The following is a 115,343-nucleotide window of genomic DNA, read 5'->3' as shown; positions in this document are numbered from 1 at the left end:
CTTCAAGGTCTGTGTTGGCGTAGCTAATTCGTTTTAAATAGTGTTGCGCAGCCGCTTTCATCTCTCCAAGAGAAACGCCTTTACTCTCTGCAATGGCCGTTTTTGTCCAAAGTAAATTGGAAGGTTTTATCTGATTTAAATCGTCTTCATTATAGGTGCGACCATCGCGATCTAAGGCATAGAGGAACATGCCCCCTAAATTATTTTCATAAGAATAACGAGCTACTTTATACATGTTACTTTCCATATACGGCTCTTTTGTGTCATACCAGCGGTTGCGATCTTGCTCTTCTGGGAAAGTTAATCCTGGAACAAATCGTTCCCCATTGAGAACCGGACTTAAATTATTTAATGCTCGTTGCGTGCGTTGGTCATCGCTGCCATACTGTTGATACGCGAGAAAATCGAAACAGTCACTGACATCTTGTAAAGGTGGTAAATATTCTGCATTGGTATCATACAAAAATGGACGATCCGTTCCCGACTTCGGTCCAATGTATTTTGATAATGCACGAATGACACCATTAGATAGAACAATATCTTTTTCACTTGGACGAGTTTCCATGTCAATATCTAACCCATCAATTCCTAAATCATCGACAAATTTGGTTAACAACTCTTTCGCATAAGCATCAAATTCTGCTTCTGTAGGCGTTGTTCCTGCGTAAGGAACTTTTAATAGCTCGCTGTAATCAATCCCACGAACTAAACGAACACCTCGTGCATGCAGTGCTGGCGCATACTCATTTTTTAACGTATCATAAAATGGCTGTGCAAGTGCTTCTTGTCCTTTTGGCACATAACTAAAGACATTCACAATGTCAATACCATAAGGAATATCGTGCATCGTTAGCCAATTTTCATCTGGCAATGTTGTATTAACTCCTTGTATCGTTTTGTCACGCCAAGCCCGATAATAAACCATAAAATGTTTCTCTTGGGTCGGCTCATTGGCTTGGCTGATCATTGGTTGATGAAACAGACTAAATAAGATAAACGCCAAGCCAACCAATAACGAAAGACCCAGCCAACTGACAATTGTTTCTCTGTTTTCTCCTTTTCTTGTCGATAAATTGTTCCCCACTTTGAACACCATTCCTTTCTGCACTCCGTTCATTTTTGTGTATCCGCCAAAAAAGAAAGCGCATACACAACCATCAATAGAATAACAAAAAATAACGAATTTGCAAAATAGAAACTGGAAAAATGAGGATTTTCTATAAAAATCTTTTCCCGCCTAAAATCACTTTCGTTAGGCGGCGTTTAAATGGTAAACTTTGAGACTTGCAAGAAAAATGGGCCTATTTTTCTTGCAAGTTTCCTTTACTTAGTCGTGATCAACATCGGCGATTTTCATAACAATTTTCCCTTGTGCTCGTCCTGTCAGTGAATAATCCACCGCTTCTTGAATTTGGCTAAAAGGTACGACTCGGTCAATTATCGGCTGTAATTTTCCCTGTTCAATGAACTCAGTGAGTAAAGCTAATTGCTCGCCATCGGGACGCATAAACAAAAAATGATAACTAACATCTGTGTCTTGCTCCAATCGATGAATCTTGCGGGTAGCTATTTTAAAGGCCCATTGTTTCCAAAGCGGCAAGCCATACTCTTTAGCAAAACGTTCGTTGGGAATGCCTGACAATGTAACAACTTTTCCCTGAGGTTTAACCACTGAAAAAGCTTTTTCTAAGATTGTCCCCCCCATTGTATCAAACACATAATCGTAGTCGGATAAAACTTCTTCAAAATTTTGTGTCCGGTAGTCAATCACTTCATCTGCTCCCAACGCTTGAACCCATTCTTTATTTTTACTACTCGTTGTGGTGGCAACGTAAGCGCCCGCTAGTTTTGCTAATTGAATCGCAATGGTTCCAATCCCTCCTGAACCTGCTTGAATCAGGACTTTCTGGCCTGGCTGTACATTCATAATATCATGTAGCGCTTGATAACTTGTCAAACCGACTAACGGAATGGCCGCAGCTTCTTCAAACGTTAAATTTTTCGGCTTCATAGCTACAGCCGCTTGATCCACAGCAATATATTCAGCAAAAGTTCCCACGCGATTTTTGGGTACTCGTCCGTAAACTGCATCGCCCAGCCTAAAATTTTGAACTTTTTTTCCAACAGAGACAACAATCCCAGCAAAATCACTGCCTAAAATCAGTGGCATTTGATAATTTAAAAGCATCTTTACTTTGCCATCTTTTGTTTTTAAATCAATCGGGTTGATACTGGCAGCGATAATTTTGACCAAAACATCATTGTCATGAATGGTGGGTAAGGGCACCTCCTCGATTGATAATTCTTTTTGTCCGTATTTATGAATTAAAGCGGCTTTCATCATTGAATCTTTCCTCTCTTTCTATCCCTTTTATTGGTTTAAAAGTTTAAACCTTTAATCAATTAGTATCTTAACGAAAAATGGGATCCACGTCAAGTTTCAGCCCTCAGCGTATTTTATTGACAAAAAACACGAAAAATGGTTTAATCGTTTAAAAATACGAACCAAAGAGGCGAAAGAATATGAAAGAATTAGAAGGAATTCAAACAGAATTTACTGCGCTTAGTGATTTTTTAATCGCATTGGGTGATGAAAAACGCCAAGCAATTATTATTGCACTGTTAGAAGACCAGGCCTGTGTTGGCCGTCGTGTCACTGAGTTAACAGAGGCGACACAACTCTCACGTCCCGCTGTTTCTCACCACTTAAAAATTTTGAAACAAGCCAAATTAATTGATTGTCGCAGTGAAGGAACTAAAAATTATTACTCACTTTCTCACGATACCACCAAAATTGAGCAACTCCAACAACTATTGACCCACATTACGTCGATTATGCCAGGGAGGAAGCAAGCATGAAAAAAATTCTCGTGGTCCTCACAAACGTTTCCCGTTATCACGGCACCGAAGAACCAACGGGCCTCTGGCTAGGTGAAGCCACGGAGTTCGTGGAAGAAGTAACCAAAGCAGGATTTTCAGTTGACTATGTTAGTCCCCAAGGAGGCTATGTCCCTTTGGATCCCCGGAGTATGAAATATGTAGATTCATCCATTATGGCAGTTTATGAAAGTGCTGATTTTCAAGAACGAGCGCTAGCGCATTCCCTCTCTCTTGAAGAAATTGAGCCAGATGAATACGCAGCAATTTACTTTACAGGAGGCCATGGCGTTATGTGGGACTTTCCTGATAATCCTCAGTTGCAAGCAATCACTCGTAGCCTTTACGAACAGGGCAAATACCTAACTTCTGTTTGTCACGGAATTGCTGGTCTTTTAAATGTCAAAGATGCGTCAGGAAATTATTTGATTGCAGATAAAACCATTACTGGCTTCACTACTGCAGAAGAAATTTTAGCCATGAAAAAAGCAGTTGTTCCTTTCTTAAACGAAACAATTGCCAAAGAACATGGTGCTACTTTTGCGAAAAAGCGTCCCTATAAAGAATTTGCGTATCAAGATGGCCGTATAATCACTGGGCAAAATCCTTTTTCTGTCCGCGCTGTCGCAAGATTGTTAATTCAACAACTATCAAAATGAAACAACAGCGACTACTTTTAGGTAGTCGCTGTTGTTTCATTGCTTCTTCTTTTTTCCGAAAGCCGAAGCCCTAACATAAAAAATTTTTGATTAGCTAAAGAGTAACATCGCGCCAATTAAGATAATTAGGTTAATTAAGCCTAAGACAATCATTGGTTTGGCCATGAATTTTGTCCAAGTGGCATATTGAACTTTGGAAATTTCCAAACCACCCATTACGACACCAGATGTTGGCGTGATCAAATTAATCAAGCCACAACCTGAAGCAAAAATCATAACCATCACTTCTGGACTTAAACCAATGTTTTTAGCTAACGCACCCATTACAGGAATAGAAACGTACGCTAAACCAGAAGTTGAAGGAATTAGGAAAGATAAACCTAAGTATAAAACAAAGGCACCGATGACAAATAAGACTGGGGAGAGTCCTTGTAATAAGCCTGCCGCTTTATCAAGGATAAATGAATCTAAATACGTTTTAGACATCAAAACAGATGCCCCGCGAGCAACTACGATAATTAAAACAACGGATAACATATCTTTGGCACCGTCGATAAATGCTTCAATGGTTTCTTTTTCAGTAAAGCGACCAATCAAGGCAGCAATGATCCCTAAAAGGAAGAACCACATCGCTAAGTCGCCAAAGTACCAGTCACCGAAACTGTTGCCTGTTAAAACAGACGTCCAGCCTTTGAAAATCGTCACTCCAAAGTCGTTCCATGGAATTAAGGAAACAATCATAATGACAAAACAGAAAGCGAATACCATTAAGATTTTTTTATGACGATTCGTAAATGGCATTTCTTTCGACGCTGCTTGTCCATACGTTTTTTCCATATCCTCTTGTTCTTGTAAAGATAAAATTGTTGAACCTTTGTCCGCCTTCACTTTTTTCGCATAACGCATCACAATGAAAATAGAATAGCTAGTAGAGGCCGCCCACAAAATAGCACCGACAATTAAAATAATTCCTGTATTCGGCTGAATGCCAATACCTCGCAACGCATCCATCGCTACCCCTGTGGAGAAAGGGTTAACCGTTGAACCGATAACACCTGATCCTGCACCCAATAACACAGTACCCACTGCGACAAACGTATCAAAACCAGCGGCGACCATGGTGGCACTCAATAAACCATAAAAAGGAATTGTTTCTTCTGCCATTCCATAAGTCGAACCACCAATAGAAAATAAAATCATTAAAATCGGAATGATTTTCAATTCGTTCCCTTTTAACTTTTTAACGACTGATTGAATCCCTGCTTCAAGAGCCCCAGTTTGTGTCACAATATTTAAAAAGCCACCAAGTACTAAAATAAAAATATTAATTTCAATGGCATCTTTAAACCCATTGAATGGAGCCATGATAATATCCGATAATTTGGCCCCTACCACGTGGTCAACCATTTTGCCATCAATTTCTCTTGGGGTAAATGGCTGGCCATTTAGCAAGACCGTTACGATACCTAAAACAATTAAAATAATAAATAAAATACTAAAAGACGAAAGCTGTTTTTTGTTTTTCTTCTTTTTTTCTGCCATATCCTTTTATACAGGAACCTACTTTCCTGTATCTCCCTTCTCTATGATTAATTACTCAATCGATCAATAAAGAATGGCGTATCTAGAAAAGTTAAGAATTTATGACTGTAGCTAATACGGTTCATTTGGACTAATTTTTTCATAACACTGCTTGCTGTTTCCCGCGTAGTTCCACTCATCCGTGCAATGTCATTAATGGTAATTGGACAAGTAATTGCAACGCGCTCTCTGTTGTCAATTCGTTCTCCTAAATCATTTAATAACATCGCCAGTGATGTCACAATCCGTTCACATGCATCATTGGTTGTTCCTTTTTGGATTTTGATCATACTTTCTTTTAAAAGGACCGATTGTTCTTGAATCCAATGAATCAATTGCTGGGGATTATTTTGGAGAAAACGCTCAAACAGTTTAACTGGCACAAACACAACCTCAATATCCGTATAGGCAATCGCGGAGTCGTAATGAACCTCATCTTGAAACAGTCCGATTCTCGGAAAAAGAGCCTGCTTTTTCATAAAATGCAGATAGGAAAAATTACCACTGCGATCATTTTTTTCAATTTTAATGACACCTGAAACCAATAAAATTAAATGATTTCTCGGATCACCTGGATAAAAAAGGACTTGGCCTTTTTTATAGGAGCGAACGAAACTCTCGTTGCGCAATTCTGTTAGTTCTGATTCAGAAAAGTATTGAAAATCTTGATTATTTTTAGTGATTATTTTCTCTATCATCATCTTAATTCTCCTAAATACTATACTTTATTTTGTCACAACCGTTCCTACGATTTCATCGCCGCTCATACTTCCTAAGTTTTCCAAAGAAGTGATAATTGCTTGTTTATTGGGTTGGCTTTCTACAAACTGAATGGCGGCTTCAATTTTCGGTAACATACTACCTGGTGCAAAATGACCCGCTTGTTTGTATTCTTCCAACTCTGCTACAGTGACATTGGTTAATTGTTTTTCATCTGGTTTGCCATAATTAATACACACATAATCCACGCCAGTTAAAATAACTAGTGCATCCGCATCCACTAATTCTGCCAGTTTTTCAGAAGCAAAATCTTTATCGATTACTGCTTCGACACCTTTTAATTCTTGTCCTACGACAGGGATGCCACCACCACCACATGAAATGGTAATTATATCATTTTTTATTAAGGTATTAATAGTCTCAGCCTCGTGGATGTCAATTGGCTTAGGACTTGGAACGACTTTGCGCCAGCCACGTCCTGCATCTTCTTTAAAAATAGCACCTGCTTGCATTGCTTCTTTGGCTTCAGCTTCTGTTAAAAATGGACCGATCGGTTTTGTTGGATTTTTGAATGCCTCATCTGCTGGATCTACGACCACCTGTGTTAAAACAGTAGCCACTTGTTTCTTGATTCCTGCTTTGTTTAATTCTTGATTAAGCGCATTGGACAACCAGTAGCCGATACTTCCTTGTGTCATAGCAACACACGTATCTAGCGGCATCGCTGGATTTTTTTCAGAATCAGCTGCTTGTTGTTGCAATAATAGATTTCCGACTTGTGGACCATTGCCATGTGAAACAATCAACCGATGCCCTTGTTTAATTAAATGAACTAAATAGGCAGATGTTTGAACTAATGCTTGCTGTTGTGCGTGTGCGCTAGCATCATTTGAAAGGATGGCATTTCCGCCTAGTGCAACGACCATTTTTTTCCCCATTACAAATCCTTCTTTCCTATCATAATAAAGAATAGGCCGCCCTTCAAAAGAATCTCTTAAAGGGCGAAACGACTATTCTTTTTTCAATGTTTTTTCAGTTGCTTCCTACACACGAGGAATGAATAAGTTGCCTAAAGTAGCTGCCATGATCGCTTTAATAGAATGCATTCTGTTTTCTGCTTCTTCAAATTGACGACCATATTTACTGCGGAAGACTTCATCCGTGATTTCCATTTCAGTAATGCCGAATTTTTCAGCAACCATTTCTCCGTATTGTGTTTTCGTATCATGAAAGGCTGGCAAACAGTGTAATACGATTAAATCGCCATCCATGTTTTCGGTTTTTTCTAACATAGCCATATTAATTTGATAAGGTTTCAACAGATTGACACGTTCTTCAAATTTATCTTCTTCACCCATGGACACCCAAACGTCTGTATATAACACGTTGGCTCCTTTAACACCTTTAGCAACGTCGTCTGTAATCATTAATTCTGCACCAGATTCTTTCGCAAATTCTTTTGCATAATTAACGACTTCATCAGAAGGGAACAATTCTTTTGGTGCACAAATGCGAACATTTACGCCTAAAATAGCACCTGTCACTAACAAGCTGTTTGCCATGTTGTTACGGCCATCGCCGACATATACTAAAGTGATTCCTTCTAAACGACCAAAGTTTTCTTTCACTGTCATAAAGTCCGCAATCATTTGTGTTGGATGCCATTGATCCGTTAAACCATTCCAAACAGGAACACCAGAATATTTCGCTAAATCTTCCACTACTTCTTGACTAAACCCACGGAACTCAATCCCGTCAAACATACTACCTAAAACAATCGCTGTATCTTCAACAGATTCTTTTTTACCTAATTGAATATCGTTGGCGCCTAAATACTCAGGATGTGCCCCTAAATCAATCGCTGCTGTAGTAAATGCAGAGCGTGTCCGTGTCGAAGTTTTTTCAAATAAAAGAGCGATATTTTTTCCTTCTAAATAGTGATGTGGAATCCCTTTTTTCTTCAATTCTTTTAAGTGAATACTGAAGTCTACCAAATACTCTAATTCTGCTCTTGTAAAATCTTTTTCTGCTAATAAACTACGTCCTTGAAATACTGAATTCATGATGATTCCTCCTATTTTTGGGTGTTTTTTAAAGATCTTCACGGTAAAGTGGCATACTCATACAACGAGGGCCACCACGGCCACGTACTAGTTCACTTCCTGGAATGTAATTCAATTTAACGCCTGCTTCTTCTAGCGCTTTATTCGTAATCGTATTCCGATCGTAAACAACAACTTCCCCAGGGGCAATTGCTAATGTATTTGAACCGTCGTTCCATTGTTCACGGGCTGCTGCTGTTAAATTTCCAGCGCCGCAACGGATTAGTTGAACATTGTCTAAATGCAAGTATTTGCATAAAATGTTATCTAATGTATCTTTTTCTTTTGTAATTTGGATGTCTCCATCTGCTTTTTCAGTGATCGAGTAAACAACCAAGCCGCCTTCGATTTCTGGATGAATCGTAAATTTATCATAGTCAATCATGGTAAAAACGGTATCTAAATGCATGAATTTACGATGTTCACCGATATCAAAAGCCAAGATATTTTTGAATCCTAATTTTTGTTCAAAAATATTTCTCGCAATTTTTTCAATTGACGCGGCATCCGTTCTTTGAGAAATCCCAATGGCCACTACTTCTTTTGAAAGAATTAATTCATCGCCACCTTCAATTCTGGTTGATTCTGAACGATCATAGACTCTAGGAACCTCTTTTCCAGCAAAACGAGGATGATAATCAAAAATGTATTGCCCAAAAATAGTTTCCCGTTGTCGAGTTACTGAATACATATGATTTAAAGAAATCCCGTGCCCCATTGTCGCAAAGTTATCACGCGTGAAGTATAAGTTAGGCATTGGATCAATAATGAATGGATAATCCGCTTCAACCATATCTGTTAAAAATTCTTGCTCATATTTAGGTAATTCTTGTTTTTGAATGCCTGCAATCGCTTTTTGAATCAGTTCTTCGTTGTCGTCAATTTCTAACATTAACTCTCTAACTTTTTCTTTTGCTGATTCGCTGCGAATATTGGCTTCTTCTAAGAATTGGTCAATAAATTGTCGGCGGACCTCTTCATTAATCAACGCTTCAGCAGCTAAGTCCTCTAAATAGACCACTTCGATATCTTTTGATCGTAACAACTCTGCAAATGCATCATGTTCTGCTTGTGCTTTTTCTAAAAACGGAATATCATCAAACAACAGTCTCTCCAGATAATCTGGCATTAAATTTTCTAATTCCTTACCTGGACGATGTAACATCACTGTTTTCAATTTCCCGATTTCAGAAAATACATTAATTGGATGACTCATGTGAAATAACCTCCTCAACTTAATTACAAACACAGAATAACAGACCTGATTAACCTAGGACGTGAGCCATTTGCCAAACAAAATACCAAATATACAACGGTATTCTTTCTTATGCATATTTCTAGCCTAAAAGAATGCGCTTTCATAGATATTCTAAAAAAATAATGCATAATTAAATAAAAAAAAATGCATTTATTCAAAAAAAATTATTTCTCCACACACTTCATAAAGTTATAATCTTATAGAGGTAAAAGTAAGGAAAAGTAAGGGAGCCAGAAGTCAAAACGACTTCTGGCTCCCTTACTTTTATGCGTTACTTTTTGACAAAGGTGTTGGCTGAATAAATTGTTGAAAATACTGCTCTAGTTCTTGTGCTTTTTCCTCGGATGATGAAACAATAATAACAGTGTCGAAGCCAGCGACAGAACATTTCTTTTCACACAAAGACACTTCATCAAGTACAGCTGAAAACAATGTTGCGTTGTCTGGTAATGTATGAACCACTAGTAAAAAGGCGACACGTTCAACTTTGGTCACTACCTCACGAATTGCTTGTATCAACTGTTCTTTTTTTCGTTCTTCTAAAGAAGTGAATTGTTCAAAAATCGTTAACCGCATCTCGCCAGACTCATCCAATGCTTTGACGACTTTTAATTCCCATAAATCCCGTGAAATCGTTGCTTGTGCGACATTTATCTCGCGCTTTTTTAATTCTCTTAACAACTCATTTTGACTATGAATTACAGTTGTTTGAATGATTTCTTTAATCAAACTTTGGCGTGTTTGCTTATTCACAAATAACACCCTTCCTCCAGACATTTACAAAGCAATACTAGCAGAATCTCTCTAATTAGAATAGAAAAAGGGTCGTTTAGCCAAAAGATTCTCATTGATTTTGTCGGATATTTCGCATTTAAAAAAGTGAGACTTGCACAATTTAGTAAAACGTTGTACAGTGATTTTAGGGAATTACTGGCACCGTTTTAAATAACAGCAATGATGTTTTTTTGCATGATTAACTGAACTGGAGGAAAGTAATGAACCGATTAAAACGCCAAACGATGATTAAGCGATTGGTCACAGAAAATGAAATCCATACACAAAGTGAATTACTAGCATTATTGGAAAAAGAAAATATTCACACCACACAAGCAACTATTTCTCGTGACATTCGTGAGCTGAATTTAAACAAAGTAGACAATGGTCAAGGAGAAGCCTATTATCGTATCTTGAATAATTCTGCCCTTCGTCCAAAATATAAAACAGATGAAGAACGTCTTGTTGACATTATTATTGAAACTGGTGTTTCTTTAACACAAATAGAGTTCACAAATCTTTTAACCGTCTTACCTGGCAACGGGCAAGCCATTGGGGTTTTAATTGATCGCATACGTATCCACAACCCTCATATCTTGGGCTGCATCGCTGGGGATGATACCATCTTAATTCTTTCAAAAAATAAAGAAGATGCCCTTGAAGTTAACAACTATTTCCAGCAGTATTTGTACCACCCATAATTCATCACTTAGTAAAATCGACTATTTTTTGACATCATTGCTATTTTTATTAAAGATAAATAAAAAAAGGCGTCTCAGTGAAAGCTGAGGCGTTTTCTCATGAGTTTTTCTTTTGAACACCGTCTTTTTTTTGTATAATAATCAAAAAGCAAAGAAAGGGTTTCTTATGACTGAACAATTCATACTCACTTCAAACGATCAACAAACTCAGCTCAATGTACGTCATTGGCCCTGTCCTTCACCCAAAGCCGTAGTTCAATTGATTCACGGCATGGCAGAGCATATCCAACGTTATGATGAATTTGCTCGTTTTTTAAATCAATTAGGGTTTGCCGTAATTGGTCATGATCATCTAGGTCATGGCGAATCTGTACAACCAAGCGCACCAATCTATGGTTTTTTTGGAGAACAAGGGCCTGAAAATGTCGTTACAGATATTCATCAAGTGAAACAATGGGCTGTGAATCGCTATCCACAATTGCCCTATTTTATGATGGGTCACAGCATGGGGTCTTTCGCCTTGCGCAACTATCTGCAAGACTATCCTGTGACTGTGCAAGGAGTCATTTTCATGGGCACTGGAACAAGTCCGTTACCTTTAACCGCAGCATTGCCTTTTATTAAAAAAATGGCCGAGAAACAGCCGAAAAAACCAGCTCCGTTCATTGATAAGCTGGCATTTGGTTCTTTTAGTAAAAAATTTCCTGAAGCAAGTTCCTTTAATTGGCTTTCTAAAAATCAAGCCAATGTGGCTGACTATGAAAATGACCCATTAATGGGCTTCATATTTACCAATAATGGTTTTGCTACCCTTTTTTCACTTGTTAAACGAGCCAATCAAAAGAATTGGTACCAAGCGATCCCAAAAGAATTGCCTATTTTGATCATTAGTGGCGCTGAAGACCCAGTTGGTGATTTCAGCAAGGGTCCAGCGAAAATTCAAAAGCAATTAAAGCATGCAGGTTTTCAGCACGTGACGTTACGACTATTTCCCACATTGCGTCATGAAATTTTATTAGAAACGGAAAAAGCTACAGTTTTTCAAGAAATTGGGCATTGGTTAACGGATTTAACGAATTAAAAAAGAAGGTTGATGTTGTGACATCAACCTTCTTTTTTAATCTATTTTCGTTAAACCGCCCATATAAGGACGTAGAACTTCTGGAATCGTTACGGTGCCATCTTCATTTTGATAATTTTCCAAAATAGCAGCCACTGTTCGACCAACAGCAAGTCCTGACCCATTAAGTGTATGGGCATACTGAACATGACCCGTTTTATCACGATAACGAATCAACGCCCGACGTGCTTGGAAGTCTTCACAGTTTGAACAAGAACTAATTTCTCGATACGTTTTCTGTGCCGGAATCCAAACTTCTAAATCATAGGTTTTCGCTGCCGAGAAGCCCATATCACCTGTCGAAAGAGTAATCACTCGATAAGGGAGGCCCAATTTTTCTAAAATGTCTCCAGCATTGTTGGTCATTTTTTCTAATTCTTCATAGGAGTGTTCTGCATCACTAAATTTAACCATTTCTACTTTATGGAACTGGTGTAAACGAATTAATCCTCGGGTATCACGACCTGCACTACCCGCTTCCGAGCGAAAAGAAGGACTTAAAGCAGTAAAATAAATCGGTAACTCTTGCGCATCTAAAATTTCATTATTATAGTAGTTAGTTAACGGGACTTCCGCTGTGGGGATCAGCGTCAAATCACTTTCTGCAACTTGGAAGACATCTTCTTTGAACTTAGGAAACTGACCAGTGCCAAACATTGCTTTGCTATTGACCAAATAAGGAGGAATCACCTCGGTATAACCATGTTCATTAACATGTTGATCTAACATAAAATTATAGACCGCTCGTTCTAAACGAGCCCCTAAGCCTTTGTAATAAAGAAAACGGCTACCAGATACTTTCGCGCCTCTTTCAAAATCTAAAATTCCTAAGGCTTCACCGATTTCCCAATGTGGTTTCGGTTCAAATGAAAAAGTTTTCGGCGTACTCCACCGCCGAACTTCTACGTTGGCGGCTTCGTCTGCGCCAACAGGTACGCTCTCATGAGGTAAGTTAGGCAAACGTTCTGCAATGGCTGTGCATTGTTCTTGCAAATGAACAACTTCTTGGTCTAAAACTTTAATTTGCTCGCTAACTTCTTGCATATTTAGTAATTGTTGTGAAGCATCTTTTTGTGCACGCTTTAATTGTGCAATTTCTCCTGATACCTGATTACGGTGTTTTTTCAGTTCTTCAACTTTAACAAGTAACGCTCTCCGTTCTTCATCTAAAGCCAAAAAGCGTAATAAAACTTCCTCGTCCACACCACGTGTTTTTAACTTTTTCTGTACCACTTCTACATTTTGGCGAATTTTTTTCATATCCAGCATCTTATTTCCCTCTTCATGATTAAATTTTAAACAATGGTGAATTTTACTTTTTCAAAAATCTCATTCTTCATTCGTTGGCCAGTCGCTGTGCCAGCTAAGCCACCTAAACCCGTTTCTCTCAATTCTCGTGGTAATTGACGGCCGACTTTATTCATGGCTTCCACCACTTCATCTGCTGGTATTTTATTTACAATTCCAGCTAAAGCCATATCTGCAGCGATTAACGCATTGCCTGCACCTACTGTATTTCGTTTGACACAAGGAATTTCGACTAACCCAGCCACTGGGTCACAAACTAAACCTAATAAATTCCCTAAAGCCATAGCAAAAGCTTCAGAAGATTGGCGTGGTGTTCCGCCAGCCGCTTCAACAGCTGCAGCGGCGGCCATCGCTGAAGCACTGCCTACTTCGGCTTGACATCCACCAACAGCACCAGCAATCATCGCATTGTTGGCTGTGACCATCCCAAATAAAGAACTGGTAAACAAGAAACGAATTTGTTGATCACGCGTTAAATTCAAGGTATTTTTAATCGCTGTTAAAACCCCTGGTAAGGTGCCACTTGCACCAGCAGTTGGCGTTGCGCAAACAACGCCCATTGCTGCATTGACTTCATTAGTACCTAGTGCGGCTTGAACTGCAGACATCATTAAATCACCTGATAACGTTTTGCCAGCTGCGCGGTATTTTTTTAAACGAGCCGCATCACCGCCCGTTAACCCAGTAGGAGAAAAAACGCCTGCCCCTTCTTGCGAGCGTTTGACAGCAGCATCCATTACATCCAAATTTTGACCCATCTGTGTCCAAATTTCTTCATAGCTTTTTTGGCTACGCTCCATTTCTTGCTCAATCATCAAATCAGAGATTTTTTTTCCTGTTTTTTCAGCTTTATCGATAAATTCTTCAATCGAAAGGTACATATGTCAAACTCCTATCATAATAAGATTATTTTCGATGTGTCATCTAGTGAAAACAGTTGTTCTTTCACCGAGGAAATTGGTGCCGAATCTAAGTCAAAGATGAATAAAATTTGATTCCCTTCCACATAACGAGACACCGCATTCACTTGAATATTATTTTTTTGTAACGTATCTTTAAAAGCTTGCATCGCCTGCTCTTCTTGATTAATGACTAACAAAATAGGTAAAGGACCATGTAGTTGTACATTGAAACCGTCTAATTCAATGTATTTCACCTCGATAGTACCGCCACCTACAGAAATTCCTGTTAAATGGATTTCGTGCGTTGCATCACTGAGTGTCACACATGCTGTATTAGCATGCTTCACTGGACTTTCTTCACTCATTTCTAAAAATTGAATCTCAATTCCTTGTTCTTCCGCAAGTTCAATGGATTGTGTTACGTTGGCATCATCTGCTGCTAATCCAAGAATTCCACCAATAATTGCAAAATCAGTTCCATGTCCTTTATGCGTGTCTGCAAAAGATTCATAGTATTTAATCACAATTTTTTCTGGCGTTCCGCCGAATAACTTTCTTGCCGCTAAGCCAATTGCTAAGGCCCCAGCTGTATGCGAACTAGAAGGACCAATCATAATAGGACCGATAATGTCAAAACAACTTTTGTAGTTCATTACTTTGTTCACTTTTTTAGGTTTATTGATGGCCATAGCTGTGTTCATACGTAACTCCTCCTTTGGTTTTTACTGCTTCTTTTTCTTTTTCACTGGTTACTTCCGTCGTTCCTTCAAATTCTGGTGTATTATCCACCGCTTCAATTCTGTAACGTTTAAAGACCAGCGCACCTAAAAATCCAAACATCAGACTGACCACTGTGATAATCGCTACTGCTAGTAAAGTCGTTTGAATGGCATTGTTACCTAATGTCACAAGTAAACCAGCCCACGGTGTTGCCATTCCTGTCACAGGTACTTTTAAGCCAAAGAAAGTCACTACAATACCACTAACCATTCCTGAAAATAAATTCGTTGCGTAAATAGGTATTGGATTGGAGCTGATGATATCGACTTGTGTTAATGGCTCAATTGCCACAGCTAACGGGGTTGAAGCTGTGCCTAGTTTTAACTTTTTAAATAGCGCCGCATTGACAATGGAACTGCCGTAACAAGTCAACGCACCGACAGCCATTGGTACACCAGTCAAACCAATCAAGGCAGTTAAAACCATTGAACTTAACGGTGTCATACCAACAATCGGGATAATAGCACCTAAAATTGCGCCCATCACATATGGATTGCCATCTACTGCACTTAAAATCGTGCTCCCAATAACTTCTAGGACACCTAATACAACGGGTTGAATAAAACCAGCAACTAACGAAGCAGCGACTGGAATGACTAAAATAACGACTAATAAGTCAATCCCTTCTGGAATACGTTTTTGCATCTGCTCAACAACAAAAGATAAAAGATATGCGGTAATAAAGGCTGGTAACAAGCTGACTTTAATCAATGACAGACCTAAAATAATTGAAAAAACTGGACTAATCCCGAAAGCGAGCGGCACAAGAGCTCCAGCTGCTAAACCACCTAGACTACCCATAGTTTCACCAATTTGCGACACATAATCTAAATGAAAAACGCCGCCTACTGCATACCGCAAAAATGCCTCTGGTAGAAAGGTGGCACAAGCTGCACCAGACAAAGCACTTAAAGATTTTTTCCCTCGCGGTGCTTTAAAAGAGAATAGGGACATGCCACATAAAACTAAGACTAACATCAAGACTCCTGATAACGTTTTCATTTCTTTGCCTCCAACTATATTTTTTTATAACGGATGGTACTCCTGAATAAAATTTTTATTGCTCAACAAGTGAAAGAATGAGCGAGCATTCCGATGAACTAAAGTACAATGAGTAACAAAAATTTCATTCCACATTCAGAGTATACGACTAAACAAAAGTTTAGTCAATGTATTTTTTTAACGTAAAGAATCTTATTGCTTTTCCATTAAAAAAGTATTACACTAAAATTAATTTCAGTGTAGGGGAGGATATCACTTGGAGTCATATTTACGTTTAAGTGAAGTAGATAAACAAATCTTACATTCACATGCCTTAATGCTTGATGGATTAGGGAACTTCTTTGGTAGTACCCATGAAGTCATTCTTCATAGTTTAGAAAATTTGGAAAGTTCAGCTATCAAAGTCATCAATGGCCATTTCAGTAACCGCAAGGAAGGTGCCCCCATTACTGATATGGCGTTAAAAATGTTAAGTCAAGTAGAGTCGGAACATGATTACGCTGTGAAACCCTACTACAATAAAAATCAAAAAGGGGTTATTTTAAAATCTTCCACCATTCCAGTTATCGGTGAAAATGATCGTATTATTGGATTGATCTGTATCAATATGCATTTAGAAATGCCATTAATTGATTACTTGCAAGACTTATTACCTTCAGGACAACAAAATGATATGTCCCAAGAGCTTAAAAATTCTGAACATTTTTCTGACAATATTGACGAATTAATCACTACTTCACTGACAAAAGTAAAACAAGCAGTAGAAAGCGATCCAAATGTATCACATTTGAATCAAAATAAAGAAATTGTTATTCGTTTATACGATCAAGGAATTTTTAATCTCAAAGATTCTGTCATAAAGATTGCCGATCGATTAGGTATTTCAAAAAATACCATCTATTTACATATCCGCAATCATAAAAAAGAAGAAGCTTAAACCATCAAAGCCACCAACGCTAACTAGCGTTGGTGGCTTTGATCACTTCTCTTCTATTTTAATTTGGTAAATCAAACAAGTAAGGTGTCCCTATTTCTCCATTTAACGTAACATCTAAGCGATTTTTTGTGCCGGGAACTAAATTACTGGCTGTGAAATTCCCTTGGGCATCCGCAGTAAAACTTGCTAAAATCACCCGCGCATCATCTGCACGTGACACTAAAATAGTTGCATTCGGTGCTGTTTTACCAGAAATTGTCCCTTGTTTCGGATCAATCGTAATATTGCTAAAAGAAAGCGCTGCTTCTTGTCCTGAACTTGGAATATCAATTTGGACAGGTGCACTATTCCGTTGATCAACGGTTGCGATTAATTGAGTAGTCGCTCCCGCTCTGGGACTAATTACTGTAAAATTGCCATTGGCATCCGCATAAAAAACACCTGCTTGTGCAGAAGCATCACCGACTACCGTTGCTGTAATGGTTGCATTAGGTAATGTAGTACCATTAATTTCATTTCTTTCAGGATTGAAAACAACATTGGTAATTGTAATGTTTGTATCAGGTGCTTGGTTTTGAGGGACTTCATTCGTTTCATCAGTTCCTGCAGAAGGCTGCGTGGCATTTTCTGACGGATTTTCCCCTGTCACATTAGAATTTTGACCCGTGACAGACGAATGACTACTTTTCATTTCTTGTTGACTAGAGGATTTCTGCGTGGCTTTCTTTGTTTCTTGCTTTGGCTTAGAATCATTTGTGCTTGCTGTTTTTTTGTTTCCACATCCTGCTAGACTTAAAGACAATACACTGAACGTTAACATACTGAACAAAGCAATTTTTTTCATTTTTCGTTACCTCCAGAAATCTTTTTGTAACATTAATGTAACATTTTTTTAAAAATCTAGCAATAATTTTTCAACCGTTTTCCTTTTTGTTTAAAAAGAAAAAACCTGCACAAAGGCATTTAGCCTTTGTGTAGGTTTTTATCTGCTAAATGGATTTAATGTTTGCGATAGCTTAAATAGTAAAAGCCAGAAACAAAAATGGCGCCACCAATGATATTACCTAAATAAACAAAAATAAAATTACAGAAAAAGTCTCCCCACTGAACGCCGCCTTCAAAAATTGCGGCTGGAATGATGAATGCATTCGCCACACTATGCTGAAAGCCAATTGCAACAAAAATCATTACTGGAAACCAGATGCCTAATAGTTTCCCCGCTGCATCTTTCGCACCATAACAAAGCCATAAGGCCAGACCTACAAACCAGTTACAGCCAATACCTGAAATAATTGCTTGAAGCCAAGTTGCTGCAACTTTATGTTCTGCAAGAGAAAGAACCTGATTTAAATAGGCACCGCTACTGGTTAAACCTAAATAATGACCAAAAAAATAGGCAACAAATAGGGCGCCAACCATATTTGCCAATGTAATTGTGACCCAGTTCACGAGCAATTCTCTGAAAGAGACCTTTTTAGCAAACCAAGCCGTACTCACCGCCATCATATTTCCTGTGATTAACTCACCACCAGCCATTAAAATAACAATTAGACCAATTGGGAAAACCGCAGCTCCCACTAAAGCTTGAACACTGGCTAAATCTGCTGGAATAGAGGCGGAAACACGCACATAAGCCAAATAGCCGAGGGAAATCATGGCACCGCCGATAAATCCTAAAATGAGTTTTGCTACCAAAGGCTTTTGAATTTTTTTCTGACCATTTTCAATACTGATACTTAAAATTTCATCTGGTGTATACAAACATTTCACTTCCTTTGTTTTTTGTCCTCCTTTACTTTACCCTTATATCACAGAAATTCAAGTACTTTTGTGTATTTTTTCACTAAAAACTGTAGTTCTTTTAATTTTATATGAAAACATCCTGAAACAAGTCCTATTTCTTGTTTCAGGATGCTTACTTATCCGTTTTTAAAGAGTTATCTTTTCACTTTAAAACAATAGGTTGCTATGGCTAACGATAAAAAGCTCAGGCCTAGGAAGCTCACAACTGTTGAAGATTGTTCCCCTGTTTTGGGGAATTTTTTCTTGGCAATTTTGGTCGTATTATCCGCTTTTTTGACTGTTCCTGACGATTCTTGATTTGTCTGTATCTGTTTAGTTGCTTGGTTTTCTGCTACTGATTCCTTTGTTTGACTAGCCTTGGCAGAGGGCTTTGAATTACTTTGAGCGTCATTAGGATCTTGATTAGACTCTACCGCGTAAATGACAGAATTCTGGCCTTTGTTTTGGCTGCTTTCGTTTACAGGGCTTGGGGTGCTACTCTCACTTGTACTGTTGGTTGCGCTGGTCGTACTTGAAGCACTACTTTCGCTGGTACTACTTGTTTTACTGGTTGTACTTGGTGTGTTGCTTTCATTTGTATTGCTTGTTTCACTTGTCGTACTTGAGGTACTACTTTCGCTGGTACTACTGGTTTCGCTGGTTGTGCTTGGCGTGTTGCTTTCACTCGTACTACTGCTCTCACTTGTCGTGCTTGGCGTGCTGCTTTCGCTGGTATTACTGGTTTCACTGGTTGTGCTTGGCGTGCTGCTTTCGCTTGTACTACTGCTTTCACTTGTCGTGCTTGAGGTGCTGCTTTCGCTTGTACTACTGCTCTCACTTGTCATGCTTGGCGTGCTGCTTTCGCTTGTACTACTGCTTTCACTTGTCGTGCTTGAGGTGCTGCTTTCGCTTGTGTTACTAGTTGTCTCTGTTGATTTTTCAACTAACAGAAGTAACGCCGTTTTTATGGTTTGTGTTAATTGGTTAATACGCTTTTGTGCATCTGCAGGCGTTTTAAAGCCACCAAGTGTTGGCTCTAATAATTCTTCATCTGACCAAGCAAGCAGTTGTTGTAACTGCTTAGAGCTTCCTTCGCCAGTTGTTGTATCTATTAAGGCTTCTTGCATGGCTTGCCAAGAGTCTTTGGTATATACAGATTCGTCTAATTTATGAACGCTTGCAAGTTCATTTTCTGCTTCTGTACGCTCTAGCGTGATATCGGCTTTTTTGACTAATACTTTCATTGCAGATTGCAAATTACTTGTTAACTGATCCACTTGTTCTTGAGTTTTGTCCCCACTCACCTGACCTTCTGCTAACAATTGTGTCGCCTGCTGATAATAGGAAGGAACAATCGTTTTAGGCCCAATGGCAGTGAATAGCTGCCAAGAGTAAACTGTATATTGGTTTGCTTCACCAATCGAAGCATAAACGGTTTGTAGCTGGGACAAATCAAGCTTTTTTGCAGGGGCCTCTACCGTCACCGGTACGTTCACTGTTACCAATGACCCTGTTTCATAAGTTAATTGAACAGTCACTTTTTGTTGGCCGATTTCATTTAAAACCTCTGGATTGACGATTTTAGCAGTTGGGACTGCTTCATCCGCGTCATTTGTATTAGCAACCAGTTGCTGCGGATCGATTGATTGTCCTTGCACAATCGTTGTAGCCACAGGGGTTGCTAAAGTATTTCTAACCGGAATTGGCGTATTTTTATATTGCTCATAAAGCGTTGGTGAAATTAATGATTCCCATGTTGCTGGCATTAAGCGATAGTCCGCCTCTGTCCAATTTTCTACCAATAATTGGCCGTTTTTAAGGCCATCATCTCGAGTATTGTCTTTCACAAAACTCGTTTCTGGTCGGAAACCACCGCCACTAGCGATTAACAATTCCCGACGTCGATTTTGCGGAATATTATGGTAGTTAACAAACTGATTGTTGATAAATACGCCATTGAACACATTGTTATTTCCTGTATGTCGATTGTATTCCATTCCAATTGCATATTGATTGTTCCAATACTTCCAATCAAAAATGTTATTAGCCACTAACCAGTTAGAGAGTTCTGAGATAGCACCCTCTGCTTGCGTTTCTGCCAAACCAATCTCTGGTGTTCCATACATAATGAGGCCTGTATTTCGCAAATAATTATTCATAATCGTAATATTACGGCCTGATTTAAATTTAAATCCGCCAGCTGGACCATTTTGTAGTCCACGTAAATGATTCCCCACCACCGTGATGTTTTGAGCACCACGGAAATAAATTGCATGATCTCCCACCAGACCATTCAAGTCTTCATTATCATAAGGTGAATAGAAAAAATTATGTTGAACAGTTACATCCTTCAGCATATTAAAAGAATTAACCCCGGTGGATAGATAATTTTGTTCATTAGGTACTGAAATAGCACCAGCTTCAATGGCTGTTTGCAAACGTGTAATAGTCGCTGCTAAATCTGAACGACTGGTACTTTTAATTGCATCTAATTCTGTCACTTTTAACCCAAATAGATTGTCCACGATGTCTACATCTGACATATACTGGAAGCGACTTGGTGTTGAATAACCACCAATGTAAATCGCTCGGTTAAAATCAATCTTGGGTTGCATGTGTGCTGTGTCTCGCATGAAAATATTGCCTGAAATCTTAACGCCAATGTCTGCATTTAAATTGACCACAAATCCTTTTAATGGATTATAGAAGATATTGTTTGCTAGCGTTAATTGATTCGTCAATTTCAAGGTCACATTGATGCCATCAAAAGCAATATTTTGAAGTCGTACATTGGTTTTCGTCCCGTACGTTGTGTCTGTTAGCTGAATCGGTGCACCTGTAGCATTATGTAAAATAGTGGCTCCTGTTGTATCGCCAATTAATTGATAATTTGAAGAAATCGTAATATCTTTTGACAGAGCATAACTTCCCTGTGGTAAAAATAATGCCCGTCCTTCCTTTGCTGTCTGACTCAGTAATGTCTGTAACTTATCTGTTTGATCCTCTGTGCTATTAGGTACCATCGCTTGCGCACCAAAAATTGTTGCATCTGTTGCATCAACTGGTTCAGCCGCTTCAGTCACCATTGGTAGACCAACCACCGTCAATAAACCAAATAGAAGAATAAGTATTGTTTTCTTCATGTGTTTTCCTCTTTTCATTCCGTTACTTCCAACGGCTTATTTTGTAAAAGTTGATACAGCGTAATAACACGACTGTCTTCGTATGCATAAATTTTTTTGAATTTTGGATTCATATGTAAGATACTTGTTACCTTTAACAATTTTTGATTTGTGACTTCTAATTCTAAGGCCTCAACCAATTCCTTTAATCGAACACCGGCACTATTTTCTTCACAACTTAAGATTTCTTCAATTTGTTCCATCCGTTTTTTCATTCTATCCCGCCTTCCTTCCCTTGCTCTTTCTATTATATAGAAAAATTCTTGTGAGAACCCTCAATATTTTTTAACCGCCTGTTAAAAAAAGTAGTAGTTCCTTTACTATCAATAGCTAATCATCTATTATTTACGATAAAAAAAGCAAAAAAAGTACCTTTTTGACATAATTTTCAGAAGAATTGACGCAGTATTTATTAAAAAACAACGAGAAAACGTCAATAAGTAGGTGTTGATTACCTACTTATTGACGTTTTCTTCTTGTCTTTTTTTACTTTTTAGAAAAATTTTTTTACAATTTATCGGACATATACCTCAAAAAAGCCCATTTTTTTGATTTTTTATTAAAGTGACGTGGTTCTTTTCTCGTTAATTTTTACTATTTTTTGGTTCAAACGATTATATTGCTCAAACGTTAACTCACTTGAAAGTAAAAAGATCTCTGGATGGCCCGTTTCTACATCTGCCAAAGAAGTCACTAATAGTAAATCAATATTTTGCCATTCTTCTTTGCTTGCTTCACTGTATCGTAAGACTTCCAATGCATAAAACCGACGAAAATTATTTTCAATCGAAAGTTTCACCCGTTCTTCTTCCAGTACTGGCAAGCCTGATTTTAACCCTAAAACAATTTTTTGTTCACGATGAATTAAATCATTAGAAAGCGCCAAAACACTAGAATAACGCAAAGCCAAAAATTCTTTATTTGTAAATAATTCATTGCCTGTTTGTTCGTAAAGTTGATTTAAGCCTTGGCTTAATTCTTCTAAAAGAACTGGATATTTTTCTTTAACTTTATTCCAAAAGACATTGTACATTTTCACATTTTGGACATAGTAAAGTTCGGCAAATAAATGTGTAGCAAACAAATAATAAAAAATTTGCGGACGAATTTTCTCCAATTGCGGCGTCATGTGTATTTCTTCTAATAAGAAATGTTGGACTAAATGAGTCAACATATAAACAGGCGCTTCAGACTCATCAAAATGCGCTAAAATTGCTTGTGCAGTGGCTTCGTCTTGATAAAATTGGTCATTGGCTAACAAGAAAAAGTACACAAAAGTTAAATCGTTTTTGTTAAGGAAAAGGGTTGTAGCTGTCATTTCTTCTATAAAGGCTTGGTAATGTTTATTACCTTCTAAATAAGTTTCTTGCTCGGCTGAAGGTCGATATTCGGCGCCTTGCGCACTACGGACTTTTGAGATAGCGACCATATATTTAACTCGGCGTATCACCGTTTCCGCAACTTCTACGTTGAAAAAAGCCATCATTTTTTGGACAGTTTGTGCGACTTCCGTTTCTTGTATATAGTCAAAAGGCCAAGTATCACGGATTAAGTCCATAAAAATAGTGTAAGCAAAATGGCGCAAATACGCTTCATTGCCTTCAATTTTCCAGGTGCTTTTATTAATCACTAACCCCAATGGCGCTAAAATTTCTGTAAACCCTTTAAGCAAGCGCCGAATCGTGGCATCACTGGTATGATACTTTGCTGTCGCTGGCACAATTCCATTAAATCGACCCCAGAATAAATCTTCCATTACTTGATAAGTTAAACTATCCCGAAAAATTGCTGTATAAAGTTTCTGGAATGCTTGACTGGACGCCAAGTTCAAGCGATAGCCATGCCCCTTTTCAAAAGCCAAAGAAGCATCATTATCCACAGCATAATACGTAATGTCATCTTTTAGAAGTTCTACGTATTTTTTGACTGATTTTTTGTTTAATTGTAATTCTTCTGCTAACTCATTGATGTCAATCCAGCCTTCATTAATTGGCAAGTTTCTTAAAATAATAATTTTAGAAACGACATCTGTATCGAATATATCAACATATTCATCCCATTTCACTGTTCACTCAACTGCCTCTCTTCTGTTCTATTGTACACAAAATGAGAAATCTATTCCACGAAAAAATAACAGTTGTTTCTTTTATTCTTTCGTAGATGTGGACGTTTCAGGAACAAACACGTTGAGTCCCCCAGCTTCCACCGTTACTTTAATCGGTAAATCATCGGTAGGGTCGCCATCTGTTCGTGTTTGGACTTTCTTGTCTTTTTCGCCACTAATTTTAAATTGGCTCCCAGAGAAATACACGACACCAGGAATTTCATTTAATTGTCCTCTGATAATTTTAGGTAAATAATAGACAAACTTGTAAAAAACTAACTTAGGTAAAATGATAATGTGGACTTCGCCGTCATCTGGCGTGGCATTGGCATCGAAATTGGTAAAGCCGCCAGCAGAATTCGTCATGGTCATCGTTAATAATTGGGCTTTGCCATGCCAACGTCTTTCATCGCCATCAATTTTTAGTTTGTATTTTTTCTTTTTCATTAATAAGCGGAAAAATTGCTTTGTAAAGGCTAAAGGACCATATTTTTGTTTCTCCTGTTGGGTCACATTTGCTGCTGTGTCCGCCAATAGTCCAATCGTTAAGGTCGAAATCATCACATCTTGATTTACCATCCCAAAATCAACTGGCGTGGTCTGTCCTGCCAAAATGGTCTCAAAGGCGTCTTCTTCTTTCAAAGGAATACTTAACACACGCGCAAAATTATTGACTGTTCCACCTGGAATAATCCCTATTTGATAGTCACGAATGGTGTCTTTAAAATTTTGAACGGCATGATGAATGGTCCCGTCACCACCAATGACGACCAAGACACCCACTTGATTTTCTTTGGCATTTTTCCGCATTTCTTCAGGATCAATGTCTGGATTGGAAGGTTGCAAAATAACCGCTTCCCCTTTCGCTTCTGCAGCTTTTTTAAAGCGTTCTGCAATCTCTTTACTTTCACTACTTCCTGAAGTTTCGTTGTATAAAACCATCATCTTTTCCATCATTCTATCCTCATATCTCTAACTAAATTTCTTGCACATGTAAAGTGTACAATATTTTAGCCAAAATACCTAAAGATAGCATCGAAAAACAAAGGCTGAGGCACAAGCGGTTTGCTCCAAGAACTCAGTAAGTTCTGTTCAAAGGCTAAACTGCGATGAAGGGTTACCTGAGAATGTCAATAAGAAGGAGCTGCTTTTGTTCAGTTGATTAGCTTAAGATGAAAAAACAGGCCATCCGTCGAAAGAACGGATGGCCTGTTTTTTTATAGCTTTTGCTTATTTCTTGCTCTTTTTATAGAAGAGCCAACTTGCCAAACTGACCAACAGGAGGCCGATAAAGACAAAGAAGTAATTGACTTGTGTGTTGGTTTTCGGTAAACCAAGCCAACCTGTCTCTCTAGCTGCTTGTTTCGTTGTTGGCTGATTTGGTTTTGTTTTTTTGGATACAGGTTGTTTCTCGTTAACAAACGTGCCCGCATCCACGAGTTCAGGTTTGTCTTTCGCTGTTGCCGCAATAGTGAATGCGACTGCTTGCTTAGACAGTTGGTAACCATCCGGTGCTTTTGTTTCCACAAAGGTATATTTTCTTGGTTGTAAGTGGTTCACTTGAACTAACCCTTGGTTGTCAGAACGTAATGAACGAGCGACAGTTTGCCCTGTCTCTGCATCTGTCACTTTAAATTCAGCACCTGCTAAGGCATTCTTTTGCTGGTCAATTTTCACCAGCTTGGCAGCACCTTGGTAATTAATAAAAGGTGCTTTAAGTACCACAGTGGCTGGTTTGCCTTGGTTGTCTTTGGCAATCGTAAAGCTTGCGCTTGGCGTTTCATTAAGAAGATAGCCAGTTGGCGCTTGTGTCTCCACAAAACGATACGTTCCCGGTGCTAAGTTTTTCGCAATGACTTTGCCTTGCTTGTCAGACATCAGATTGGCTTGTCCAGCTACGGTTTGCCCTGTTTCATCAATGACCTTAAACACCGCACCTGCCAATGCTTCACCTGTTTCGTTTTCTTTGGTTAATTGAGCAGTTCCTTGATAATTGATAAGATCGCCTAAAGCAATTGGCTGCTCTTTTCCTAATTGGGCGGTTACATCAAATGGATGTGGCGTTGTGTCTAACAGATAGCCTGTTGGTGCTTTCGTTTCCACTAAAACGTAATGCCCTTCATTCAGACCTTTAGCGTAAATTTCGCCAGTCTTATCCGTTGTTATTTCAGAAACTTTCTCTCCTGCACGATTCAAGAATGTTATTGGTGAACCTTGTGGCTGATTCTGATTATCGGCGTTGTAAATTGCAAAAACTGCACCCGCTAAGGTTTGACCTTGCTCGTTGACTTTACGTCCCGTTACTTCCGCTTGATAATTTACAAACTCTAACTCATCTAGTGGTTGTTTATCATTTGAATTCTTCTTCACTACAAAATAAATGGGTTGTTTATTGACGATATAGCCATCCGTTGCATCCAGTTCATCTAATTCATAGCTACCAGCGCCTAAATCCTCCATAGCCAATGAACCATCTTTTTCAGCAGTTACTTCTCTTTCAAAGATTTTTTCCCCGTTTTCGATTCGATACAATTTAAAAATTGTTCCTGGAAGTGGGTTCGCATTGGCATCAATTTTCTTAAAGACGGCACGTCCTTTGAAATTGGCGAAGGCCCCTAATTGGAAGATCTCCGGATCGCCTTTGAAATCACCACGAATTTCTACTTTTACTAATTCAGGATAAATAATATAATCTGCGCCATCTGGTAATTTTGGTGCTTTGATTTCTTTGTAATAATAGGTACCTGGCGCCAAGTCTCTAAAGATAATTTTGCCATCTTTGCCACTCGTTGCTGTAATCCCTAATGATTGTTTATTGTGATCATATAGTTCAAAAACAGCACCTGCTAATGGTTGGTCTGCGCTATTCGTTTTCACGATTTGGAAAGCCCCTTTGTAATTCACAAAGTTGTCACTAGCAACAACGACCGCTGGTTTACCAGCATTTTTCTCAGCAATTTCAAATGGGACTGGCGTGGTATTTAATAAATAGCCTGTTGGCGCTTTGGTTTCTACAAAGCGATATTTACCTGGGGCTAAGTGCTCTGCAACAATTTCCCCTTGATTATTTGTCGTCAAGCCTGTTTGAATCGTTTGTCCCTTCGCGTCAAGCACTTTAAATGTCGCACCACTTAATAAGTGTCCATTCACATCTTTTTTGATTAATTTAGCTGCGCCTTGATAGTTAACAAAGTTAGCCGTTGCTATAACTGTTGCTGGTTTGCCCCGATCGCTTGCTGCAATCGTGAAAGCACTTGGTTCAGTGTTTAAAAGGTACCCTGCTGGCGCTTTGGTTTCCACAAATTGATATTTGCCTGGGGCTAAATCCGTCACTGTGACTTTTCCGTTTGCATCCGAAACTACGTGTTCTCGAACCGCTTGTCCTGTGGTATCAAGGACTGAAAATTCAGCACCTGCTAATGGATTGCCTGCTTGGTCTTTTTTAATTAGTTCAGCAGAACCTTGGTAATTAAGCATTTTAACATGAACATCATGAATTTGTCCGCTCGTGTTTTGTGTCACAATGAACCGTTTGGGTGTCGTGTCTAAAAGATAGCCTGTCGGTGCTTCGATTTCTGTGAACTGATAAAGCCCCGGTTTTAAACTATCCACCTCTAACTGGCCATTCGCGTTGGTTCGATCCGGCGCAAGGGGAACTTCTTCCCAATGAGTAAACGGCGTGGTTACGGCATGCTCTAATTTAAAGCGAGCATTGACTAACTTTTTACCCTTCTCATCCATTTTTTCTAAAAATACTTTATTGACATCGTTTTTAATAATGGTTGGTTGTGCTCCTTCGGCTGAAGTTTCTTCATCAATAGTAATGACTCGGCCTTTAGCTAATTCGTCCGAAACTGTATAACCTTCTGGTGCTTTTGTCTCCACCAAAATGTATTGCCCTTGCGGCAACCCACCAAATGTGATAACCCCAGTGGCGTCTACTGTACCTTCACGTAGGACTTGTGTTTTGGCTTGGTCCCAAATTTGGAAATGGGCGCCTGCTAAAATAGTCGTCCCATCCATGGCTGTTTTCTTCAGCTGAATTTTGCCTTTAGTCCCTGTGGCATGACCGCCACTGTGATCAATGTCAACGACCACATCGCCATTGTCATCCCCATGAACGACTTCTGAACCATTTCCAGTAATTGACACTTGGTTGGATACCGTGTCTGTACTCCCCGCCGCTGAAGAAGTCACTAAACTACGATATTCCATATAATAAGGTGCTTCAATATGGGCCATTTTAACGACAATTTTTTGTTGTCCTGTTTCATTATCGGTGGTAACTTCCAGTGTGTAATCTTTTCCTTCTTCTAAAATAACAGATTTATCTGGCGTAATCGTTCCGTCTTCTGTTACGTTGGTACCGTAAATCACCAATGACTCGGGATCTAACACTTGATTTGGTGAGGGTGTATCAGTAATAACCACATCGTCTAAAACCGATTGGGCGCCATTGATCATTACATGCCAGTACACATGATCTGGATCATCTTTGTGGTATTCGCCACCTTTTTTCACTGATTCGCCACCATGTTGAATAGAAACTTTTCCTGTCACATCACGTGAAGAACCTTGGTTTGTATAAGATGCGGTATTGTCATAACTAGCCGAACCTTCGATAACTTTTTCATCAACAGACGTCTTAAATTCAATCACATACGTACGACTATCATTAGGAAAATCAACACGCCAAGTATTTTGGTTTTTCTCGCTTGGTTCTTCCATTGTGATATCCGTCAACGGTTGCGTTGGCTTCACTTTTTCAACCGAACCATCTGGTTTTGTATTGCCTTCATAGACTTTCAAGCTCCCAGCCAAATAGGTTTGATTGGCTAAAATTGGATCCGTCAAAAAGGCGTCGACTAAACGATTATTACTTAAATTAACCGCAATCGTCCAAGTGATTTCTTTGGTGACGGCATTGTAAACACCGCTTTTTTGCGCATTTAAATCAAAAGCAGGTAAAGGTTTAAACGGTTTACTATCTTCTGAATGATGATTGTTTCCTGCTTCATCCGTCCAATCAATGGCAGCGGTATTTCGATAATGGTCCAACGCAGGATTGTTAGCGTCTAACTCGGTAACATCGAAAAAGGTAGTATAAGTTATGTGGAAGGCATCACTTGTTTTGGCATACGCCCCTATAAAACTTACCTTAAAGCCTGTTTCACCATCTGCATTACGAGTTATTTCTACCATGAAATCCTTGCCTAACGTCAACTGAGCACCAGTGGTTGTATCTTTGACAACCAACGAATTGGGTACCATAGTTAAGCCAGGAACTGGTTCGTACGTATCCGTAATCACGGCATTTTCCATCAAATAATTATTTTGATTCACAGCTAACGTCCAACCAATCGTTGAATTTTGATAATCAACTGCGCCAGTGTTTTTAATAATATTTTGTTGACTGGCTGTGCCATCACCTTCTGAATGCTGACCAGTGCCGACATCCACACGATTATTCACGGCAACATCGCCTTCGACAATTCCATCAACTTTGGTTTTATAATCAATCTTGACTGCGCCAGTCACATCATGTAAAAAGTCAATTGCAAAGGAACCGTCTCCGTTGATTACCACTTTGTAATCTTTTCCTTCCACAAGTTCTGCTCCAACGACTTCATTTCCTTTGTCATCAAATGTCACTGAATATAAATGTAAAGAATCTGGTTCAAACGTTAAATTATCGCCCATTGTGTCTGTAATGACTGCTTGGTCTTTTGGAATGGTTTGTTCACCATAGTTGTAGTTAATTTCCCAAGTGAATTCTTGATTGGCTTCGTCGTAATCTATATTGCGCTTATCTAACATTTTGCCATAGGTTGCCGTCACAGTTGCTTCAGCATCTAACCCATTTGGATTATTATCACTTGTTAACGTCGCGTGATTTTTAAAAGGCACATCGCCGCCGCCATCTGGAATAACCGCCTCGTCAATCGTCGTTTGGTACTCAAGACGATACGCTTTATTGGTGTCACCTTTAATCGTCACATTGCCATTTTTATCAACGATATATTCATCTGGACTAAGTTCGCGACCCACTTCTTTAATTGTTCCATCAAGATTCATCACTAATTCATAGACTTTCACTGACTTAAAGGTATTCCCTGTTGGCCATGTTTCCGTCACAGTTGGGTTTGTTTGATCTTTCATCGCTTGATTGATATCTACCGTCCAAGTAATCGCACTAGGATTGGGCGTTCGATCAAAATGGCCTTGTTTATCAATTTGTTGTTCGGTATCTGGGACAATCGGAATCACTACAGGCGGCAAATCTTCTTGTGTAGGAATATCAATCACCCAATCTCCTGGGCCCCGCCCATCTGAATCATTCAAATGAGTATCTAAAGAAAAGTCCCCGTGAATGTCACTTTCAGACGTGATTCGCTCATTAAAGGTAAAACGAACCGTACCATCTTCACTAATTGTGTAGGTTCCATAGACATTTCCTTCTGCATCAACTAAATCACCTGAACCTGGTTTATTAGGTTTCAAATTGCCAGGTAATTGAAACTCGAAGTAATCGCCTGCTTTCATTTGTTCCCGCACATCTTCTGGAATCGACCAGTTAAAGTTCCAATGAATGGTCACATCTTCTTTATACGGCGGTGTTGCTGGTGTGCCATCAGGATTTAAATAAATCGGATCTTCAAAATTATCGATAATCGTTGTTTCATCACCTGTAAAATAGTCACTGATATCTGTTGGTCCTGCTACGCGCGGTTTGACAGTCGTAGACTCGGTTGTTTTACTTTCTATCGCTTTTGTCGTGCTGGCGACAGTTTCTTCGGACGAACGAGGAACAGAGGAGTTTGTAGATGCTTCTTCTGTTGGACCTTCATTCGCTGATGCGGCTGGCGAACTCGTGATTGCCGTTGATTCTGTCGGATCAGTACCAGTATTTAACGTCAACGCTCGTTGCTGTTGTCCATAAGAAAACGTCACATCTTCTGTAACTGTAGGGTTCAACGTTAAGACTAACGTATCTGCTAACGCTTGCTGATTCAATTCAATTTGAATCTGTTTCTTCTGGTCATCCACTTGAATCTTGCGCGTATTATTGGGCGCTGCCCAATGTGCAGCTTTGATTGACACATTGGCACTATAATGCACTACAACCTCTTGTGTTACTGGTTGTGCTTTTCCTTGAAGCGCTAAGGTCATTTCTTGTTGGCTGGTTTGCTTCACTTCTCCTAACGTTAACTGGCCATCGCTGTTAACATCTTCCGCCAAAGCCATGAGTGGTGTGCCATAATTTAGAACAAGTAACAAACACATCAACCCGTAGAGCCAACGGTTTACCATTGGTCCATTCTTTCTCATTTCTTTCATCCTTCCTCTACTAACGACACATAGAAGAGAACGTTCAATTCGTACCAATTTTTTATTTTAAACCAAATAAGTGAGTGCTCTTCTGTTGTCTTTCTTCCTTGCTAAAACAGACAGCCAACACACCTTTTCTTTTTATCTCCTCAAAACGCACTCTTACTTCGAATGCGGATTCATTTTCTGCTTTTTCCTATAGACTCTTCTATAAGAATAAGAAGAGTATAACGAGATTTTTCAGCGAAAATTATCAACAACTTCTCCTCCAAATAGAAAAAGTTGATGAAATCCCAGAAACCCTTTTCATCTTTATGAAAACACGTCCTTATCCTTTCTTATTTTTACTATTCCTTCTTCCACTATACCGTTTTTTTTAATTTTTTTCATAAGAACTAACCAGACAAAAAAGCCTATTTGTATAAGCTATTTAAGCTAAAAAATCAATAGACTCAAATTATCATTTTTGTTATTTAAATGTTTTATATAAACTGGTTGTTTTTCTTAATAATTTTTTGCTCTATCATTTTTTGTCCATGTTTTCTTCCATTTGACACATTCAGTTCTTCTTGATTTTTAAGAATAGATACAGTAGCATAAGAACAACTAGTTCTTTCACTGGCAATTGTCAAATGTCATTTAGAAAAGAATGCCCTATCTGTATTATCTGAAAAATCAAACAATCATAACCAATTAGAAAGGTGGTTATTATGTATAACTTATTAACCAAACAGGAAATTCAGTTACTTTCCCTAATTGAATACTTGTATGACAGTAAAGAAAAAGTCCCCATGCAAGTACTCCGACGAAAATATGAATTTTCCCATTACAATATCAACAATTTATTGAATCAATTAACTTTGTTAATTTCTCGAGTCAATACACATGAAAATGTACATATTCGCATCATTAATAATCAACAGTCCATAGAATTAGTTGCCGATGAAAATATCCCGATTGAGTTAATGAAAGAAGCTGTTGTCCGCGGGTCACTAACCTATATGTTAGCCCTGGATTTACTTTTAAAACGCTACACTTCAGCCAAAGATTTTTGTGAAGAGCACTTTATTAACTTTTCTATTTTTAAACAAGTCAGTGACCGTTTAAATAATCATCTAGCTAGATTTAATTGTTATTTAAACTTAAAAAGACGAGAAAAAATTTGTGGTAACGAGAAAGATTTTCGCAGTTTCTTTTATTCCTTATTCTTCATTTCAGGAACTTCTCTAGTACCATTTCTATCTAAGACTAATCAAGCACAATTGCAGAACTTCATTGAAATCATCAAAAACCGTTACCCTTACTTTACATATACTGATTTACGCAAATTAAAATTAATTATGTCCATAGGTTTACTCCGTTATCAATCCGGTTTTACAATCACCAATTATCCAGAAGTTGCTGCTATTAATTTGGCCTTTCCTTATTCAGAATTCCAACTATTAGTGAATGATTGTTTTATTGATGAACAAAAAGAGCCTGACACTTGGCAAGCTGAGATTCATTTTTATTATGATTTCTTCAGCACATTAACGATGTACTCTCTGGTCCAAATGGAAACCATCAACTTTGCCAACTTAGCGATCATGGGAATGGATAACAGTCCACACGCTACTTGGATTTTTGAAAAATGTACGCAATTACAGTTGGATTTAAGCGCAATAGAAGTGGTCTTTTTGTTGGTTAATTTATCCAATGCCAGTGAACGACTGATTCATTTCCCTGTGGAAGAGGAATTGAGCTATGAGGTTGCTAATGTCTCTTTGTATGAAAAACAATACCCAAATGTTTCACGAACAACCAACTATTTCTTAAAGCGTTTGCCTTTTGACAAACAACATCCACTAGATGCGTTATTTAAAGAAACCATTTTTTTAATTATTCGGAGTGTTTTATTAAATAAACAAATTCCTGTTAAAATTTTACTTCATTCATCTATTAATCAGATACAAGAAAATTGGTTAGCGAAGGAAATCAATAATTATTGCGATGTTCCTTTGAAATTTGTTAATCATATTCAAGAAGTGCCTGACTTAGTCATTACTGACAAAAATAATCCGCTTTTTCACGCCAGTAAAACTTTTTATTGGCATCCCGTTCCTTATTTAGATGAATACTATAACCTAAAACAAGTAGTTCGCAAAATTTATTTTGCCAAATTGCGTGGGGAAAACAGTTTGGAGGGAATCGGATGTTAACAGGGTTACTTGATGTACCTTATCGTAAAAGTTTTGCTCTTTTAGAAGAATTACTCGAACGTCGTGAAGCAGAAGAGCAAACATTGGCGATTTCTACTTTAGCCACTCAATTAAAAATGCAACAAAATACCATTCTACAATCCGTGGCTTTGCTCCAAACAGAAATTGAAAAGAACGGCTGGGAGAACTTATTTTCTTTGTCGGCAAACGCCAAAGAAATCACATTTTGGTTTGCACCCTATTTCCAACTATCGTTCTTGATGCCCTACTTTGTCAAAAAAAGTTTCGCGTATCAAGTACTGACCTATGCCTTTAACCATAATGCAATTGATAGCAAACATTTTGAAAAAGTCCTAGAAATTTCTTCATCAACCTTTACGCGAAAAATTGGACAATTAAACCAATGGCTCCAAAAATATCAGATTGAAATCAATTTAAAACGTACCAATGTGTTGGTGGGCAAAGAAAAAGATATCCGGATTTTCTTTATGATGCTTTTTTGGAACAATTACTCTGAAGGGGATTGGCCGTTGCACACGATTACTAAAAAAGAAGTCCATAGTCTCTTTCGACGTTTAAAACACTCTGTTTCTTTCAATACAACACAAGATTTTACAAAAGACTTAATTTTTTCTGCGGTGATTTTAGCGCGTTGGAAAGAGGGCTTTTTTATCAAAGAAACTTTCGTGGAGGAAGAAGCGATTGTTAATCCCTTTGTTAATCTGAGTGAATTTGAATTGTTTTTTAAAGAAGAAGCCTTACACCAAGTTCCAACAAAATTTATACAAAAAGAAGGCCTTTTTGCCTTTTTCTTATTGACGATTAGTGTCAGCTACGCCACACAAGATGTCTTGGAAATTCCAGCAGCACGGATGCATATGGTCCAGCTATTAGGCTCACCCATTAAAGAGATCATTTATCAACTAACGTCTTTTTATCAAATTAAATTGACATTTCACGAGTATCTTTATCTATATACTTCTATCCAAAATTTAAGTGTCTTTTTTAAGACCTTTGTCACGATTGCCAATCCATTTGTGCAAGAAAGCTTTTTAAAAGAAGCACTTCAAAAAAATCCAAGTCTCTACAAAGATGTGAAGCGCCTTACAATTGAAATGCTTCCGACATTGATTGGCAATGAAAAATTGTTAGTTGACTGCTTGTTTATTCTTTTTTGTACACTGAAAACGAAATCTTTACCACCGATTCGTGTCTTAGTAAGGACCAATCAAAGTAACTTAATTTTAGATACCCTTTATGAAAAGCTAAGTAAAGCCGTGGATAAAAAATTAATTTTTGTCGCTTCACCAGAAAAGCCTTTCGATGTAATTATTACAGATATCTTTTCAGAAGTTAGTGTCAAATCAACGGTTCCCACTTATTATGTTGATTTTTCCGCTAGCATTGGTGAACTAGCGCAAAGCTTAGAAAATTTAAATACACAAATTGTCACCAAACAAAGTCCACGCCACTTTTAAAAGTTTTCACGTGAAACATTTTAAGTGATAAAAATTACAAAAAACGCCAAAAGGTAGCAGAAAAACTGCTACCTTTTGACGTTTTTTACGAAAATTTTCAATGTTCCACTCTAGTGATACCGAAACGTAGAACATTCATTTACTAACTACTCATTTTACATGACGTTGTTATTTTCTGTCACCAATTCTAGCTCTTGCAAGTAATGATCCAAAGTCGCGTGATGTTGATCGACATCGGCTAACTCTGTTTCAATTTTAGCTAAACGCGTGTTCATGCGTTGAATTTCCGTTAGTGTTTGTTGTAAAACGTTTAAAATCCGTTCATCGTTAGGCATTGAAATCACTCCTTGTCCATTTATAGTTCTGAGCCGTGTTCAATCTCTTCAATCGTTTCAAGAGACAAATCTTTGGCATCATTTTTAGCTTTGTGGAAGACCATATATAAAATGGTACAAACGATTGGGATACAGCCTGCTAAGAAGTACATTTGTTGGAATGACATAAAGTTACGTAATTCACCTAAAACGTACGGACCAACCCCTAATCCAAGGTCTAAACCGATGAAATAAGTCGATAAAGCAATCCCGATACGGTGAGGACTTGGGCTTTCTTGAAGACAAACCGCTTGGCCATTTGACATGAAAGTACCATAACCTAAGCCAATTAATCCACCTGAAACTAATAACATCCAACCAGACGTAGTCATACTTAATAAGAATAAGCCTAGTGTTAAGAAAATGTAGCTCGGATACATGACGTAGCGTTCCCCTTTGACATCGAAAATCCGACCTGTCGATGGACGTGTTAAGGTAATCACGACCGCATAGACGATAAAGAAGAAGGTGCTGACGTCAACTAAATCGATTACTTTGACATAAGAAGATAAGAAAGATAAGACACTTGAATAAGCAAGCCCCATTAAAAAGGCGATAAATGTAATAAATAAAACTTTCTTTTCAACAAAACTATCAAAATTCCATTTAGATAAAGCTTCACGATGTTCAGGTGTTAACTCAATATTTTTCACTGGGAAAATGAAGCAAGCAATGGTTGTTAACAAAATTAAAATAATTGAAAAGTTAATAATGACATGGAAGTTGGAAACATTTAACAATAACATCCCAATAAATGGCCCAATGCCGGCTGCTAAACTAGTACTCAACCCATAATAATTGATCCCTTCCCCTTTTTTGTTTTTAGGGATATAGGCGGTGACAATCGCGTTGGTCGCTGTCGAAACGGTTCCGTAACCAAACCCATTTAAAAAACGGACCAGATAAAGAATGCCCATACTTGGCATATACATATACGCAACAGTCGTTAAAAGATAAAACAAAGCCCCATAACGTAAGACTTGTTTGCGCCCAATCAGTTCAAGGAGTTTCCCCATGAAAAGTCGTGCAAGCAATGTCCCGATGATGTAAATTCCTGAGGCCAAACCCGCTTGACCTAAAGTAGCGTGTAAGCTATCTTGCGCAATCACCGCAATAATAACCATTAATAAATAATAAACAAGATAGACAATGAAATTAATCACTGTAATACTGATAAAGCCTTTATTCAAAAGCTTTGTTGGTGTTTGTTCTGTCATAATTCTTTGAATTCCTCTCTCTTTTGTTCTGTTTATTTTGTGTTGCTATTTTTCAATAAAAGACCGCTATCCCCTCACTTTGATGACTTATCAAAAAATTTTCTGAAATTCATTTGCAGTTATTACTATACGAGATATCCGTTACAAAAAAATGTAAATTTGTGAATGATAAACGTTATCTACAAATAACTTCAACAAATGTTGTTGATTTTTGTTGAAAAGCCAAAATGACTAATGATTTTAATTAAAATAAGCTCTTGGCTAATTGCTCAAAATTTACTTTTCATACGAAACTTCCTCATACATAGAAAAAGAAAAATAGGGCATAAGCCGAAACGACTTATGCCCTATTTTTTTAAACTTTCTCTATTTTCGTCCTAAAATCCATGAAACGATGGCAACTAAAATCACTGCCCCGATAATCGATGGCACAATAGCCATCCCAGCTAAGCTTGGTCCCCATGTGCCTAAAATGGCTTGACCAATTGTTGAACCAACTAACCCTGCAATGATATTGGCAATAATACCCATCGATGATCCTTTTTTAGTAATTGCTCCAGCGATTGCCCCAATGACACCACCGACAATTAATGCCCAAATAAAGCCCATGATTGTTTCCTCCCTTTAACTGTTTATTCTACACGTGGTTCCATATTTTCTTTGACTTGTTCTGTTCCTTTATTCACAGCTTTTTTTGCTTTTTCTGTTTGTTCAGAAGCAAATTCACCGGTACTTTTGGCAGCGCCTGTGACTTTATCTTGAACCGTTTCGCTATCTTCTTCGTATTCTTCTTTTGATTTGATATCGACTACGTTAACATTCACTTCAATCACATCTAAGTGGGTCATTTTTTTCACTTCACGGCTGATTAATTCTTTCATTTTTTCGTAAATGTCTTGAATATCTTTGCCGTATTCTACTACGATATCCATATCAACAGCGACTTGTTTTTTACCAACTTCGGTATCAATACCCGCTGTGACGTTATCTGTGTTTACTAATTTTTCAGCAATATTTGAGAAAAAGCCGCCATCGACTGTTAATAGACCATCGACATTTTCTAAGGCTAAACCGATAATTTTTTGAACGACTTTATCTTCAAATGTTAATTCACCTTTGATTGCATGATCTTCTGGTGTGTGTGGTCCGTTTCCTGCTGGTTTTGGTACATTATTGAATTTTTCGTTACTCATGGTTCATTCCTCCTAGTTTCTTCTATTATTGCTTTATTTTTAATAAAATAATAACCAATTATTGAACACGAGGTGCCGTGTTTTCTTTGACTTTTGTCTTGCCTTTAGTTACCGCATGTTTGGCTTTGTTGGTTTGTTTTGACATAAAACTACCTGTCGCTTCAGCGGCGTTGCCAAGTTTATCTTGGACCGTTTCACTTTCTTCTTGGTACTCTGCTTGTGTTTTGATATCTACTACGTTGACATTGACTTCGATTACTTCCAAGTGAGTCATTTGTTGGACTTCGCGAGTAATAACCTCTTTCATTTGATCATAAATGGTCTCGATATCTTTCCCGTATTCGGCTACAATGTCCATATCCACTGCGACTTGTTTTTTGCCGACCTCGGTGTGAATGCCTGTTGTAACATCTTCACTGTTAATCATTTTATCTCGTAAATTCGAGAAAAAACCGCCGTCCACAGTTAACAAACCGTCGACTTCTTCCAAAGCAATGCCAATAATTTTTTGGATTACTTTATCCTCAAACGTCAACTCACCTTTAACAATCGATACATTTGCATTTTCCATAGCCAAAACCTCCTATTTATGATGAAAATAATTTTTGACAATGCCTGTCTGTTCCAAATACAAACCTAGCCAAATACCTAGTCCTGTCAGGAGTACTACTAACAATGTTTTAAAGAAGCCGATTGACAGAAACAAGATTGCAAAAACCAAGCCGACTAGGCCACCAATTAACGGAACGGCATATTGTTTTATCCATTCAACCATTGTACATCCCTCCTACTCCACACGTGCTTGTGTTTGCTGTTGTTGTGGTCGTTTCATTTATTGAATATCTTCAAAATGAACATCAATCGTAATCTTGTGACCAGTTCCCACCAAACGAGCAAGCCGTTCTTCCATTGTTTTTGACCAAGCTTCTGTTTGTCCAATTAAATCTGCCGTTCGTTTCAGTGTGCCTTTAACATTGACCTTAATGCGCCGTTTTGTCGCCTTTACACGAATGGTTGGTGCTTCCAGAAAGTCACTGTCTTGCAAGCTAGAGCGTACAAATCCTTCGATGGCTTTACGGTGTAACACTAACTTTCCTTGCTCTTCTTTTAATTCAAACGTGCCTTTTCTTCTTGGGAATAAAAGAATGAATAAAAAGAGAAAGAGCATAATTCCTAGTAAAACCAGCGCTACCCAAAAGATTGCTTGACGTGCGTACTCGTTGTCTTGCAAGAACCATTGGACATTATCTGGTGGTTGCCAAGCTGTATCGGCTGACCAAGTGGTGATGGCCACCGCGCCAAATAATGCCATTAAAATCAGTGAACCTAGAAGCAAAAGTATTTTAACAACTTTATTCACGGAACATCCCTCCTAAAGATTAATTGCTTCTCCACCAGTTACGCCATAAACTTGAGCCGTAACATAACTTGCATCATTGGACGCCAAGAAAACATAAACAGGGGCTAATTCAGCAGGCTGACCCGCACGTTCCAGTAAAGAATGTTGCCCAAATTCTGGCAACTCTTCAATTGGTTGTCCATGATCTAACTGTAACGGTGTCCAGATTGGTCCTGGAGCCACGCCATTTACCCGAATGCCTTTTGGTGCCAGTTGTTTTGCTAAACCAACGGTAAAGTTGGCAATTGATGCCTTCGTTGCTGCATAATCCAACAAATGCTCACTGGGATTAAAAGCTTGGACGGAAGTCGTTGTCACAATGCTACTTCCGGCAGGCAAGTGAGGCACTGCTGCTTTGACAATGCCAAACATCGCAATAATATTGACATGGAAAGTGTCTATCACTTGTTCCATTGGCAATTCTTCAATAGCAGCACAGGAAATTTGTTGGGCTGCATTTAAAACGAGGGTATCCAAGCCGCCTAAAGATTCACGAGCTTGTGCAACCAATTCTTCAGGTGCCTGTTTATCTCTTAAATCTGCTGGCAAAAGAACGACTTTTCGGCCAGCTTCTCGTATATAGTGCGCCACTTCTTCGGCGTCTTTTTCTTCACCTGGGAAAAAATGTAATGCGATATCTGCGCCTTCGCGAGCAAAAGCAATCGCCGCAGCTCGTCCAATCCCAGAATCACCGCCTGTAATTAATACCCGACGATTTTCTAATTTGTGATTTCCGACATAGCTGTCTTCCCCACAATCTGGTTTAGGGACCATTTTGTCCTGTAATGCGGGAGTTTCTTGATCTTGTTGCGGAAATCCATCACTATAAAATAACTTTCTTGGGTCTTTTAAGTTTGGTTCTGTCATTAAATCTCCTCCCTTTCTACTATTACCTTAATACAATTTTTTCTTTTTGAAAAATATTTGAGCACATAAAATAAAAAAAATATTTTTAATACTCATTAAGCGAAATTTTTGGCAAAATTATCTAAAAGCTGATTTTATTTTTCAAAATAGCGTTTAATTGACCTTTTTTATCAACATTTGTTATTGACATATGATGTCCAATTCGCTTAAATAAGAAAGAAGCCCAACAGGCAAAAACAAAAATATTTAGAGATAATTGAGGAGTTACCGCCAATGAGAAATGTTTTACAAGACTACTTAGATGAACATTCCTTTCGAGTCGTTGTAAAAAAGAAGAAAAATTATTTAACTTATGAAGGACTGCAAGATCGTTATGCCTATATTTTAAAAAGTGGCATCATCAAAACTAGCGTTATTTCCAAAGACGGTCGTGAATTTAATTTACGTTATATCAACAATTTGGAAATTGTTTCATTGCTACGTGATGAATATTCAGAATTTATTGATGCACCTTTTAATATTCGCATCGAATCTCCACAAGCAGAACTTTACCAAATCGACCGTGTTCAATTTTGGCGGGATATCAATAATAGTAAAGACTTGCAAATGTATGTCAAAGAATACTATCGGGACCGTTTAATGCATTCCATGAAAAAGATGCAGCAAATGTTGATGAATGGCAAATTTGGGGCCGTTTGTACACAAATCTATGAAATGTACGATTCATTTGGCGTAGAAACAGAGGAAGGTATTTTAATTGATTTCGTGGTGACCAATGAAGAAATTGCACATTTTTGTGGGATAACTTCTGCTAGTAGCGTTAACCGGATGATGCAGCAACTAAAAGAGTTAGGGGCAATTGAACTACGTAACCGCAAAATTTTGATTAAAGATTTAGATATGATTAGAGATAACATTATTGTTTAACATCAGCACCCCCCGCAAGTTTGACCTTGCGGGGGGTGCTTTTTATTTTTCAGTGACAATATTCAATGGAAACTGACCTTTTTCTAAATTAAATGTCCGACCAGCCGTCAGCTGAAGCATTTCTTTTTTCATGCCTTCCGCCAAACGTACATCGCCAAAGCTTTCAATCATATCAATAACGGCGATTACTTCTTTATAATATCTCATTTTGCCAGTGTACAGATAATACGTAAGGTTTTTTAAGTAACGTAAGTTAAAATGAATATAGTAGATTTCAGCAGGAATCGTGGTAACACTCACTAGCGCTAAATATTCCCGAGCTTTCGCATAATTTTTCTTATAAAGTTCCCCAGTAATGATATTTAGGTAAAAACCATAGGCAACATTTAGTGTTTGGGTATCACGTAATTCAGCATCTTTGACAGGAAACATCTGCTCAAGAATCTGAAGGACTTCATTTTCAGAAAACAAGGCGGCAGGATTAGTCACCATTTGATAATCGTAGTATGTATAGTAGCTTTTGCTAGAGATAAGCGCGAGAATTACCATTCGATCGGTTTCATCAAATTCTGGAATTTCCTCCCAATCATTACTAAACGTTAATTTAATATCTGTGTAAATAGACATTTCCAACGCATTTTTATGAGGATTGCGCTCTAATTGATAAAAATAATGAATCAGATTCTTTTTTTCACTTGTATTGTTCAACCCCATTGGACAACATTCAATTTGATGTTTGACTTCTGAAGAAGCCATGATTCTCGTATCAGATACCATAAAAAAAAATTCATTAAAAGTAATCCCCAATGACTGTAATGCCGTCATTAAATCCTCGTAACTTAGCTTGGCTTCACCAATTTCGATTCTTCGATAGGTTTGTTTCCCCTTTTTTGGCAAAACATCTTTCTGAGCAATTTTTTTCTTTTTTCTAAAATATTTTAGAGCACCTAGAACATCCATAATATCCCCCTTTTATAATAAAAATAATATTAAATATTATTTTTTTATTAACTTAAAAATCCAAAAATACCTGTACAAATTAAACAAAATCAGCGAAAACATTAATAAATATTTCAAAATATTCATTTTTATTATTTCCGTAATTATAATATTGTAATATTTTGATAATCATAAAAACTTATATACTTAACTTCCCTTGAAAAAACCAAAAGAAATGTTCTATAATAGAAGTCAATATAGCTAACAGAGAAGGAGGTTTTGCATATGTTTGGCTTTGATATCAGCTTATTCCTTATTACACTATTCCGTTAAACCCACTCTTCATTAACCATTGTACAATCAATTTCATTGAATATCTATTTCATTTTTATTAAATAACATTTTTAATAAAAGTACATATCGTTTATTTTTAGATATTTTATTTAATTATATGAAATATATTTATTTAAACAAATAAATTGCATTTAATTAAATCAGAGGGAAACAGATTGTAGCAAGTGAAGAGAAAAACAGCTCTTGAGAGATATTTTCTCAAGAGCTGTTTTTCTATTTTATTTCAAAAGCGGTTTGCGTTGTGGGGTTATTACTTAATAAGGTGTTTTTATACAGTAAATAGTACGCTGCCGCTGACCAACTAAAGTTTTTCGTACTTAGCCCCTTCCCTGTCAGTGGATCATAATTTTCATGAATAGGTCCTTCTCCCATCAATCCTTCGGCATGTAAGAAGAGTTTTTGTGTCATTTCTTTTGCTTCTTTTGTATAGTCATAGTTTTGAAGAGCTTCTACACCAAACAAGGCTTGATCAAGCCAAACTGGTCCCCGCCAATATTTCGTTGCAGCAAATTTTTCATTGTCTTTGGATGCCGTTGGGAATGGCATAAAGGTATTGAACATTTCTTGATTCATCATGTTTTTCTTAACTGCCGCCGCCTGTTCTTTGGTCGCTACTTTTGCCCAGAGCGGCAACCAGCCTTCTGTTCCTTTGCCACGATTGACTAACAATTTTGTTTTCGAGCCGTCTTCATTTATTTGTAAGTCATAGAAGAAGCCCGTTTTTTCATCAAACATATTTTCTTGAATATATTTTTTTAGTTTCTTCGCTTCTTTTTGATAGTTCTTATAGTCCTCTTTTTTGCCTAGTTCTTCTGCTATCGAAGCTAAATAGCCCTTTTCAGCGTAGAGATACGCATTCAAATCCACTGATTCTTGATTAATCGAATACCCCACTACTTTTCCTTTATTTTTGTTTTCAAAAACTTTAACTCCATCATCGCCTTTGCCCACACCTTCTTTGTCAAACCGTGTAGCGTTATCCATGCCACTTTCCCACGCGGCTGCTTCAATAACAGCATCATCATCCACTTTAGGTTGGCCATTTTTATCTTTAATGATTTGATCCTTGTCGTCTTTTTGCCAGTGAGCATCACTGACCATGCTTCCATATTCTGCTATCCCATTTTTATTGTGGTCTCTGTTGGTATACCACCAATTATGATAAGCCACAAGTTTGGGATACATTTCTTTTAAAAATTCCTTATCTTTGGTTTCTTGATAAATATGCCAAACTGCCCATGCAGCCAATGGTGGTTTAGAATTTCGTTCATTCCAGTTGCCACCTTCACCACCACGCGCACTGTCTTGATTGTAAAAGACAGCATCAATGATCGCTCCTGCATCTTGTGGACGTACGGTATCATCTTTTTGAATTTGATAATCAAACAAGGCCCGCATATTATTTTTAGCTAACTCAGGATTAAAATCAGCCGTTGCTACATCCGCTTTCCACGAATCCCAAGCCCACATACCAATAAACCATTTATAAGACATGGACGGAACAATCCCGTCATGCTTAAAGGCACCTGCCGCACTTCGCCAATTGGTATTAATCGTTTCAATCGATTTGACTAGCGCATTTTGATATTCAGGAAATTCTGCTGTTTTCTTTTGATCAAACGTTTTATCTAGATATCCTTGCCATCTTTGCTTGTTCTCTTTGAAATAGCGCGCCGCATTTTTGGTATATTCGGGTGCTTGTTGTTGTTCCTTTGCCTCTTCTTCTTTTGTAAAAGTATAGCTTTCTGTTGTATAGGTATTGTACGTTTGTTTAGGCTTCAATTCAATTGGTTCAGCGGTCGCTGTATAATTCCGATTATCAATTTTTGTTGAAACTTTATCCGCATGATGAATCGTATATTTTGTGTCTTTCGTAGCAAAATAATTCCACGTTTCTCTGACTTCGCCAAAATTCACTTGAATGTCATTGTCTTTAGCAGTTAAACGAGTACCAATATCTAAGGTTTCCGTTCCCTCTTGAATTTTATCAAAGACCGCACCTGTCCAGCTTGCTTCAAGTGACAAGGGCTCTTCACCAGTGTTTTCAAGTGTCGTTTGGATAAGCGCCGTTCGATTGCTGACAAAAATTAAAGCTAAATGAATCGTTAGATCGTCTAATTCATAGGTTTGCTCTAGGCGCCCAGGATAATAAGACAGGTCCATGCGGTTGCTTTGGCTTAAATCATAGGTTTCTCCCGTTTTTTTATTTTTGACCGTTAATTTGTTTAAACTTGCCGCCAAGTTTACTGGATATTCTTCCGCAATAATCAATGGCCCCGCAAAACCACCCAGTAGCTCTTTATTGCTTTTTTCAGGTAAATAGTAGCCATGCCATGCACCTAAATCAGAAAAATTATTAAAATAATTGGTATCGTATACGCCATTCGTCCGTTCGGTTGGTGATGCACTCACATCTAAAACATTTGCAAATTCATCAACTTTTGTTCTTTCAACACTTGCTTGCACTTCCCTGCTTAACGCAAAACAGCTGACTACGGTGATTCCTAACGCTAACCAAGTAGACACCCGTTTCTTTTTTGATAAACCCTTCATAAAACCCCTCCTATAAAATGATAGCGCTTTATACACTGATTTATTATCAGCAAGGACTATGCCAAATGGAGTGTATCCCTTTTTATTATTGAAAGATTCAACTTTCTCTAGAAAAAAAGCGACCGTATCGAAGTGTATTGATCAAAAAATAACGAGTGTATCGATAGTGTATTTAGTTTATGCTTGATTCTGTTTTATTTTCGTAGCTTCCACAAATTTTTCAGTAATTTTTTGCGGTCGTGTAATAACAGATCCCACCACCACGCTATAAGCACCTAGCTCCAGAACACGTTGGACTTTTGCTGGCGTATCAATCATTCCTTCTGCAATGATTGGTGTAGTAAAATGCTTCTTTGCTTCTCTTAACAGTTCAAAATCATTTTGTTCAATCCGCTGATTTTCACTTTGCGGCGTATAGCCGACTAACGTTGTGCCAATATAATCAAAGCCTAACTCCGCCGCTTCAATCATCTCTTCCAGCGTGGAACAATCCGCCATCCATTCTTGGTTAGGATACTTTTCTTTTATTCTTTTGAAAAATGTGGCTAACGTTTCGCCATTTGGTCGTTTCGAATGGGTTGCATCGAGAGCGATAATTTCTGGCTGAACAGCCATTAATTCATCTACCTCACGCATAGTTGCAGTAATATATACTTCTGCATCAGGATAATCTCGTTTAATAATCCCAATGATTGGTAAATCAACCTCTTTCCGGATTGCTCGAATGTCTACCACAGAATTTGCTCGAATACCTTTAGCCCCTCCTTGTTTAGCGGCCAAAGCCATCTTGGACATGATAAAAGAACTATGCAACGGTTCGTCTGCCAACGCTTGGCAAGAAACAATTAATACCCCTTTGATTTCTTCATTCAACATTGATCCCTCCAATTTAAAAGCGATTACAAAAACAGTATACCTACAACAGCTGAAATATGCCACTCTTCTAAATAAGAACAAACGTTTCACGTGAAACAAAAGAAAGCAAGCGGTTAAGGCTTGCTTTCTTTTGACTTATTTTTAATTTTTACGACCCTCTAAATAATCATACCCAAAATGTGCATACGCAAATGGCGTTGCAATTCGTCCTCGTGGTGTTCGTTTAATGAAACCTTTTTGAATAAGATAGGGTTCATACATATCTTCCACCGTTTCGGTTTCTTCACCGATATTTACAGACAAGGTACTTAAACCAACCGGACCGCCGCCGTATAAATCAATCATTGTTTTCAACAATTTTTGATCGACATAATCCAAGCCTTGATGGTCCACTTGCAGTAAGGTTAACGCTTTGTCTGCAATCGCTCGGTCGATTTTGCCATCTGATTGAACTTGGGCAAAATCACGGACACGTTTTAACAAACGGTTAGCAATTCGGGGGGTTCCTCTTGAGCGGCGCGCAATTTCAAAGGCACCTTCCTCAAAAATCTCCGTTTGAAAAATATCTGCGGAACGGAGAACGATTTCTTTTAAATCCTGCTCTTGATAATACTCCATGTGAGAAATAATCCCAAAACGATCTCGTAATGGCGCTGAAAGCATCCCTGCCCGTGTGGTAGCGCCCACTAAAGTAAAAGGCGGTAACGGAAAATGAACGGGATGTGCCGTGGTTCCTTGACCGACCATGATATCAATGTAAAAATCTTCCATTGCGGAATACAGCATTTCTTCCACAACTCGTGGCAAACGATGAATTTCATCGATAAATAACACATCACCAGGCTCTAATTCGTTCAAAATAGCGACTAAATCTCCCGCCCGTTCGATGGCTGGTCCACTTGTGGTACGAATGTTCACATTCATTTCATTGGCGATGACCATCGCCATTGTCGTTTTCCCTAAACCTGGTGGACCATAAAGAAGGGTATGATCCAACGCTTCATTCCGATTTTTCGCCGCTTCAATATAAATCGTTAGTTCTTGTTTTACTTTGTCTTGACCAATATATTGTGCTAAAAATTGTGGACGTAACGATTTTTCAATTGAAGCTTCTGCTTCTTGACTTGCAGCTGAAAGCAACCGTTCTTCTTCTGTCATCGTTATTCCTCCTTAGCGTTTCATCATGAATTTTAACGCATTGCTCAAATAAACATCTGTCGTTGTCTCACCTAACGCTTCCAATTGCTTAGTGATACGCTTAATCTCTCGGTCACTGTAGCCTAGGGCACTTAATGCTTCTAACGCTTCTGCCAATGCTTGATTGCTTGTTGTCACCGCTTCGGTTGCGGTCATGGCCGCAACCGCTGCTTCGGAAGACTCTAATTCGCCTAATTTTCCTTTTAAATCTAAAATCATTTGTTGGGCTGTTTTCTTGCCAACACCTGGGAACTTCGTTAAATATGTAACATCTTCCCCTTCAATTGCATTGATTAAACCACCATGATCAGCCACAGAAGCCATGATAGCTAAGCCACTTTTAGGTCCAATTCCAGAGACACTGATTAATTTTAAGAACAATTGTTTTTCTTCTAAACTGCCAAAACCAAATAAAAGTTGTGCATCTTCCCGCACGACTTGGTGAAGATATAGTTTAATATCCGTATCCATTTTTCCTGAATAGCGATACGGGTTATCGACTGAAATCTGATAGCCAATGCCATTTGTTTCAACGACAATATAGTATGGGCTAACAAACGTTACTTTTCCAATAATATATTCGTACATGTTGTCACCTTTCCAATTGCTGATTGCGTACATATGTTCCATTTTAACACAAAGCATCAAAAAGCCATAGCGGAGAATTTTTTATCATCGATCTTGGCTACATCTATTTGTTACTTTTCGCTCACTAGGGAATTAAAAAGTGCGTACTGTTTTTTTTGACATGCTTGCGTGATAATAGCGGTAGCTTCAAAAAAATAACCAAGAAGGAGACTACATACATGAAATTAAATATCTTAGATCAATTAACGGTTCCTAAAAATCAATCAGCAAGCGACACATTACAAGAAGCCAAAGAGCTCGCTCAATTAGCGGAAAAACTTGGTTACACAAGAATTTGGTATGCCGAACATCACGGCTCAGACGCCTTTGCCAGTGCAACGCCAGAAATTTTAGTTGCACATATTGCTAGTGCCACCGAAAAAATTCGTGTTGGCGCGGGTGGCATCATGACCATGCATTATGCGCCATTTAAAGTCGCAGAAACGTTTAAAACATTAGCAGCTTTATATCCTGATCGAATCGATTTAGGCATGGGCCGCTCGCCTGGCGGCAGCCCTTTGACTACGTTAGCGTTAAATAATGGTCAGCCACCACAGCTAGACCAATTTGATAAATTACCTGAAATTTTACTCTTTTTAAGAGAGGAATTTCCTGAAGATCATTTATATTCTAAAATTTCAGCTGTTCCGCGGGAAGTTCTATTACCACAACCCTGGTTACTAGGTGCTAGCAAAGAAAGCGCACGTTCAGCTGGTGAATATGGCATTAATTTTTCCTTTGCGCAGTTTATTCATGGACATTTGCCCAAAGAAGTATTGTCCGCATATTACAAGCATTTCCGACCAGTAACTGAACAACAAGAGCCGCAAGTGAGCGCTGCGTATTTCACTTTTGCCGCCGACACGAAAGAAGAAGCAGAATACCATGCGGCTAGTTTCGAGCATTATATCTTTGCCACCGAACATGGGCTTCCAAATAAATTTTTATCGCCAGAAGAAGCCCTAGCTTTCCCTTACAGTGAAATGGACAAACTGGTTTTAGAACAAAATAAACAACGCTTTGTCATTGGCAGTAGCCAAGAAGTTGCGGAGTTTTTCCACCAACAAGAAGAACTAGGGTTGACAGAAGCAATGCTAATCACCCCAGGTTATGACAAACAAACGCGCTTTCAATCGTTTGAACGCCTAGCAAAAGAATTATTATAGAAAGGAAATGAGAAATGTTAGAGGTTTTAAAAAGAATTAATACGCTTGCACAAAAAGAGCGTGAACAAGGTTTAACATCTGAAGAACAAGCTCTTCGTGTCGATTTGCGACAAGAATATTTGCGGACCATTCGTGAACAATTCAATAAAACATTAATGGGCGTCACTATTTATGATCCTACTGGTGAAGATGTAACCCCAGAAAAATTAAAAGAAGAACAGCAGAAATATTTTGATTAAAAGAGACACAGAACAGTCGATTTGACTATTCTGTGTCTCTTTTTAACTACTCTTCTGTCACATATGTCCACTTATAATCATATTGTGCGCCAGCACCATGGGCAACGACGCCTTTCACTTCTTTACTGCGTAGATGGGCAGTCGCCTTTTGATAAAGTGGTGCTAAAGCGGTCTCTTCACCAATCAATAACTTCTCAGCCTTAACCATGTCTTCCCAACGTTTTTCAGGATCTGAAGCATCTCTTGTAGCTGAAGCCTCAATCAACTCATCGTAGGCTTTACTTGAAAAACGCCCGCGATTATAGTTATTACCAGTAACAAAAAGATCTAAGAAACTACTGGGATCTGCGTAATCCGCAGCCCAACCACCTAAGATTGTCTCAAAATCGCCGCGACTACCTCGATCAATTCGAACTGAAAACGGCACTGGGCTCACTGTTACATCAATGCCCTCTAAAGTATCCTTTAACGTACCTTGAATATATTCCGCTAACTTTTTCGTAGAATCGACATCATCGGCAACAATATCCATTTTGAGTGTTGTTATGCCCAATTCTTTCTTCGCTTTTGCCCAATATTCTTTTGCTTTTTCTGGGCTATATTCAACAATTTTTTTATTTTCATCAGCAAAATCTGTGTCATCTGTCGGCGAATACGACATCCCTTCTGGAATTAAGCCGGTAGCGACTACTGAGCCGTCGCCTAAAATTTTATCTACTAATGCGTTGCGATCAATCGCTGCTGAAATTGCTTTGCGTAAATTCACATTATTATAGGGTGAATTTTTATCTCGCTGATTAAATTCCAAATAGCTGGTTCGTGCTTCTTTTTCGATAACCAATTCTGGATCCTTCGCCATTTGCTGGGCCAATTCGCCACTTAAAATAACATCGTCTGCTTGACCATCTTGGAATAAGTTCAAGGCAGTTGGTGCCTCCTTGACGACATCAAAATTGATTTTATCTAATTTGACATTGTCTTTATCCCAATAGTTTTCATTTTTTTCCAAAGTCCAATTGGTATCTGAGCCAGCCCCTTCAAAGTTAGCTAAGACAAACGGACCATTATAGACTGCTTTTTCACTGGAAGCAGCGTAATCTTTGCCATATTTCTCTACGGTTGCTTGATGTTGCGGGAAAAATAGTGGAAAGGCCAGTAAATAATCAAAATATGGTGTTGGTTTTGCCAGTTTAATTTCTAGCTCATAATCCCCGTTTGCTTTAATGCCTAATTCAGAAACTGGTTTCTTACCAGCTACAATATCTGCGCCGTTTTCAATCATTTCTAGAAAATAAGCATACTCAGCGCCAGTCTGAGGATCTGCTGTACGTTGCCAACTAAAAACATAATCGGCAGCTGTGACAGGATCACCATTGGACCATTTTGCTTCTTCTCTTAGTTTCACTGTGTACGTCAGACCATCATCACTGACTTGCACTTTTTCTTTAGCCCCTGCTGGTTGCGGCTTGCTTTTATCATCTAAACGATAAATTCCTTCATACGCATTATTCAGTGCCGTAAAACTAATTGTATCTGTTCCTAAAGATAAATCTGCAGAAGGCATTTCTTGTTGAACTACTACTTTAAATTCTTGTTTAGCGGCAGTTTTCTCTGATCCGCCTTTTGCTTTTTCGGCGCCAGCTCCCCCATCACTACCACAAGCAGCTAAAACTAACAGCGTTGTTAAACTTAACCCGATAAGTCCTTTTATACGTTTACTTTTCATGCCTTTCTCCCTTCACAGAAAAAACTCTTCATTTTTTAATTTTTAGAATATTCTTATAATACTAAAATTAAAAAAAAATGGCAAGCGTTAAAATAAAAAAAGAACCAATCCCGAAGGACGGTTCTTAAAAAATGACTAACTAGCTTTGTTACGTCGTTTATAAATATACCAGCCAGAAGAAGAAAGTCCAACGAACAGTAAACCATATAACGCAAGCGTTTCTGTTTCTGTACCTGTTTTAGGTAAAAAGCCGCCATACTTTTTCTTCTCTGTTACGGATGGATTGCTCTGTCTTGCTCCCGCTTGGTTTTGTTTATTGGTTGCTACTGGTGTTTCTGGTGTTGGTTTCGGGTCTGATTTTGGATCTGATGTTGGGTCTGGTTTTGGATCTGGTTTTGGATCTGGTTTTGGATCTGGTTTTGGATCTGGTTTTGGATCTGGTTTTGGATCTGGTTTTGGATCTGGTTTTGGATCTGGTTTTGGATCTGGTTTTGGATCTGGTTTTGGATCTGGTTTTGGATCTGGTTTTGGATCTGGTTTTGGATCTGGTTTTGGATCTGGTTTTGGATCTGGTTTTGGATCTGGTTTTGGATCTGGTTTTGGATCTGGTTTTGGATCTGGTGTTGGATCTGGTTTTGGCGTCTCTCCTCCACCGATTAACTCTTTGTAAGCTTCTTCCGAAATAGAAACAATTCGTTCGCCTGGGAATGGTTCTTTATATTGTGCTAAATCAATCGTCGTTGCTGCACGATACAACCGCAAGCTGGTTGCACTTTTCAAGTATTCAATCAAGACAGCATCTAGTGAAATCCCTTCTTCTCGTTCACCACCTAGCATATCGTAACCATCACCACCAGCAGCTAAGAAATCATTGGTAGCCATCCGGTATTGTTTCTTCTCATCCAATGGTTCAAACTTTTGTGTTTGCCGATTTTTAATTTCTATTCCTAATACGCGACTACCGACAATCGTTTGTCCTGTTTCATTGCCTTCGTCACTAGCCAAGCGAGTACCTGGTTTTGTGGAATCATAGTGGATACGAATGGAGCTTGAAACATGTAGGAAACCACCATTTGCGCCAAGTTTTGGTTGGCCAGCATCATCTAGTAAAATTGTGCCATTCTCATCTTTTTGTGGAATCGAACGAACAGACATTTCAAACATTTCTTTAACTTGAGCGCCGGTTACTTGAATTTGCGCAATGCTATTGCCAAAAGGTAACACAGCAATGACATCCCCAACTTTAATTGGCCCTTGTTTAATATCAGCGCGAATGCCGCCACCATTAGTTACTGCAAAATCAGCAGGTTGACTAAACGCGTCTTGGCCATATGACATAATCGCATCACCAATCAAATTCCCTAAGTTGGTCTCTCGTGTGCGCACATTTTCTCGTTGTCCATCCAATGTGAATGGAATATAATCGACAATTACTTTTTCATTTTCAGCGTTAAAATTCGTTCGTGCTTCATCAACGATGGCTTTAACTGCCGGGTTTTCTGGCAATTCTAGCAACTCTGCTGCTGAAATCAATTTTGCTGTTTTCTTAGTTGGTTCACTCTCTGGTGCTGTGACGATCCCAACATTATTTAAATAATTACCTGTTTGAGCATAGATCACTTTGCCATAACGTTTGCCGCTTTCGACGGCTGTATGCGAATGTCCATCAATCACATTAATATCTAACTCAGGATATGTTTGACTAAGGGTTTCTGCTAGCGTATCACCACGCCAGATATGCGGCGTCGTTTCATCTACGCCTAAATGCCCAGTAACTACGAAAGCTTGAATATCCGCGTACTTCTCTTTAATTTCATTAATCACTGCTTCTACTTCTGGAATCGGGTCTTTAAATGTCACCTTCTCCACGTTTTTCGGGTGTGTTTTCGTTGCTGTTTCTGGGGTCGTCACACCTACAATGGCAAACTTTTTCCCGGCTTTTTCTACGATTGTATACGGATCAAAAACCCGTCCACTGCCATCTTTGTAATACGTATTACTAGATAAAATCGGAAAATTCAGTTGGTCTTTATAACCTAGTGCAATCTCTAAACCAAAATCAAACTCGTGATTTCCCACCGCCATGGCATCATAACCAACTTCATTCATTGCTTTGGCCATATCCGCGCCTTTGGAGAAATTGGAGATTGGTAATCCTTGGAAAACATCCCCTGCATCCACCATCAAGGTTGGGTTTTCTTGGTCTTTAAAGGTTTTTAGACGCGCCATACCCAATTCGCCTTTCCCTGCTTCTAATCGTCCATGAACGTCATTTGTGTGCATAATGGTATATGCATTATCTAAATCAAAACCCGCATTACGGACATCTTGTTTCGTAATAGCGGCGGCGTTTGGTGTACGTCCATCAGGAGAAGTCGGAATTTGAAGAGTGCCGTCATTCACTAATTCGATTGCTTTGGCACGCCATTTTTCATCAAAATTTGTCCCAATAATTGACCAATTTCGTTCGATTTCTTGTTCTGGATCAAGCGTTCCTTTTTTCTTAATATAATCAACAATCATTCCTCGTAAGGTTTCTGGATCAGAATTTTTAATAGGTTCTCCTACTTGAATCCCTTGGCTAGCTAAACCGCCGTAACGATAATTATTCATAGCAATCGTATATTCTTTGGCAGGATCCAACGGTTGGCCGTCAATTTTCGCATCTACAATTCGTTCACCCACTGGTTTTGAAATGTCAATCTTGTAGTCCACTCCAGAAATCATGTCATAGTTATATACACGAATGTTTGGATTAAAACTAACGGTCAAATCATCTGGCTGTGTTTGGTTATAGTACGCCCCTTGTTTTTCCAAATACTTCAGTAAGTTTTCACCGTTAATGGGAACACTCACTAAGGTATTCGGGTATTTGTAGATATCAAAAATCGTGGCATAGGAAATCTTCCCCGCAGGTAATTTACTGTCGTATTTAAACAGCGCTGCCGCACTTAATTGTGCGCCCGTTACTTCTTTTTGAACGTTATTAATTAAAGAAATCATCGCTGTTGGTTGTAATTGTGCTTCGGGAATTCCTTTAATTTCTTGTTTTGGTAAAAAATCAGCTGTTGCTGTGCCGATCTCCTCCTGAATAAACGCTCGCGTTTTTTCATGGTATTCTTTTGTCGCTGCCTTAACTGCTTCATCTGCTGGAACATTCGTTGTTGGTACAATCGTTGCTGTACCTTCTTGCACTTCCCACTTATCGGCATTTTTAGCAACTGAAAGATCAATCTTAACAACTTCTGTCCCTGTATCTTTAGGTCCCCCTACCGGTACAGTTTTTCCATTCGGCGCTGCTCCTTGCTTGGTAAAAGAAAGGTGGTCATGACCCAGAATATACGCATCAATCCCCGCGACATTTTCAATTACTTGGTCGGCACTGGCAGCCGGATCACTATTTTGTTGTCCCGCATGAATCGAAGCAACAATAATGTCAGCCTGATCGTTAGTTTTCAACTCAGTAACTGCTTTTTCTGCTTCTTCTTTCAAAGGTAAAAAATTAAGCGAAGTAACACGAGGGCCATCCCACAAAGGAATGTGCGGGATTGTTAAGCCGATAATCCCAACTTTTAAATCTGGCTGCCCATCTTGATTAAGATCAAGTTCCTTCGTGGTAGTCCCTTCAACAAAACGACTACCATCCTTATTGTAGGTATTCGCAGACAAGATTGGAAAAGTGGCTTCTTTTTGAATTTTTTGGATTAACGGTAAACCAAAATTAAACTCATGATTCCCCAAAACCATTGCATCATACTTCATCACATTCATGGCGGTAATCATTGGATGGGTCTTTTCATTCACTAAAGGCGCTTTATTATACAAGTCATCTGTTAAAATAGTGCCTTGAATATTGTCGCCATTATCAATTAAAACGGTGCCTGCTGGGTTTTGTGCCCGGACTTGGTTGACGACTGTACTTACTTGGGACAAACCAACTGGTAATTCTTTATCATCTTCATAAGACCAATTCCATAATTGACCATGAACATCTGACGTACCTAAAATTGTTATTTTTTGCGGCGTGCTCGTTTCTTCTTTTTCAGCGGTTGACGTTTCTAAATTCGTCGTCTCTGTTGGTGCTGTGGTTTCTTGTGACTGCTTGACACTGTCACTCGTAGCCTGATTTGGTGCTTCTTGTTTGATGTCTGTTGTTTCCTGTGTAATGACTGGTTCTTGTTTTCTACTTGAATCGGTGGTACTTGTTACTGCTTCTGAACTTTGTTGACTCGTTGTTTCTACTGCATATGCCGTACTAGTAACGCTTGGCGCTATCAACGCAACAGCCATTAAAAAATGCATGCCCCACTTCACTTTTTTAAAGCTCAACTTTTTCACAAATTTCCTCCTTGTGTTTCAACCCATTTGCAACAAACAATTGTCAAAGTAACAAACAACAAAAAGAGCCTTCCCCCATCACGCTGCTCTTCTTTTCCTATCATAATATATCCGTTAAATAAAAAACAGTAAATTCCGTTAAAATAAGATGTTTTTCCTGTAAATTGTTTTTATTTTTGGACAATACAGCGGATTTGTTTGTGAAAAAAATAGTAATTTTGACCAAAACACGAACTTTATAAAAAAGAAAGTCTTTTTATATTGGAAAAGCAGAACAAAAACTATTTTTTTGAAAAAAATAACTAAAAATACCGAATAAACAGCATTGGTCTAGTCCTTGAATACCTCTAAACAAATATTAGCAGCAATTGGTCTAGTCTTTAAGGAGGAAAAAGAACGCTCTTTTGCTTAAGCAAAAGAGCGTTCTTTTTTATTTGAGGTTAATCCTTCATATAAGGTAACTTTTTAGCATAGCCTTCTTTATTCACTTGACGTGCCCGGGCAATCGCCAAATCTTCTGAAGGGACATCTTCTGTGATAGTTGAACCAGCAGCAGTCACCGCATGATCACCAATCGTGACTGGCGCAACAATGTTCGTTGCAGAGCCAATAAACGCGTGATCACCCACGACTGTTTGGTGTTTATTTTTGCCATCATAATTAACAAAAACAACGCCGCAACCGACATTAATATCTTTGCCTAATGTTGCATCACCAACGTATGTTAAATGGCCCACTTTTGTGCCTTCATCGATTGTTGCATTTTTTACTTCCACGAAGTTACCAATGTGTACGTTTACCCCCACATCTGCTTTAGGACGTAAATGTGCATACGGACCCACATCGGCCCCCTCGCGAACCACACTTTCTTCAATCACAGACTGTTTAACAACCACTTGATTGCCGATGTGACTATCAACGATTTCTGAATGTGCGCCAATCCAGCAATCTTCGCCAATCACTGTTTTTCCTTTGATAGTGACTCCCGCTTCAATGACTGTGTCTGAACCAATTACCACGCCTTCATCAATATACGTTGTGTCTGGATCAATAAATGTAACACCATTTCGCATATGCATCTCATTTAACCGACGATGCATAATTTTATTAGCAGTGGATAAAGCAACACGATCATTTACACCCATTGCTTCGTCAAAGTCTGCCATTTGGTAAGCAGCGACAGCTTTGCCTTCTTTTTTCAAAATTTCAATGATATCTGTTAAATAGTATTCCCCTTGTGTGTTGTTTGTATCTGTTTTCGCTAACGCTTCAAACAATGATTCATTATCAAAACAGAAGGTTCCTGTATTAATTTCTTGAACACGTGCTTCTTCTTCACTGGCATCTTTTTGTTCCACGATTCGTTCAACAATGCCCACATGGTCACGAATAATTCGACCATAGCCTGTTGGGTCTTCCGCATGCGCTGTTAAAATAGTCGCACTTGCATTCTTACCTTGATGGTAATCGAATAAGTTTTTCAAGGTTTCTGCAGTTAATAACGGCGTATCCCCTGTAATAACTAATGTTGTTCCTTGTTTGCCACCTAATAACTCTTGTGCTTGCATGACTGCATGCCCAGTTCCCAATTGTTCAGCTTGTAAGGCATATTGACTACGTTCGCCTAAATGGCTTTTAATCATTTCCGCCCCGTGTCCAACGATCGTCACGATTTCTGTTGGTTCTGTTTGTTCTACTTGATCTAAAATATGTTCGACCATTGGTTTACCAGCAACTGGATGCAATACTTTATAAAGTTTAGATTTCATGCGTGTTCCTTTACCAGCTGCTAAAATAATTGCGTATCTATTTTCCACGTTTGCCACCTCAAATTAACTAAATTGTTTGATTTTCTTCTAAATCGTCCTCATTATACCTTTTCTAGTTTATCTTACTCTTTTGTCTTTTTCAACAAAATAAGGCATTTAAAAGGTAGACCAATTTATTTTCTCATCTTTTTTTAAAGGAATAAAACAGAAAAAAAGAACCTGAAAATGGAATGGACCATTTTCAGGTTCTTTTTCAAATTATTTCTCTGTGAAATAGTTTCCTGGGACTACGCTAATCGTTTTTGTTTGTGTATCCACATCTTCCACATATAATAGCGAAGTGTAGTCATCGATTGCACGACGGCCATTGAATTTTGACTCAGCAAAAACGGTAATGCCCACAAGTTCTGCTTCAAATTCTTCAATCATACTCTTCATACCATTGACGGTGCCGCCGCCTTTCATGAAGTCATCCACGACTAAAACTTTTGAGCCGCGTTTTAAGCTGCGTTTTGAAAGTTCCATTTTTTCGATACGTTCTGAAGACCCTGATACATAGTTCACGCTCACCGTTGAACCTTCAGTAATCTTAGAATCGCGACGAACAATCACAAACGGAACATTTAAGTAATAAGACACAGCTTGCGCAATTGGCACTCCTTTGGTCGCAACGGTCATTACCGCATCAATTTGTTTGCCTAAATATTTAGAAGCAATAATCCGGCCCACTTGTCTTAATAAATTCGGTTCCCCAAGTAAATCTGAAAGATAAACATAACCCCCAGGTAATAAGCGATCTTGTTCTGACAAACGATCACACAAATCCATAATCAACTGCTCCGCTTCCTCATAAGGAATTTCAGGGATAAAGCGGACACCGCCTGCAGCGCCTGGAATCGTTTCTAAAATACCTGTTCCACGTTCTTTAAATGTTTTTTTAACAATTGCTAAATCTTCACTAATGGAAGACTTGGCAGATTGGTATCGGTCAGCAAAATATGTCAAAGAAACCAATGTATGGGGATGATCTAAAAGATATTGGGTCATATCGATTAATCGTTCACTTCTCCGAATTTTCAAATTCGTCACTCCTTTTCATTCTATCGTTCCTTATTATAAGGGGTTTAACCGAAAAATTCGAGGATTTTTTTCAAATAACTGAAAATAGTTCGCCATTTCTTTTAAAAAAAAGAAATAAAGGAGAAAAACTTTCGTTTTTCTCCTTAGTTTCTTTGCATTTTTTGTTTTCGTTGGACCATAACAACCACTCGGCGATAAATATTGACTAATAAGAATAAACCAATAAAAATTAGGGTAATGCTTGCACTCGGTGGTGTTTCCAAATAATACGAGCTAGTCAACCCTGTTAGCATGCCAATCAAGCCCATAAACACACTGATGATGATCACCGTGTTGAAGCCTTTACCAATTCGCATACCTATCGCAGCTGGTAAGACCATAATTGCTGAAATTAACAAGGCTCCCGCGATCGGAATCATCACAGCAATCGCCACACCAGTAATTACATTAAAAAGCATCGACATCCAATGAATAGGTAGCCCATCAACATGAGCAGTATCTTCATCAAATGTTAAAACATACATTGGACGTTTAAATAACATAAACAATAGAACTAAAACTACGAATAAAATTGCCAACATAACCACTTGATCCCACGTAATCGTGACGATGGAACCAAATAAATACGATTGAATACTAGCAGCTGAATTGCCTCCTGTTAAATTCATTAAAACTAACGCCAAAGCCAAACCGCCTGACATTAAAATAGCAATCGAAATTTCTGAATAGGTGCTATAAATCATTCGTAAATATTCTAGAATGATTGCAGCCACAATCACGACAATTAAGGTCATTAAATTAGGATTCCAATTAAAAAAGAAGCCTAGAGCCACACCGGCTAATGACACATGTGAAAGGGTATCTGCCATTAAAGATTGTCGGCGAATAACTAGAAAGACGCCGAGCATTGGAGCAATCACTGAGATAAACAGTGCTGCTAAAAAGGCCTTTTGCATAAATGCATAAGAAAGCATTTCTGCCATACGATTCACTCCTTACCGCTAAAATGAACACTACCATTGTAGCGACGTTTAAGCGAATTAATTTTTTAATTCCTGCTTATTTTTTAAATTTTTCCCACATTTCTTTAAGCCGTTCCTAGGCTTTCGTTATTATCGAGCCAGATAACGTTTTATTGGAAAATTTACGTATACGATTCTTCACTCATATGGAAGCAACGCCATTTCGAATCTTCTTTGCGGACAAGACGAATTTGACGATCCACATAGGTTTTGATATCTTCATGATCATGCGTAATCATCAAAATAGCTTTTCCATGTTCATGCGCACTGTGTTGCAACAATTGATAAAATTCGTTTCGCGATTGTTCATCCATACCTGTTGTTGGCTCATCTAAAATAAACAAATCTGGATCAGTCGCAAACACTCGTGCTAAACTAATTCGTTGCTTTTGCCCGCCAGAAAGCTCGCCAATTCGTTTGTGGCGCATTTCCCACATGTCCACTGATTTCAAAGCTTTTTCCACATGAAGATGATCTTTTTTCGTCAACGGTTTGAACCAACGATTTCTGGGAAAACGACCTGAACGTACTAATTCAATGACGGTGCTAGGAAAGCCCGCATTGAAAGAAGCGACTTGTTGTGGAATGTAGCCAATGCTGATTTTTTCACCAGCACTATTTTTTTTAGCGACCGTAATTTTGCCACTTGTTGGTTTTAATAACCCTAAGGTACTTTTGATCAGCGTTGACTTGGCAGCGCCATTTTCTCCTGTTAAAATAACGAATTCCCCTGGATCAACATAATAAGAAACATCTTCTAAAACAGGTTCATCATCATAATAGAAGGTTAAATTTTCGACTTCAATATAATGCATAAGTTGGCTCCTTTCTGTTGCCAGATTAATGAATGCTTTTTTGTAAAGCAGCGAGGTTTTCTTTCATGACAGACACATAGTTCTCGCCTGCTTCTTGTTCTTTTTGAGTTAAACTCTCTAAAGGATTCAATACGGCTAATTCGACGCCTGTCTCATCTGCCAATGTTTTGGCTACTTTTGTAGAAGCCGATGCTTCAAAATAGATCACAGAAACATTGTTTGTTTTAATATATTTTTTTAATTCGGCTAAACGACTTGGCGAAGGTTCTTGGTCTGGAGAAATCCCAGCAATCGGTTCTTGGGTCAAGTCATATTGTTTTGCCAAATAGCCAAATGCAGCATGTTGCGTCACAAAGGTCCGATTTTTAGCGCCTGCAAATGCAGCTTGGTATTCCTTATCTAGCGCAGTCAATTTTTCCAAATAAGCAGCGGTATTTTTTTCAAATACGGCTTTTTTCTCAGGATATTTTTTGATAAGCGCATCCCGAATCGCTATCACTTCTTTTTGCGCTAACACGGGATCTAACCAGACATGCGGATCCAGTTCGTGGGAATGGTTATGGCCTTCATGACCTTCTTCGCCAGATTCTTCCTCTTCTGTTCCTTGCATCAATTGAATGGATTGACTGGCTTCCACGATTGAAACTTTTTTCGTGTCCAAGTTTTCAATAACATTCGGAACCCAAGTTTCTAGCTCTTTACTATTATAAACAAAGACATCCGCATCAGTAATTTTCGCTAAGTCTTTTGCGCTTGGTTCATAATCGTGTGGTTCCGTTCCAGCTGGAATCAACAGCTCAACCTCTCCCTCATCACCAACGACTTGTTTTGCGAAATCGTACATCGGATAAAAAGTAGTCATTACCGTGAGCTCTTTCTTCTCTTTTGGCGATTGTGTGGTTTGCCCACAGCTAGCTAAAAGAAAAGCACTGATTGCTAAAGTAACGCCGATTATCAAACGGCGGTAGATTTTCGTCATGTTCTGTCCTCTTTTCGATTTACCTGTTATAAACCGTAATATTTACGATTTGCCAGGAATAATGTACCAAATGGATCACGGGACGTCAAGGAATAAATTTAAAAAACAACAGAGCGTGGGACAAAAATCACTTTGGGTTTTTGCTCCACGCTCTGTTGTTTTTATTTATTTCAATGTCCGAACCAAATAAACTTCTTCACAAAAGCCTTTAAGTCCATTATAAATCCGTTGTGCTCGTGTTTTCTTTTCACATAAAGCAAAGACTGTCGGTCCACTGCCGCTCATCAACGCTGCATCAGCGCCGTACTTCAGCATGCGATCCTTGATTTGTTGCACGATCGGATGTCTGGCAATCGTGACACTTTCCAACGCATTGCCGACCGTTTGGGTCATCCCAGTATAATCACCATTTTCAATAGCTATTCTTAGTCCAGCAATATCTGGATGGTGCAATTCATCTACCGCTAAATCATTAAAAACGGTACTAGTGGATACACTAATTCTTGGTTTAACTAACACAATCCAACATTGAGGCATGGTCGGTAATGCTTCAATTTTCTCCCCACGTCCGTTTGCAAAGGCTGTTCCGCCCCTTAAACAATAAGGAACATCCATACCAATTTGGCTACCAATTTCACAGAGTTCGTCCATCGTCAACCCCAGATTCCACAGCTTGTTTAAGCCTCGTAATGCTGCGGCACAGTCACTGCTCCCCCCTGCTAAACCAGCTGCCACGGGGATACGTTTTTCAATATATATTTTAATTCCTTTATGAATATTATAGGTACGCTTTAATAAGTCAACTGCTTGATAGACATGATTCCGTCGATCCACGGGTAAAAAAGAGCTGTCCGTTTCAATACGAATGATGTCTTCTTCTAGATTTTCAAAAGTTAAATGATCGGCTAAATCTACACTTGCAAAAATAGATTCAACTTCATGATAGCCATCCACACGTTTATGCAGAACATCTAACCCAAGATTAATTTTCGCAGGAGCTCGTTCGATTATTTCCATCGGTTCCCTGATTCACCTTCCTTAATCTTTTGTCTACCAACATTTTAATCTTTTAGATTCTATCATATGTCCATGAAGAAGTACACCGAAGATTGCTCTTTCTCTGACGACAGATGGCTGAAATTAAAAAGAGCTTAGGAACGAAGGGCTCTTCCTTCACTCCTAAGCGGACTTTCTAAATTATACGGCTTGACCGATGAATTCGATTTCAACGGTGCGTGTTAAAACATCTGAATAGCTATAAGATACACGTTCAAATGAGTTCTCGTCTGGATCCAAGTCAACAACAAAAACAGATGGATAAGTCTCCGTTAAGATTCCTTTACGTTCTGTTTGGCGCTTTCTTCCAGTCTGAGCAACTAACATAATTTCACTGCCGATACGGCCTTCCAAATCTTTCTTAATTGACGATAACGTTGTTGGCATTGCATTCACCTCGAGAAACATTATATCACTTTTTTTAAAAAATTTCAAGTTTATCATACTAGAAGTCTGTTTGCAACTACTTTTGCTCGACAAACCGGCTGTTTTGTCGAATTTTTATTCATTTTCTAATGTATATTTCATTTTTGCTTTGGCACGATCATAGGCACTTCGGACAGCTGAAAAAGTTCCCCCACGCACTTTAGCGATTTCTTCTAACGTGTAGCCTTTTAAGTATGCGTTTAAAATTTGTTGTTCCAACGAGGAAAGACGTGTCGGAAAAGCTGCCAATTTTTCTTGAATCATTAATTGACCTAATGGGTCGGTAGCCGCTGTCCCTAAATAGTCCACTAACTCTTCACCAGCGCTTTCTAATCGTTGTTCCAGAGAAATAGACAAGGTATCTGTTCGCCGCTTATAGGCGCATTGATGGCGAATTAAGCTATGTACGTGATTTTCAAAATTTCGTTTAAAAAACTTTCCTAATGATGCTTGTTTTTCTGAATCAAATCGTTCTAACGTCCGAAAGAAGACAATTCGTCCTTCTTGAAGCCAGTCTTCAGTATCATAATCTTTTAAATAGTATTTTTTCATGCACTTATAAATCACTGGCTGATATTGCCCATATAAGGCTTGAAATTGTTCTTGGTCTCCTGCTAATGCTTGTTGAATCTGTTCTAACATAAAAAGCCCTCCTTTTCGATAAACGTATCGAATGATTTAGGAGAGCATAGCATGTTAGAAATTTATGACTTAAGCGAACATTTGTTTAATCTTTTTTTTGAGACAATTCTTCTAGCTTCTCAGAAAGTTTTGATAACTGCTCCACGTTCCATGGAGAATTTCGACGAAATTGCTGGAAATGGATATCCGTTGCATGAATGGCAATCGTCTTTTCTGTTTTCTGGACAGCTTTGTAAAGTTCATTGGCCGAAGTCCGCAATGCACCTTGTGAAAAGACCACCCATTGTTCAGCCAAATCACTCGTTGCGACTGTTACTTGCGTTAAACGATCATTTTTTTCACCAGCTAGACGTTCAATATAACTATCTGCTGTTTCATCTTCTTTGGTGAAAACCACGGTCAAAAGGTACTTTTTGTACGTTTGCTGAATACCTGGGACTAATTGGGCATCAAAGACCACAATGATTTCCAACCCTTCATATTTGGCATAATTGGACAGACGACTAAGAAGCAGTTCACGCGCATCCTCTAAACGCTCTTGCTTTTTCAACTGGACCAATTCTGGCCAAGCACCAATCATATTATAGCCATCAACGATTAACAATTGTTTTTTCATACAATCGCCTTCTTCTATAATGGGTTGCGGCCACGATAGACTTCATACATTAGCAAGCCTGCAGCCACACCAGCGTTTAAGCTTTGAACGTGTCCAGTCATTGGAATCGTTAATAATTCATCCACTTCTTTATGAAGACCTTGACTCATGCCACGACCTTCATTTCCGATGATTAAGGCAATTGCGCCTTGTGTATTCCAGCGACGATAATCCGTCCCAGACATATCTGTACCAAAAATCCAAAATTGATTCTCTTTTAGCGTTGCAATACTTTGCGCTAGATTCGTTACACGAGCCACTGGAATATGTTCCACGGCCCCTGTTGATGCTTTGGTTACGGTTGGTGTAATTCCCACTGCACGATGTTTCGGAATGATAATACCGTCCACGCCTGTCGCATCAGCAGTTCGCAAAATTGAGCCAAAGTTATGTGGGTCCTCTAGACTGTCTAAAATTAGGAAAAATGGTGTTTCTGTCTTTTCTTTTGTTTGTTCCAATAATTCTTCTAAAGTTAAATATTGATACGCCGTGATTGCTAAAACCATGCCTTGATGCACGCCGTGATCACTCATCGTATCTAATTTTGCTTTAGGCACCCATTTAACTGGAACAGCCTGTTCTTTCGCTGCTTGTTTTAATTGCTCAATTTTCTCGCCACGAGCATCTTCTTGTAAAAACAATTTATTCCCGCGTCCTTGCTGCAACGCCTCAACAGTGGCATGGAAACCAAAGACAAAGTTATCTGCTAGCTCTTCTGAGGTTCCATCAGCACCTGCTGTCGCTGGTCGTGGGTTCCGTTCTTTTGAACGCTTATCTGAACGTTCTGGACGTTTCTTACCTTTTTTAAAAGGACGAGATTTTTCATTTTTCATTGGTTTCACCTACTTTCTTGATACACCAGTTAATTAATTCTTCTAAACGTTCTTTTTGTTGTGTTAAATGTAAATAACCCATCAAGGATTCGAAACCGGTCGCTACCCGATAGGTCGTCACATCAGCATTTTTGGCAAAGGTGTGACTTTTAGCATTCCGACCGCGTTTGTACATCACTTCTTCTTCCTCCGTTAGCATTTCTCCCGCTAACATCGCTTGCATTAAGCTTGCTTGGGCTTTTGCTGACACGTAATGTGTCGCCATGCGATGCAAAACATTCGGTTTCGTTTGTCCCAAGGAAACTAAATAATCACGAATGTAAATTTCATAAATCGCATCGCCAACATAGGCCAAAGCTAAACCGTTTAATTGTTTGTAATCTCTCATTCACTTCTTCTCCATCTCGTCCCTTGCGGAGTATCTTCTAAAACAATGCCTTGTTCTTTTAATAAATCGCGGATTTCATCACTTCGGGCAAAATCACGGTCTTTCCGTGCTTGGTTCCGTTCTTCAATTAACGCATCGACTTGTGCATCCACTAATTCTTCGTTTTTAAAGAATAAACCAAAAATAGCTAACCAGCCACTGAAAAGCTTATCCATCGCCACTAGAACTGGTTCCGAAACTGTCGCTTGTTCACTGTACTGATTCATCATCTTCGCTAATTCATAAACGACCGTAATCCCGTTAGCTGCATTGAAATCATCGTCCATTTCCGTAATAAAACGTTGTTCTAATTCGTTTAATTGAGCCAAATAGTGTTCATCCTCTGGCAAACTTGCGACCGCATCTGCTTGTCTAAAACGTAAATTTTCAAACGCATTTTTCAATTTTTGATAATTGGCTGCTGCCTCTTTTAGAGTGCTTTCGCTATAACGAATCGGGCGACGGTACTGGGTGGTAGACATAAAGAAACGTAAAATTTGCGGATCCACTTTTTGAATCATTTCATGAACAGTAATGAAGTTACCTAGGGATTTGCTCATTTTTTCATCGTCTTCACCAATTGTGACATAGCCGTTATGCATCCAGTAATTGGCAAAGGTATGGCCTGTTTTGGCTTCGCTCTGTGCAATTTCATTCTCATGATGTGGAAATTCTAAATCTTGTCCACCGCCATGAATATCAATCGTCTCTCCCAAGTGTTTTGTCGCCATGACAGAGCATTCAATATGCCAGCCGGGACGTCCTTTCCCCCAAGGAGAATCCCAAGAAATTTCATCTTCTTTGGCACTTTTCCAAAGAGCAAAATCCAATGGGTCTTCTTTTAATTGTTGTTCAACGCCAGTTCGTTGACTTGCCCCCACTTCTAATTCATCAATCGATTGATGGCTTAATTTACCATAATTAGGGAATTTACGGGTGCGATAATACACATCACCTGCGACCTCATAAGCAAAACCTTTTTCAATTAAAACTTCGATGAAAGCTAAGATATCAGGCATGTGGTCCATCACCCGAGGATGTAACGTTGCTGGTTGGACATTCAATGCTTGCGTGTCTTCTTCAAAGGCTTTGATAAAACGCTCCGCCACTTCCGGCGCAGTAATTTTCAATTCTTTAGCTGCCTTGATAATTTTATCATCGACATCTGTAAAGTTCGAGACATAATTCACTTCATACCCACGATATTCAAAATAACGACGAATCGTATCAAAGGCGATCGCACTGCGCGCATTACCGATATGGATATAGTTATACACGGTTGGTCCGCAGACATACATCCGAACTTTATGCGCCTCAATTGGCGTAAATACTTCTTTTTCTCTGGTCAATGTATTATAAATTTTAATCATGCCCTTTTTCCACCTTTCTTCCATTTAGACGAACGACTTTCGCAGGAACACCCACAGCTGTGGCATCTGCTGGGATGTCTGAAATAACAACAGCACCCGCTCCAATTTTTGAACGTTCACCAATCACCACTGGCCCTAAAATTTGAGCTCGTGCCGAAATCATCGCTCCTTTTTTCACTGTTGGATGGCGTTTACCCGTATCACGACCGGTCCCACCTAACGTCACTCCGTGAAACAAAACAACATCTTCTTCTATTTCCGCGGTTTCCCCAATCACAATGCCCATGCCGTGATCGATAAAAACTCCCGCTCCAATTGTGGCTCCGGGATGAATTTCTACGCCCGTTATGAAACGCCAAAATTGTGCATGAATCTTCGCCAACAAAAACAACTGATGCCTATATAAGAAATGAGACAAGCGATGCCAAAACAGGGCGTGCAAGCCAGGATACGTTAAAAGAACTTCTAGTGTGGTCCGCGCTGCAGGATCGTTTCTTTTAACAGCTGCGACGCTACGTTTCAACCAACTCATATGGTGAACTCCTTTCTACTATACAAAAATAAAAAACGTCTTTTAAGCAACAAAAAAACGTTGCTTAAAAGACGCCCATGCGTGGTTCCACTTTTCTTCACAAGAACTAGCTCTTGCCTCGATACAGTTAACGCCTGCCGACGTCTTCGGTTACTTTTTTCACCAAAGCCACTCATAGATGCATTTCGACAAAAGATGCTCGCTGTTCTCACCACCCACAGCGTCTCTGAAATCCATCTGATTGTCTACTTCTTCTATTCTTTGTGTTTTTATAACACTTTATTTAAATGATCTAATGCTTTTTCTTTGCCTAATAATTCGATGGTTTCGCCTAATTCAGGACCATGCATTTGTCCAGAAACAGCAATTCGAATTGGCATAAACAAGTTTTTGCCTTTAACGCCGGTTTCTTTTTGGACGGCTTTAATCGCTGCTTTAATACTTGGGACATCGAAAACGTCCAAGGCTTCTAATTGTTCTTTAAACGCATGTAACACAGTTGGCACTGTTTCTCCTTGCAAGAATTCTTTCGCAGCATCATCTAAAACTGGATGTTCATTAAAGAACAAGTTTGATAGTTCCACAATTTCAGCTGCATAACTCATTTGTGGTTGATACAAGCTAACTAATTGTTTTAACCATTCGATTTTTTCAGGAGATGGATTTTCTTCAACACGACCGTCAGCGACTAAATAAGGAATACACATATCTGTTAGTTCACCTAAGTCCATTTGTTTCATGTATTGATTGTTAATCCATTCTAATTTTTTCGCATCAAAGGCCGCTGGTGACTTGCTTAAGCGTTGTTCATCAAATAATTTAATCAAGTCTTCTTGTGAGAAGATTTCTTCTTCGCCAACAGGAGACCATCCTAGTAAAGCAATAAAGTTGAACATGGCTTCTGGTAAGTAACCTAATTCACGGTATTGTTCAATAAATTGTAAAATTGTTTCATCACGTTTGCTCAATTTTTTGCCAGTTTCTGAATTAATGATTAAGGTCATATGGCCAAAGACAGGTGGTGTCCATTCAAACGCTTCGTAAATCATTAATTGTTTTGGTGTGTTCGCAATGTGATCATCGCCACGTAAAACATGAGAAATTTTCATTAAGTGATCATCTACTGCAACGGCAAAGTTATACGTTGGCATCCCATCGCGTTTTTGGATGACAAAATCGCCACCAATGTTATCTGACTCAAAAGTAATTTCACCTTTCACGATGTCATCAAATTTGTATTCTGTATTACGTGGCACACGGAAACGAATCACTGGTTCTAGACCAGCCGCTTCTTTGGCTGCTTGTTCAGAAGGTGTTAAATTCGCACAAGTGCCTGCGTAGTGAGGCATTTCCCCACGAGCTTGTTGTGCTTCACGTTCTGCTTCTAATTCTTCTGGCGTACAATAACACTTATACGCACGATTGCTACTTAATAATTGATCAATCAATGGTTGGTAAATTTCTTTACGTTCTGATTGACGATATGGACCATATTCTCCCGGATGAGCAGGTGATTCATCCCATTCCATCCCTAACCATGCTAAGTTTTCCAACTGACTTTTCTCGCCGTCTTCGATGTTCCGTTTTTGGTCGGTATCCTCGATACGAATGATAAATTCTCCGTCATTGTGGCGGGCAAATAAGTAGTTAAATAATGCTGTTCTTGCATTCCCAATGTGCAAGTGTCCAGTTGGACTTGGTGCGTAACGCACACGAACTTTCGTCATGTTCATTCCTCTTTCCATTTTTTAAAAACAGACGGTTTAACGTCGTTTTCAGTTATTTTTCCAATAAAGCAACGGCAATTGCGCCGATTCCTTCTTTTTTACCAACAAAGCCCATCGTTTCCATGGTCGTTGCCTTAATGTTCACTTGTGTGACCGCTAAGTGGCAACTCGCGGCTAGATTCTTTTTCATCTCTGCCAAGTATGGGCTCATCTTTGGCTCTTCCGCTAAAATTGTACAATCAATATTGCCAATAGTAAAGCCCGACCGCCCAACTTTTTCATTTACTTTTGTTAATAAGTTTACAGAATTCGCATTTTTGAACTGCGGATCGGTTTCGGGAAACAGTTGCCCAATATCACCCAGACCAGCGGCACCAAGGATTGCATCAATAATTGCATGTGTTAAAACATCGGCATCTGAGTGACCTAACAGACCTTTTTCATAAGGAAGAGTAACCCCACCAATAATTAAAGGTCGTTGCGGAACTAATTGATGAACATCAAAACCTTGACCGATTCGAATCATACTAAGTCCTCACTTTGCTTAATTTTTATCGTTTTTAGGATGGTTATCCTTGCGATCATTAATCCCGCGACCCGCGTGCGCCGGTTTGGCAAAAATCATACGCCCAGCTGCGGTTTGTAAAGCACTTGTGACGACCACTTCGATTTGCTCATTCATGTAATGCTGGCCATCTTCTACCACAACCATTGTGCCATCATCTAAGTAAGCGACCCCTTGTTGACGCTCTGTTCCGGCTTTTACAACCATCACATTCATCGTTTCACCTGGAATCACCACTGGTTTCACAGCATTAGCTAAAGCATTAATGTTTAAAACAGGCACATTTTGAAATTCAGAGACTTTATTTAAGTTGTAGTCATTGGTCACAACCACGCCATCTAATAATTTTGCTAATTTGATTAATTTACTGTCTACTTCAGAAATATCCTCGAAATCTCCGTCATACATCTCAACGGAGATACCTTCTTCTTTTTGTAAAGCATTTAAAATATCTAAGCCACGACGACCTCTCACCCGTTTTAAACTGTCTCCAGAATCAGCAATGTATTGTAATTCATATAAAACAAAGTTAGGGATGAGCAAAACACCTTCTAAAAAGCCTGTTTTAGCGATATCGTAGATTCTGCCATCAATGATGACACTGGTGTCTAAAATTTTGTATTTATGGAAGTTGTCTTCCACTTTACGTTCCAACATTTGTCCTTCGGTGTCTTCCGTATTTGCTTTCTTTTGGCGAGGTGTAAAAACTTTTTTCCACTCCTCAATCCGTGTTGTTCCCATTCGGAAACCTAAGTAACCCAGAATAATCATAACTAGAATTGGCAGTAAACTATTCACGACAGGAATTTGTAAGTTGTACATTGGAATGGAGATAATGACGCCAATTGTTAAACCAATGATGGCACCAATACTTCCAAATAATAAATAGGTTAAACTCATTTCATTTAAAGCTGCTTCGATTTTTTTGACAGCGGAAACAATATACTTTGCTAACCCTAAAGATAAAATAAAGAAAATAATTGCACCGATTAATCCGTTCGTAAAGTTATTGTTTAACCAACTGTTATTGCCTTGCTTAGCCATTTCCCAAGCCATTGGGAAAAGAGAAATTCCTAAACTTGCACCAGCAATGATCATCAGCAACGTGATGATTCGTTTTTGCATATAGCCATCCTCCTCGTTTATTTAATAAAGACGTCTAGTGTTGTGGGGCGTACAAAAATCATACGCCACTAACAACCTAAACGGATTATTTCTACTTTTTTCATTATTTAAAAACTTTTCTTAACGTTTCACCAATTGTTGAAACGCCAATAATTTCAATCCCTTCAGGCGCTTCCCAGCCACCAAGGTTATTTTTAGGGACATAGACTTTTGTAAAGCCTAGTTTTTGCGCTTCACGCACTCGTTGTTCAATACTATTCACGCGGCGGATTTCACCAGTTAAACCAATCTCACCAATGAAACATTCTGAAGATGAGGTTCCTTTTTCTTTATAGCTAGAAGCAATACTGATTGCTAACGCTAAATCAATAGCTGGTTCATTAATTTTGACTCCACCAGCCGCTTTTAGATACGCATCCTGGTTTTGTAATAAAAGGCCTGCCCGTTTTTCTAAAACCGCCATGATTAAAGAAACGCGATTAAAGTCCAACCCGGTGGTCGTTCGCTTGGCATTGCCAAACATCGTTGGGGTAACTAACGCTTGGATTTCCACCAAAATGGGGCGTGAACCTTCCATTGCTACCACAATCGAAGATCCGGTGGCCCCTTCTAAACGTTCTTCTAAAAAGACCTGAGAAGGATTCATAACTTCAACCAATCCATGTGTCTGCATTTCAAAAATACCAATCTCATTCGTTGAGCCAAACCGATTTTTGACAGCCCGTAAGATTCTAAAGGTGTGATGCTTATCTCCTTCAAAATAAAGAACCGTGTCTACCATATGTTCCAACATCCGTGGCCCTGCGATAGACCCTTCCTTCGTTACGTGTCCGACAATAAAAATGGCAATCCCATTCGTTTTTGCCAGTTTCAATAATTCGGCAGTTGTTTCTCGGACTTGACTGACACTACCAGCAACGCTGGTAACATCTGGCTGCGTCATTGTTTGAATCGAGTCAATAATGACATAGTCTGGTTCTAATTTTTCAATGGCTCGTGATATTTCGTGCATATCTGTTTCTGCGTATAAGTAAAATGTCTCGTTGACGGTGCCTAGACGCTCCGCTCGTAATTTAATTTGCTCAGCACTTTCTTCACCAGAAACATATAAAACCGTGCCACCTGTGGCTGCTAATTGTTGCGATACTTGTAAGAGCAATGTTGACTTACCTATTCCGGGATCGCCACCGATTAAAACTAACGAACCTGGAACAACGCCACCACCTAAAACCCGATTCAGCTCCACTAATTCAGTTTTTACACGCGGCTCTTTTTTAGGTACGACTTCAGATAGCCGTTGTGGTTGTGTCTTTTTACCAGTCAAACTTACTCTAGCACGACGATCAGAAGTATCTTGAATAACCTCTTCCACCATCGAATTCCATTGTCCACAATTAGGACAGCGGCCGAGATATTTTGGAGACACATACCCACAGCTTTGACATTCAAATTGAACTTTTGCTTTTTTTGCCATGTAGAATCTCCTTATCTGTTGTTTATTTTAACATTTATTAAATGGTTTGAATAACGTTGCCTACTGAAAAAATGGGCTTTATTTTTGTCCAGACGAACCAAAACCGCCCGTTCTTTCTGCCTCGACTTGGTCATCATCCGCTAATAAAAACGGCTTAAAAATCCCTTGGCCAATTCGTTCACCTTTTTCAATGACAACATCTTCATATCCAAAGTTTAAAAATTGGAACATGATATGTCCTTCGTTATTCTCGTTATTATAATAATCACTGTCAATGACTCCGACACCATTCGCTAAAAGTAGGAATCGTTTTAGCGGGTTCGAAGAACGACTTACCAATTCTAAATATTCAGAATCAGGCATATACGCCTTAATTCCTGTTTTAACTAAAATTGGTTTGGGATTTTCTCCAGCTTGTTGTAACTTCCAAAGACTTGGTACAACGACCGTTTCGGCTGCTTGAAAATCATACCCCGCGGCACCTTTTGTTGCTCGTTGTGGGACACTCAAGCCCTCTTCTTGATACTTAGAAATAATCTCAAAACCACGTTGTTTCATATCCATTCTCCCCTACTGTCTAAACTACTCCTATTTTACCATAATCTCTGATACTCTGGTTGTTTTTAGTAAGTTTCTCATTTCTAAAAGCCCAGTTAATCTAGACTACGCAAAAAAGAGGAGAATTTTTGTTTATTTTCCTTCTTTTAGTCTATCATCTTCTCTTAAAATAAACAGACCAAATCCCAAAAAGTCCCAAGATTCCCTCAAAAAGTTCACACTTTCATTAAACTTTCTTTACTATTCATTATTTAGCACTTTCTAGTAGCCGCTGATTTTGTTATAATGAGTGTCAAATTTTACTGTAAAAAGAAACGAGGCACTTATGAGAAACAAACTCCAACAGGCCAAACGAATTGTGATCAAAGTCGGAACCAGTTCTCTGATTTATCCCAATGGCAATATTAACTTAAAAGCAATTGATCAATTAGCCTTTACTTTGAGTGATTTAAGCAACCAAGGCAAAGAAATTATTTTAGTTTCTTCTGGCGCAATTGGTGTCGGACTGAATAAATTAAATCTATCTGTGCGCCCAACGACAATTCCCGAACAACAGGCAGTCGCTGCAGTCGGCCAAGCAGAATTAATGAACATTTATAATCAGCGGTTTTCAACCTATAGCCAACAAATGGCACAAGTTTTATTAACTCGTGATGTTATTGAATATCCTGAAAGTCGCAATAATGTTACCAATACTTTTGAACAACTGTTAAAAATGAATATTATTCCTATCGTCAATGAAAATGATACTGTCGCAATTGAAGAATTGGATCACTTAACCAAGTTCGGGGATAACGATCAATTGTCTGCCATTGTCTGCCAAATTGTTCAAGCTGACTTGTTAGTTATGTTATCAGATATTGATGGTTTCTTTTCAGACAACCCTACTGTCAACAAAGAAGCCACGTTATTTTCTGAAATCAATGAAATTAATGAAGACTTGTTCCAATTAGCCGGTGGTAAGGGGAGCCGCTTTGGCACTGGTGGGATGTCTAGTAAATTAAAAGCTGCTGAACGTGTGTTAGCTAATCAACAGGCGATGATTTTAGCAAACGGAAAGCAGCCAAAAATCATTTTTGAAATTTTAGAAGGAAAAGATATCGGTACGTTATTTATTAAAGGAGGGCATGAAAGTGACTGATTTAAAGCAACTAGGGCAACAAGCTAAAGAAGCCTCTTATACGCTAGGCTTGATGGATACTCGTCAAAAAAATACTTTGTTAAACAAAATGGCCGCAGCCATTGAAGCCAATGCACCCCGCATTTTACAAGCAAACGCATTAGATTTAGAGCAAGCCGCTACCCACGGAATTTCTGAAACAATGCAAGACCGCTTACGTTTAACAGAAGAACGGATCACAGCGATGGCCGAGGGCATACGCCAAGTCGCTACTTTACCCGATCCAATTGGGGAAGTAGATAAAATGTGGCGCAATGAAGCGGGGCTGTTAATTGGGCAACAACGCGTGCCTTTAGGTGTTATTGGAATCATTTATGAATCGCGGCCAAACGTGACAACAGATGCCGCTAGCCTTTGTTTCAAATCAGGAAATGCTGTTATTCTTCGAGGCGGAAAAGAAGCGTTTCACTCCAATCAGATATTGGTGACAATTTTACAAGAAGCGCTAATACAACAAGCCGTTTCTCCCCATCTCATTCAATTTGTTGATGATACTTCTAGAGAAACAGCCCAACAACTTATGCGCTTAAATGACTACTTGGATGTCCTCATTCCGCGTGGCGGCGCCAACTTAATCAAAACTGTTTTGACAACAGCCACTGTTCCTGTTATTGAAACGGGCACGGGCAATTGTCATATTTACGTGGACAAAGACGCCCAGTTAACAATGGCAACTGAAATTATTGTCAATGCTAAATGTCAACGTCCTTCCGTCTGTAACGCCGCCGAAACGTTATTAATTCATCAAGAAGTGGCTGAAGCCTTTTTACCAACAATTGAAAAAGCCTTGAAGGAGTTTCACGTGGAACTTCGGGCAGATGAACGTGCGTCAGCAATTTTTGAAGAAGCCATTCCAGCGACTGAACAAGATTGGGAAACGGAATTTCTCGACTTTATCTTAGCAGTGAAAGTCGTTGATTCTTTAGACGAAGCCATCCAGCATATTAATCGCTACAATACAAAACATTCTGAAAGTATTATTAGTGATAATTACTTTGCCACACAACAATTTTTACAACAAGTGGATGCAGCCGCTGTTTATGCGAATGCTTCAACTCGTTTCACGGACGGTTTTGAATTTGGATTTGGCGCCGAAATCGGCATTAGTACGCAAAAATTACATGCCCGTGGACCTATGGGTCTAGCAGAGCTTACTTCGACAAAATATGTTATTTATGGAAATGGGCAAGCACGTTCTTAGAAAGAAAAACCCTTGATTTAAAGATCAAGGGTTTTTCTTTCTCTTCTCCAATGTGCATTTTTACACATGGAATTGTTCACAGTCCCACAATCTATTCTTGATATTTTTTTTGAATCCTCATTATACTTTCTACATATGCTTGTTTCACTTGGACTGGCTCTAAAATTGTCACTTCTTCACCAAAGCCCATAAAATAGTTGGCTAAAAATTGTGTTTCTGTTGGATGAATCTGTCCAACTAAAAAACACTGCGTGGGCGTTTCTTCCAACTGAATATTGTCAAAGCGATGTTTATAAAAAAATTCTTTGCCTTTTTCTGTAATGATTGCTTTAAATGGAATCGTACGTGCCGTCGTTTGTTGATGGCGATACGATTCTTTCAGTTCTTCAGTCGTAAAATCCAGTGTTTGGTTTAACTGCTGAATAGCCTCCATAAAATCACATCGGTAAGTACGCCAAGCCTTTTTAGTCACATCATAGCCTGAACAATACCAATATCCTTCTAAAATAGTTAACCGGGTTGGTAAGATTTTTTTCGTTGTTGCTTCATATCTGGTATAGTTAAACTGAATTACTTGTTGCGCCAAAATACAATGAAACAGCTGCTCTAAATTGCCTGGTGCTTCTACTTGTTCAATTCCTTCGTAGTAGACGACCTTACTCATTTGACTGATTTTAAATTGGGTTGGTTCATCTAAAGAATGCAATAATTTTTGCTTAATTTGCTGATAGGAATGACCAAACGGTGACTCTGCGACTAATTTCAGTAATTGTAACGAAAAAAAGATTGCTAACACTTCATTTTCGTTAAAATAAATCGGCGGCAACAACGGTTTGTTTAAAACTCGATAGCCACCATAACGACCATTCTCCACATATAGCGGCACGCCTAAATGTTCCAAAGCTTCAATATCCCGCAAAGCTGTGCTTTTAGAAATCCCAAAAGTTTTCATTAACTGATTTAAATTAAACTGAGGATGGGTTCTCAAGAAAAAAAGTTCCTGATTTAAACGTTCTGATTTTTTCATTTTTCCCTCCATCGGTGTCACTTTTTGACACCTTTTATTGTTATGCTTATCTTATCAACCTTAGGAGGTTCAAACAATGAAAAACACACAATTTGCCCTTTTTATGGTCTTAAGCGGACGAGCAACGGAAGCCTTGACGTTTTACCAAGAAGCCTTTGCTGGTGATATTCTTTTTAAAATTACTAATCAAGAATTTAAAGAGCGTTTAAATCCTTCTTTGACCATTCCCGCTGGCGAAGAACACTGGCTTTCTCACTCGATTTTACAAATGGACACTTTTCAATTACAACTAGCTGATAATCCTTTGTTTGCAGGAATGAATACCACGCCCACAGAACAATTGACCCTCAGCTTAACCGTCGACAGCCGTCACTCTGCCAAAACAATTTTTGAAAAACTCACGTGCCATCCCGAATCCTGTATTATCCAAGAACCAATTGAAAATGAATTTGCAACATTTTATGCGATTGTGAAAGATCCTTTTGGTTTAGTCACTCAAATTACTCAAGAAAAACAAGCAGATCCTACCAAGAAAGGAAGTTAGCCGAAGAATGCGAACCTATGAATCAAAAGAAGCCTTGATTGAGGCCATTCAAATAACTTCACAAAAATATTTAGCTGAATTTGCAGAAATTCCTGAAACACTTAAAGATCACCGAATTGAAACAGTAGCTAAAACACCTTCAGAGAACTTAGCCTATCAATTAGGCTGGCTCAACTTGCTGCTTTCTTGGGAAGAACAAGAACAACGTGGTCTGACCGTTCAAACGCCAGCTGAAGGTTATAAATGGAATCAACTGGGCGCTCTCTATCAATCATTTTATCAAACCTATGGACAAATGAGTTTAGAAAGTCAGCTGATTGCGTTGCAAGACATCTTAGAAAAATTACTTCATTGGATTGACTCGCTTTCCGAAGATGAATTATTTTTACCTCAACAACGGACTTGGGCGACCACCAAAGCACAATGGCCTCTTTGGAAATGGATTCACATTAATAGCGTTGCCCCTTTTACTAGTTTCCGAACGCAAATTCGCAAATGGAAAAAAGCTTGTCTTTAAAAAGTTATCCACATTTTTTCAAAAAAAGCTTGACAAGCATTTTTAAATTCTCCACAGAAAACTTTGTGGATGAAATTTCCTATTTTTTCCAAAAAACTTTTCCACAGTGCTTATTTGTTCGACATTAAATCTTTGTAAATTCTAGAAAAAAGAAGATGAAAACGTTGTTTTAATAACGTTTTCATCTTCTTTCAACTTTAGGGATTCCTTTACTTTTAGCAAGCAGGACTTCTGAACTTGCGTCTATTTTTTTTAGCAACTCGAAAACTTATCCTTGTGGATAAACCGAGATAAAAAAGCTTTTTTGTGGTTTTCAACAGAGTTATGCACAAAGTTATCCACAGGGTGTTTTCAGCAATTTTTCGGAGAATATTCGTTGTTTTAATCTGGTGATTTAGCATTTGAATGTCAATCCCTTACTCCTAATTCTTCTTCACTCCACCCTTAGGATCCTAATAAAATTTTAAAGTTTTTCTTCTATTGGTACATCAAATAAAGAGTATGATAAACTATAGGTACTTTCGAAAAATCAGGTGAGGTTATTTATGAAAAATAAAAGTAGGCAGTTTTTAAAAAACAACTGGCCTTATATGTTAGCCAGTTTCTTCATTCCATTTTTAATTATGGCAATTATCTATTTGAGTATTGGGATTTATCCAGGAAGTAGTCGCAGTGTTTTAGCCAGCGATGCCTTTTCTCAATTTTCAAATTTTCACGCAAGCTTTAACAATGTTCTTCATGGAAAACAAAGTCTTTTCTATACGTGGAATGCTTCTTTGGGACTAAACTACTTGTCCTTAATTTCCTATTATCTTGGTGGCTTATTTACGCCGCTCGTCTTTTTCTTTAACAATCAAAACATGCCTGATGCGCTCTATTTCCTAACGTTGTTGAAAATTGGGAGTGCCGGCTTGAGTTTTTGGTTCTTGGCAAAACAAACCTTTAAGATTCCTAAATGGTCCCATGTGACTTTAAGTGTGTCTTATGCGCTAATGTCCTTCATTGTGGCCCATTCAGAATTAATTATGTGGTTGGATGCCTTTATTTATCTGCCACTCGTAATTTTAGGAATTCATCGTTTAATGGACCAACGAAAACCGACATTATTGTTTGTCAGTTATTTCTTGCTTTTCATTACAAATTATTATTTTGGCTTTATGATTGGGTTGTTTTCCTTCCTGTACTATTTTGCACGAACGTTTACAAACTGGCAACGATATAAATCTCGAATCGTTGCGTATTTTACTACTTCTCTTTTAGCTGGTGGAGCATCCATGATTATGGTCTTACCTGCTGTCTTAGATTTACGAACCAATGGTGAAACTCTTTCTGAAATTACAACCTTTAAAACAGAAGCGACTGCCTTTTTAGATATTATTATGAAAAATATGATTGGCGTTTACGATACAACCAAATATGGGTCTATTCCTTTTATTTACATTGGGTTGTTGCCTTTGATTTTTTGTCTCTTCTATTTCGTTACGAAAGAAATTCCATTGAAAAACAAACTACTTTTTGGCAGTTTGTTTGTCCTATTGATTGCTAGCTTTTACATCACGCCCTTAAATTTATTCTGGCACGGTATGCATGCGCCGAACATGTTTCTTTTCCGCTATAGTTTCCTCTTTTCATTCCTAGTTATTTTGCTTGCTGGTTATGGTTGGGAAAAATTTGAAAAGGATGATCTCGGCGTCTTAAGCGGCTTGATTTTGATTCTTTTAGCAATTTTTGCTCTTGCAATGGGCACAAAAGGTGCTACTAGTTATACGTATGTGACTTTAACCTCTTTCGTATTAACGGCAACTTTTTTACTATTATACTTTTTCGGGATTGCTTTTTATCAATTGAAAAAAGCGCCTACGCCTATGCAATACTTAGTGATTTTACTATTGCTGCTCGTTTCTGGTGAAGCAATCATTAATACACGGGCGATGGTCACTGGTATTTTAGATGATTGGAACTACGCATCACGCAGCTTGTATTCTGAACCTTATCCTGACTTAAAAAATCTAGTCGATCAAACAAAAAAAGAAAATGATACCTTTTACCGCTTGGAAAATTTAAATGGTGTTTCGGCCAATGACGGCATTAACTATGGCTACAGTGGCATTAGCATGTTTTCTTCCGTGCGGAACCGACATTCTTCAACATACCTAAACGCCTTAGGTTTCCGCTCGCGAGGCACGAATTTAAATATTCGTTACCAAAATAATACCTTGTTAATGGATGCTTTGATGGGCATTAAATACAATATTGCTGAAAACAATCCAATGAAATTCGGCTTTGAGCGACAAGCAGCTGCTGGTAAATATCAGCTTTATCGTAACGAAAATGCTTTGCCATTAGGATTTTTAGCAGACAAAGAGATTTACAATGTCCGGCAACCTCTCAATGATAATTTAGGTAGTCAAACAAATTTACTAAATGCTTTAGCCAATACCAATGAACGGTATTTTACCTTTTATCAACCAACGATGACGCTTCAAAATAACGTGACAATTACGCAAAATACAGCTGGCGTAACTTTTACGGAGAAACAACATAACGTAGCCAAAGAGATTTCTTATACAGTCAATGTGCCCGCCAATACGCAAGCTTATTTGAGTTTATTCCCAACAGATTTTGCTCAATTGGAAAGTTCCACTGCGACGGTCACTGTGAACGGCTCGAGTCAGCAATCACAAATTGGCATTACTGGCCAATATTATAATTTAGGCTACTATCCAAAAGATACAACCGTTAACTTCAAAGTAAGTTTTTATGGAACCAAAGCAGTAAGTTTTGTTCAGCCACAAGTAGTTGGCTTAAATACCAATGCATTTGAAAAAGCCATTTCCGCCGTGCAAGAAAAAGGCGTTGATTTAACCACTGGCAAACGCTCTGCTTCAGGTACCTTTACCGCTGACAAAGATCAAGTACTCGTCACTACAATTCCTTATGACAAAGGTTGGCGTGTCAAAATTGATGGCAAAAAAGTTACCCCAAAAGCCTTTAAAGATGCCTTTCTAAGCGTTCCTGTCAGCGCTGGAACCCATACTATTCAGTTCTCTTATTTACCAGAAGGATTGATTCCTGGCATCGTGTTATTCGTTCTATGTACTGGTGGTTTCGTTGCCTACGTAACCTTGATTCCTGCTAGACGAAACCGTAAAAAAGAAGACAAATAAAAAATCTTTCACAAAAAACTAAGGGTTATTATTAAAATGACTCTTTATCAATAAGGTCTGATGAGTTGTGAAAAACAAAATCTGAGACAGAATGGGATTCATTCTGTCTCAGATTTTTTTGTTATAAATGATTTAGGCAGTTAAAATAGATATTCGTTTATTCTATGAAATATCTATGCTTTTTCAACTTTTTAATTTCAAATTGCTAATTTTATCCAACAAGACAAACATTAATTTGATTTTTTTATGTAATTCCTATGATTTCCATTTAAACTACTAATGACACTATATTAAATAAAAGCAACCATAATTTGCCAAAAAACAACAATTTAGTTGCTTTTACATCTTTGGTATTACTGTAAAATAGCAATAAAAAGATTATCACTTCAATAGAAGAAGTACTAATTGATAACGGTAATCTATCAATTGTTACTATTTCAGATATAAAAAGAACAAGAAGATTAACTACGCTTACTGATAATAGCAGATTTATAAATATATCTTGATTATAATTTTTTTTAAACCCAAAAATAAGTAAAACAATTTTCAAAATTATGAACGTAACAAAAAAGATACACAAATTAGCGATTATAACAATAACTATCATAAAAAAATTAAATTCTCCGTTTGAAATATTTAATAGTTTTGACGACTCTTCAATCATTTTTAATAGCTTATTATCTTTTTCTGTAAGAGTAAAAAATAAAAAAATATTTGAAACAAGGTACGGTATAAAAAATGCAAGTATCGACCAGTTCCACTTCTTCGTATTCAATTGGCTCACCTACCTCATCTAAGTTTATAGCAAAATAGTTATATTCTGATTCGTTATGTAAAACTAAAATAATTAAATGCACCTACTGCTTCCAATCGCATTCCTAGTGAGGCATTTTCTACCAAAATGGCTAATTATTTATAATCATTGTAAAACATCTTGATTAATTCTAATTTTGATTTAGTTAACCCTAGTCCATGAATTTGAATAAAACAGCTCGACATTTTTACATTACAGGCCATTATGATAGTGTTCTAAACAATATTCAATTACATACTTAGCCAAATTATTCACTTGAATACTTAACTTCTGGTCTTATAAAATTATGTTCTTTCTGTTTATCGGCCTTACTAATCTCAAAATTTTACGTTAAATATCGACATAACGAGATTCCATATTAAAAGATAAACAACCGCCACTCTAATTAAATTCTAATAAGACGCAAACTTAATGTCAACCATTCTTTAATAAAAAATATATTCTTTGATTAATAATTTGTGATAAATAAAAAAGTTAGACCAAAGTCTAACTTTTTTTATTTATATTAGAGTTAAATTTCAGTCATTGCTTCTTCCACAAGCGAAACACTTTGATGTCTTCCTTTCGTAATCAACAAGGAAAGTTGCACAAAAGCAAAGAGTACGCTGGTCCGCTTAGGATAAGCAAAATAACGTGGTTGCCAACTAGTGACATATTGTTCTTTGCGCTTGCGTGTATCTTGAAACGCATAAATTTGATAACTATACTTGTAAAAAATATTAACAAAGCGTTCTTTTAAGAAAGAGTACTTGCTCTCCCCTACGTTAGCCAACGGCGCCATCCCAATATCAATTAATTGATAGCCCTGCTGTTGATAGGTTTCAATAAAATGAGTGAACAAATATTCTCTAGTAAAAGCAGGTGCGTCTGAACGAATACGTAACAAATCATACGAAATACTTTTGCCTTTTTCCATTTCTTTTCCCGTAATAAAACCAATGACCGTTTGTTTCTGTCTCACCAAGCCCACGCTACTGCATTTCAAGTACTCGGGATCCAACCGTCCACCAATAAAGTAGCGCTCTTTTTGATTCCGTGACCAGTCCGCAGAAACTCGTTCTAACTCTTGATATAAGGCATCACTAATCGTTTCGGGATAAAATTCAAACTGAAAATCCGCTGCTTCCGCTGCTATTTTTTCAGTCACTGTTTCCGTCCAGGCTGTTTGATTCACTGTTGACGGCTCATCAAATTGAATCAAGCCTTCTTCCCCAACTTTCATAAATTCAAAGCCGCAATCGTGAAGATTCATAACATATTCTTCCGAAATACGATAAAAAACTAATTGATAGCCTAACAAATCAGCTTGATCCATAAACGCCAGTGTCGCCGCTGTCCATTTCTCTCGTTGCCCAATTGGATCCGCCAAGACAAAGCATTTATTAAACTTCATTTGAAACCCAAAAAGTACTTGATCTTCACCTTCTTCTTGGTAATAAAAATGACCATAATCCTTTAAATACAAAAATTGACTGCCTTCGTTGCCACCAAATTTTTCCAAAAAGCGTGTCAACCGCGCTTCCTCAAACCCCTCACCTAAAGTAACAGTTGTTTCGGCTAAATATTGATACAAAAAGAATAAACCAATCAAGGAAATACTTAATCCAATCAATCCGTTAAACCAAACATCATCTGACGGAAACAACAAAAAGTGATTGATAACTTGATTGCCACCAGCTGGTCGTGCGGCGTAATAGCCAGCAACCGCATAACCGATAAACAAGCAGCCAAACAAAATACTATCTACCGTTAAAGCGCCCCATGAATAAACAAACTTTTCACGATAAAATTCTTTACGAGCCAAAATAACCGCCAATAAAATAACAGCATAAACAGTAATCAACTGCCACGAAGTCGTTCGTGCCACCGTATTTACAATACAAAATCCTAGTAAAATAATTGTAGGCCAATAAGCTTTTTTCACTTTCATAGAAATGCCTCGAGCTAAACCTAATAACAAGAATCCTACAAATAAATTCAATGTTTGATCTAAAAAATTAAAAGAAAAGGGAAGTAACACTTGGAATAAACGACTGACATTCGACAAATTCGTCACAGTCGATAATAGAACCATCATAATTCCTGCAAAATATAACGCCGCCACCAAAATAAAATGCGCCACTTTTTGTGAAAATAACCGAGGTAAATTATCAAAAAATTGATTAACTTTCATGCCTGCTTGTTGCAAGAACAAAATAACTCCTGTCATAAAAGGCGTCACATAATAAAACAAACGATAATACAACAACCAGACGACCGCTTGTGATCGATCAATCCCTAATTGTGACAAGCCCAAAATCATTAAGACATCAAACGTTCCCATACCACCAGGAACCATGGTTAACATCCCGATTAACGTAGCGATAACAAACATTGGGTAAACAGAAACCATCGAAACTGGCACCTGCATCAAGCGACCTATCATCAAGAAAGCAAACATCCCACCTAGCCATTGACCTAATGAAGCGCCGAATAATAGGAGCACTGCTTTTGGAAAAAATGTTTTAAACAATGTTCGCCGTTTTAAATACGTGAAAAACCAGAGCGCTGGCGCAATCAGACTGCCCAATAATAACCAAACCCAATATTCACGAAAAACATTTTGGGTTCGAATAAAAAATAAATCAACAAACGCCACAAAAGATAAAATAGATAACCCTGAAATCAAGAACAGAGCAACTTTTGAGACCGTTGCTACAACCTTGCCCCGCGGTACATCTTTTCCGTAAAAATTAATCCGTAGCGTTGCACCAACCACGCCGCCAAAACCCGCTAAGTTATTAATGGTATTGGTGACCCAAGCCGAAGTTAACCAATCCATTCGTTTCATTGGTGGCTTACCTTCTTTTTCGAATAACTTAACGACTACATAGTCATAAAGGAGCATTGGAATAACCCCTAATAGTCCTGCCAAGACCATACCAATTAAACGCCCCGTACTTTGTTGTTCCATCGTGGAAAAAATATCCGCCCAGGTCATGCCTTGAGCGATATGTGTCACTTGGTTAGCCACGAAAACTAATACAGAACCAAGAAAAATTAGTTTCAATAATAAACTGTGTTCTTTCAACCACTGCGTTAGTTGGCTAATATTTTTTTTCATCTTATAGCCTCTTTCATATCTCTTTTCTATTCATTTAACTTTCGTTTTATCGATTTTCTTCCATGGTAGCCTATTTGCTGAAAATTTTCCAGCACGGCTAGACATTTTGGCTGAATCGTATTGTTTTATTGAAAAAAAAAGAGTGAGAAAAAAATCTAAGACGATTTTTTTCTCACTCTTTTAACTGTATTTTTTACGCCACTACTTCTGCGATAATCTCAATCTCCACCAATACATCCATCGGTAATTTAGAGATTTCAATCGTTGTGCGTGCAGGATATTCCGCACTAAAATACTCAGCATAGACTTCATTGAATGCCGTGAAATCCGCCATATTTTGTAAATAGCATGTCGTTTTGACTACATGAGCAAAATCACTACCAGCTTCTGTTAAAATCCCTTGAATATTTTTCAGTACTTGATTGGTTTGTTCTTTAATCGTTGTACCAACCACCTTGCCTGTTTCAGGATCCAGTGGAATCTGACCAGAAGTAATCAATAAACCATTCACAATTTTTGCTTGTGAATATGGCCCAATTGCTTGTGGTGCTTGCTTTGTTTTAATTGTTTTCATTTCTTTTCCCCCAGTAAATGACAAGTTGTTACTTTTTGTTATTTTATTTGTTTCTATTTTTCCATTGTACTGCAACCATTTTCGGAATGCTATCTTTTCTCAATTATTCCCAAGCGCTGATGCTGTGCCATCCTTTTGTAAAACAGCTTCAAAACCTTGACGCATCCTTTCAAGTCCTTCGTGTAGTTTTGCTTGCGAACAGCCAATATTTAACCGTAAAAATCGTTGCCCATTACCGCCATAAATCGAGCCGTCCATAATGGCGACTTTCCCCACAGAAACTAAAGCCTCTTGTAAGCGGGCCACATCCGGAACTGCCGCTGATACATCCAACCACATTAAGTAAGTGGCTTCCAGCTCCGTCACTTTAATTTTTGGCAAATATGTCTGTAAAAAATCTTTCACGTAACGTTGGTTCTCCGCTAAATAATCATTCAACTCGTCAACCCAAGTACCACATTTTTGATAGGCCGTCATGGTTGCTAGCATTCCCAAAATACTTGTTGATGATAAACCATCGGCGTTTTTTAATTTGAGCTGAAAAGCGTCACGTAATTCGTTATCTTGAATTAGGGCGTAAGCAAAAATCAGCCCTGGAAAATTAAAGGTTTTCGTGCCACTGGTAATAATGGCAGATTTTTTATAATCAAATTGCGTAATTGGTCGATGAACTTGGCCTTTATTAACGATATCCATATGAATTTCATCAGAAAGTAAAAACACATCATACTGTTGGCACAATGAAACCATTCGCTCTAATTCCCATTGCTCCCAAACACGTCCTGTTGGATTATGCGGGGAACATAAAAGCAAACAGCGATTTTCTGGTTGCGCTAGTTTTTTTTCTAAATCAATAAAATCAATGCTGTAGCGCTTCTCTTGATAAAGCAATTCATTTGCCACTACTTGCCGCTTATTTTCCTGAATAACTTTAAAAAATGCATCATAGGAAGGTGTTTGTAAAATAATGCCCTCCCCTTCGTTAGTCAATAATTGAATCAAAGCAGAAATCCCATAGATAACAGTCGGGGTATACATAATCCAGTGTTCTTCAATCTTCGTCTGGAATCTTGCCTGGTACCACGTTTGAATTGCTTCTTTTAATTGCGGATGGTTCCACCTCGTGTAGCCAAATACGGGATGTTTCAAACGCTCCTGTAATGTTGCCAGAACTGCCTCTGGCACAGCAAAATCCGTATCGGAAATAGTGAAGGGAAGCAAGTCCGCTTCCCCAAATCGGTCTTCTACAAAATCCCACTGTGTACAATACGTTCCTCGTCGATCAATTGCTTTATCAAACGACACACTCTTCACCTTCTGTCTTTTTTCTAACCTAAAATCATCTCTAATTGATTACGGACCGTTGTCACTTTGGTTCCGATAATCACTTGTACATTCTGCGCATCTAAATGTACAACGCCTAAAGCCCCTAATTGCTTTAATTTGTCATCATCTACTTTATTAGCATCTGCTAACACTAAACGTAAACGCGTAATGCAATTATCAATAGCTTGAATATTCTCTTGCCCACCCAAAGCCGCTAAAATCCCAGGCGCATCATAGCCACCCGTTTTCTTATATTGAACTTCTTGATCGGTATATTCAGTCTCATCTAAGACCTTGTCTCGTCCAGGTGTTTTTAAATCAAAGGTTACAATGACTGTTTTAAAGACGAAATAATAAACAACAAACCAGATAGTGCCGACAATGAGAACCCACCACCATTTTGTATAAGTTCCTTGTAACAAGCCAAAAATAACAAAGTCCAGTAGCCCGCCATCAGTGTTCCCAATCACAACACCTAATAAAGCCATTACCATGAAACCTAGACCAGTCATAATGACATGAAACAGCCATAATAATGGACTAATAAATAAGAATAAAAATTCAATTGGTTCTGTAATGCCAGTGATAGCCGTAGCAATTACACCCGAAAGGAGTAAGCCTTTAATCTTATGTCGATTCGCCGGAGCTGCAGTATGATACATCGCAAGCGCCGCCGCTGGTAAGCCAAAAATAAAGGTCGGCATTTTCCCTTGTGACAAGAAAGCTGTTGCGCTTGGTGAAATCGGTAAATTATTTTGCAATTCTGCATAGAAAATATTTAACGCACCAAACACTTCTTTGCCAGCCACCACCGCTGAACCCCCTGCTTCAGTAAAACGAATCATGGAAACCAAAATATGATGCAACCCAAACGGTAACAGTAGACGTTCCCCTGAACCAAACAGAAAAGGCCCAAAAATACCAGAACGTTGGATAAGTTGGCCAATCGCCATAATCATTAGCGCGAAAAGTGGCCAAACTAACGGAATTACTAAGCCCACGAATGCCATCACTAATGAAGTAATAATTGGTACAAACCGTGCGCCAGAAAAAAAGGCAAAACTATCTGGTAGTTGCACCGTATAAAATCGATTATGCAACTTATAGACAATAAGCCCAGCGATAATTCCACCAAGAACACCCATTTCAATCGTTTGAATCCCAAAAACCATTCCTTGGCCGGCTTCCCGCAACTGCTCAGGATCCACGAGGCGATTCGTCTGCACTAAATAGAAATTAATCGCTAAATTCATCACCGTATAGCCTACGAAACCTGAAAACGCAGCAATTCCTTTTTCTTTCCGAACTAACCCCAACGGAATGGCCATTGCAAACATGACAGGTAAATAGGCAAACGCAAAACCACCAATTGTCGACATAAATTGGAAAATAATTTTTACTGCGGGCTTTCCTAAAAACGGGATCGTTTCAATCATGGATTCACTGGAAAAAGAACTTCCTAATCCCAACAAAATCCCCATAAAAGCTAATAAAGCCACTGGCAACATAAACGTTTTACCTAATCCTTGGAAAAACTCCCAGAAAGTCGCTTTCTTTTTCTTTACTGCCATTTCTTAACTCCTCCATTCATTCTTTACAAAACTAAAAATGATTGCGTTTACATTTATTACCCTCATTATAACTAGCCCAAAACAAAGAAAAAAGAGGCTACACTCTTTCTGTATCCCCTTACATCATTTAGTATGGTGTTGCATAAAATTACCGCGGCTGCTTTGCCTCTGCATACATTAATAAAACCGTATCGAACAAACAAATGACAGCAATTCTTGAACTTAAATCTACGCGCTGATGATAACGTGTCGTCCCTTTGGCAAATAACGTCGTCGTCGACAATTTTTCCAAGGTGCTTCCTTTAGTCGAAATCAAACTAATCATCGGCACTTGCTGTTCCTGCGCTACACGTGCATACGCTAAAATCCCCTTAGTTTCTCCTGTATAACTGACAAAAATGGCTAAATCCTGTCCGTCCAGATTCTTAACTGCTGCCGCTTGTTCATCCCAATCAGATCGTGCATAGGCTTTTTTTCCTAAAAATGTTAGCTTTCGTGCAAAATCAGTACAAATAGGAAAACTGCCACCAACACCGAACACTTCAATCGTATTCGCACGCTCAATCATTTTAAGCATTTCCGCGACTTTGGCTTCATCCATTTGTTGAAAACTATCTTGCACATTGGCAATCAACTGTTGCGTAATAGCTTGAAAACTACGACTATCGCTTTCTGTGCTCTCGCTCTGCACCGATTGGACGATTGCGTATTTTAATTCTTGGAAGCCTCGATAACCTAAGTGTTTTGCTGTCCGAGAAATAGTGGCTGTTGAGACAAACAACGCCTGCGCCACCTCATAAATGGTTTGTGAACTAATTTCCGTCATATGCGTCAAAATATAATCCAGTACTTGATTTTCAATTTTACTTAAATGATTTCGTTTCTTTTCTAACAAAGCGATTAATCCCTCAGTCGACATCCAATCCCTCACTTTAAATCCTTTTTTATAATTATACACCAGAATATTCTGATTATTTCAATAAGAAAGTCCAAAATAACCAACAGCGGCTCCATCATTCGCCAGAGAAAAAAATCAGCCTTCCGATGGAGGTGCTTGTTGCGCTTTCTTGCTATACTCTGTATATAGAAAACAGGAAAAATTTGGAGGTAGTACGTATGAATAATCAACGACCAATGTTTATAAATATTCTTTTAGTGGTCCTTTTATTTTTAGTTGTCGGTTCACTCTTCAGTGCCGTTGTCGGTATCGTGGGAAGCTTATTGTGGCTAGCAGTAAAAATTTTAGTTCCCGTAGCGATTATCGTGTGGCTTGTTCGAACAATTTCGGGAAATAATGGCAACTGCCGCCGTCATTATTAAAAAAAAACAGGTTTTCCTTTTCGGAAAACCTGTTTTTTTTACTTCTTTTATCTAAAAGCATATACAATATTGCTAATACCAAACATCATAAAGTAGAAGCCAACTAAGAAGCTTAGAGTTAATGCTGAAGACAATGGATTAAATAATAACATTACACCTAAGATAATCCCTAAAACGTCAACAATTAATGTGAACCAGAAGTAACCTGTGCTTACTCGTTTAGCAAAATCTAAAGTAAATAAGCCGAAAATTGAGTCGAATAAAAACCAAATTGCAAAAACAAATGGTAACACAGCGACACCAATATTTAAGTTAAACAATAAGTAAACACCAATTAGGATATCAATAATCCCTAAGATGATTGGTGCATAAGCTTTGTAGCCTAGCAATTCTTTCATACGATTACGTACAAAAATTTCGAAAATCCCTTTAATAATAGCAAAAATCGCAAAAACCATCACAATGGCAATTAAATTACCGGCAGGATTTTGGAAAGAAATTAATGCAGTCAGAACAAATAGAATTCCTAATACTAATGAACCCCAGTCCATTCCATGATGTTGTCGTTGTTCCATGACACTCACTCCTCTATAAAATAATTTATTACACTTATTATGTTACTACTATTTTACAAGGTGTCAAATATTTTCATCGTGCTTTCTGAAAACCATTTCAATGATAACTCCATTAAAAACAACGTATCACTTGATTGTCTCTTTTTTGGTGCAAAATTGTGCCTTTTTTGTATAAATAAGTCCCTCGTTTTCCCACAAAAAAACCGCTACTTTTTCATCTAGTTTATAAAAAAGTAACAGTTATAAATTATTTTTTCTTTTTCCCAATCGAGAGAATCCCTCTTTTTATGACATCAAAGAAACTCAAAGATTGGACCATATGATCTGGGTCAACATATTCACGAATAGCTCGTAACACTCGCTTCGGCTCTTTTGAAGCAAACGTATACGTCCCATTTTTCTTGGTTTGAATCGCATAACGAGGAATCCATTTTCCTTTGAACATTACTGAAGCCAACACGTAATCGACTTCTTCCCACGGAATTTGGATAAACTTACGTGGATCTTTGGCATGGTAAAATTCAAACCCGCGGTCACCTATCATAATTTGTCCATAATCTGTTAATCCTGTAAATGCCGTCGCATCTATAACTAAATCAACTTTTGTGTTTAATGATTGTACCATGTTATCTGCTCCATTTCATTCGACTAATTCCTCTTTATTATACGTTTCTTTCCTGATCGAAACAAACAAAATTACATCTTTGTTTAAAAAAGCGGAAGAAAAGTTTCTCGACTTCTCTTCCGCTTTTTTTGATTAGAAGTAATAAACTTACCTCGTCATTCTTATAATAAGCCGATTAAGTGGCCGACAACGCCGACTACGAATAAACCAAGAATGATAACGATTGGGCTAACTTTTTTCTTCAATAACCACATACATAAGAATGTAAGTAGTAATGGTGCTAGACCTGGAATCAATTGATCTAAGTTATCTTGTAAAGTAGTAACTTTCGTTGGTGAAAGCGCCAAGCCTTGGTTCACTTGTTCAAAGGCTTTATGCATTCCTTCACCGCCAGCAGGAAGTTTATCCCACTCGATATAAGCACCTTTGTCTAACTTAACTTGTGAGACAATTGGTAAGAACTTAATCGATACCCAACGTTGAACCAATGCGGCCAGTACGAACATCCCTAAAATAGAAGCACCTTTTGTAATATCTTGTAGTAAACCACCTGAAAGGTCATCAGTAATTTTAGAACCTGCTTTGTAACCAAACTCTTGTGTATACCACATGAATGACCAACGAATTAAGTTCCAAGCAACGAAGAATAAGATTGGGCCTAAGATGTTACCACCCATTGCTAAGGAAGCACCTAAAGCTCCTAACATTGGACGAACAGTAAACCAGAAAACTGGGTCACCGACACCGGCTAAAGGACCCATCATCCCAACTTTAACCCCTTGAATCGCTACGTCATCAACTGGTGCGCCATTGGCACGTTCTTCTTCCAAAGCTAATGTTACACCAAGAATTGGTGAGGCAATGTATGGGTGTGTATTAAAGAACTCTAAGTGACGTTTTAACGCCGCTGAACGTTCTTCTTTCGTTTTATATAATTTTTTGATTGCTGGAATCATTGAGAATGCCCAGCCGCCGTTTTGCATACGTTCATAGTTCCAAGAACCTTGGATAAATGTTGAACGCCAAGCTACAGCTAAACGATCTTTTTTAGTTAATTGAATTTTTTCTGCCATTTTCTTTGCTCCTCCTTCAGAATTAGTAGTCGTTTAAAATATCGCCTAATGGGTCGCCAGAGTTGCCTCCGCCATTTGAGTTAGAAGAACCGCCCATTTTAGATAAGTTCAAGTAAATAAGAGCTAAAGCGACACCTAAAGCACCTAATGCGATTAATGTTAATTGAGAAATCGCTGCGACTACGAAACCGATAATGAAGAATGGCCATACTTCTTTTGTTGCCATCATGTTGATTACTAATGCATAACCTACGGCAACGACCATACCACCACCGATAGCCATACCATCAGTTAACCAAGCTGGCATTGATTCTAAGAAATTACGAACAGTGTCAGCAGGAATGAATAGTAAAGCACCTGCTGGAATCGCAATACGAATACCTTGTAAACATACAGCGAAAATGTGTAACATTTCAACTTGTTTAATGTTGCCTTTTTCAGCAGCCGCATCCATCATGTGAACGATTGGAACCGCAACTGTCCGAACGATCATTGTTAAGAACAAACCTGCAACCGCTAAAGGAACTGCGATGGCAATCGCTGAAGGAACACCTTTAACACCTTGGCCACCTAAAACTAAAATAATTGCTGAGGCAACAGATGCTAAAGCGGCATCCGGTGCAACGGCAGCCCCGATGTTCGCCCAACCTAACGCGATCATTTGTAAAGTACCACCTAAAACAATTCCGGCTTCTAAATTACCAGTAACTAATCCGATTAATGTACATGCTACTAACGGTTGGTGGAATTGGAACTCATCCAAAATCCCTTCCATACCAGCTAGAAAGGCAACGAGTAAAACTAAAATAATTGATATAACAGACATGATAAGCCTCCTATTTTGATTTGTATTTGGCGAGTTACGCGTTTGCTAACTCATTTTTTGCTTTTTTCAAAATTTCGTCCATATTCGCTTTTGAATCATTTGGCACTTTACGCACATCAAATTTGATGCCTTTGGCTTTTAATTCATCAAACGTATCAACGTCTTCTTGACCCATTGATAATACTTTGCTTACAACGACTTTTCCAACAGAGTGAGCCATTGAACCAACGTTTACTTCTGGGATTTCTACGCCGCCTTCAACCACTTTTAAGACGTCTTCAGGATTTTCAAATAATAATAATGCTTTTGTATTGCCAAAACGTGGATCTTTCGCTACTTCAATCATTTTACTGATTGGAATAACATTGGCTTTTACTCCTGGAGGAGCTGCTTGTTCGATTAATTTCTTACGTAAGTCATCTTTTGCAACGGCATCAGAAACAACAATAATTCTGTTTGGTTGTGTTGCTTTTGTCCAAGCTGTTGCTACTTGACCATGTAATAAACGTGAATCAATACGTGCTAGCACAAATTTAATTTTGCCATCGCCAACAACTGTACCTGGTGGTAACGAACCTTTTGGCTGTGCATCTTCTGTCGCAGCAGCTTTTGGTGCTTCTGCTGGTTGTAACTCTTCTGGTTTAACTTTGACACCATCTTTTGCTGTTTCAAGAATGTGTGTCGCAATTTCTTGTGCTGATTCCATAGAGAAACGAGAAGCATATGCTTCAATAACCATTGGTAAGTTCATACCTGCAACGATTGCCCATTTGTCTTTATGATCTTCTAACAATGAGTTCGCTTGGTTAAATGGTGTTCCTCCCCATAGGTCAACTAAAAATAGTACTTCGTCTTGATTGTCAAACGATGCAATGGCTTCTTGCATTTTTGCTTTTACATCATCGGGACCTTCGCTAGGCATTAACGTAACTGCTTTTACATTTTCTTGTTCGCCAAAGATCATTGCACCAGATTGCAAGATCCCTTCAGCAAATTCACCGTGACTTGCTAGGATAATTCCTACCATTTTTATACCTCCTGTATAATTGATGTTTTTTTTCATGGTTGTACTGCTAAACGCTTTCACTTTTTGAAAAAAATCAGATAAATCAGATTCTGACAAAAATAAATGAAAAAATTTCAATAGTTCTTGATTTTTTTCAACATCAGCACTTGCCTTTATCAATACAGTTCATGAAGCAATGATGTTGGTCCTAGGCCACCACATCCTTTCAATGTCTTTCGTCTGTAAAAATTAACGTCAGCTGGCGTTATTTTCTTTGCTACGCTCTTTTTTCAGTAAATCCATCAAATTCACTTGGCTGTCTGCTGCGACTTTTCGAATTTCCAATTCAATACCTTGTTCATTTAAAAACAGAAATGCTTTTAAATCGTTGGCATCCACTGCGACTGCATTCGTAATCATTCGCTTGCCTGTGCTGAAACTCATTCCGCCAATATTCACAGAAGTTAGTTGTACACCGCCTTCGACCACTCGTTTCACGTCCAAAGGATTAGTGAATAACAACATGGCTCGAAACGAATCAAAACGAGGATCAGGGTAAACATCAATCATTTTTTGAACAGTGATGACATTTACTTTGACACCAGGTGGAGCAGCTTGAACCAACAAGGCTTTTCTCAAATTGTCATGAGCAACGGAATCACTAACCACTAAAATGCGATTAATGTTCGTCAATTTTGCCCAAACAGTTGCTACTTGGCCATGAATTAATCGATCATCAATTCGAGCTAAACGAATATCCATTACCATCGGGAATGCTCCTTTAAATTCATTTTTAAAGGTTAGGACCTTTGTCTTTTTACTTAAAAATTTTAGGTAAAAAGGGACACCTTATTATAAGCAAGTTTCGTGCCAACTTTAGTGTATCGGTTCGAAACCTAGAAAATTATAGGTTTTTTTAAGAAAATAAAAAAAACGATACACTAATAAATAGTGTATCGTTTTTTCTGTATTAATCTAGTGTATCAATTTCGGTGATTTTATCTTCGATACACTGAGCATTTTTGACTAACTGTGCGATAAAATAAACTTCTTCTGCTGGAACATCCATATTAAGAGCTTCTTCCATAGTCTCAATTGAGGCCACAATCACTGGATAAATTGGCTCTTGAACCAATCGACCAAGTTCTTTTTCTGAAACCGTCAGTGTATCATTCCGTAAAATACGCTCCAACATGCCCGATGTGTGCATAATCAAATTGATGTAAAATGTGTACTCTTCTGGCATCGCTAATTGGGTTTGGATATTTTTAGCGAATGACCACAACAGATCAATGATTTTTTTTCCATTAATGAAAGTGAAACTTTGCTCCATATATTTTAGACAAATTTCTTTTGCTGCCGCTTCGTCCAACGGCTTATTCATTACTTCTTCTTTCCGCTCTGCTAGTAATTGCTGAATAATTTTTTCTGCTTCACCGGAAAAGAAATTTTCCATGGAAATATAAGGAACACCAATTTTGGGATTGGTAATCCCAGTTGTCGCAATAATTTCATAGTCTTCTTGAATTTTAGGCAAGACTTCTTTCATATTTACAATGGACAAAGGAATCACTTCTAAATGCCAGTCTATTTGTGGCAAGACAGCTTCCTCAATAAGCTCTTTCATTCGGCGCGCAGTTCCTTCTCCAGAAGCGCAGATAGCAATAATTGCTCTTGTTTTCCAATTTTCAATGATTTGTTTCGTTTCACTTTGGCGAATATCGGCATAGCCATGAAAGTTTTTTAAAGACTCGTGAAGTGTTTCCAATTGCGTATCAATTAATGCGGTTTTGCGGGCCGCTTCAAGAACAATTGGCGTGGTCACCATGTCTACTGTCCGCACATCAATGCCTGTCTGGCGTACAATTTCTTCTGAAAAAGTACTTAATGAACCCATATCCACCAATAATAGTACGCCATTCTCTTCATTCACTTCACCAACTGCTTCAACGATTTTACGCAAAGCTTCTTTCGGTGGCATATCTAACGGCATATCCACAGCCTTCAAATTATCAACATTTAACAATTGAGAAACCACTTGTACCATACTGCTAGCGGTACTATTTCCGTGCGCAGCCACGACAATGCCAATCCGGCCAGCCTCAGGATTTTCTCTTAAAGAAATGAGCAAAACAGCTAAATAGTAACTTTCAGATTCAGGAATCTCCATCTGATAACTACTTTCAATAATATTTTTAATTTCTTTTGCTGTTTCAAACTCTGTTGGATAATCTAAAACCATATTTCGAATACTTTCATTTAAAGGATGCTTAGGATCTTTGCCTAATTGGATGCGTTTCAAGAAAGAACTAATGTGTAAACTCATTGCATAAATAAAGTTGGGTTGAAACGAATACGATAACCGCTTCGCTGCAAAATTATAAATTTTCTTAGTGACATCAATAATTCGTTGGTCAACAATTTCAGCCAATTTATTTTCTGTATCAAAGGTGAACCCATAATCTTTGTAGAAAGATTTTAAATGAACATTGATATCCGTTGTAATAAAATTATTAATTAGTTCTTGGTCCAAGCCGTCTGCTTTTAAGAGAGCCGCTTTATCTCCAATAATCTCATATAGATTGTAAGGCAATTCATAGGCATCTGACTGAATAGCTACTAAAGATTCATTTGGTGATACCACTAATTGCGGTTCCAGATATTTCGATAACTCCGACAATACTTCTCGATTACTGGCAAGTTGCATAATGCCTTCTTTGATATTGTCCGTTAATTCGTCCATCGTAATCATTAATTCCTCTTGTTCCATCTGATTAAGGAACCCTCGCGCAGTCACAAGTTGCACATTCGATTTTAGCTGACCGACATTTCCATAAGAAACACTTCCAATTAACGCTTTGACCACATCTTCTGACAAAGAGATTCGCCGTTGAATCCGCGCTGCTTCCATTGAAACCATCACTTTTAGGAGGTCAATTTTTTCTTTCGCAGGACGGTCACTAAAGTTCGGTAATTGAATGATAATCGGAATGCGTCGCACAAAAGTATTCAATAAAGAAGAAGTAGGATTCTCCGTCGTAGCACAAATAATCCGAACATCCGCATGATGTGATTTCACTGTTTCACCTAAACGCGCGTACACGCCGTGATCCATAAAATAAAAAATCATTTCTTGTCCTTCGGGTGGTAACCGATGTACTTCATCTAAAAACAGAATGCTGCCATCTGCTTCATCAATAATCCCTTCTTTCGCTTTCGTAGCGCCTGTGAAGGCCCCTTCTACATACCCAAATAAATGCGACATCAAAAGTTCTGGATTATGCGCATAGTCTGCACAGTTAAACACCACAAACTCTTTTTCTTTGGCCACAATTTGGTTCAGCTTCGCAAATTGAAACATGGCATGAGCAAAATAAGTTTTCCCAGAACCTGTTGGTCCAGTAATTAAACAATTCAAGCCTTTTGGCGGATATAAAATCGCTGCTTTGGCTTGTTCCACCGGCGTTTTCATGCTTCCAGCTGAACCGATAATTTTTTTGAAAATATCTTCAACTTCTGGGGTTTTACTTGTCGTGACTACTGGTTCAACCAATGGTTCGATAAAAGTTTTTGTGGAGTGATCCATTGATTTTTCCCGATAACTTTTAACTGGCTTGGTTAATGGTCGATGCTGAAACGCCACCTGCGCGACATATTTTACTGGTCGACCAGATAATTTTTTCAAGCGCCCTTCACGAACCAGTTGATTCAAATCTTTACTAGCATTGGTCCGCTGAATGTTTAAACGTTCTGAAATTTCTTGTGTCGTGACTCCCGCATCACTTGTTAAGGTCATTGGCGTTAAATTCTTCGTTTGCTCTTTAACATATTGATAGATTTTTTCAATCCGCTTCATTTTTGATGGCTCCTTTAATCGATACACTAATTAATTTACATGATACAGTGTATCATTAAAAAAATACACTAAAAACCCTTTCATGAAAAAAATTTCTGTTTCACATGAAACATTTTAAAAAAGCGCCTTTTTTCTATAAAAAACCCACCTTTTTATTCGTTTCTGTAAAAAGATTGAAACTCCTTGAAAAAAGGTTCTGTAGCCGATATAATGCAGAGAGGTTCAAGAATATATTAAAAGCGAGGAAAACAATTGATTACTGTTAATGATGTAAGTTTACAATTTCCAGATCGTAAACTTTTTGAAGAAGTGAATATTAAATTTACTCCTGGCAACTGTTACGGCTTAATCGGCGCAAACGGTGCAGGAAAATCAACGTTTCTTAAAATTTTATCAGGTGAGATTCAACCGACAACTGGCGTGGTTTCAATGGGTCCTAATGAGCGACTAGCAACGCTGAAACAAAATCACTTTGACTACGAAGACTACACTGTTTTAGAAACTGTAATTATGGGACATAAACGTCTTTACGAAGTAATGAAAGAAAAAGATGCTATCTATATGAAAGAAGATTTTTCAGATGAAGATGGGATTCGTGCCGCAGAACTAGAAGGCGAATTTGCTGAACTTGACGGTTGGGAAGCAGAACCTGAAGCAGCTGTTTTACTCCAAGGGCTAAACATTCCAGAAGAATTACATGATCAAAAAATGAGCGAATTAACAGCTGGTCAAAAAGTCAAAGTATTATTAGCTCAATCTCTTTTTGGTAAACCAGATGTCTTACTATTAGACGAGCCGACAAATGGTTTAGACACCCGCTCAATCAATTGGTTAGAAGAATTTTTAATCAACTTTGAAAATACCGTTATCGTGGTTTCCCATGACCGTCATTTCCTAAACAAAGTCTGCACTCACATGGCAGATTTAGACTTTAGTAAAATCAAACTTTACGTTGGTAACTATGATTTCTGGTTGGAATCAAGCCAACTAGCGACAAAATTGCAAGCACAATCTAATGCCAAAAAAGAAGAACAAATCAAAGAATTACAAGACTTTATCGCTCGTTTTAGCGCCAATGCCTCAAAATCAAAACAAGCAACGTCTCGTAAAAAAATGTTAGATAAAATTACCTTAGATGACATTCAACCTTCCTCTCGTCGTTATCCATTCGTTGGCTTTACACCAGAACGTGAAATCGGCAATGACTTATTACAAGTTGAAAATGTCTCTGTAACGATTGATGGCAAAAAAATCTTAGATAATATCTCGTTCAACTTAACAAAAGATGATAAAGTGGCATTCATCGCTGACTCAGATATTACAACGACTACGTTATTCAAAGTGATTATGGGCGAAATTACTCCCGATACAGGTTCTGTTCGTTGGGGCGTTACAACTAGCCAAGCTTATTTACCAAAAGACAACAGCAAAGACTTTGAAGAGCCATTAACCATTTTAGATTGGTTACGTCAATTTGCTGGTAAAGAAGAAGATGACAATACGTTCTTACGTAGTTTCTTAGGTCGGATGTTATTCTCTGGTGAAGAGGTACTAAAACCAGTCAATGTTCTTTCCGGAGGCGAAAAAGTGCGTGTCATGCTTTCAAAATTAATGCTTTCCAAAGCCAATGTCTTAGTTTTAGATGATCCAACGAACCACTTAGACTTAGAATCAATCACTGCATTAAATGATGGGTTGATGGCTTTCACTGGTTCAATTCTTTTTGCTTCACATGACCACCAATTTATCCAAACATTAGCGAACCGAATTATTGCTGTTTCTGATAAAGGTGTCATTGATCGAGCAGAAACAACCTATGATGAATTCTTGGAAAACCCAGAAATTCAAAAACAAATGGACGTTTTATTCAGTTCAGATTATTAAAAAAATAGAGAAGTCATTAAAAAATGACTTCTCTATTTTTTATTTTCTTTTTTCACCAAAAGAAAACACAGCAATACAACCTATTCCGGTATGACTAGTAATGGTGGGTCCTAGAGGATAAATCAGTATCTCATTAACCTCTATTTCTTTTTCAATTAATTCTTTGACTTTTTCCGCGTCATCTTTCGTTCCCGCATATGCAATCAATAGTGTTTGTTTCATTGGCTCTACAATGCCTTGAATCGTTTCTTGCGCAATCTTTTGCAAGGACTTGTTTCGTCCACGAGTTTTACCAACGGATGCTAGTTTGCCTGCCGCATCCACGCGAATAATTGGTTTAATGTTCATTAAGCCACCAAGTGCTGCCGCTGTTTTAGAAATCCGTCCGCCACGTTCTAAATGTTTTAAATCATCTACCGTTACCCACGAATGAAGTTTCATTTTTTGCTCTTCAAGATAGGCAACAACTTCTCCTAATGAATGACCATCTGTTTGTAATCGAATGGCTTCTCGGACTAACATCCCTTGACCTAAGCTAGCTGCTTTTGTGTCAATAATATGAATTTCTACATTATCGTACTCTTCTTTTAACATCTCTACTGATTGCAACGCACTTTGATAAGAGCCACTTAACCCAGATGAAAAAGCTAAATAAATCACCGGTAACCCTTGCTCCACAAAAGGACGGAAAAATTCATTGTAGCGTCCTACATTAACTTGAGAGGTAGTGGGCATACTTCCATTTTTAATAGCCGTTAAGAAGTTCTGATAATCAAACGTTTCACCTAAATCATCGCGATATTCTTTCCCGTCAATTTGAATATTCATGCTAATAAAAGGTACTTGGTTTTCTTTTAAGTATGTATACGGCAAGTCACAACAAGAATCTGTCACTAATTGATAATTCACGGACAATTGCCCCCTTCATGTTTTCTTTTATTTTACCATAGTTTTTCATTTTTATATAAAATTAAAAAAGAACGTAAAGGCTGAACTGGCATAAGCCATCCTTTACGTTCTCTTAAAAATCTGCTTAAATTTGTGCCCAAACACTTTCTAAAACGTTCGTTTGGTTACGGTCTGGACCTACAGAGAATGTTGAAATGCGCACACCAACTAATTCTGAAATCCGATGCACGTAGTTACGAGCATTAGCTGGTAAATCGGCTAAAGTTTTGCAACCAGTGATATCTTCAGACCAACCTGGTAATTCTTCATAAACTGGTTTACAGCGGCTTAATTCTTTCAAGCTTGCTGGATAATGATAAATTAATTCACCATCAAGTTCATAAGCTGTACAAATTTTCACCGTTTCTAAACCACTTAACACGTCAATCGAGTTTAATGACAAGTTCGTAATCCCTGATACACGTTTTGAATGACGCATAACTACTGAATCAAACCAACCGACACGACGCGGACGTCCTGTTGTTGTTCCGTATTCTTTACCGACACGACGAATGGTTTCTCCTGTTTCATCAAATAATTCTGTTGGGAATGGGCCGTCCCCGACACGTGAAGTGTACGCTTTGCAGACACCAACCACTTTATTAATTTTTGATGGACCAACGCCACTACCGATAGTTACGCCACCAGCTACTGGATTAGAGGAAGTAACAAATGGATAGGTTCCTTGATCGATATCCAACATGACACCTTGTGCCCCTTCAAATAAAACCCGTTTTCCAGCATCTAATGCATCGTTTAAAATAACCGAAGTATCTGTAACATATTGTTTAATTTGTTGTCCGTATTCATAGTATTCTTCAAAAATATCATCAAATTCAATGGCTTCGCTATCAAACATTTTAACGAATTGACGATTTTTTTCTTCTAAGTTAATTTGCAAACGTTCCGCAAAAATTTCTTTATCCAATAAATCAGCGATACGGATTCCCACCCGTGCTGCTTTATCCATGTAGGCTGGGCCAATTCCTTTAATCGTTGTCCCAATCTTGTTTTCACCTTTCGCATCTTCTTGCAATTGATCCAATTTAATATGATACGGCAAGATGACATGGGCACGATCTGAAATACGTAAATTATCAGTGGCAACATTATTTTCTTTTAAATAAGCTAATTCTTTTACTAAAGATTTTGGATTCACAACTACGCCGTTACCAATTACACTAATTTTTTCTTTATAGAAAATCCCTGAAGGAATTAAATGTAATTTATACGTTACGCCGTCGAATTTAATGGTATGTCCGGCGTTATCTCCGCCTTGGTAACGAGCGATCACTTCTGCGTTTTCACTTAGAAAGTCTGTAATTTTTCCTTTACCTTCGTCGCCCCATTGCGTTCCAACAACTACTACTGATGACATTCGAACACCTCGTTCATAATTTTTTTGTCCTGAATCATTGTACCAGTAAAACCAGTCCCTTTCAAGGGTAAAAATCGAATATTCTTTCACAATCAAAAGCGTTTCTGTCAAAAATACGAACATTTTTAGTTATGTTTTTGTAAAATAATAAAATATACGAATATTGTTCGTGTTTTACTCTCTGATTTTAATCCCTTAATAAGCAAAAAAACGAACTCAAAAAATGAGTTCGTTTTTTAAAATTCTGTCCTCGGCGAAAGCGAAGAAAATTTATTATATTCTTTAATGAAAAGTAATTCGACCGTTCCACGCGCACCACTACGGTTTTTCTCAATGATGACTTCTACAACATTGTCAACTTCTGGTGGCTCATGATCGCCGTCTTCTCCTTCACCACGATCGTAGTAATCATCACGATAAAGAAAGGCAACGATATCGGCATCTTGCTCAATGGAACCTGATTCACGAATATCACTTAACACAGGACGTTTATCTTGACGTTGTTCCACGCCACGAGAAAGCTGTGACAAAGCGATAACTGGGACTTTTAATTCTTTCGCTAATTTTTTTAATTGACGTGAAATATCAGAAACCTCCTGTTGGCGGTTCTCTTTTCCAGTTCCTTCAATCAATTGTAGGTAGTCGATCAAAATTAGACCTAGGTTGCCTTTTTCTTGTGCTAATTTACGACATTTCGCACGAATTTCGGTAATTTTAATCCCTGGTGTGTCATCAATATAGATATTCGCACGGGACAAACTACCCATCGCAATAATTAAGTTTTGCCATTCTTCTTCAGATAATTGCCCTGTTCTTAAATGGCTGGCCTCAATGGATCCTTCTGCACAAAGCATCCGGTTCACTAATGATTCTGCCCCCATTTCTAAACTAAAAATAGCGACAGCTTTATCTGTTTTGGTGCCGACATTTTGGGCAATATTTAATGCAAAAGCGGTTTTCCCTACCGCTGGACGGGCCGCTAAAATAATTAGCTCTTCCGCTTGCAAGCCGGCAGTCATTTTATCCAATGCTTGATAGCCTGTAGGTAAACCAGTAATCTCTTCATCATTTTGGTATAATTGGTCAATATTCGCAATAGTTGTATTTAGAACATCTGAAATTGATAAAAAGCCACTACGATTCCGCTTTTCGGAGACTTCTAAAATGCTTCGTTCTGCATCATCCAAAATAGATTCAACATCTTCACCTTGCTCAAAGCCTTTAGTTACAATCTCTGTAGCGGTTTGGATTAAGTTGCGCAGCAACGATTTTTGTTCAACAATTTTTGCATAATAAATGACATTGGCAGCTGTCGGCACAGCTAAAGCTAAATCTGACAGATAACTTAGTCCACCAACATCTTCTAACAAATTCTCTTGTTCTAGGCGATCTTTGATTGTTACCACATCAATCGCTTCATTTCGGTCGCTTAAGGTCATCATCGTTTGGAAAATCAACTGATGACTACGACGATAGAAATCTTTAGGTTCCACATATTCCATCGCTTCTATTAGCACATCTGCATCTAAGAAAATAGAACCTAAAACGGCTTGTTCCGCTTCAATATTTTGTGGCGGTACCCTATCTTGCAATAATTCATTCATTTTGTTCTCTCCCACGATGTCTTACTTTCTGGTTCATTTAGTCTATCCATTTTAACACAATTTCATTAAAAAAAGTACATTTTTTCTCTGCTGATTTCTCTATTTTTAGTTCACTTTCCAATTTTAAAAAATATACAATTAATAAAAATATAATATTTTCTTTAATTCAAATTGTTGTATATTTGATTTTTAAATATTATAAAAAATAATTCTAGTAATTTATTTTGCATAAAAAAGAAGCCGGAGAAATCGGCTTCTTTTTTATCGATTGTATTATTCCGCTACGACATGAACCTTAATTTTCGCTGTAACTTCATGATGTAGTTTGACTGGTACGTTAGTGTAACCTAAAGAACGAATTGGGTTGGCTAATTCGATTTTGCGTTTATCCAATTTTACATTGTATTGTTTGTTTAAGGCTTCTGCAATTTGTTTTGAAGGAATTGAGCCAAATAAACGGCTGTCTTCTCCAGCTTTTGCCTTGATCTCTACAACAGTCTTTTCATCTTCTAAAAAGGCTTGCATTTCTTTTGCTTGTGCTAAAACTTCTGCTTCATGTTTTTCTTGGGCTTTCTTTTGACCCGCTAACGCACTCATGCTCCCTTTATTGGCTTCTTTCGCATAACCATTTTTAATTAAAAAGTTTTGGGCGTAACCAGTTGGCACTTCTTTTACGTCCCCTTTTTTTCCTTTTCCTTTAACGTCTTGTAAAAAAATGACTTTCATTTCCTTCACTCCTGTTCATACATTTCATTAATATTTTGACGAATTACATCAAGTAGTTGCTCTTTTACTTCTGCTACTGTTACGTTTGATAATTGTACTGCCGCATTAGTAAAGTGACCGCCACCACCTAAATTTTCCATAATAATTTGGACATTAATTGAACCATTACTCCGAGCACTAATGCCAATCTGTTGATCCGTCCGCTTGGTAATGACAAATGCTGCATTAATCCCTGCCATAGAAAGTAATGTGTCCGCTGTTTTGGCAGCTGTGACACTATCATATTCTTTGTCTTCACTCCCTGCAACAACGACGGTATCTTTTGTGACATATTCGCTTTTAGAGATTAAATTGTTCATTTCCAGATAGCTTGTAAGATCAGAACTTAATAGATATTGTACTAAAGATGAGTCTGCTCCACAAGTTCGTAAATAACTAGCCACATCAAATGTTCGCGCCGTCGTTCGTGTATTGAAACTTTTCGTATCAACCACAATTCCCGCCAACATCATGGTTGCTTCAAAGGCCTGCAGTTTATTTGCGCTATTACTTTGATATTCGATCAATTCTGTGACTAATTCTGAAGCAGAAGAGGCAGAAGATTCAATATAAGAAAGCAAGGGTTTTGCTGGAAATTCGTCTCCTCGTCGATGGTGATCAATGATTACTACTTTATCAAAACGCTCATAGAGCTCTTGTGAGATCGATAGAGACGGTTTATGGTAATCTACCATAACTAATAAGCTACTTTCTTTCTTGCGCTTCATGGCCTCTTTAGGACTAATAATGCGCTCTTCTAATTCTGGGTACTCTTTAATCGCCTCTAACACTCTTTTGACATCGGGAATGATTTCATTTTCATCTAAAACAATCCACGCTTTTCGATTATTAAACGAGGCTAAACGAGCAACACCAAATGCTGAACCTAACGCATCCATATCTGGATAACGATGGCCCATAATATAGATGTCAGCTGATTCCGCAATAATTCCCTTAATTGCCATGCTCATTGCGCGAGAACGTACTTGGGAACGTTTCGTCGTTACTGCCGTTTTTCCACCAAAAAATAACGGCTTCGCTTCATCTTTGGCTTCTTTTACAACCACTTGATCACCACCACGAACTAAAGCTGTATCTAGGTTTGTTTGAGCCGTGGTCCCGGTTTGATCTAAGGTTGGCCCCCCATAAGCAATCCCCATACTTAACGTAATGGCTACTTCATGGTTAGCTGATTCCTTACGGATCGTATCCAAAATAGAAAATTTTTCGTCCATCATTTTTTGAATATCTTCCCATTGGGCAATGAAAAAATAACGTTCTGCGTTGATTCGCTTATAAAAAACTTTGTATTGGTCCATCCAATCAGAAACCATCGTCGTAATGAAACTATTCAAATAAGAAATTTCTTTCTCATCCATTGTATCAGTGACATCATCATAATTATCGACAGACACAATGCCAATAGCCGTTTGCATTTCGACTTTTTCTTGATACAAATTACTTTCTTTAGTGATATCTTCAAAAGTAATTGTATGTTGTTCTTTATTGACGCTAAAGCGATAGGTATTTTCGTCAATCGTAAAGATATCTTGGTTTCGTTCTGCTAATTCTAAATAAGACGTAACTTGGCTAGCGGTTAATGTTAGCTGATTGTCTTTATTAAAAATAGAAGCAGCATAAGGATTAAGCCATTCTACCGCGCGTGTTTCCCCGTTATACGTAATAATCCCCACAGGTACTTCATTCACAACATAATCCAACGATTGTTCAGCAATGGAACTTGCTTCTTGAATCTTTTCTACGTTCGTAATTTCTACATCTCTAATCAACAGCCGAATAACCACTAAGAGAAAGATATCTAATGCGATAATTACCGCCAATAGCAGCCATTTATTTGTTAGTAAGAAATAGAGGAGAAATTCTACTAAGAGAAGACCCACAACAATTAAGAAACCGTTTTTTTGAATTCTCTTCTTTTGCATTTTTTTGCCTCCAATCTTTCTGCAGACCTTTGAGGCGACTTGTTCCAACGAGCGTATTGCTCTGGTGATTCACTAGTTATTTCATCCCTTATTTTATCACAAAACACTTCATTCTGCGAACCTTGTTATGTTTCACGTGAAACACTAGTCAAGATAAAAAAGAACCAAAGAGCAAGCTCTTTGGTTCTGGAAATTGTCATAAAATTATTGTTCGTCACTAACGAATGGTAATAATCCCATGATACGTGCGCGTTTAATAGCAATCGTTAATTTACGTTGGTTTTTAGCGCCAGTACCTGTAACACGACGTGGTAAAATTTTGCCACGTTCTGAAATGAATCGTTTTAACAATTCAGTATCTTTATAGTCGATGTATTCGATGTGGTTTGCTGCGATATAGTCGACTTTCCGACGTTTACGTCCGCCTCTTCTTTGTTGTGCCATTCTTGTTCCCTCCTATCAAATTCGTTTAGAATGGTAAATCATCATCTGAAATGTCGATAGATGAACCTGAGCCACCAAATGGATCAGAATCTTTATCGAAATCAGGCATACCGTTATTGTTTTGCGACTGAGAAGATGATGGATTGAAACTATTGTTGTTGTTATTAAATCCAGAACCGGCATTGTTATTACCAAAGCTACGATTTTGTGATTGATAACCATTTTCGTTGTTATTAAAGCTACCGCCGCCAGTTCCTCTTTGTTCTGAAGCAGAACGAGATTCTAACAATTGGAAGTTTTCACAAACCACTTCAGTTACGTAGACACGTTGACCTTGTTGGTTCTCGTAGTTACGAGTTTGAATTCTTCCGACAACACCTAATAATGTACCTTTACGGGCATAATTAGCCATTGTTTCTGCGGGTTTACGCCAAATCACACAGTTGATAAAGTCTGCTTCACGGTCACCATTTTGATTCGTAAAGTTACGGTTTACAGCAAGTGTAAAGGTCGCAACAGCTGAACCACTAGCGGTGTAACGTAAGTCAGGATCTTTTGTCAATCTTCCGACTAATACAACGTTATTAATCATTCAAAACATCTCCTTTCGTCAATAAATGTTTCATGTGAAACAAATTATGCTTCTACCTTCACGATCATATGACGGATAATATCGTCATTGATTTTTGCTAAACGATCAAACTCGTTGATTGCGCCAGCTGTTGATGGAGAAGTAACATTAACGATATGATAGATGCCTTCACGGAATCCGTTCATTTCATATGCTAAGCGGCGTTTTTCCCAATCTTTAGATTCGATAACTTCTGCTCCGTTATCTTTTAAGATTGTGTCGAAACGTTCTACTAAAGCAGTTTTTGCTTCTTCATCAATGTTCGGACGAATAATGTACATGATTTCGTACTTCGTATCTTGACTCATTGATTTTCACCTCCCTATGGACTTCAAGGCTCTTAGTTGGCTAAGAGCAAGGAGAACATACCTAAAAAGGTAGTTCACAATCTCTAATTATATGCTAATTGATGGACAAAAGCAAGAAATAGTTTTGAAAAGCCCCAATAAAAAAGTTTCGCCAACTGGCGAAACTTTTTTATGTTATTCTTCTGTTTCTGATGTTGTTTCGTTTTCTGTTGTTTCTACAACTTCAACGATTTCTTCTTCCACTTCTTCTGGTTCTACAACAGCCATTGTTACCACTTTGGCACCATCTTCCATTCTCATTAAACGAACCCCTAATGTTGCGCGTCCTGTTTGAGAAACAGAATCTACGTTAAAGCGGATAATGACGCCTTTGTTCGTAATCAATAAGATATCTTCATCCCCATTGACCGTGGTTAAACCAGCTAATGGACCATTTTTCTCAGTGATATTTGCTGTCTTAATCCCTTTACCGCCACGTCCTTTAACTGGATATTCAGAAGCTTTTGTACGCTTACCATAACCATTTTCAGTAATGACTAGGACTTCTTTATTTTCATCCAGAATCGCTGCGCCGACCACATAATCATTTTCGCGGAGACGGATTCCCCGAACGCCTGATGCTGTCCGGCCCATATCACGTACAGTATTTTCATCAAACGTGACAGAGTATCCTGCATGTGTTCCGATAATCATCTTCTGATTGCCATTAGTCGTTACCACGTTAACTAACTCATCATCTTCTTTTAAGCTAATGGCGATTAATCCATTACTACGGATATTAGAAAAGGCTGTTACGGCTGTCCGTTTGACGGTTCCTTTTAAGGTTGTGAAGAACAAGTATTTACCTGCTTCCGCTTTGCCTTCAACAGAAATAATCGCTTGAATTTTTTCTGCAGAATCAATTCCCAGTAAGTTAATCACTGGAATTCCTTTTGCTGTTCTACCGTATTCAGGGATTTCGTAACCTTTTGCTCGGTAAACTTTCCCAGTGTTCGTAAAGAATAATAACGTGTCGTGTGTTGAACAAGAAACTAGGTTTTTCACGAAATCATCATCATGAACGCCCATCCCTTGGACACCACGTCCACCGCGGCGTTGCGCCCGGAATTCGGAGTTTGCCATCCGCTTAATGTAGCCGTTATTGGTTAACGTAATCACGACTTCTTCTTCTTCGATTAAATCTTCATCTTCAAGACTTAAGACTTCACCTACTAATAATTCTGTGCGTCGTGCATCACCAAATTTTGTGCGAACGTCATTTAACTCTGTTTTAATGATTTCAATGACGCGTTCTGGGCGGGCTAAAATGTCCTCTAAGTCCGCAATGAATTTCAATAGCTCTTGATATTCATTTTCAATTTTGTCGCGTTCTAAGCCTGTTAAACGGCGTAAACGCATATCTAAAATCGCTTGCGCTTGACGATCTGAAAATTCAAAGCGTTCAATTAACGTTGCTTTTGCTTCGTCATCTGATTGTGATCCACGGATAATGGCAATGATTTCATCGATATGATCTAAGGCAATTCGTAGACCTTCTAAAATATGCGCCCGTGCTTCTGCTTTGTTTTTGTCAAAAATCGTCCGGCGAGTAATGACTTCTTTTTGGTGCTCGACGTAATTTTCTAAAATACGTTTCAAGCTTAAAATTTTCGGTACGCCTTTTTCAATGGCTAACATGTTAAAACCAAAAGATGTTTGTAAGGCAGTCATTTTGTACAAGTTGTTTAACACAACAGAGGCACTCACATCTCGACGAACATCGATGACGATCCGCATGCCTTCACGAGAAGATTCATCCCGCAAATCAGTAATTCCTTCAATTCGTTTATCTCTGTGTAATTCAGAAATTCGTTCGATTAATTTGGCTTTATTCACCATATAAGGCAATTCAGTTACTAAAATACGTTCTTTTCCATTCGGCATTTCAGTCAATTCAACTTTTGCACGAACAGTAATCGAACCTTTCCCTGTTTCATATGCTCGGCGAATCCCTGATTTCCCCATCACTAAACCGCCTGTTGGAAAATCTGGTCCAGGTAACACTTCCATCAATTCATTCGTCGTTACATCAGGATTGTCCATCAATAAACTTGTTGCATCAATCACTTCACTTAAATTATGTGGTGGAATATTTGTTGCCATCCCCACCGCAATCCCCGTTGTTCCGTTAACTAGTAAGTTTGGAAAACGAGCAGGTAAAACTACTGGTTCTTGTTCTGAATCATCATAGTTTCCTTGGAAATCGACTGTATTTTTGTTAATATCTCGTAGCATTTCTAAAGCAATTTTACTCATACGTGCTTCGGTATAACGCATAGCGGCAGCGCCGTCACCATCGACAGAACCGAAGTTTCCGTGGCCGTCAACTAACATAGCCCGATAACTAAAAGGTTGTGCCATCCGCACCATTGATTCGTAAATCGCACTGTCCCCATGGGGGTGATATTTACCCATAACATCCCCAACAATCCGGGCTGATTTTTTGTGTGGTTTATCAGGGGTTACCCCTAATTCGTTCATTCCATATAAGATTCGGCGATGAACAGGTTTTAAACCGTCACGAACGTCAGGTAACGCGCGGGCTACGATAACACTCATTGCGTAGTCAATGAAAGATTCTTTCATTTCGCTGGTCAGATTGACGTCTTGAATGTTTTCTTTAATTTCTTCACTCATGAATTTTTTCCCCTCTAAATATATGTTCTAGCGTCTCTTACAACGTTGCGACACATTAAATATCCAAGTTTTTCACGTAATGGGCATTTTCTTCGATAAACGCACGACGTGGTTCCACACGATCGCCCATTAGCATTTCAAAAATTTGGTCAGCTTCAATGGCATCATCGACACTCACTCGCGCCATTAATCGTTTTTCTGGGTCCATTGTTGTTTCCCAAAGTTGGTGATCATCCATTTCACCCAAACCTTTGTAACGTTGAACACTTGGTTTTGGTGAAGCAGGTAATTCTTCTAACACTTTTGCTAGTTCCTCTTCAGCATGTTTGCCCGGTTGAACGTAGGTGATGTTTTTCCCTTGTTTCACACCATATAGTGGTGGTTGGGCAATATACACATAACCAGCTTCAACAATTGGCCGCATGAAGCGATAGAACAAGGTTAATAACAACGTTCGAATATGCGCACCATCGACATCGGCATCGGTCATAATCACTAGTTTGTGATAACGTGCTTTAGAAACATCGAAATCTTCGCCGAAGCCTGTTCCCATAGCTGTAAATAATGACCGAATTTCTTCATTGGCTAAAATTTTATCCATGCTGGCTTTCTCGACATTCAAGATTTTCCCACGAATTGGTAAAATGGCTTGGAATTCACGGCTACGGCCTTGTTTTGCTGAACCGCCGGCCGAGTCTCCTTCGACGATAAATAATTCGCATTTTTCCGGATCTTTACTTGAGCAATCAGCCAGCTTCCCTGGCAAGTTGCTAATTTCTAACGCGCCTTTACGACGGGTGACTTCACGGGCTCTTTTAGCGGCTAAACGAGCTTTTGAGGCCAACATGCCTTTTTCGACAATTTGTTTGCCGACTGTTGGATTTTCCATTAAGAATTTTGTAAAGTATTCTGAGAATAAACGATCCGTAACGGTCCGTACTTCTGAGTTCCCTAATTTCGTTTTCGTTTGTCCTTCAAATTGAGGATCTGGATGTTTGATGGAAACCACTGCGGTTAAACCTTCACGAACATCTTCCCCAGTTAATTTTTCATCGTTTTCTTTCATCAATTTTTGTTTACGTGCATAGTCATTAATCACACGTGTTAAAGAAGTTTTAAAACCAGATTCATGCGTTCCGCCTTCATAAGTATGAATATTGTTGGCAAAACTTAAAATATTTGAGTGGTAGCCATCTGTATACTGCATTGACACTTCCACTGTAATATCTTGTTGCTCTCCTTCAATGAAGATTGGCTCTGGGAAAATAACGTCTTTATTGGCATTTAAATGCTCAACATAACTCTTAATCCCGCCTTCATAGTGATACTCTTTTTTATCTTCTTGTCCTTCACGACGGTCTTCAATTGAAATGTGTAAGCCTCGATTTAAAAAGGCTAATTCACGAACCCGTGTTGCTAATTTATCAAAATCATAAACGGTTGTTTCTGTAAAAATTTCAGGATCTGGAATAAAGTGAACAGTAGTTCCGTGACGATCCGTTTCTTCGATAACTTTTAGATCATCAACAACCGCACCACGACGATATTCTTGGTAATACACTTTGCCATCTTTATAAACACGAACATCTAAACTGGTCGATAAAGCATTAACAACAGAGGAACCAACACCGTGCAAGCCACCTGATACTTTATAGCCGCCACCGCCAAATTTCCCGCCGGCATGTAGCACTGTAAACACTGTTTCCACAGCTGGGCGACCTGTTTTGGCTTGAATCCCGACTGGAATTCCACGACCATCATCGATAACAGTAATACTATCGTCTGGTTCGATAATTACTTGAATTGATTTAGCAAATCCTGCTAAGGCTTCGTCGATAGAGTTGTCAACGATTTCCCATACTAAGTGGTGTAACCCTTCGCCACTAGTAGAACCTATGTACATACCAGGACGTTTCCGGACAGCTTCTAAGCCCTCCAAAACTTGAATCTGACTAGCGTCATATTCTTGCGCACGTTCTCTCATGTTTTTTTCTTCTTCTGTCATGTCGCTGAATTCCTTTCTATCTTGCCTTGTTGAACATAAAAAATATCTGGTTCAACTGTTAGCTTGTCTTTTATGTGATCTAAACTAGTTGTCGTTAAGAACGTTTGAACTTTGCCTTCAATCGTTTCTAACAAGTGAATTTGACGTTCATTATCTAATTCACTCATGACATCATCTAGTAATAACACAGGATATTCTCCTGTTTCTGAATGCATCAAATCAATCTCTGCCAATTTAATACTTAAAGCTGTCGTTCGTTGTTGGCCTTGTGAGCCATACGTTTGAACATTTTGACCATTGACAATAAATAGCAAATCGTCACGATGAGGGCCTAAAAAAGTATTCGCTTTAAACAATTCACGCTTACGATTGTTCATTAATTGTTGGAGCAATTGATTTTGAAGTGCTTCTAAGGAAAGATCCGTGTTGTCAATTGGGATGCTTGATGCGTAGTCAATGGTGAGCGTTTCGCGTCCATGACTAATTTTTTGATGGAGTAAGTTTGCCCAGTGTTCTAATTTTTTAAGAAAACCTAACCGAGCGTATAGAACTTTCCCGCCAAATTCAGCTAGCTGCTCTGTCAAAATATCCAGATAAACAGTATCTGTTTGTTTCTTTTCAGCTAGTTGTTTTAGGTATTGGTTCCGTTGCTTTAAAACAGACTGATATTGGACAAGATCATAAAGATAAATAGGACTCACTTGTCCGAGTTCCATGTCAATAAATTTCCGGCGGACTTGAGGTGAGCCTTTCACCAAAGATAAATCTTCTGGGGCAAATAAAATAACATTCAGTTGCCCAATGTACGCACTGAGCCTTTTTTGCTCAATGTGATTAACCTTGGTTTTACGTCCTTTGTTGGAAATTAAAATTTCCAACGGCACGGTGCCTGTCTTTTTTTCAACCACACCGCTAATTTTAGCTGCTGCTTGTTCCCAGCCAATTAATTCTTTTTCATTGCTGGTTCGATGACTTCGTGTCATTGCTAGAACATAAATGCTTTCTAACAAGTTGGTTTTTCCTTGGGCGTTTTCGCCTAAAAAAAGATTTAACGTTTTTGGAAAATCTAAGCTGACTGTTTCATAATTACGATAATGCTGAAGTGTCAGCTCATTCAGCCGCATCGTCGGACTCGTTTCCGTTTTTCACCATAAAAAAAGTACCTTCTTCAGGTATCTCAATCATCATGCCCGCATAAAGTTTCCGTCCGCGACGATTTTCCAACTCGCCATCAACAAACACGCTATTGTCTGCCAAATACCATTTGGCTTGGCCGCCACTACCAATGACGTTGATTTCTTTAAGAAACTGACCAAGCGTTATATACTCAGTTGCTAAAACAAACGTTTTTTTCAATGTGCATCCCTCTTTTTTCTAATACGTTCTCATATATATTATACCCTTTTTCATAAGAGAAAACAAATTTATCTGTCTAATTTTCATTCTAAGCAATTTTAATTCTAAATGACCGAAAATATTATTAGGATAAAAAAACTCTTAAAAAGCATTTTAAAACGGAAATTGATATTTTCTTGAGAAAAAGGGGCCTGATTTGGCAGAAATGACGAGTAGCGTTTAACTAAAAAACAATTTGGGGTAACTCAAAGACAAACGAAGAGGGCATGCATTGAAGAAAAGTAGCTTGTAGAGGTCTGAGCGTCGTTTTAAGCAACGTAAACTTCTTTCACTAGGAAATGTTCATAAAAAAATGAACAGCTCTTAAACGAAAAATTAAAGGGCTTTTTTTCTTTATCCACGAAAAAAAAGGCAGAATTTATTCGTCAAACGATAGTTCAAACATTCACAATAACATTAGCGTAAAAGCTATTCTAGTTTTAAAAAGCTTATCTAGCAGCGTTTATCGACTTTAAATAGACGACAAAAAAGAACCTTCGGCAATCATAGTGATTTTCCGAAGGTCTTTTTTAAACATGATTAATTTGTACGAACCGGTGTAATTAGTTGAATGAAATCTAGTTCTGTTTCGGTTGGCTCCAATGTAAACGGACGAATTGGAGAAAGGAATTTCACGGTAATATTCATATCGCCAAACGCTCGCAACGCATCTTTCATATAATCTGGGTTGAAAGAAATATCCAACGCTTCACCAGAAACATTTTCATAGTTTAAAGCTTCTTCGACTTTTCCAATTTCAGGTGAATTTCCATATAAAACAACAGAATCTGGTGAAATTGAAAGGCGAACAATATTGTTACGTCCTTCATGAGAAAGTAAAGAGGCACGTTCGATTGCTGAAAGCAATTCTGGTACATAAAATTCAATTTGCGTGTTATGGCTAGTTGGAATTAAACGGTTGGTATCAGGATAATTTCCTTCTAACAAACGAGAATAGAAGTACATTGTTTCTGTTTTAAATAGCACTTGGTTTTCCATAATGCTGATTTCAACCATTTCTTCTTCATTGGTTAATGAACGAGAAAGTTCAGTTAAACTTTTTCCTGGAATTACAATGTTAAAGTCTTCTACTGCTTGTTCTGTCGGGATCACACGTTGACTTAAACGATGTGAATCTGTCGCAACGGCAAGTAATTTTTGATTTTCTAAAATAAAGTGAACCCCAGTTAAAATTGGACGACTTTCGTGCATCGATACAGCAAAACCTGTTTCACTAATAATTTTTGTCAATAAATGAACAGGTAATTTCATTTGGTTTTGAGTATCAATTACTGGTAAGTGCGGATAATTGTCAGCATCTAATCCATTAACCGTAAAATCAGCTTTTCCTGAAGTAATTGCAACTTGATTGTTATCTAGAACTTCCATTGTGAACATATCTTCTGGTAATTTACGAATAATTTCGCCAAAGAAACGAGATTGTAAAACGATGCTACCTGTGCGTTCAATGGTCATTTGAGCTTTTTCATCATCTTTACTTAAAAAACTTTCAATTGAAATATCCGCGTTACTCCCAGTAAGTGATAAGCCATCTTCTGATAACACAATTTTAACACCTGTTAAGATTGGAATCGTTGTTTTAGAAGAAATTGCTCGTTGAACAGTTTGTAATTCTTGTAAAAAGACACTTCGTTTGACCGTTAATTTCATAATGTAAACTCCTTTTTAAGTATTTTCAATACGTTCTAATTTTGTACGCCACTGTTTTGTATATTATATATAAATAAATAATAAAAGTAATAGGGCATGTTGATTCTGTGGAAAAGTCAAAAAGGCATTGATTTTACTAAGTTATCCACTTGTGTATAAGTTGTGGATAACTTTGTTCTTTTTTGTTTAGTTTTCCACATCCTAAGAGTTCAATAAATTTTTAATTTCACTGACTTCTTTTTGAATCGCTGGATCTTTTTCCAATAATTGCTGAATCTTTTCGTGCGCATGAATCACCGTTGTATGATCTTTGCCGCCAAATTCGGCACCAATTTTTGGCAAGGAATTGTCGGTCATTTCTCTAGCAAGATACATTGAGATTTGACGAGGAACCACAATTGTTTTCACCCGTTTTTTCCCTTTTAAATCTTTAAGAGGCACATGATAATATTTGGATACTTCTTCTTGAATTTGTAAAATGGACAATTGATTTTTACTACCAACTGATTTTAGAGATTTCAAGGCGTCCGCCGCTAAACTAGTGGTAATATCTTCTCCATTAATAGTTGCAAAGGCTTGAACACGGACCAAAGCACCCTCTAATTCACGGATGTTGGAATCAATTTGACCAGCGATATAACTTAGTGTATCATCCGGAATTTCTAAACGCTCGGCATCTGCTTTTTTGCGCAAAATTGCAATCCGTGTTTCTAAATCAGGCGGGGTGATATCGACAGACAAACCCCAAGCAAAGCGAGAAACTAATCGTTCAGGTAATTTTGGAATATCATTCGGCGGGCGATCACTTGTTAAAACAATTTGTTTATTTTCATTGTAAAGATCGTTGAAGGTATGGAAAAATTCTTCCAATGTTGCTTCTTTTTCCGCCAAAAATTGAATATCATCGACTAATAATAAGTCAACATTGCGATATTCTTTCCGAAATTGTTCGGATGTCTTTGTTTGAATTGAGTTGATAAATTCATTCGTAAACGTTTCGCTACTAACATATTTGACTTTGGCATCTGGTTGATTCACTAACATTTGATGACCAATAGCATGCATCAAATGGGTTTTCCCTAACCCTACACCACCATAGAAGAAAAGGGGATTGTAAATCGAACCAGGATCCTCGGCAACAACAAGCGCTGCAGCGTGCGCCATTTGGTTTCCTTTACCAATAACGAAGGTGTCGAAAGTGTACTTAGGATTAAGCATCGCTTTTTTACTTTGTTCACTAAAAACAACTTCTTCTTCGGCAGGTTCTTCGAGTTCTTGTGCCAGTGCTGCGTCTTTTTCATCGGCAACAACAAAATGGGGCATCACTTCTGCACCGGTCAATTTAAATCCAGTTTCGACAATTTTTGCCGAAAGATTTTTTTCCCAGTAATCACGATGAACTGCAGAAGGGACTTCTAGCCACAATTGATTGTTGTCTAATTTCAAAGGGCGTGTGGTTTTAATCCAAGCATCAAAACTTGGCGCCGACAAAATCGCTTGATAGGCTTCTTCAAGGCTATGCCAAAAACTTTCCACGTCGGGCAT

The 115,343-nt window shown here is 38.3% G+C and carries 96 protein-coding genes and 1 other annotated feature (1 of these 97 running past the window's edge); of the genes, 17 read left to right on the top strand and 79 right to left on the bottom strand.

Translation table 11 applies throughout. The features are described 5' to 3' along the window. Positions 1-1,117: the 5' end (the start) of an EndoS/ChiA family endoglycosidase gene (locus IGL80_RS00480; RefSeq protein ID WP_010708465.1), read on the bottom strand. 1,391 nt of this gene lie to the left of the window's left edge; the window shows 1,117 of its 2,508 coding nt (coding positions 1-1,117); its start codon is at positions 1,115-1,117; its stop codon lies beyond the left edge, outside the window. Between the two features lie 210 nt (positions 1,118-1,327). Beyond that, positions 1,328-2,344: an NADP-dependent oxidoreductase gene (locus tag IGL80_RS00475; RefSeq protein WP_002404355.1), complete on the bottom strand. Its 1,017-nt coding sequence runs from the start codon at positions 2,342-2,344 to the stop codon at positions 1,328-1,330. A gap of 179 nt (positions 2,345-2,523) precedes the next feature. Between IGL80_RS00475 and IGL80_RS00470 the strand changes: the two genes are divergently transcribed. Together IGL80_RS00470 and IGL80_RS00465 are read left to right on the top strand one after the other, a co-directional pair. Then, on the top strand, positions 2,524-2,859 hold the full coding sequence (locus tag IGL80_RS00470) for an ArsR/SmtB family transcription factor (protein ID WP_002359261.1): 336 nt from the start codon (positions 2,524-2,526) through the stop codon (positions 2,857-2,859). Continuing rightward, complete coding sequence (locus IGL80_RS00465) at positions 2,856-3,536, top strand: type 1 glutamine amidotransferase domain-containing protein (protein ID WP_002359260.1); 681 nt, start codon at positions 2,856-2,858, stop codon at positions 3,534-3,536. Before IGL80_RS00470 ends, IGL80_RS00465 begins: the two co-directional genes overlap by 4 nt. A gap of 90 nt (positions 3,537-3,626) precedes the next feature. Here IGL80_RS00465 and IGL80_RS00460 read toward each other — a convergent pair whose 3' ends face one another. From IGL80_RS00460 to IGL80_RS00435, 6 genes are all read right to left on the bottom strand, one after another. Then, entirely contained in the window at positions 3,627-5,078 is a 1,452-nt protein-coding gene (locus IGL80_RS00460) for a YfcC family protein (protein ID WP_002356134.1), read from the bottom strand. Between the two features lie 47 nt (positions 5,079-5,125). Beyond that, positions 5,126-5,818, bottom strand: a complete 693-nt coding sequence (locus IGL80_RS00455) for a Crp/Fnr family transcriptional regulator (protein ID WP_002356133.1) — start codon at positions 5,816-5,818, stop codon at positions 5,126-5,128. A gap of 24 nt (positions 5,819-5,842) precedes the next feature. Next, a complete protein-coding gene (arcC, locus tag IGL80_RS00450; protein ID WP_002356132.1) occupies positions 5,843-6,775 on the bottom strand; it encodes a carbamate kinase in 933 nt (310 codons plus the stop codon). Positions 6,776-6,880: 105 nt separating this feature from the next. Continuing rightward, the gene (gene argF, locus IGL80_RS00445; protein ID WP_160747730.1) at positions 6,881-7,903 is read right to left on the bottom strand and encodes an ornithine carbamoyltransferase; all 1,023 of its coding nucleotides are present in this window, start codon (positions 7,901-7,903) and stop codon (positions 6,881-6,883) included. Positions 7,904-7,928: 25 nt separating this feature from the next. After that, positions 7,929-9,155, bottom strand: coding sequence for an arginine deiminase (arcA, locus tag IGL80_RS00440; protein WP_002356129.1), 1,227 nt, complete (start codon positions 9,153-9,155; stop codon positions 7,929-7,931). Between the two features lie 306 nt (positions 9,156-9,461). Beyond that, the gene (locus IGL80_RS00435; protein ID WP_002387472.1) at positions 9,462-9,974 is read right to left on the bottom strand and encodes an arginine repressor; all 513 of its coding nucleotides are present in this window, start codon (positions 9,972-9,974) and stop codon (positions 9,462-9,464) included. A gap of 218 nt (positions 9,975-10,192) precedes the next feature. Between IGL80_RS00435 and IGL80_RS00430 the strand changes: the two genes are divergently transcribed. Both IGL80_RS00430 and IGL80_RS00425 read left to right on the top strand, forming a co-directional pair. Next, positions 10,193-10,672, top strand: a complete 480-nt coding sequence (locus tag IGL80_RS00430; protein WP_002356125.1) for an arginine repressor — start codon at positions 10,193-10,195, stop codon at positions 10,670-10,672. Positions 10,673-10,802: 130 nt separating this feature from the next. Next, complete coding sequence (locus tag IGL80_RS00425) at positions 10,803-11,753, top strand: alpha/beta hydrolase (RefSeq protein ID WP_002359256.1); 951 nt, start codon at positions 10,803-10,805, stop codon at positions 11,751-11,753. A 36-nt stretch (positions 11,754-11,789) separates the two neighbouring features. On the opposite strand, the gene serS is transcribed toward IGL80_RS00425, so the two are convergent. Genes serS through IGL80_RS00405 form a run of 4 tightly spaced genes read right to left on the bottom strand, consistent with a single transcriptional unit; the run spans position 11,790 to position 15,784 of the window. Next, positions 11,790-13,061, bottom strand: coding sequence for a serine--tRNA ligase (gene serS, locus IGL80_RS00420; RefSeq protein ID WP_002356123.1), 1,272 nt, complete (start codon positions 13,059-13,061; stop codon positions 11,790-11,792). Between the two features lie 26 nt (positions 13,062-13,087). Then, positions 13,088-13,981 (bottom strand): L-serine ammonia-lyase, iron-sulfur-dependent, subunit alpha, encoded by an 894-nt coding sequence (sdaAA, locus tag IGL80_RS00415; protein ID WP_002356122.1) that lies wholly within the window; start codon positions 13,979-13,981, stop codon positions 13,088-13,090. 14 nt (positions 13,982-13,995) lie between these two features. Continuing rightward, positions 13,996-14,691 carry an L-serine ammonia-lyase, iron-sulfur-dependent subunit beta gene (sdaAB, locus tag IGL80_RS00410; protein ID WP_002387470.1) on the bottom strand — a complete coding sequence of 232 codons (696 nt, stop codon included), beginning with the start codon at positions 14,689-14,691 and terminating at the stop codon, positions 13,996-13,998. Beyond that, positions 14,678-15,784: a PTS sugar transporter subunit IIC gene (locus IGL80_RS00405; protein WP_010708463.1), complete on the bottom strand. Its 1,107-nt coding sequence runs from the start codon at positions 15,782-15,784 to the stop codon at positions 14,678-14,680. Before IGL80_RS00405 ends, sdaAB begins: the two co-directional genes overlap by 14 nt. A gap of 316 nt (positions 15,785-16,100) precedes the next feature. On the opposite strand from IGL80_RS00405, the gene IGL80_RS00400 reads away from it, so the two are divergent. Then, positions 16,101-16,721: a helix-turn-helix transcriptional regulator gene (locus IGL80_RS00400; RefSeq protein ID WP_002383467.1), complete on the top strand. Its 621-nt coding sequence runs from the start codon at positions 16,101-16,103 to the stop codon at positions 16,719-16,721. Between the two features lie 58 nt (positions 16,722-16,779). On the opposite strand, the gene IGL80_RS00395 is transcribed toward IGL80_RS00400, so the two are convergent. From IGL80_RS00395 to fss1, 7 genes are all read right to left on the bottom strand, one after another. Beyond that, the gene (locus tag IGL80_RS00395) at positions 16,780-17,565 is read right to left on the bottom strand and encodes a lipoprotein (RefSeq protein ID WP_002356118.1); all 786 of its coding nucleotides are present in this window, start codon (positions 17,563-17,565) and stop codon (positions 16,780-16,782) included. 155 nt (positions 17,566-17,720) lie between these two features. Further along, a complete protein-coding gene (locus IGL80_RS00390; RefSeq protein ID WP_010708462.1) occupies positions 17,721-18,482 on the bottom strand; it encodes a formate/nitrite transporter family protein in 762 nt (253 codons plus the stop codon). Between the two features lie 176 nt (positions 18,483-18,658). Continuing rightward, positions 18,659-21,664: a glycosyl hydrolase family 28-related protein gene (locus IGL80_RS00385; protein WP_002359253.1), complete on the bottom strand. Its 3,006-nt coding sequence runs from the start codon at positions 21,662-21,664 to the stop codon at positions 18,659-18,661. Continuing rightward, positions 21,661-21,900 (bottom strand): hypothetical protein, encoded by a 240-nt coding sequence (locus tag IGL80_RS00380; protein ID WP_430598403.1) that lies wholly within the window; start codon positions 21,898-21,900, stop codon positions 21,661-21,663. The genes IGL80_RS00385 and IGL80_RS00380 overlap by 4 nt, the downstream gene beginning before the upstream one ends. A gap of 344 nt (positions 21,901-22,244) precedes the next feature. Then, positions 22,245-23,750, bottom strand: a complete 1,506-nt coding sequence (locus IGL80_RS00375) for a helix-turn-helix domain-containing protein (RefSeq protein WP_002359252.1) — start codon at positions 23,748-23,750, stop codon at positions 22,245-22,247. Between the two features lie 81 nt (positions 23,751-23,831). Then, positions 23,832-24,746 carry a diacylglycerol/lipid kinase family protein gene (locus tag IGL80_RS00370; protein ID WP_002403939.1) on the bottom strand — a complete coding sequence of 305 codons (915 nt, stop codon included), beginning with the start codon at positions 24,744-24,746 and terminating at the stop codon, positions 23,832-23,834. 273 nt (positions 24,747-25,019) lie between these two features. Continuing rightward, positions 25,020-31,118, bottom strand: a complete 6,099-nt coding sequence (gene fss1, locus IGL80_RS00365; RefSeq protein WP_010708458.1) for a fibrinogen-binding MSCRAMM adhesin Fss1 — start codon at positions 31,116-31,118, stop codon at positions 25,020-25,022. Between the two features lie 710 nt (positions 31,119-31,828). On the opposite strand from fss1, the gene IGL80_RS00360 reads away from it, so the two are divergent. Further along, positions 31,829-33,316 (top strand): helix-turn-helix domain-containing protein, encoded by a 1,488-nt coding sequence (locus tag IGL80_RS00360; protein ID WP_002381348.1) that lies wholly within the window; start codon positions 31,829-31,831, stop codon positions 33,314-33,316. After that, positions 33,310-34,794, top strand: a complete 1,485-nt coding sequence (locus IGL80_RS00355; protein ID WP_002359246.1) for a helix-turn-helix domain-containing protein — start codon at positions 33,310-33,312, stop codon at positions 34,792-34,794. Before IGL80_RS00360 ends, IGL80_RS00355 begins: the two co-directional genes overlap by 7 nt. 155 nt (positions 34,795-34,949) lie before the next feature. Here the strand turns inward: IGL80_RS00355 and IGL80_RS00350 are convergent, their stop codons facing one another. From IGL80_RS00350 to IGL80_RS00315, 8 genes are all read right to left on the bottom strand, one after another. Further along, a complete protein-coding gene (locus IGL80_RS00350; protein ID WP_002381345.1) occupies positions 34,950-35,129 on the bottom strand; it encodes a hypothetical protein in 180 nt (59 codons plus the stop codon). Between the two features lie 20 nt (positions 35,130-35,149). Then, positions 35,150-36,385 (bottom strand): MFS transporter, encoded by a 1,236-nt coding sequence (locus IGL80_RS00345; protein ID WP_002356101.1) that lies wholly within the window; start codon positions 36,383-36,385, stop codon positions 35,150-35,152. 366 nt (positions 36,386-36,751) lie between these two features. After that, the gene (locus tag IGL80_RS00340) at positions 36,752-36,994 is read right to left on the bottom strand and encodes a GlsB/YeaQ/YmgE family stress response membrane protein (RefSeq protein WP_002356092.1); all 243 of its coding nucleotides are present in this window, start codon (positions 36,992-36,994) and stop codon (positions 36,752-36,754) included. Between the two features lie 23 nt (positions 36,995-37,017). Then, the gene (locus tag IGL80_RS00335; protein WP_002356090.1) at positions 37,018-37,578 is read right to left on the bottom strand and encodes an Asp23/Gls24 family envelope stress response protein; all 561 of its coding nucleotides are present in this window, start codon (positions 37,576-37,578) and stop codon (positions 37,018-37,020) included. 58 nt (positions 37,579-37,636) lie between these two features. Beyond that, positions 37,637-38,149 (bottom strand): Asp23/Gls24 family envelope stress response protein, encoded by a 513-nt coding sequence (locus IGL80_RS00330; protein ID WP_002383483.1) that lies wholly within the window; start codon positions 38,147-38,149, stop codon positions 37,637-37,639. Positions 38,150-38,161: 12 nt separating this feature from the next. After that, complete coding sequence (locus IGL80_RS00325; protein ID WP_002356087.1) at positions 38,162-38,353, bottom strand: DUF2273 domain-containing protein; 192 nt, start codon at positions 38,351-38,353, stop codon at positions 38,162-38,164. Positions 38,354-38,410: 57 nt separating this feature from the next. Next, on the bottom strand, positions 38,411-38,938 hold the full coding sequence (gene amaP, locus IGL80_RS00320) for an alkaline shock response membrane anchor protein AmaP (RefSeq protein ID WP_430598400.1): 528 nt from the start codon (positions 38,936-38,938) through the stop codon (positions 38,411-38,413). Between the two features lie 12 nt (positions 38,939-38,950). Continuing rightward, on the bottom strand, positions 38,951-39,844 hold the full coding sequence (locus IGL80_RS00315; RefSeq protein ID WP_002359245.1) for an SDR family oxidoreductase: 894 nt from the start codon (positions 39,842-39,844) through the stop codon (positions 38,951-38,953). A gap of 273 nt (positions 39,845-40,117) precedes the next feature. Here IGL80_RS00315 and IGL80_RS00310 point away from each other — a divergent pair, with 273 nt between their 5' ends. Next, on the top strand, positions 40,118-40,771 hold the full coding sequence (locus IGL80_RS00310) for a Crp/Fnr family transcriptional regulator (protein WP_002356081.1): 654 nt from the start codon (positions 40,118-40,120) through the stop codon (positions 40,769-40,771). Positions 40,772-40,813: 42 nt separating this feature from the next. Here the strand turns inward: IGL80_RS00310 and IGL80_RS00305 are convergent, their stop codons facing one another. The 5 genes from IGL80_RS00305 to ruvA form a co-directional block, all read right to left on the bottom strand. Continuing rightward, positions 40,814-41,731 carry a helix-turn-helix domain-containing protein gene (locus IGL80_RS00305; RefSeq protein ID WP_002359244.1) on the bottom strand — a complete coding sequence of 306 codons (918 nt, stop codon included), beginning with the start codon at positions 41,729-41,731 and terminating at the stop codon, positions 40,814-40,816. 546 nt (positions 41,732-42,277) lie between these two features. Continuing rightward, the gene (gene ygjK / locus IGL80_RS00300; RefSeq protein ID WP_002404717.1) at positions 42,278-44,617 is read right to left on the bottom strand and encodes an alpha-glucosidase; all 2,340 of its coding nucleotides are present in this window, start codon (positions 44,615-44,617) and stop codon (positions 42,278-42,280) included. A gap of 177 nt (positions 44,618-44,794) precedes the next feature. Continuing rightward, positions 44,795-45,493 (bottom strand): N-acetylmannosamine-6-phosphate 2-epimerase, encoded by a 699-nt coding sequence (locus IGL80_RS00295; RefSeq protein WP_002404716.1) that lies wholly within the window; start codon positions 45,491-45,493, stop codon positions 44,795-44,797. 141 nt (positions 45,494-45,634) lie between these two features. Beyond that, on the bottom strand, positions 45,635-46,651 hold the full coding sequence (gene ruvB / locus IGL80_RS00290) for a Holliday junction branch migration DNA helicase RuvB (protein WP_002381340.1): 1,017 nt from the start codon (positions 46,649-46,651) through the stop codon (positions 45,635-45,637). A 12-nt stretch (positions 46,652-46,663) separates the two neighbouring features. Further along, complete coding sequence (ruvA, locus tag IGL80_RS00285) at positions 46,664-47,278, bottom strand: Holliday junction branch migration protein RuvA (protein ID WP_002359241.1); 615 nt, start codon at positions 47,276-47,278, stop codon at positions 46,664-46,666. Between the two features lie 218 nt (positions 47,279-47,496). Here ruvA and IGL80_RS00280 point away from each other — a divergent pair, with 218 nt between their 5' ends. Next, a complete protein-coding gene (locus tag IGL80_RS00280) occupies positions 47,497-48,483 on the top strand; it encodes an LLM class flavin-dependent oxidoreductase (RefSeq protein WP_002359240.1) in 987 nt (328 codons plus the stop codon). A gap of 14 nt (positions 48,484-48,497) precedes the next feature. After that, positions 48,498-48,722, top strand: coding sequence for a DUF896 domain-containing protein (locus IGL80_RS00275; protein ID WP_002356070.1), 225 nt, complete (start codon positions 48,498-48,500; stop codon positions 48,720-48,722). Positions 48,723-48,768: 46 nt separating this feature from the next. On the opposite strand, the gene IGL80_RS00270 is transcribed toward IGL80_RS00275, so the two are convergent. The 20 genes from IGL80_RS00270 to IGL80_RS00175 form a co-directional block, all read right to left on the bottom strand. After that, positions 48,769-50,448 (bottom strand): peptide ABC transporter substrate-binding protein, encoded by a 1,680-nt coding sequence (locus IGL80_RS00270; protein WP_002359239.1) that lies wholly within the window; start codon positions 50,446-50,448, stop codon positions 48,769-48,771. Between the two features lie 135 nt (positions 50,449-50,583). Further along, entirely contained in the window at positions 50,584-54,786 is a 4,203-nt protein-coding gene (locus IGL80_RS00265; protein WP_430598397.1) for a 5'-nucleotidase C-terminal domain-containing protein, read from the bottom strand. 440 nt (positions 54,787-55,226) lie between these two features. Next, entirely contained in the window at positions 55,227-56,612 is a 1,386-nt protein-coding gene (gene glmU, locus IGL80_RS00260) for a bifunctional UDP-N-acetylglucosamine diphosphorylase/glucosamine-1-phosphate N-acetyltransferase GlmU (RefSeq protein ID WP_002359237.1), read from the bottom strand. Positions 56,613-56,813: 201 nt separating this feature from the next. Then, complete coding sequence (gene purR / locus IGL80_RS00255) at positions 56,814-57,635, bottom strand: pur operon repressor (protein WP_002381336.1); 822 nt, start codon at positions 57,633-57,635, stop codon at positions 56,814-56,816. Positions 57,636-57,778: 143 nt separating this feature from the next. Further along, complete coding sequence (locus tag IGL80_RS00250; protein ID WP_002383493.1) at positions 57,779-58,618, bottom strand: metal ABC transporter permease; 840 nt, start codon at positions 58,616-58,618, stop codon at positions 57,779-57,781. 161 nt (positions 58,619-58,779) lie between these two features. Continuing rightward, a complete protein-coding gene (locus IGL80_RS00245; protein ID WP_002356064.1) occupies positions 58,780-59,472 on the bottom strand; it encodes a metal ABC transporter ATP-binding protein in 693 nt (230 codons plus the stop codon). A gap of 25 nt (positions 59,473-59,497) precedes the next feature. Beyond that, the gene (locus tag IGL80_RS00240) at positions 59,498-60,451 is read right to left on the bottom strand and encodes a metal ABC transporter substrate-binding protein (protein WP_002383496.1); all 954 of its coding nucleotides are present in this window, start codon (positions 60,449-60,451) and stop codon (positions 59,498-59,500) included. A 165-nt stretch (positions 60,452-60,616) separates the two neighbouring features. After that, positions 60,617-61,468 (bottom strand): 4-(cytidine 5'-diphospho)-2-C-methyl-D-erythritol kinase, encoded by an 852-nt coding sequence (gene ispE, locus IGL80_RS00235; RefSeq protein ID WP_002356061.1) that lies wholly within the window; start codon positions 61,466-61,468, stop codon positions 60,617-60,619. Between the two features lie 180 nt (positions 61,469-61,648). Then, a complete protein-coding gene (locus IGL80_RS00230; RefSeq protein ID WP_002383497.1) occupies positions 61,649-61,951 on the bottom strand; it encodes a Veg family protein in 303 nt (100 codons plus the stop codon). 57 nt (positions 61,952-62,008) lie between these two features. Then, the gene (locus tag IGL80_RS00225; RefSeq protein ID WP_002356059.1) at positions 62,009-62,575 is read right to left on the bottom strand and encodes a sigma-70 family RNA polymerase sigma factor; all 567 of its coding nucleotides are present in this window, start codon (positions 62,573-62,575) and stop codon (positions 62,009-62,011) included. Positions 62,576-62,660: 85 nt separating this feature from the next. After that, positions 62,661-63,191 carry an NYN domain-containing protein gene (locus IGL80_RS00220; RefSeq protein ID WP_002356058.1) on the bottom strand — a complete coding sequence of 177 codons (531 nt, stop codon included), beginning with the start codon at positions 63,189-63,191 and terminating at the stop codon, positions 62,661-62,663. Positions 63,192-63,205: 14 nt separating this feature from the next. Further along, complete coding sequence (rlmB, locus tag IGL80_RS00215; RefSeq protein WP_002356057.1) at positions 63,206-64,063, bottom strand: 23S rRNA (guanosine(2251)-2'-O)-methyltransferase RlmB; 858 nt, start codon at positions 64,061-64,063, stop codon at positions 63,206-63,208. Then, positions 64,053-64,451: a Mini-ribonuclease 3 gene (locus IGL80_RS00210; RefSeq protein ID WP_002356056.1), complete on the bottom strand. Its 399-nt coding sequence runs from the start codon at positions 64,449-64,451 to the stop codon at positions 64,053-64,055. Before IGL80_RS00210 ends, rlmB begins: the two co-directional genes overlap by 11 nt. Then, a complete protein-coding gene (gene cysS, locus IGL80_RS00205) occupies positions 64,448-65,860 on the bottom strand; it encodes a cysteine--tRNA ligase (RefSeq protein WP_002359235.1) in 1,413 nt (470 codons plus the stop codon). Before cysS ends, IGL80_RS00210 begins: the two co-directional genes overlap by 4 nt. Beyond that, the gene (gene epsC, locus IGL80_RS00200; protein WP_002356054.1) at positions 65,853-66,392 is read right to left on the bottom strand and encodes a serine O-acetyltransferase EpsC; all 540 of its coding nucleotides are present in this window, start codon (positions 66,390-66,392) and stop codon (positions 65,853-65,855) included. The genes cysS and epsC overlap by 8 nt, the downstream gene beginning before the upstream one ends. A 64-nt stretch (positions 66,393-66,456) precedes the next feature. Continuing rightward, positions 66,457-66,663, bottom strand: a binding site (T-box leader). Then, positions 66,662-68,119: a glutamate--tRNA ligase gene (gltX, locus tag IGL80_RS00195; RefSeq protein ID WP_002381335.1), complete on the bottom strand. Its 1,458-nt coding sequence runs from the start codon at positions 68,117-68,119 to the stop codon at positions 66,662-66,664. Its footprint overlaps the feature before it by 2 nt. Before the next feature lie 52 nt (positions 68,120-68,171). Further along, positions 68,172-68,645: a 2-C-methyl-D-erythritol 2,4-cyclodiphosphate synthase gene (gene ispF, locus IGL80_RS00190; protein ID WP_002359233.1), complete on the bottom strand. Its 474-nt coding sequence runs from the start codon at positions 68,643-68,645 to the stop codon at positions 68,172-68,174. A gap of 18 nt (positions 68,646-68,663) precedes the next feature. Beyond that, a complete protein-coding gene (locus IGL80_RS00185; RefSeq protein WP_002368622.1) occupies positions 68,664-69,809 on the bottom strand; it encodes a PIN/TRAM domain-containing protein in 1,146 nt (381 codons plus the stop codon). A gap of 103 nt (positions 69,810-69,912) precedes the next feature. Beyond that, entirely contained in the window at positions 69,913-71,283 is a 1,371-nt protein-coding gene (gene radA, locus IGL80_RS00180) for a DNA repair protein RadA (protein WP_002356050.1), read from the bottom strand. A 78-nt stretch (positions 71,284-71,361) separates the two neighbouring features. Continuing rightward, a complete protein-coding gene (locus tag IGL80_RS00175; protein ID WP_002359232.1) occupies positions 71,362-71,847 on the bottom strand; it encodes a dUTP diphosphatase in 486 nt (161 codons plus the stop codon). A gap of 319 nt (positions 71,848-72,166) precedes the next feature. On the opposite strand from IGL80_RS00175, the gene proB reads away from it, so the two are divergent. Together proB and IGL80_RS00165 are read left to right on the top strand one after the other, a co-directional pair. After that, the gene (gene proB / locus IGL80_RS00170; RefSeq protein ID WP_002389550.1) at positions 72,167-72,982 is read left to right on the top strand and encodes a glutamate 5-kinase; all 816 of its coding nucleotides are present in this window, start codon (positions 72,167-72,169) and stop codon (positions 72,980-72,982) included. Beyond that, positions 72,969-74,222 carry a glutamate-5-semialdehyde dehydrogenase gene (locus IGL80_RS00165; protein ID WP_002404712.1) on the top strand — a complete coding sequence of 418 codons (1,254 nt, stop codon included), beginning with the start codon at positions 72,969-72,971 and terminating at the stop codon, positions 74,220-74,222. The genes proB and IGL80_RS00165 overlap by 14 nt, the downstream gene beginning before the upstream one ends. 91 nt (positions 74,223-74,313) lie before the next feature. Here IGL80_RS00165 and IGL80_RS00160 read toward each other — a convergent pair whose 3' ends face one another. Then, entirely contained in the window at positions 74,314-75,261 is a 948-nt protein-coding gene (locus IGL80_RS00160) for a helix-turn-helix transcriptional regulator (protein ID WP_002404711.1), read from the bottom strand. A gap of 64 nt (positions 75,262-75,325) precedes the next feature. Between IGL80_RS00160 and IGL80_RS00155 the strand changes: the two genes are divergently transcribed. From IGL80_RS00155 to IGL80_RS00145, 3 genes are all read left to right on the top strand, one after another. Next, on the top strand, positions 75,326-75,793 hold the full coding sequence (locus IGL80_RS00155) for a VOC family protein (protein WP_002359228.1): 468 nt from the start codon (positions 75,326-75,328) through the stop codon (positions 75,791-75,793). 7 nt (positions 75,794-75,800) lie between these two features. Continuing rightward, positions 75,801-76,310, top strand: a complete 510-nt coding sequence (locus IGL80_RS00150; protein WP_085366590.1) for a ClbS/DfsB family four-helix bundle protein — start codon at positions 75,801-75,803, stop codon at positions 76,308-76,310. A gap of 545 nt (positions 76,311-76,855) precedes the next feature. Continuing rightward, positions 76,856-79,477: a YfhO family protein gene (locus IGL80_RS00145; protein ID WP_002359225.1), complete on the top strand. Its 2,622-nt coding sequence runs from the start codon at positions 76,856-76,858 to the stop codon at positions 79,475-79,477. A gap of 1,325 nt (positions 79,478-80,802) precedes the next feature. Here IGL80_RS00145 and mprF read toward each other — a convergent pair. The 5 genes from mprF to IGL80_RS00120 all read right to left on the bottom strand — a co-directional run bounded on the left by mprF (position 80,803) and on the right by IGL80_RS00120 (position 87,784). Further along, complete coding sequence (gene mprF / locus IGL80_RS00140) at positions 80,803-83,394, bottom strand: bifunctional lysylphosphatidylglycerol flippase/synthetase MprF (RefSeq protein WP_002359220.1); 2,592 nt, start codon at positions 83,392-83,394, stop codon at positions 80,803-80,805. Positions 83,395-83,587: 193 nt separating this feature from the next. Next, positions 83,588-83,968, bottom strand: a complete 381-nt coding sequence (locus IGL80_RS00135) for a RidA family protein (protein ID WP_002356039.1) — start codon at positions 83,966-83,968, stop codon at positions 83,588-83,590. 99 nt (positions 83,969-84,067) lie between these two features. After that, positions 84,068-85,282, bottom strand: coding sequence for a MalY/PatB family protein (locus IGL80_RS00130; protein ID WP_085366594.1), 1,215 nt, complete (start codon positions 85,280-85,282; stop codon positions 84,068-84,070). A gap of 14 nt (positions 85,283-85,296) precedes the next feature. Then, entirely contained in the window at positions 85,297-86,865 is a 1,569-nt protein-coding gene (gene malX / locus IGL80_RS00125; RefSeq protein ID WP_002359218.1) for a maltose/glucose-specific PTS transporter subunit IIBC, read from the bottom strand. Between the two features lie 148 nt (positions 86,866-87,013). Further along, a complete protein-coding gene (locus tag IGL80_RS00120; RefSeq protein ID WP_002387434.1) occupies positions 87,014-87,784 on the bottom strand; it encodes a MurR/RpiR family transcriptional regulator in 771 nt (256 codons plus the stop codon). A 197-nt stretch (positions 87,785-87,981) separates the two neighbouring features. Here IGL80_RS00120 and IGL80_RS00115 point away from each other — a divergent pair, with 197 nt between their 5' ends. Then, positions 87,982-88,185, top strand: coding sequence for a hypothetical protein (locus IGL80_RS00115; protein ID WP_010708454.1), 204 nt, complete (start codon positions 87,982-87,984; stop codon positions 88,183-88,185). Positions 88,186-88,232: 47 nt separating this feature from the next. Here IGL80_RS00115 and IGL80_RS00110 read toward each other — a convergent pair whose 3' ends face one another. From IGL80_RS00110 to IGL80_RS00080, 7 genes are all read right to left on the bottom strand, one after another. Further along, positions 88,233-88,760 (bottom strand): HdeD family acid-resistance protein, encoded by a 528-nt coding sequence (locus tag IGL80_RS00110; protein ID WP_002356034.1) that lies wholly within the window; start codon positions 88,758-88,760, stop codon positions 88,233-88,235. Positions 88,761-89,007: 247 nt separating this feature from the next. Next, a complete protein-coding gene (locus tag IGL80_RS00105; protein ID WP_002356033.1) occupies positions 89,008-89,385 on the bottom strand; it encodes a DUF956 family protein in 378 nt (125 codons plus the stop codon). A 161-nt stretch (positions 89,386-89,546) separates the two neighbouring features. Further along, positions 89,547-90,458, bottom strand: coding sequence for a PTS system mannose/fructose/sorbose family transporter subunit IID (locus IGL80_RS00100; RefSeq protein ID WP_002356032.1), 912 nt, complete (start codon positions 90,456-90,458; stop codon positions 89,547-89,549). A 22-nt stretch (positions 90,459-90,480) separates the two neighbouring features. Then, positions 90,481-91,284 (bottom strand): PTS mannose/fructose/sorbose transporter subunit IIC, encoded by an 804-nt coding sequence (locus tag IGL80_RS00095; protein ID WP_002356031.1) that lies wholly within the window; start codon positions 91,282-91,284, stop codon positions 90,481-90,483. Positions 91,285-91,318: 34 nt separating this feature from the next. Further along, positions 91,319-92,311, bottom strand: a complete 993-nt coding sequence (locus tag IGL80_RS00090; RefSeq protein ID WP_002356030.1) for a mannose/fructose/sorbose PTS transporter subunit IIA — start codon at positions 92,309-92,311, stop codon at positions 91,319-91,321. 234 nt (positions 92,312-92,545) lie between these two features. After that, entirely contained in the window at positions 92,546-93,058 is a 513-nt protein-coding gene (locus IGL80_RS00085; RefSeq protein WP_002385473.1) for a mannose/fructose/sorbose PTS transporter subunit IIB, read from the bottom strand. Between the two features lie 202 nt (positions 93,059-93,260). Continuing rightward, the gene (locus tag IGL80_RS00080; RefSeq protein WP_002356028.1) at positions 93,261-96,146 is read right to left on the bottom strand and encodes a sigma 54-interacting transcriptional regulator; all 2,886 of its coding nucleotides are present in this window, start codon (positions 96,144-96,146) and stop codon (positions 93,261-93,263) included. Between the two features lie 252 nt (positions 96,147-96,398). Here IGL80_RS00080 and IGL80_RS00075 point away from each other — a divergent pair, with 252 nt between their 5' ends. After that, positions 96,399-98,030: an ABC-F family ATP-binding cassette domain-containing protein gene (locus tag IGL80_RS00075; protein WP_002359215.1), complete on the top strand. Its 1,632-nt coding sequence runs from the start codon at positions 96,399-96,401 to the stop codon at positions 98,028-98,030. A gap of 39 nt (positions 98,031-98,069) precedes the next feature. Here IGL80_RS00075 and IGL80_RS00070 read toward each other — a convergent pair whose 3' ends face one another. The 14 genes from IGL80_RS00070 to dnaA all read right to left on the bottom strand — a co-directional run bounded on the left by IGL80_RS00070 (position 98,070) and on the right by dnaA (position 115,343). Then, positions 98,070-98,939 (bottom strand): DegV family protein, encoded by an 870-nt coding sequence (locus tag IGL80_RS00070; protein WP_002359214.1) that lies wholly within the window; start codon positions 98,937-98,939, stop codon positions 98,070-98,072. A gap of 124 nt (positions 98,940-99,063) precedes the next feature. Beyond that, positions 99,064-100,356: an adenylosuccinate synthase gene (locus tag IGL80_RS00065; protein WP_002359213.1), complete on the bottom strand. Its 1,293-nt coding sequence runs from the start codon at positions 100,354-100,356 to the stop codon at positions 99,064-99,066. Positions 100,357-100,592: 236 nt separating this feature from the next. Beyond that, positions 100,593-101,960, bottom strand: a complete 1,368-nt coding sequence (gene dnaB, locus IGL80_RS00060; RefSeq protein WP_002381331.1) for a replicative DNA helicase — start codon at positions 101,958-101,960, stop codon at positions 100,593-100,595. A 273-nt stretch (positions 101,961-102,233) separates the two neighbouring features. Further along, positions 102,234-102,686 (bottom strand): 50S ribosomal protein L9, encoded by a 453-nt coding sequence (rplI, locus tag IGL80_RS00055; RefSeq protein WP_002356023.1) that lies wholly within the window; start codon positions 102,684-102,686, stop codon positions 102,234-102,236. Between the two features lie 5 nt (positions 102,687-102,691). Next, complete coding sequence (locus IGL80_RS00050) at positions 102,692-104,716, bottom strand: DHH family phosphoesterase (protein ID WP_002363542.1); 2,025 nt, start codon at positions 104,714-104,716, stop codon at positions 102,692-102,694. A gap of 156 nt (positions 104,717-104,872) precedes the next feature. Continuing rightward, complete coding sequence (gene rpsR, locus IGL80_RS00045) at positions 104,873-105,112, bottom strand: 30S ribosomal protein S18 (RefSeq protein WP_002356021.1); 240 nt, start codon at positions 105,110-105,112, stop codon at positions 104,873-104,875. Between the two features lie 25 nt (positions 105,113-105,137). After that, the gene (gene ssb / locus IGL80_RS00040; protein ID WP_002364599.1) at positions 105,138-105,704 is read right to left on the bottom strand and encodes a single-stranded DNA-binding protein; all 567 of its coding nucleotides are present in this window, start codon (positions 105,702-105,704) and stop codon (positions 105,138-105,140) included. A 44-nt stretch (positions 105,705-105,748) separates the two neighbouring features. Further along, a complete protein-coding gene (gene rpsF, locus IGL80_RS00035; RefSeq protein WP_002356019.1) occupies positions 105,749-106,051 on the bottom strand; it encodes a 30S ribosomal protein S6 in 303 nt (100 codons plus the stop codon). A gap of 174 nt (positions 106,052-106,225) precedes the next feature. Further along, positions 106,226-108,727, bottom strand: a complete 2,502-nt coding sequence (gyrA, locus tag IGL80_RS00030) for a DNA gyrase subunit A (protein WP_002361457.1) — start codon at positions 108,725-108,727, stop codon at positions 106,226-106,228. 55 nt (positions 108,728-108,782) lie between these two features. After that, positions 108,783-110,732: a DNA topoisomerase (ATP-hydrolyzing) subunit B gene (gene gyrB / locus IGL80_RS00025; protein ID WP_002359210.1), complete on the bottom strand. Its 1,950-nt coding sequence runs from the start codon at positions 110,730-110,732 to the stop codon at positions 108,783-108,785. Continuing rightward, positions 110,729-111,856, bottom strand: a complete 1,128-nt coding sequence (gene recF / locus IGL80_RS00020) for a DNA replication/repair protein RecF (protein WP_002356016.1) — start codon at positions 111,854-111,856, stop codon at positions 110,729-110,731. The genes gyrB and recF overlap by 4 nt, the downstream gene beginning before the upstream one ends. Next, positions 111,843-112,088, bottom strand: a complete 246-nt coding sequence (yaaA, locus tag IGL80_RS00015) for a S4 domain-containing protein YaaA (protein ID WP_002356015.1) — start codon at positions 112,086-112,088, stop codon at positions 111,843-111,845. Before yaaA ends, recF begins: the two co-directional genes overlap by 14 nt. Before the next feature lie 579 nt (positions 112,089-112,667). Then, on the bottom strand, positions 112,668-113,798 hold the full coding sequence (gene dnaN / locus IGL80_RS00010) for a DNA polymerase III subunit beta (RefSeq protein WP_002356014.1): 1,131 nt from the start codon (positions 113,796-113,798) through the stop codon (positions 112,668-112,670). 201 nt (positions 113,799-113,999) lie between these two features. Then, positions 114,000-115,343, bottom strand: coding sequence for a chromosomal replication initiator protein DnaA (gene dnaA, locus IGL80_RS00005; protein ID WP_002356013.1), 1,344 nt, complete (start codon positions 115,341-115,343; stop codon positions 114,000-114,002).

The sequence above is a fragment of the Enterococcus sp. DIV2467a genome, assembly GCF_050532945.1.
Classification (GTDB): domain Bacteria; phylum Bacillota; class Bacilli; order Lactobacillales; family Enterococcaceae; genus Enterococcus; species Enterococcus faecalis.
Note: the sequence above shows the minus strand (reverse complement) of the source record. Positions and strands in the feature narration are given on the sequence as shown.

Excerpts from the sequence above, each read along its gene's own strand:
- IGL80_RS00115 (WP_010708454.1), top strand. The coding sequence starts at position 87,982 with ATGAATAATCAACGACCAATGTTTATAAATATTCTTTTAGTGGTCCTT.
- IGL80_RS00435 (WP_002387472.1), bottom strand. The coding sequence starts at position 9,974 with ATGTCTGGAGGAAGGGTGTTATTTGTGAATAAGCAAACACGCCAAAGT.
- IGL80_RS00185 (WP_002368622.1), bottom strand. The coding sequence starts at position 69,809 with ATGCAAAAACGAATCATCACGTTGCTGATGATCATTGCTGGTGCAAGT.
- arcA (WP_002356129.1), bottom strand. The coding sequence starts at position 9,155 with ATGAGTCATCCAATTAATGTATTTTCTGAAATCGGGAAATTGAAAACA.
- IGL80_RS00095 (WP_002356031.1), bottom strand. The coding sequence starts at position 91,284 with ATGTCTGTTATATCAATTATTTTAGTTTTACTCGTTGCCTTTCTAGCT.
- IGL80_RS00350 (WP_002381345.1), bottom strand. The coding sequence starts at position 35,129 with ATGCCTAACGATGAACGGATTTTAAACGTTTTACAACAAACACTAACG.
- IGL80_RS00175 (WP_002359232.1), bottom strand. The coding sequence starts at position 71,847 with ATGGATATGAAACAACGTGGTTTTGAGATTATTTCTAAGTATCAAGAA.
- ruvA (WP_002359241.1), bottom strand. The coding sequence starts at position 47,278 with ATGTACGAATATATTATTGGAAAAGTAACGTTTGTTAGCCCATACTAT.
- IGL80_RS00150 (WP_085366590.1), top strand. The coding sequence starts at position 75,801 with ATGCGAACCTATGAATCAAAAGAAGCCTTGATTGAGGCCATTCAAATA.
- IGL80_RS00400 (WP_002383467.1), top strand. The coding sequence starts at position 16,101 with ATGCTTGATGGATTAGGGAACTTCTTTGGTAGTACCCATGAAGTCATT.
- IGL80_RS00305 (WP_002359244.1), bottom strand. The coding sequence starts at position 41,731 with ATGGATGTTCTAGGTGCTCTAAAATATTTTAGAAAAAAGAAAAAAATT.
- IGL80_RS00370 (WP_002403939.1), bottom strand. The coding sequence starts at position 24,746 with ATGATGGAAAAGATGATGGTTTTATACAACGAAACTTCAGGAAGTAGT.
- IGL80_RS00340 (WP_002356092.1), bottom strand. The coding sequence starts at position 36,994 with ATGGGCTTTATTTGGGCATTAATTGTCGGTGGTGTCATTGGGGCAATC.
- IGL80_RS00210 (WP_002356056.1), bottom strand. The coding sequence starts at position 64,451 with ATGAGAGATTACAAACAATTAAACGGTTTAGCTTTGGCCTATGTTGGC.
- dnaN (WP_002356014.1), bottom strand. The coding sequence starts at position 113,798 with ATGAAATTAACGGTCAAACGAAGTGTCTTTTTACAAGAATTACAAACT.
- IGL80_RS00270 (WP_002359239.1), bottom strand. The coding sequence starts at position 50,448 with ATGAAAAGTAAACGTATAAAAGGACTTATCGGGTTAAGTTTAACAACG.
- IGL80_RS00395 (WP_002356118.1), bottom strand. The coding sequence starts at position 17,565 with ATGAAAAAAATTGCTTTGTTCAGTATGTTAACGTTCAGTGTATTGTCT.
- arcC (WP_002356132.1), bottom strand. The coding sequence starts at position 6,775 with ATGGGGAAAAAAATGGTCGTTGCACTAGGCGGAAATGCCATCCTTTCA.
- ispE (WP_002356061.1), bottom strand. The coding sequence starts at position 61,468 with ATGGAAATAATCGAACGAGCTCCTGCGAAAATTAATCTTGGGTTAGAT.
- rplI (WP_002356023.1), bottom strand. The coding sequence starts at position 102,686 with ATGAAAGTCATTTTTTTACAAGACGTTAAAGGAAAAGGAAAAAAAGGG.
- IGL80_RS00465 (WP_002359260.1), top strand. The coding sequence starts at position 2,856 with ATGAAAAAAATTCTCGTGGTCCTCACAAACGTTTCCCGTTATCACGGC.
- IGL80_RS00460 (WP_002356134.1), bottom strand. The coding sequence starts at position 5,078 with ATGGCAGAAAAAAAGAAGAAAAACAAAAAACAGCTTTCGTCTTTTAGT.
- IGL80_RS00085 (WP_002385473.1), bottom strand. The coding sequence starts at position 93,058 with ATGGTAATGGATATTCGTTTAGCTCGAATTGATGATCGATTAATTCAT.
- IGL80_RS00345 (WP_002356101.1), bottom strand. The coding sequence starts at position 36,385 with ATGACAGAACAAACACCAACAAAGCTTTTGAATAAAGGCTTTATCAGT.
- IGL80_RS00120 (WP_002387434.1), bottom strand. The coding sequence starts at position 87,784 with ATGTCGACTGAGGGATTAATCGCTTTGTTAGAAAAGAAACGAAATCAT.
- IGL80_RS00165 (WP_002404712.1), top strand. The coding sequence starts at position 72,969 with ATGAAAGTGACTGATTTAAAGCAACTAGGGCAACAAGCTAAAGAAGCC.
- IGL80_RS00250 (WP_002383493.1), bottom strand. The coding sequence starts at position 58,618 with ATGGCAGAAATGCTTTCTTATGCATTTATGCAAAAGGCCTTTTTAGCA.
- cysS (WP_002359235.1), bottom strand. The coding sequence starts at position 65,860 with ATGATTAAAATTTATAATACATTGACCAGAGAAAAAGAAGTATTTACG.
- IGL80_RS00325 (WP_002356087.1), bottom strand. The coding sequence starts at position 38,353 with ATGGTTGAATGGATAAAACAATATGCCGTTCCGTTAATTGGTGGCCTA.
- radA (WP_002356050.1), bottom strand. The coding sequence starts at position 71,283 with ATGGCAAAAAAAGCAAAAGTTCAATTTGAATGTCAAAGCTGTGGGTAT.
- rpsF (WP_002356019.1), bottom strand. The coding sequence starts at position 106,051 with ATGAGTCAAGATACGAAGTACGAAATCATGTACATTATTCGTCCGAAC.
- IGL80_RS00295 (WP_002404716.1), bottom strand. The coding sequence starts at position 45,493 with ATGTTGAATGAAGAAATCAAAGGGGTATTAATTGTTTCTTGCCAAGCG.
- dnaB (WP_002381331.1), bottom strand. The coding sequence starts at position 101,960 with ATGAATGAATTATTGCAAGATAGGGTACCGCCACAAAATATTGAAGCG.
- IGL80_RS00275 (WP_002356070.1), top strand. The coding sequence starts at position 48,498 with ATGTTAGAGGTTTTAAAAAGAATTAATACGCTTGCACAAAAAGAGCGT.
- ssb (WP_002364599.1), bottom strand. The coding sequence starts at position 105,704 with ATGATTAATAACGTTGTATTAGTCGGAAGATTGACAAAAGATCCTGAC.
- IGL80_RS00330 (WP_002383483.1), bottom strand. The coding sequence starts at position 38,149 with ATGGAAAATGCAAATGTATCGATTGTTAAAGGTGAGTTGACGTTTGAG.
- IGL80_RS00315 (WP_002359245.1), bottom strand. The coding sequence starts at position 39,844 with ATGACAGAACCAAACTTAAAAGACCCAAGAAAGTTATTTTATAGTGAT.
- ispF (WP_002359233.1), bottom strand. The coding sequence starts at position 68,645 with ATGATTCGAATCGGTCAAGGTTTTGATGTTCATCAATTAGTTCCGCAA.
- IGL80_RS00380 (WP_430598403.1), bottom strand. The coding sequence starts at position 21,900 with ATGAAAAAACGGATGGAACAAATTGAAGAAATCTTAAGTTGTGAAGAA.
- ruvB (WP_002381340.1), bottom strand. The coding sequence starts at position 46,651 with ATGACAGAAGAAGAACGGTTGCTTTCAGCTGCAAGTCAAGAAGCAGAA.
- IGL80_RS00220 (WP_002356058.1), bottom strand. The coding sequence starts at position 63,191 with ATGAAAAAACAATTGTTAATCGTTGATGGCTATAATATGATTGGTGCT.
- IGL80_RS00230 (WP_002383497.1), bottom strand. The coding sequence starts at position 61,951 with ATGATAAACTTGAAATTTTTTAAAAAAAGTGATATAATGTTTCTCGAG.
- IGL80_RS00065 (WP_002359213.1), bottom strand. The coding sequence starts at position 100,356 with ATGTCATCAGTAGTAGTTGTTGGAACGCAATGGGGCGACGAAGGTAAA.
- IGL80_RS00245 (WP_002356064.1), bottom strand. The coding sequence starts at position 59,472 with ATGCATTATATTGAAGTCGAAAATTTAACCTTCTATTATGATGATGAA.
- IGL80_RS00355 (WP_002359246.1), top strand. The coding sequence starts at position 33,310 with ATGTTAACAGGGTTACTTGATGTACCTTATCGTAAAAGTTTTGCTCTT.
- serS (WP_002356123.1), bottom strand. The coding sequence starts at position 13,061 with ATGCTGGATATGAAAAAAATTCGCCAAAATGTAGAAGTGGTACAGAAA.
- proB (WP_002389550.1), top strand. The coding sequence starts at position 72,167 with ATGAGAAACAAACTCCAACAGGCCAAACGAATTGTGATCAAAGTCGGA.
- rlmB (WP_002356057.1), bottom strand. The coding sequence starts at position 64,063 with ATGAAAAATGAAAAATCTCGTCCTTTTAAAAAAGGTAAGAAACGTCCA.
- recF (WP_002356016.1), bottom strand. The coding sequence starts at position 111,856 with ATGCGGCTGAATGAGCTGACACTTCAGCATTATCGTAATTATGAAACA.
- IGL80_RS00155 (WP_002359228.1), top strand. The coding sequence starts at position 75,326 with ATGAAAAACACACAATTTGCCCTTTTTATGGTCTTAAGCGGACGAGCA.
- sdaAA (WP_002356122.1), bottom strand. The coding sequence starts at position 13,981 with ATGTACCTTTCGATTGAAGAATTTATCGATAAAGCTGAAAAAACAGGA.
- malX (WP_002359218.1), bottom strand. The coding sequence starts at position 86,865 with ATGGCAGTAAAGAAAAAGAAAGCGACTTTCTGGGAGTTTTTCCAAGGA.
- IGL80_RS00310 (WP_002356081.1), top strand. The coding sequence starts at position 40,118 with ATGAGAAATGTTTTACAAGACTACTTAGATGAACATTCCTTTCGAGTC.
- IGL80_RS00100 (WP_002356032.1), bottom strand. The coding sequence starts at position 90,458 with ATGGCAGAAAAAATTCAATTAACTAAAAAAGATCGTTTAGCTGTAGCT.
- gltX (WP_002381335.1), bottom strand. The coding sequence starts at position 68,119 with ATGACGAAAGTTCGTGTGCGTTACGCACCAAGTCCAACTGGACACTTG.
- IGL80_RS00105 (WP_002356033.1), bottom strand. The coding sequence starts at position 89,385 with ATGGTACAATCATTAAACACAAAAGTTGATTTAGTTATAGATGCGACG.
- IGL80_RS00080 (WP_002356028.1), bottom strand. The coding sequence starts at position 96,146 with ATGAAGCGGATTGAAAAAATCTATCAATATGTTAAAGAGCAAACGAAG.
- epsC (WP_002356054.1), bottom strand. The coding sequence starts at position 66,392 with ATGAGTTGGTTGAAACGTAGCGTCGCAGCTGTTAAAAGAAACGATCCT.
- IGL80_RS00135 (WP_002356039.1), bottom strand. The coding sequence starts at position 83,968 with ATGAAAACAATTAAAACAAAGCAAGCACCACAAGCAATTGGGCCATAT.
- IGL80_RS00475 (WP_002404355.1), bottom strand. The coding sequence starts at position 2,344 with ATGATGAAAGCCGCTTTAATTCATAAATACGGACAAAAAGAATTATCA.
- ygjK (WP_002404717.1), bottom strand. The coding sequence starts at position 44,617 with ATGAAGGGTTTATCAAAAAAGAAACGGGTGTCTACTTGGTTAGCGTTA.
- IGL80_RS00110 (WP_002356034.1), bottom strand. The coding sequence starts at position 88,760 with ATGGAACAACGACAACATCATGGAATGGACTGGGGTTCATTAGTATTA.
- gyrA (WP_002361457.1), bottom strand. The coding sequence starts at position 108,727 with ATGAGTGAAGAAATTAAAGAAAACATTCAAGACGTCAATCTGACCAGC.
- dnaA (WP_002356013.1), bottom strand. The coding sequence starts at position 115,343 with ATGCCCGACGTGGAAAGTTTTTGGCATAGCCTTGAAGAAGCCTATCAA.
- IGL80_RS00225 (WP_002356059.1), bottom strand. The coding sequence starts at position 62,575 with ATGTTAGAACAGATTCAACAAGCATTAGCAGGAGACCAAGAACAATTT.
- fss1 (WP_010708458.1), bottom strand. The coding sequence starts at position 31,118 with ATGAGAAAGAATGGACCAATGGTAAACCGTTGGCTCTACGGGTTGATG.
- IGL80_RS00470 (WP_002359261.1), top strand. The coding sequence starts at position 2,524 with ATGAAAGAATTAGAAGGAATTCAAACAGAATTTACTGCGCTTAGTGAT.
- IGL80_RS00385 (WP_002359253.1), bottom strand. The coding sequence starts at position 21,664 with ATGAAAAGAGGAAAACACATGAAGAAAACAATACTTATTCTTCTATTT.
- gyrB (WP_002359210.1), bottom strand. The coding sequence starts at position 110,732 with ATGACAGAAGAAGAAAAAAACATGAGAGAACGTGCGCAAGAATATGAC.
- rpsR (WP_002356021.1), bottom strand. The coding sequence starts at position 105,112 with ATGGCACAACAAAGAAGAGGCGGACGTAAACGTCGGAAAGTCGACTAT.
- IGL80_RS00360 (WP_002381348.1), top strand. The coding sequence starts at position 31,829 with ATGTATAACTTATTAACCAAACAGGAAATTCAGTTACTTTCCCTAATT.
- IGL80_RS00145 (WP_002359225.1), top strand. The coding sequence starts at position 76,856 with ATGAAAAATAAAAGTAGGCAGTTTTTAAAAAACAACTGGCCTTATATG.
- IGL80_RS00280 (WP_002359240.1), top strand. The coding sequence starts at position 47,497 with ATGAAATTAAATATCTTAGATCAATTAACGGTTCCTAAAAATCAATCA.
- IGL80_RS00455 (WP_002356133.1), bottom strand. The coding sequence starts at position 5,818 with ATGATGATAGAGAAAATAATCACTAAAAATAATCAAGATTTTCAATAC.
- IGL80_RS00090 (WP_002356030.1), bottom strand. The coding sequence starts at position 92,311 with ATGGTAGGAATTATCCTAGCAAGTCACGGTGAATTTGCTGAAGGGATC.
- IGL80_RS00405 (WP_010708463.1), bottom strand. The coding sequence starts at position 15,784 with ATGAAAACGTTATCAGGAGTCTTGATGTTAGTCTTAGTTTTATGTGGC.
- IGL80_RS00160 (WP_002404711.1), bottom strand. The coding sequence starts at position 75,261 with ATGGAGGGAAAAATGAAAAAATCAGAACGTTTAAATCAGGAACTTTTT.
- IGL80_RS00240 (WP_002383496.1), bottom strand. The coding sequence starts at position 60,451 with ATGACGAAAATCTACCGCCGTTTGATAATCGGCGTTACTTTAGCAATC.
- IGL80_RS00335 (WP_002356090.1), bottom strand. The coding sequence starts at position 37,578 with ATGAGTAACGAAAAATTCAATAATGTACCAAAACCAGCAGGAAACGGA.
- IGL80_RS00430 (WP_002356125.1), top strand. The coding sequence starts at position 10,193 with ATGAACCGATTAAAACGCCAAACGATGATTAAGCGATTGGTCACAGAA.
- mprF (WP_002359220.1), bottom strand. The coding sequence starts at position 83,394 with ATGAAAAAAAATATTAGCCAACTAACGCAGTGGTTGAAAGAACACAGT.
- sdaAB (WP_002387470.1), bottom strand. The coding sequence starts at position 14,691 with ATGGCCATCAATAAACCTAAAAAAGTGAACAAAGTAATGAACTACAAA.